The organism is Bradyrhizobium lablabi (genome assembly GCF_900141755.1).
GTDB lineage: Bacteria > Pseudomonadota > Alphaproteobacteria > Rhizobiales > Xanthobacteraceae > Bradyrhizobium > Bradyrhizobium lablabi_A.
The window spans coordinates 2863218-2974834 of the sequence record NZ_LT670844.1; the positions used below are offsets into that span (position 1 = coordinate 2863218).

The following is a 111617-nucleotide window of genomic DNA, read 5'->3' on the forward strand; positions in this document are numbered from 1 at the left end:
GCCGGCATCACGTAGATCTGCGGCTTGCCGCCGCGGTCGGATTCGAAGCAGATGCGGCTGCCGTCGGGCGAATAGGACGGCGAAGTATCGATCGCCGGCGTATCGGTCAATCGCGTGGTCGATTTCGAACGCAGGTCCATCACGAACAGGTTCGAATTGCCGCCCTGCTGCAGGCTCATGATGACGCGCTGGCCATCGGGCGAGAAGCGCGGCGAGAACGACATGCCGGGAAAATTGCCGACGATCTCGCGCTGCCCGGTCTCGATATTGAACAGATAGACCCGCGGGTCGCCCTGGCCGAATTCCATATAGGTGATTTCCTGGGTCGACGGCGAGAACCGCGGCGTCAGCACGAGGTCCGAGCCGCGCGTCAGATAGCGGACATTGGCGCCATCCTGATCCATCAGCGCCAGCCGCTTGATGCGGTGTTCCTTAGGGCCACTTTCGTCGACGAACACCACGCGGCTGTCGAAATAGCCTTTTTCTCCAGTCAGGCGCTCATAGATCTGGTCGGAGATGATGTGCGCGATCCGCCGCCAGTATTCCGGAGCGGTGAAGTATTGCTGGCCGGTGAGCTGCTGGCCGGCGGCCACATCCCACAAGCGGAACTCGGCCTTCAGGCGGCCATCGGGTTGACGGGTCATGCGGCCGGTAACCAGCGCCTGGGCGTTGATGGTCTTCCAGTTCTGGAATTGCGGCGCGACGTCGATATTGCTGATCTTTTCGATGAAAGCCGCCTGGTCGATCGGCGCAAACAGTCCGCTGCGCTTGAGGTTGTTGGTGATGACCTGGGCGACGCCAGCGCTGACCTCGCTGTCCGCCGGCGATCCCGGAACAAAATTCGGGATCGCGATCGGAACGGCCTGAGTGCCGCCGGGGACAACCTCAAGCCGCTGCTGCGGGGCCTGTGCCGATAGTGCTGTCGGCCGAACCATTCCCAACAACGCCAGGGCACCGCCGGCCATTGTGAAAGCACGTCGGGAAATCGCTGATGACAGGCCGGGCATCGAATTGTCGCGAAACGGACGAAACATACTAATAAGCCTTGTTATGAAACAGGAACGGTAACGACTTCCATTCGGCATATTTCGCGGGCGGAAGCATGGTGTATGGCTGACAATTGATGATGGCCCGGCGGGCGCCTTCGAAGATCGCGCGCTCGCGATCGTTGCGCGGCTCACTCTCCAGCAAAGGCGGGGATGACAGCGTGCCATCCTGTTTGAACGTCAGCGTGATCGGAATTTTTACCTCGTCTTCGTCGAACCCACCGCCGTCCCGCTGCCAGCAATCATGGATCCTGCTGACCAGCGCGGAAAGATAACTTGCGGATAGCGTTGCCGCACTTCCCTTGGCCGTTCCGAGCGCCGGAGTTGAATTCAGCGTGTCACCGGCGAACGCCTGTCGGGTCGGATCGCGTTTATCCACCAGCGCCGCAATGGTTTCCTTATCGAACTTGTATTCGCGCTTCTTGACCGGAGGCGGCGGCGCAGCCTTGGCCTCGGGCTTCGGTGTCGGTTTCTTGGCTTCTTCTTTTTTCAAAGCCTCGGCGATCGGATCGACCTTGGGCGGATCGGGCTTCTTCTCGATCGGCTTCGGTTCGTCCTTGGGTTTGCTCTCGGCGACCGGTTTTGGCGGATCGGGCTTTTTCTCGGGCGGCTTTTCCACCGGCTTCGGCGCAGGATCCGGCGCGGCATCGGTGACGATGGCTTTCTTCTCGGTGATCTTGCCGACGGCGTCATCGACCGGCTTGGCTTCGGCGACCTTCTCCACCAGCGGCTTCGGGTTTTCCTTTTTGCCCGACTTCATGCCGGCTGTGATCTTGTTGAGCTGATCGTCGGTCACGAATTCGACCGGTATGGACTCGATCTCCGTCGACTCGAACGCCTTGGAGGAGAACGATACCAGTCCCCACCCGATCACGAGGACGTGCAGGGCCACAGACGCAACAAGTGTCTTGTCGACCTTCACGTTCACCCTCTACTGCCCCTGCTCAACTTCGGTGACCAGCGCCAGTCGCTTGAAGCCTGCGCCCGACAATTGCCCCATCACCCTCGCCACGGTTCCGTAATCGGCCTTCTTGTCCGCCCGCATGAATATACGCTCATCCATGCCGCCGCGGGCGTCGGTGATCGCCTTTAATTTCGCCACCAGATCGGTCATCGCAACTTCGGTATCGTTGATGAATACTTTCCCATTGACATCGACCGAAAGCTGCAACGGCGTCTTGTCCTGGTCGAGGCTCTTGGCTTGGGTCTGCGGCAGATCGAGCGGCACGCCCACCGTCAAAAGCGGCGCCGAGACCATGAAGATGATCAACAGCACCAGCATGACGTCGACCATCGGCGTGACGTTGATCTCCGCCATCACCGGCTTGCGCCGGCCGCGGCGTCCGCCGCCGGACGAACCTGCCACGTTCATCGCCATGGTCTGATGCTCACGATGCGCTCACAATATACCGTTCCTCACGCCCGCTCGTCGATCTGGCGCGACAGGATGGCGGAAAATTCATCCGCAAACCCCTCCAGCCGCTGGGCCTGGCGGTTCACCTCGGAAGTGAACTTATTGTAGAAAATAGTCGCCGGAATTGCGGCAATAAGGCCGATCGCGGTGGCAAACAGCGCTTCCGCGATGCCTGGGGCCACCACCGCCAGCGAGGTGTTTTTCGAGGCGGCGATCGACTGGAAGCTCGACATGATGCCCCAGACCGTGCCGAACAGGCCGACGAACGGGCCGGCCGAGCCGACGGTTGCCAGCACCAAGAGGCGGCGTTCCAGCCGCTCGATTTCCCTCGAGATCGAGACGTTCATGACCTTTTCGATCCGCATCTGGAGCCCGGCAAAGGATCGCGCCTGGCTCTCGAACGACCGCTTCCATTCGCGCATTGCGGCGACGAAACAGGCCGCCATCGACTGCGTCGGCTTGGCCGAGAGCGCGCGGTAAAGTTCCTCGATCGACTGCCCGGACCAGAACGCCTGTTCGAAGCGATCCATGGCGCGCTTGGTACGGGAATACAGGATGATCTTGTCGATCGCGATCGCCCAGACCCAGACCGAGCAGGCGAGCAACCCCAGCATGACCGCTTTCACGATCCAGTGGGCCTGCAGGAACAGCGCAATCAACGATACGTCGGCGGATGCAATCGGCAAGGCTGACTGAGCCATTTCGGCCGGATTCATAAGCGGGTTCCTCTCAACGCCAGTGTCCCAGATCCTCCGGAAGCAAAATGGCTGCCGGTTCCACAGCCACGCGACGCGCGCGGCAGCAGGCGCTCGCGCTAAAGCCTTGATGTGTCACATGGGAGGCCCGTCCAAAGCCGAGGCCTGCTTCCCCTGCCAACATGTCAAAACGAGGGCTATGAGCGCGACTTTACGCCCCTAACCAGACGCTAATCATGGTTAACGCCAGGTTACCACAGGGGATTTTGGCAGCGGGAATCAAGGTAATCCGGGCGGTTAGGGGAGCCGGGCTAGTTTCCCCGGGGGTTCCCAGGCGTGCCCCGCCCGTCAATCCTGAAAAAGGATACAAGTCTACCTTCTCGCGACGCCATGAGCCCGAGGTTTGCGAGAGCCTTGTCCCTCTGAAGACAGAGGGCGCAGGGAAAGCCGGATGCCCGATGCACCCGCAGCCCGTGTGCATTGGTAGTAAGCACACGGTAGTCACCACGAGTACGCCGGAAATCACCCGGCTTTCCCCGCGCAATGGTTTTAACGGTTTCCTTCGTGCTCTCCCCGGCGACGAATTCCTTTTTGTCACCGTCGCCTCGCGGATTACGATTTGTCTAAGCCCGGTTGGGCCGACGCATCTCTGCGAGGCTTGACATCAGCAACGGATGCCAGGACCACACGACTTCGCCGTACGCAGCGACCTTGCCAAACGCATCGACAGGCCATGTGCCGCCGACCGAGGCTTTGGCGAAGGCGTTGAAGCGCCGTTCGTCCGCGCGCTGGCTGTTCGCTCACAGATCATAAGACCTGCCCTGCGACTCCACGCGCGCCCGACGCTGCCGCGTCCACCGCATCCCACCGCACGTTCGTGACGATCGCGAGCCGCCCCTCTTTCGGGTGAGACGGGCAAGCTTGTAGAGATGATTTGCCCGACGGGTTAAGCGGAATATTTTTCGCAAGCGATCTGGACAGGGCAAATCAGCTTGATGCGGCAGGCGAATTTTCTTTCGAGGCGCAACGCCGTGGCCGGCCGCAACGTCATGCGAGCGAACGGCCGGAGGCGGGCATTGATCCGTCCTTCGAGCCGGATATGCTCCGAATGGCCCGAGCTTGCAAAAGGTCCGTCGAACGTAGAGATCGTGGATTATCATTGACTGGAAAGACGACGATGCCCCGCCCCGCAATTCATCCCGGCGAGATTCTCGCCGACGAACTGAACGAACTCGAGATCACGCCGACCGAGCTGTCGCGTCAGATTTCCGTGCCGCCGAACCGCATCTCGCAGATCATTCAGGGCAAGCGTGCGATTACCGGCGATACCGCGCTCCGTCTCGGACACTGGTTCCAGACCAGCCCTCAATTCTGGCTCAATCTTCAATCCGCCTACGATCTGCGCCTCGCAGATGATGCGATCGGACGCGAGGTCGCAGCACTTCCGACCAAACCGGAAAGACGCCGCGCCGGCGCATAAAGCAAACCGCCCGTCTGCTGATCGCAAACGGGCGGTTTGTTGCTATCAGGCTCTATGACGGCACATCGCCTGAGGCTGTCGAAATTACTTCTGCTTTGGGGGCATGGCGGACGTGGCCATACTTGCTGCTGGCTCGCCCCGGTCGCCAGAGAGGGCTGGGCGCAGAACCCTGGAAAGATATATCGAGTGGGCGTGGTGGTTGTCCTCCCGCCGAATCTTCTCCCGCCTAATGGTCCGCGGCCGTCGTTTCCAGGGGGTCCGCTGGGCCGCGCGCTTCTGGATCGGCTGGCCGACCACGGCTACGGGGCTGGGTGAGCGCAGCGAGTAGAGCCTGACCGGCGAAGCCGGACGCGCCTGATTCCGAAACTTCTCTCATTCCACTTTTGGTTGATTCTCTTTATTGTCGCCGATCATGTCCGAGATTCTAGACATTTCATGTGATGAAGCCGGCCATACTGGACCTGACCTTCTCCAGAAGGATCAGCGGATGTTTGCTTTCGGTTCGGTCGCAATCAGCGACGCAGAAGCCTTCGAAATCATTCGGAAGGTGCGCGCGGACCATCCTGTGCAGATGCCTGAGCTCAAGGCATCCAAGCTTCTCGCAACGGAACGTGGGCGAAAGCTTGTGGCCGCGCTGTTCAGTGCTATGGACGGTCGATACGTCGTTAGCGTCAACGACAAGCTCCTGGCGCTCTGCGGATGGTTCTTCGAGTACATCTACGAGCCAGTCTACCAGGACAATCCGCGACTTCTCTATCAGAAGAATTTCCACCGCTTCATTGCGATGTATTCCTATCTTTGGATGACCGATCCGAGCAGCGACGCGAGGCGCGCAATCGAGCAATTTCAAAAATACATGCGCTCGCGCGATCCTGCTGATGCGCCATTCCTCTTTGATAACCCGCGCCCTCCGCTTTCCGACGCGGGGACCGAACACCCGTTCGAATCCGTCCTGCGTTTTGCCTATGGATACCGTGACATCATTACGGCCGACAACGCCCGACTTGATGTTGTCCTTCCTGATCAAGCGCGCTGGGTTCTCGACCTTTCGGCCGCAGCTTTGTGGAGTCATCTCAACCACTGGGGCCGCACCGGAAAACTGCTGTCGGTGCGGTGCGATTCAAGCAAGCCGCTTCAGGCGATCGCTTCGAAATTCACCGGCGACGATAACGACCCTGGAATCCACCAAGCGCGCATGAAACACAACCCGGAGCCGCTAGGCTGGAAGCTTCTCGAACCTGTCGCTTTTGTGGACTCGCGCGATCACCCCGCAATTCAGCTCGCGGACGTGGTCGCGGGAACGACGGTAGCTCTATTCACAGACGGCCTGCCCGGATGCGACGTTATCGTCGAGAGCATCAGCCGCCATGGTCATCCCCATTCCATTCTGCCGGACATGGAGGTGGTTGATCCGGCGACCCGCGCCGCCGCTGTCAACGCTCTGATGGTTTATGACCTCGCCAAGCGAGCGGAGCGGCACGGCGACCCCTATGAAAACCTTGAAGCGATGTATCGTTTTGCCGATGTGAGCTGGGTCAGGGGCGATTTCGAACTCATTAAAAGCGGGCGTAATCCGGCCGGTTGACGGCGGCTGCGACCGACGTCGTCTAGGACTTCATCGGGGGGGCGTAGGTACCATCCTGGAAGCCCAGGAATAGATCTAGCTTGTCGAGATCGTGCATGCTGGAGACATGATTCAGGAAGGCAATGTTGGCATCGTGCGAAGCAGCAAGAAGATCGCGAAGTAGCTCCGAATTCTGCAGGCTAGTGCCAGTCAAGTTCGCTCGATCCGCAGCCACCTCGTCCCGTGGCGTTTCGGTGAAGTAGCTGTGCATCTTGCCTAGCACTCCCACGACGATATCGGCGAGCTGGATGCCGGGCTCGGCTTTGGAGTCCGCAAAGCGATAATGCATGACCGGTTCGCCGCCCCTGGTGAGGGGCGTTTTCAGGAAACGGTCCTGGATCGACTCCTCCATGTCCAGGACATGGGTGGCGTGTTTGAATATGGCAATGCGGCCCAAGTAGAAGGTGCTGAAGTCGTCAATCAGCATGTTGGGCGGATAGCCTTCAATGAAGTCGAGGCTGTCGAGCCCTCGTCCAGACTTGAGCACGCCCTTCAGCATGGTTGCATTGAGCGCCGGCAGCACAGCGCTATTGTGCTCCAGCAGGGCGACGAGTTCATTCAGGAACGGCTTACGACTTTCGGGGGTCAAGCCAGGATAGCCGTAGTGATGGAATAGGCCGATCGTGGCCGGAAGATCACTCCTCAGCACCGCAGCCAGGTCGCTCTTCAGCAGCGCATGGTATTGGAACAGGACGGGATCGCGGAGCTTGGGTAGAATCGAATCGACGATGTCGACAATCGACCAATAGAGCGGGTCAAGTTCATGGTAGTGAATCATTAGCCTGTTGTCGGTGATCCAGCGCAAGAACGTGGTCAGCTTGGCAGAGCGCAATAGCTCCAGAAAATCGCCTTTCGCGACGTGCTCAAGTTTGATTTCGCGGGCCGTCTTCTGAATTTGCATGGCCGCCCGCAAAGGCTGAACGTCTATGGGGCGCGGCGCACCGTCATGCACCACGCCGCCCAAGACGAATACCTTCAATTCGGCGACGTTTAGGCCGTGAGCGGCGACATGCAGCTTGCGGATATTGTTCGTCTCATCGTGATAGAATGTATAGCTCTCATTGGCCTTGGTGAGCCCGTACAGCCTTATTTGAGACTCTCTAAACTCATCGATATCAACCAAAAAGCATCCCCGAGCTTCAGTCACTCCCGAATGTACAGAATGTTTGCACGTGGCGACCCAGTACTATCCATCTCCTGGGTATGTGAGGTAGTAGAGGGCTTGCGCGCACTGCGGTGCTAGTTACGGCTCAGTGATTGCGTTGTACAGTTTTCGAACGACTTCAGCTTCCCCCAGTTGTTCCCAATTGAGACCGACCTTGTCAGCGAGGCTCGGTGAATACTCATACACCTGTCGAGCTGAAACGTTATGCCATACGGGCAGCACCACAGAACGTTGCTCCAAAATCTCTCGTGTGAATACCGAGTTAAACTCCACCTTTGTCCATCCGCCATTGGAAATGAAATTCGGACTCAGAATCAATACGCATTTTTTGGTCTCTTTCAAACCCTTCTCAATGCTTTCGCGAAGGCTATCGCCTACCTTGAGAGAATATTCATCGTACCAAACGTGGCACATAAGTTTTTGTAGTCCGATCGTAATCGGGAGCGCAATGTCCGTCTTGTCTCTGCTGTCATGAGAGATGAAAGCCATCGGTTTTTCGAGCTCGATTTTCGTCTTCATGTACTGCTGCCCCCTCACGGTTAGCCATAGCATTTTCTGCTTACACAACGCGTCTAACGCCGGGTCGGGCGCATCATCTACGACATCATCAGAATAGATATAGACACGATTAGAGAAGGGCGAATTGTCAGACCCTATCAAGCCATATTGAACGTCACCACCAAATGACGAAAGAGTCCTGATGCCATTTGATTGGGTTACAGCCTCATCCACGCTGTTCACCAACGATTCGAAAATCTGCAGAAAGTGTGCGTGATGTGGAACCCAATAGGCGACAAATTTCGCCGACGAATAAGTCTCGGTTCCCACCTTCACATCGATGTCGATCGGATTCGGGCCAGTCGTTTTCCAAGAAAAAAAGAAGGTCAGGGCGTTCGCAAAATCCGTCTGAAAATATTCTTTGAGAGTCGCCACCGATTACCTCGCCAAGCAAAGCACAATCCATCGTAGCACGCGCAAAGTGTCTCACCCAATCGAAAAAGCATTTCCTCTATTTCCACCACACCAAACCCGTCCTTCTCTTTCGACGATTTAGCACCATTCGTCGGCTGAATGGCTGCAAGTGCTTCCGCCTTCGCCAAGGCTGCGGCGGACGGGGACGCACTCCTTCTCTGTGTTCCGGTCGCAGGCGATGTACCCGCCGTCTCCGGCGGAAGGCCTCCGTCAGAAGGCCGCGATTGGCGCGGTCGAAACGCGCTCTGGGTCCCAAGGAAGACTCTCGGCGGCAGCGTCTTCTCACATCCTTCAGAGCCCACGGCAATCATTGGCGATCGACATTCCGCGGATGGCGCCTCGTCGAGTGCGCCATCCGCACCTGCAATCGGTCTCTTACGAAGAAACAAGCCTTAAGCCTTCAGGTCCGTGATCCGCATGATCGCGACCCCGCTCCCATCGTTGTACGCCTGCTCTTTTGTGTCCTTGTTGCAGGTCCAGACAAAGTTCTTCTTGGCCGTAAAGGTCTTTCCCTCCTGCTCGATCCGAAGCTCCCCCTCGGGGATATGGCAGATCATGGCATTCATCATCGGGGGGCCGGCTGTCTTCGATCCCGGCTGCATAATGACATCGCGCATTGAGACGGTCTTAAAACCGGGGATGATGGATGGTGTCTCGCCATCGTAAGCACGCACCACGACACCGGGCCACGGCGTCGTGTCCTTGTAGCCCGTGGTTTGAGCGGCGGCTGGCTTCATGATGGCCACCGTAGCCGCTGCCAACCCGATTCCCAATGCTGACCTTCGATCGATCTTGTTCATCGCTTTTCTCCTGACGTTACGCGACGAGCCGCCGCAGAAGCGGCGCGCGCATTTCGTGGAATGTGAATGGTGGTGCGAACCGAAAAAAGCATCGGTCTCTCAAGAGAGCGTGCCTGCCGATGGCATCAGTGCTGCTCGTTCGCCCCGGACGGCGATTTCGGCTGTCCCGTTTCAAGGGCAACTACATTGTACGCGACCTGACGCGCCTGAGAAACAGCATCAAAAATGCACAATGTCTCAAATTGGTTAGAGCCTGTGACGGAAGACGGGACCCGGTGTCGGCAGCTTCACTCCGGCCATAGCGGGTCAGCGTGACTGACCGGCCCCGCGGCTCGGTCGGCGGTAAGTGCGCCGCCACGACCCGATTGGAGTCCCGTCCGGAGGCGACGACTGCGGTCCCAGAATGTCCGGATTTGGCACATCGCGACGTCTCTCCGCGCTATAGAATTTGGTCACTGTCGGGCTATAGCGGACATCGATCAAGCCGCGCCAATTAAAGCTTGATTTGAGAACGCGCCCTAGGCCCAGCCCTGATTCAATCAGAACCGAACAGGCTCGGGCCCGGCCTTGACGGAACGCCCGCTGCACAAAACAAAACCGCCCGTCTGCTCATCGCAAACGGGCGGTCATCGCCGTCAGGTTTTGTGGGGGCACGCGGCCTGAAGGCGTTGGCCTTCCGGTCTCAGGCTTGGGATCTCAGGCTTGCGGCTGGCCGTCCTGGGGCGGCGGGGTCGGGCGTGTGCGGTGCTGCGCCATGAACTGGTCGAACTCTTCCTTGTCCTTGGCGTGACGCAGCCGGTCGAGGAATGCCTTGAACTCGGTCTGCTCTTCTTCGAGACGCCGCAAGGTTTCCATGCGGTATTCGTCGAAGGCGCGGTTGCCGCTGGTGGGCGGGCCGAACGGGAAACCGCGGCGCTCCATGCGGTCGCGCATCCGCTCCATCTTGTACTGCATGCGCTCCATCTTGTTCGAGAAGCGGTCCCCGTTGCTCCAGCAAGCCATTTTTCTGCTCCCGAGTGTGAAAAAGAGAAGGGCGAGGCCGATCGGCCACCAGATGATGAAGCCGAGCACGGTCACGGCGATCCAGCCGGGGTGCCAGGGTGAATCGAGCATATGCGGGCGGTAGTGGGGCTCTTCAGCGGGGCCGCGCCAGCGATTGACATCTGCGGTGTAGGCCATTTCCCTCTCCATGACGGCATCACGCCGTTGTGAATGTAAATAACATTTACATAGGTAACCCATCGCGGATTTTTGTCAAGCTGGGCGCAACCCGCGTCCTCGAATTTATTTTGGGGTGCCCCAAGGACCTGAGGGAGGGCCTGAAGGAGGGCCTGAAGGCGGAATGGGAGGCGGCTCGGCCGCTTTTTGATCGGCCTTGTCCTTCTGTGCCGAGGGCCGCTGGTCGGTCAGGAAGCCGAGGCCACGCAGATAGATCAGCACCTCGGCTTCGAGCAGATCCTCCGCCGTCATCGGCAATTTGCGGCGCGCCGCATCGCCGCGGGCGAACAGCGAGGCGACGCCGTGCGACATCGACCAGATATGCAACGCGATCATCATCGCCGGCGGGCGCGGCACACCAGGCGGCGCCAGCGCGGCGAGGCGCTCGGCGGCGGCCCTGATGATGCCGAAGGCGCGCTCGCTTGCGGCCATCAATGCGGGACTAACGTCGACCGGAAGCCCCGATTCGAACATCGCCGAATAGAACGCCGGCTCGTTGCGGGCGAACGCGAGATAGGCCTTGCCGACCCGCTCGAACGCTGTGACGGTGTCGGGGCGTCCGTCGTCCCAGGCCTCCGTCAACACCGCCTCGAACTGCTCGAATCCGCGTTGTGCGATGGAGGAAAGCAGCTCGTCGCGGTCGCGAAAATGCCGGTAGGGCGCCGCCGGGCTGACGCCGGCCATGCGCGCGGCATCGGCGAAGGTAAATCCGGCCGCGCCTTTCTCCGCGATCAGTCCGAGTGCTGCCTGCAGCAGCGCCTCTTTCAGATTGCCGTGATGGTAGCCGCGCTCGGCGCGGCGCTCTTCCTTGCGCCAGCTCATGTGAAAGGCTTTTACATGAGCCGGGCGCAAAGGTCACTAGAGCCCATTCCGTTTCGATGAAATCGAACCGGAATGGGCTCTAGATTCTTGTTTTGACGCGTTTTCTTAACGCGAACCGGTTTCCACTTCGCTTGAAAACGCTCTAGCTTGTCCAAGGTTGCCAAACGTTAACGCTTGGTTCCGGCTTGCAATTCGGCGAATCCGGCGGCGGCCTGTTGCACATCGGGCGGAAAATCCGACATTTCCTGCACCTGGCGGATTTCGATGATCTCATTGCTCGACGCCGGGCACTTTTTCGCCCACTCGATCGCCTCCTCGCGCGATTTCACGTCGATCATCCAGTAGCCGCCGAGCACCTCCTTGGACTCGGTGAAGGGACCGTCGGTCACCACGGGCTTGCCGGTCCCGAATGAGACGCGAGCGCCCGTCGACGGTGGATGCAAGCCATCGAGCGCGAGCAGTACGCCGGCGTCCTTCAGGGCTTGGTTGTATTTCATCATCGCGGACACCCGCTCAGGGTCGAGCTTAATTTCGGGCGGCGCGGTCTCGTAGCCTAACGGGATCATCAGCATCATGAATCGCATGGTCGGAGTCCTTGCTAGTTCGGCTTTCGTCATTCCGGGGCGCGCCACGCGCGAACCCGGAATCTCGGGCCGTAATCTCGGGATTCCGGGTTCAGCCCTGCGGGCTGCCCCGGAATGACGGTGTGGGCAATTCTACTTCTTCACTGACTGGCGCGCAGACGTTGTTCCTGGTCGCGCAATTCGGGCGTCAGCGCCTCGCCGAAATCTTCCGCATCGAACACCTGCCGGATTTCGATTTCGGACCCACCGTCGAACGGCGCGCGCTTCATCCACTCGATCGCCTCATCCAGCGATTCGGTCTGGATCAGCCAGAAGCCGCAGACGAGATCGTTCGTCCCGCTGAAAGGACCGTTGGTGATGGTGCGTTGCTTGCCGGAATATTTGATGCGGGCGCCTCTCGAACTTGGATGCAGGCCCTCGCCGGCCAGCATGACGCCGGCCTTGACCATCTCTTCGTTGAATTTTCCCATCGCCATCAGCAGCTCGGTGCTCGGCATGATGCCGGCCTCGCTGTTCCTGTCGGCTTTCACAATCACCATGAATCGCATCGTCATGCTCCCTTTGATTTTAAAAGGCCGGCACTTGACCGGCGCTCGTCAACAAGACGAACCGGGTTTTTCGGCACCGACATATCCGGTGGAATTATTTCGAAGCTGATTGCCGGCATGGATCCTCACGCCACCTGCAGCTGATCGCGCGAGCGCGGCAGCGGCGGAAATGCAAATGCTACCGCCATCGCACCGAGCCCCAGGCTGAACGAGCCGATATAGAGCCAGCTATAGGCATTGAACGTGTCGAACACAAAACCGCCGGCCAATGGCCCGATCGCCATGCCGAGACTCGATACCATCGTCGCCGCGCCGAATATCGTGCCCATGATGCGCTGGCCGAAATATTCGCGCGCCAGCACGGCATAAAGCGGCATCACGCCGCCGTAAGCGGTGCCGAAGATCACCGACAGCGCATAGAACTCGCCGAGCCGGTTGACGAACAGATAGGTCGCGATCGCAAGCGCCTGCACCAATAGGCCCGCGATCAGGACCGGCTTGGCGCCGAGCCGGTCGGCGAGCACGCCGAGCAGCAGGCGGCCGCCCAGTCCCGACAAACCCTCGAGGCTGTAGATGCTCACCGCCGCCATTGCCGGGACGCCGCATGAGATGGCGTAGCTCACCATGTGGAAGATCGGCCCGGAATGCGCGGCGCAACAGCCGAAGAAGGTGAGCGCCAGAACCATGAATTGCGGCGAACGCAGCGCCTGGGTTGCCGACATCCCGGCCCCGCCCGCCTCGATCGCCAGAGGCGATGCCGCGCCGGTCGTCGACGCGGCCGGAGGCTTGCGCACCAGGAGCGCTGCCGGGATCAAGAGGATCCAGGCGCCGATGCCGATGGTCATCATGGCGACGCGCCAGTCGTAGGTTGAAATCAGCCAGCGCGCGAACGGCGAGATCGTCATCGGCGCCACGCCCATGCCCGCCGACACCAGCGAAACAGCAAGGCTGCGATTGTTCTCGAACCACTGCGTGGCCGCCGCGATCATCGGGGCGAAGAAGGCGCCGGCGGCAAGGCCGACCAGAATGCCGTAGACGAGCTGGAATTCGATCAACGAGGTCGCCCGGCTCGCCAGCACCAGCCCCGCTCCAAGCAGCACCGCCCCGATCAAGACGACGATGCGGGTGCCGATCCGGTCGCTCAAAGCGCCCCAGCCGAAGCCCGCGACGCCCATGGTCAGGAAATCCAGCGTCATCGCGCTCGATATTCCGGCCCGCGACCAGCCGGTCTCCACCGACATCGGCGCCAGATAGACCGCCAGTGAAAACATCGCGCCGATGCCGACGCAGGTCATCAGCGCGCCGGCGGCGACGATGACCCAACGATAGCCGAGATGATTCATGCATGCGCCTCCGTTCGAACCGTTGCTGCGCGCCGGCTTTCGCGCCGGCCCTAAAGCGTGATGACTCTTCTTCGAATCGTCATTCCGCTCTATCTTTTTGTTTGAGCATGATCTTTTCGGAAAACCGGTACCCACTTTTCCGGATCATGCTCTGATGAGTAAGACGAACGGGATTTCGCGGGAACGACAGGTCCCCGCGGAATTATTTCGCTGGTAGGTCGGGCGCTAAAGCGACCCTCAATCGTCGATCGCCTGATAGGCCGAGGTCCAGAAATCCGCCATCACGCGCGGCGGCTGCGGCGAATCCATCATCCGCTGGGTCAGCAGAATGCCGGTGAGATTCTCGTTCGGGTCGGAATACCAGGAGGTGCCGTACCCGCCGTCCCAGCCGAACCGGCCGGGCGAGTTGTGGAGATCGTCGCGCCGGGTAGAAACCGACATGCCGAAACCCCAGCCCCGGTTGTCGCCCAGCAACAACTCCGAGCCCAGTTTCTGTTCCGGCGTGATCTGGTCGGCCGTCATCAACTCCACCGATGGACGCGACAGGATGTGCTCGCTGCCCAGACGACCGCCATTGAGCATCATCTGCGCGAAGGCATTGAAATCGTCGGCAGTCGAAACTAGGCCGGCGCTGCCGTTTTCGAACACCGGCGGGCTCGAGAATTTTCCAGTGACGGGATCGTCGAACACTTTCAGTTTTTGGGTTGCGTGATCACGGGCATAGCTGGTGGCAAACCGGTCGTATTTGCTTTCCGGCACGCTGAACGCCGTATCCTTCATCCCGAGCGGATCAAAGATGCGCTCTCGAAAAAAATCGCCGAGCGTAGTGCCGGCCACCCGCGCGATCAACACGCTCAGGATTTCCGTTCCGCTGTTGTAGAGCCAGCGCTCGCCGGGCTGATGAATCAGCGGCAGGCTGCCATAGCGCCGCACCAATTCGTCCGGCGGGAAGGACGGAAACACCGGCCCCGGCGCGAAGCCGGCTTCCGCAATCGCCGTCTGGATCGGATAGCGATCCGGGAAAATCGCAATCATGCCGTAGCCCAGCCGGAAGGTGAGCAGATCGCGCAAGGTGATCGCGCGTTTGGCCGGCACCGTGTCGTCGATAGCGGCATCGATCGTTCGTAACACCTTGCGATCGGCCAATTCCGGCAGCCAGCGATCAACGGCATCGTCGAGCCGTATTTTGCATTCCTCGACCAGGATCATGGCGGCAACTGCGGTCACCGGTTTTGTCATCGAGGTAATGCGAAAAATCGTGTCGCGCGCCATCGGCGCGCCGCCGATCGCCGCGTTGCCGATCGCGTCGACATGAATCTCGCCATGCCGGCTCACCAGCGTCACCAGCCCGGGCAACTCGCCCGCCTCGACGTGGCCGGCCAACACATCGTGCATGCGGCCGAGGCGCGCCTTCGACAGGCCCCCGGTGCTGGTCATCTTCATCATGTTGGTTCCTTCCTCAGGTATCCTGAATATTCCTGCAAGAAAGACGATTGGAACCACACCGAATCGACATGCCCGGAGTATTTTTGTACGGCCTCAGGAGCGGGCTTCTCTCGGGAACATCGCGAAATAAGGCTCGGCCTCTCTCAGGACGCGCGCGTAGGACGGCCGCGCCTTCAGGCGATCGAAATACGCCGCGACGTTCCGGTGCGCATCGCCAAACGGCATGACCTCGTTGGCATAGAACAAAGCGGGTGCCGCGGCGCAATCGGCGAGACTAAACGCTTCGCCCATCGCCCAGCTCTGCCCTGCCATCTCCCGATCGATCATCGCGTAGGAAGTCCGCAGCCGCGCTTTGGCCTCCTCGACGCCATGCGGATCGGCTTTGCCCTGCGGCCGGATTCGGTCGCCGACGATCTTCTGCATCGGCTCGTGCACATAAAGATCGTAAAATCGATCGCGCAGCCGTACCTGGCGCGCGCGGTCGGCATCCTCCGGGATAAATCGCGTGCGGCCCGGATAATACCGATCGAGATACTCGATGATGACGGTCGATTCCGGCACGGTGTCGTCCCGCGCGTCATCGCGCAGCACCGGGAACTTCCCGATCGGCCATAGCTTCAAGAGCGCCGCGCGCTCGGCCTCGTTACCGAGATCGACCATGTTGGCCGTGAACGGCGTCTCGTTCTCATACAGCGCGGTGAGCACCTTGTGGCAGTACGAGGCCAGGGGATGGAAATGCAGCGTGAGGGACATGCACGAAGCTCCGGATCAGTTTTCACTTTTGCTTGACGAAGACGCCGTCTTGATAGCTGGCGCCGAAATACACGTCGATACGTTTGATTTTGTCGCCTGCAAAGCCGAAGAACTCGGTATTCCGGAACTGCTTTCCGCTCTTGGCGAGACATTTGTAGGCGACAAAAGCCTCATCGCCCTCGACCAGGATTTTTTCGAGTTCGTGCCGTTCGATCCAGTCGGCGACGCGCCAGCAGCGCGAAAAATACGTCGGCTTGTCGATCTCGTCATCATACGGGCTGGTGAAGCGGAAGTCGTCAGTGAACGCGTCTACGACGGCCTTGCGGTCGTTCGTCAGGTAGGCGGCAAAGAGCACCCGGATCATCTCCGCCCTGTCCCTATTGGACATTGCGATCCTCCATTATTTCGCGGGTTCGTAACGCAGGATGACGATCCCGGTCGAATGCGATCTGCTGTCGAGCAACTTGAGCCGGACCCGTTCGCCGGGTTTGAACAACGGCGCGCCGCCGCCGAGGACAATCGGATTGACCGCGATACGAAACTCGTCGATCAGCCGGTGCGGTATCAAGCTCGCCGCGAGATCGGCGCTGCCGAACAGAAAAATCTCTTTTGTGCTCTCACGCTTCAACTTTGACACGGTGCCCGGCACATCCGTGCCGAACAATTGGGTGTTATTCCAATTGGATTTGGTCAGCGTGCGGGAGAACACATATTTCGGCAGCGCGTTCATGAGGTCCGCAACCTCGCCGGTCGCGTTTGGCCAATAATTCGCCATCAATTCATAGGTGACGCGGCCGAACATCAGCCCACCGGCGGATTTCAGTTGCTCGATCGAAAGCCGCTCCAGTTCCTCGCCCCAGACATCGAGATGCCAGGAGAGGTCGCGGTTTTCGCCTTCGATTAAGCCATCCAGCGTCATCAGATTCCACATGATCAGCTTCGCCATGCTGCCGTCCCTTCAACCGATTGGATGCCGGTTGCAAACCGGCGCTAATCTAGGAGACGAACGGAATTTTGCGGTGCCGACATTTGCGACGAAATTATTTTTGAGGGTGTCGGCACTGGCTCAGGGGGAAGAGCGCGTCTTCGACCGTCCCGCGGTCGTTCGACAGGTAGGCGGCAAAGATCGCAACACGACTCAGCGATCTCGCGGCGCGATGCGCCCGAGTCTTGGATCAACTCTTCGCCCAGAACAGGGCGTGGGGAATGCCGGGCGCCGATGCACCCGCAGCCGCGCGTGTAGTGTAGTAAACACGCGCTGCCGATTTCCCTCCGCGTCATGGCCGGGCGCGTCCCGGCGATCCACGTCTTGGGGCACGGGTGAAGAAAGACGTGGATGCCCGGGCATAGGCGAGCGGAAGCGACGCCGTCCTTCGGACGGCTATGCCCGGGCATGACGGCGGAGGAATTTGGAGCTCAAACCGCCTCCCACCTTCGCACCGTCTCGATCGCCCCTTCCGGTGTGGCTTCGAAAATCGGCGAGGCCAATACCGCGTGCAGATGCAGCGTGGCGGGGCCGGAATTGCGGAAGCCGTGCTTGCGCCCCGCGGGCACGATCAGCGATTGACCCGCCTGCACGATGATTCGCGCGTCATCGATCCACATCTCGGCTTCGCCTTCGCGCACGGTCAGCACCTCCTCCACCGGATGCGAATGCGTCGGCGCACCGACGCCGGGCGCCACCCATTGCTCGAAGATGCATAATTGCGCCGCGCCGTTTCTGGCCGAGACCAGCATGCGGGTCTCCACGCCCGGGCGCCACGCTTCCCGAGCATTGTTCTGATGAGCGATGGCCTTCATTGATTGATCCCTTCACGCCACTGACAGAGCAATTGTCACATTTTTCATTCGAATTCTTCGCTGACGCAGCATGACCTTCCCGGTCCGAAGGCCTAGACTGCACGCGGCGATGGTCCGGCGCCATGCTTAACGCTTAAAATTGAACACCGGATCGGGGAGTATCGCGCCATGTCGGGAGTACTCATCAATCTGATCATACAAATCATCAGCGGCGCCGTCGGCGGTAATGTTGCGGCGGGCGCCGCCAAGAATATCGATCTCGGTACGCTTGGAAACACCATTGCGGGCGCGGTCGGCGGTGGCGTCGGGGGACAGATCCTCGGCATGCTTATTCCGCTGCTCGCCAATTCCGCCTCGACGCCGGATATCGGCAGCATCATCGGCCAGGTGGCCGGTGGCGGCGTTGCAGGGGCGGTGCTGACCGCGATCGTCGGCGCCATCAAGAACAGGACGACGGCCTGACCAATCTGCGATCGTGAGAGGCGCGGGGTACACAGGCGTGCCCCGGATGCTGGGCCGCGTCCGGGACATGATGCGCTGCATGGGTTATAGAAACGGCAGTTCATCAACTACAAACGGTCCCACGCATGACCCCTGCCCCGCAAAAAGTCGCACTCGTCACCGGCGCCGCGCGCGGCATCGGGCTTGCGGTGGCAAAACGGTTTCTCGCCGAGGGCTGGCGGGCGGCGCTGCTCGACATCGAAGGCGAGTTGTTGTGGAAAAGCGTCGAGGGGCTGGCCGCCGCCGGCCGGACGCTGGGGCTACATTGCGACGTCTCCGACGCGAAAGCCGTCGCGAGCGCGTTCGCGGAAATCGAACGCCGCTTCGGCCGGCTCGATGCGCTGGTCAACAATGCCGGCATCGCGGTGTTCGCGCCGCTATTGGAAACTTCCGACGAGGACTGGAGCCGGGTGCTGGAGGTCAATCTGACCGGGCCGTTCTTCTGCACCAAGGCGGCGGTGCCCTTGATGCGCGAACATGGCGGCGCGATCGTCAACATCACGTCGATCTCGGCGGTGCGCGCTTCTACCTTGCGCTCGGCCTACGGCACCAGCAAAGCCGGGCTGGCGCATCTGACCAAACAACTCGCCGTCGAGCTCGCCGCGCTCGGCATTCGCGTCAACGGCGTAGCGCCCGGCCCGGTCGAGACCGCGATGGCGAAAGCCGTCCACACCCCGGAAATCCGCGCCGATTATCACGACGCCATCCCGCTCAACCGTTACGGCCTCGAAGAGGAACTAGCGGAGGCGGTGTTCTTTCTGTGCAGCGAGCGTGCGAGCTACATCACCGGACAGATTCTCGCCGTTGACGGCGGATTTGACGCCGCCGGCATCGGACTGCCGACGCTGCGCGGGCAGCGAAGGAACGGATAGCGCCTTCTTCGCCCTCTCCCCGCCCTTCGCGGGGAGAGGGTTGGGTGAGGGGCTGCTTCCACGAATGCTGAAGCAGAAGGCATGCGGAGGCTCCCCCTCACCCGCCGCGCAAGAGCGCGGCGACCTCTCCCCGCAGGCGGGGAGAGGTAAGCAAGGAGCTGGCGGACGCATCAATAATCTTGCCGCCGGCCTCACAATTGCCTAGCTGATTTCATTATTCGCTCGAAGGAGCGTTCTTTGCATGCGGACAGCTTTCGCCAGAATCATCCTGCTCGCGACACTCGTGCTTGCCCTCGCCGCGCCGCCTGCCCAGGCCGAGGTCCGCATCCTCGCCAGTCCGGGGGGACAGGTCGGGCCGTTCCTCGATCTGTTCGAGCGCGTGCGTGATTCCGGCGAACGCGTCGTGATCGACGGGCCGTGCCTGTCGGCCTGCACGCTGGTGTTGAGCATGGTGCCGAGCAGCCGCATCTGCGTGACGCGGCGCGCGATCCTCGGATTCCACGCCGCGCGTTCGATCGACCGGCGGGGGCGGATGTATGCCGAGCCGGAGGCGTCCGAACTCGTGCTCGAGGCCTATCCCGCCGCGGTGCGGGGCTGGATTCTCCGCCGCGGTGGGTTGACCTCGCGCCTGCTTTTACTGCGCGGGCGCGAATTGTCGGCGATTTATCCGTCGTGTCGCTGACTTATCCCTGCTCCGCCGGGCAGAACACCATCCAGGGAATGTCGAACTTATCGACACACATTCCAAAGCCCTTGGCAAAGAAGGTTTTGGCGAACGCCATATCGACCCTGCCGCCGTCGGACAGCGCCTTGAACTTTCGCTCGGCGTCGGCGAGGTCCTCGACCAATAGTGAAACCGAAAAGCCCTGCGGCTTGTGGAAGTGGCCGGGAGGCGCGTCGGACGCCATGATGGTGGCGCCCCCGAGCGATGCCCGGGCGTGCATGATCTTCTTCTTCCACTCCGGCGGCGTCGGCATATCCGCCGGCGCGCTCTCATGCGTCATCATCATCTCGATTTTCGCGCCGAGCGCCTTTTCGTAGTATTTCAACGCCGCTTCGCAATTGCCGTTGTAATAGAGATAGGGATTGACCTGCATCGCTTGCTCCTTGGGGCTGGTAGTGGTGGACTATTTCTCGGTGAGCCTTTTCAAATTGGCGAGACCGATTTCAAAATCCTTGCCAATCATGTGGTCCAGGTTGATGAACACCTGCATCACCTTGGACACGAAGACCGCCGGGCCATGCATGAGCCATGTCAAATGAGTGGCATCACCCTGCGGCAGCATTGTGAACTCGGCGGTGTTGTGGCCCTCGAACGGGGTAAAGAAATCGAGTTTGATGACGATCTTGGTCGGCACCGTCGTATCCAGGATCTCCATCCGCCCCGAGCCGACATTCTTGTTGCCGTCCCACCCATAGACCGCGCCCTTGCCGCTCGCGGCGCCGCTATAGCTGCGCTTCATCGCGGGATCCTTGGCCTCGTAGGGCGACCAGCTGCCCCATTGGTGGAAGTCGTTGATCAGCGGGAAGATTTTTTCCGGCGCCGCCTTGACCGTGGTAGCGCGCTGGATGCTGAACGTCCCCGGCTTGGTCGCGGCGAGGATGAGGATGACCGCAATCGCGATGGCGAGCACGATGGCGATGATGGCAATGATTTCAACCATGGAAAGCTCCTTACTTCGTGAAATTGTCAGCGCGTACAGTCAGCGGCGGAAGGGTATGAGCCCGCGCAAACTGCCGTCGCGCAGCCATAGCCCGCCCCACAGCATCAGCCCGAGATAAAACCCGAACAGGATGTGGGTGAACAGCGGACTGCCGATCCGCACATGCGATGCCATCGCGCCGCCGAGATATCCGGTCAAGAGGATCGCACCGACGAACGAGGTCGGCGGGATCGCGTAGAGAATGGTGCAGACGATCGAGATGATCCCGAGGCTTCGCGCCAGGCTTTCGCTCGAACCATAGCCGATCCGGTCCATCGTTTCCGTGACAATCGGCCACGGCACCAGCTTAATGGCGCCGTCGAACAGCATGAACACAATGACGAGACCGCTGAGAACGCGGCCCAACCAGAGCGCGGGTCTTGAGACCGGCGCGGTCTCTGCGATCGTCGACATGGCTTTCTCCGTGAGGAATAGCTGATGCATGCCTTTAAGACGAACGAGACCGGGGCGGGACGACAGGGGGGTGAAAAAAATTTCACTCCGTCATGCCCGGGCTTGTCCCCGGGCATCCACGTCTTTCTTGTGCGCGCATCCGAAGACGTGGATGGCCGGGACAAGCCCACCACTGTCCGGTTCGATTTTTGTAGACAGGGTGCATGACGAGGATTCTTCTGTGTTTTGAGCGCTTCGCACACGTTCGAGACACCGAAGGAGGTCCACGCCATGCGGCATCAGAATAGCGTATTTCACAGTCTAACAAAGCACGTTCCTTGGTCTAAGTTCGAACAGATCGTGGAGAAGTACGGGGCCGACCGGCTGGTGCGGAAATTGACGACGAAGCGTCAGTTCATCGCATTGCTGTACGGGCAATTGAGCGGCTCGACGAGCCTGCGGGAGGTCGTGACCGGGATGGCGAGCCACGAGACGCGGCTTTATCACGTGGGGGCGGCGCCGGTGAAGCGTTCGACGATGTCGGACGCCAATTCGACGCGGCCTTGGCAAGTGTTCAGCGAGCTGTTCGCGCAGATGCTGCCGCAAGCGCATCGTGGGCTGCGGCGCGCGACGGCAGACGCGGTCCGGCTCATTGATTCCACCAGTGTTCGGCTCTCCAGCCTGAGCGAAGGCTGGGCGACATTTTCGGCCGATGTGTTCGGCGCCAAGGCGCATATCGTCTACGATCCGAATGCCGATCGGCCGGTTTACTTTGCGGTGACGCCCGCTAACGTCAACGACATCACAGCCGCCAAGGCGATGCCGATCGAGCCGGGCGCAACCTACGTCTACGACCTCGGTTATTACGATTATGGCTGGTGGGCGCGGCTCGATGACGCCGGCTGCCGCTTCGTGACGCGACTGAAGAAGAATACCCCGTTCAGCGTGGTAAAGGAGAACCGCGTCCCCAAAAACAGCAATATTCTGCGCGACCGCATCGGTCATTTGCCGGCCCGGCTCGCCAACAGCCGCAAAAATCCGCTGCAAGTTCCGGTCCGAGAGATCACCGTGATCATCGACACCGGTAAGCTGTTGCGCATCGTGACCAATGATATCGACGCGCCGGCAGAAGAGATCGCAGAGCTTTACAAACAGCGCTGGCAGATCGAATTGTTCTTTCGCTGGGTCAAGCAGACGCTTCGAATCAGGCACTTCATCGGTGTCTCCGAGAATGCCGTCCGCATTCAGATCGCCATCGCCCTGATCGCCTTTCTCATCTTGCGCATGGCCCAGCTGGCTCAAAAAGCGGTGCACAGCCCTCTCGAATTTGCCCGCCTCGTCCGCACCAACCTCATGCACAGACGCCCGATCAACCATTTGCTCGAACCCCTACAGCCGATCCCGATAAACCCCGATCAGTTGAAACTTGGACTATACTTCCAATGAACCGGACAGTGGTGGGACAAGCCCGGCCATGACGGATGATAAGCTCTACGGCTCTATTTCGCCTTGGCGCCGCGCGGCTGGCTGTCGCGCATCAGGCGGTCGAGATGCATCCGGATGTGGGCGGCTTCGGCGGAAGTATTGGCCAGCGCGATGGCGCGGTCGAAGGCGATGCGGGCCTCGTCATTGCGGCCAAGCTGCATCAAAAACGCGCCGCGCACGCCGAAGAAATGAAAGTAATTCGACAGCCGCTCGCCGAGCGGCTCGATCATCGCGAGTGCGGCCTCCGCCCCGCGCACCTTGGATACCGCGACCGCGCGGTTGAGCGTCACCACCGGCGAGGGCTGCATCAGTTCGAGCGCGCCGTAGAGCAGATCGATCTGGGCCCAGTCGGTATCTTCGGGTTTTGCGGCGCGGGCATGCAGGGCGGCGATCGCCGCCTGAATCTGGTAGGGCCCGCTGTGGCGGTGGCGCATCGCCTTGTCGATCAGCGCCAGCCCCTCCGCGATCATCTTCTGGTTCCACAGCGCGCGGTCCTGATCGTCGAGCAACACCAGCGTGCCGTCTTTGTCGAAACGCGCCGCCGTGCGGGCGTGCTGCAGCAACAACAGCGCGGTCAGCCCCATGATCTCGGGCTCGCTCTGGAACAGCCGCAGCAACAGCCGTGCCAGCCGGATCGCCTCCTCGCACAGAGGTGCGCGGGCTTCGGCGGTGTCGCCGCCGGCCGAATAACCCTCGTTGAAAATCAGGTAGATCATCGCGGCGACCCCCGACAGCCGCTCGGTGCGCTCCACCGCGCCGGGCGTCTCGAACGGCACGTCGGCATCGGCAACCCGCGCTTTCGCACGGGTGATGCGCTGCTCCATGGCGGCTTCCGAGACCAGAAACGCGCGCGCGATCTGTTTCACCGTCAATCCGGAGACGATGCGCAGCGCGAGCGCGATCTGCTGGGTTGCCGGCAAATCCGGATGGCAGCAAATGAACAGCAATCGCAAAATGTCGTCGCGGTAATGCGAGCCGTCGAGGCGTTCGGCGATTGCGTCTTCGGCATCATCGAGATCGGAGATCGACTGATCGTCCTCGGGCAATGGCTGCTGCTTGCGGCTGCGGCGCACCTCGTCGATCGCGACATTGCGGCCGACCATGATCAGCCATGCCGCGGCATCGCGCGGCGGGCCATTTTGCGGCCAGCTTTTCAGCGCGCGCAAGGACGCGTTCTGGAAGGCTTCCTCGGCGGTATCGAGATTGCGGAAGTAACGCAGCAGCGCACCGACCGCCTGGGGACGCGCCGAGGTCAGCGCGGCATCGATCCAGGCGGTGTCGGTCACTTTGCCACACTCCCAGGCGTAAACATGCCGACAGGGCGGATTTCATAGGCACCGCCGGGATTGGCGGCGCCGAGATCGCGCGCGATGTCGAGCGCCTCGTCGAGATTCTTGCAGTCGACGACGTAAAAGCCGAGCAACTGCTCTTTGGTTTCAGCATAGGGGCCGTCGAGCACAACAGGCGGATTTTCCTTGCGCAGCGTGGTCGCCGCCGTCGTCGGCAACAACCGCGCCACCGGGCCGAGCCGGCCCTGTTTTGTCAGTTTGTCCTGGACGACGGCAAGTTTCTGCATGACGGCGGCGTCCTGCTCCTTGGTCCAAGAGCCGGTGAAGTCTTCATCGTGGTAGCAAAGGATGGCGTAAAGCATGCGCAGGGTTCCCGTTTAATCCAAGGACGTTTCAGTATGCCCGGAGCCGACAGCCCAGCGGAAATATTTTGCAAGACAGGCGCGTGCCGGTAAGGTCCGGAATTCCCCAATTATGAGGCAAAAATCCGATGAAGAAAGGCGCACTCGCCCTGCTGGTGCACGGCGGGACCGAAAACTGGTCCCCGGAACGATGGAAGAACCGGTTCAACGAGGTGTGCAGCGATCGCCGCGTCGTGCTGTTGCCCGATATGGCGTTCGATCCGGCCGAAATCCATTACGCCGCGGTGTGGAAGCCGGCCCCGGGCGAGCTCGCGGCATTTTCGAACCTGCGGGTGATTTTCAACCTCGGCGCCGGCGTCGATGCGCTGATGGCGGACAACAGCCTGCCGAAAGTGCCGCTGGTTCGCGTCGCGGTCGCTGACCTCACCTTTCGGATGACGGAATATGTCGTGCTGCACGTGCTGATGCATCATCGCCAGGAGCTCTATCTGCGGGAAAGCCAGCGCGAAAAACGCTGGGCGCCGCGGGCGCAGTGGCCGGCGGGTGCGATTTCGGTCGGGATCATGGGTCTCGGTACGCTCGGGGCGAATGCAGCCGAGGCGCTCCGGCATCTCGGCTTTCTCGTGTCGGGCTGGAGCCGGAGCCGCAAGCAGATCGACGGCATCGCCTGCTTTCACGGCGAGGCAGAGTTCGATACGTTTCTGCGACAAACCGATATCCTGGTCAGCCTGCTGCCGCTGACGCCGGACACAAGACACATCCTCGATCGAAAATTATTCGCAAAACTTAAGCGCGACAGCCCGCTGGGCGCGCCGGTCCTGATCAATGCCGGCCGCGGCGGCTTGCAAAACGAAGCCGACATCCTGGCGTGTCTCGATGACGGCACCCTCGGGGCCGCATCGCTCGACGTGTTCGAAAAGGAGCCGCTTCCCGCCGACAGCCGGTTCTGGACGCACCCAAAAGTCGTGCTGACGCCGCACAACGCCGCCGATACCGACGCCGACGAGATTTCAAAATACGTCGCGCGCCAGATCGAGCGTTTCGAGGCCGGCGGGGCGCTGGAAAACGTCGTCGATCTCGCGCGGGGGTATTAAGCGCGAGCTATAAATCCATCGTCGTCCCTGCGAAAGCAGGGACCCATAACCACCGGCCTCTGTTGTTACAAAAGCCAACTACCCCCGGCGCAAAACCGAGAAGCCGCGGCGTATGGGTCCCTGTTTTCGCAGGGACGACGATGGAATTTTACTTCACGCCAACCCCGCAACGACATCGGCGAGGCGGTCGTAGGCCGGCGTGACGCCGCGCTCGATGCCCGAATTCAGATGCCCGTCGCGATTTTCCTTGCTGTTGTGAAGGATGGTCGTTGTCAGTCTGGTTTTGCCGCCGAGATCCGCAAAGCTCGACGTCACCTGGTATTCGTCGGTGGTGTAACTCGGCAACACGATCCGCTCGACGAACACCAGGCGTTCGGGCCGCACGATCTCGCGATAGACGCCTTGCAGCGTGGTGTCGCGGCCGTCAGGCGAACGCAGCGTGAAGCGGTAAGCGCCGCCGACCCGCAGGTCGATCTCGCAGGCGGTCATCGGCATCTCGGCGCAGCCGAGCCAGCGCTTGAGATGCTCTGGCGTGGTCATGGCGTCGAACACCAGATGCCGCGGCGCGTCGAACATCCGCGTCATGGCGATTTCGAGATCCGACGGGGTGGTGATTTTCAGAGTCTTATCTATCCTTGCGTCCACGGTGCTTCTCCTTGGTAGGCTTCGGCTTATTGTTCGGCTTGCGCGTACGTTGCGATCCGGCTTTCGCGGCCTGATTGGCCTTCAGTTCTTCCAGATAGTCGTCGAGGCGACCGAAATTCTCGTCCCAGAACCGGCGGAAGCCTCCCAGCCAGCCATCGACTGCCCTCAGCGACACCGGCGCGATCCGGCACGGCCGCCACTGCGCCTCGCGGCCGCGCGAGATCAACCCGGCATGTTCCAGCACCTTGAGATGTTTCGAGATCGCCGGAAGGCTCATGTCGAACGGCTCGGCCAGTTCCATCACCGAGGTTTCGCCGAGCGTGAGCCGCGACAGGATTGCCCGCCGCGTCGGATCGGCAAGTGCGGCAAAAGTCGTGCTGAGCGGATCGGACGGCATTCTGTGTTTAGCCTTCTGGTTAAATAACCTTTGGGTTAAATACGGCAGGCCGATATCGATGTCAAGCGCCGCGCGGCTCTCACCGGGCGGCGCCTTGTTCCCGTAGAAACTCAGCCCTTCGCCGGCAACGCGTGTGCAAAGCTCCAGGAATGGCCGAACGGGTCCATGATGCGGGCATAGCGCGCGCCCCAAAATGCGTCCCACGGCGCCATGGTGACGACGGCGCCGGCGTCGGCGGCGCGTTGCACCGCCGCGTCGCAGTTCTCGACTTCGAGATGCATGGTGACCGAGGTTCCCTTGATCTGGTCGGGCGGATACACCGCGTCCACCATGCCATGCCCGCCGCGGTGTTCGGGAAAGTCATCCATCAGGAAAATCCGCGCGCCGTTGACGCTAATTTCCGAATGCATCAGGCGTTTGCCGTCCTGCGCCGGCATTCGCATCACCTCGGAGGCGCCAAGCGCCTTCTTGTAGAATTCGATCGCAGCGTTGGCATCGTTGACGATGAGATGCGGCGTAACGGCTTGTACGGGGTCGGCCATGTTCAAGCTCCTAGATTTTGAAAGCACGACACCATGACGAACGAGAAGTGTTGGTGCCGACAGGGGAGCCGTAAAAAATCTCCACGTCGTTCTCGCTTAAGCGGCGACGACGCGCGGGGCTAGGACCGCACCATCACGTCGATCGCACCCTTCACGATCGCTTCCAGCTCCTTGCGCGGTACCCGCGCCCGAGCCCGGATAGCGATGGTGTGGATGGTCGCGGACGCAAGCTGCGAAAGCACCACGGGATCGGCTGACGCCGGAAGCTCGCCTTTCTCCTTGGCGGAGCGGAAGCAAGCAGCGAATGCCTTGTCGAGTTCGGAAAATCCTTCCAGCACCATGCTGCGGATATCGGGGTCGAACACCGCTTCCGAGGCCGCCGTCATCACCGTGAAGCAGCCGCGCGGGCCGCTCTCGCCGGAAAGATAAATATCGAGCGCCACCGCGAAGATGCGCGCGAGGCGCTCGCGGATCGGCATTTCGTCCCGGAAAATTTCGAGCATCGCCTCGCGCGCGTCGGCGCGATAGCGCGCATAGCTCTTGATGTAGAGCTCGCGCTTGTCGCCGAACGCGCCATAAAGGCTCGGCCGGTTCATGCCGGTGGCGGCGCTGAGATCGTCGAGCGAAGTCGCCGCAAACCCGTCCTTGCGGAACAGATCGAGCGCCTTGCCGAGCGCGACCTCCGGCTCGTACGCGCGCGGCCGGCCCCGGCGCTTCGGCGTAACGGAATCAGGCTTAGCTGCCAGCTTTTTACTTTTTTGTACCATTTCGCAAAAAATCCCTTGACGGCGTTTATATTATGCGAAATGGTATAAAAATCAACCCTGGTCAAAAACGCCGGACCAAACCGCCAAGGAGGCTTCCCATGGACCTGTATTTCTCGCCGCTGGCCTGCTCGCTGGCGACCCGCATCGCGCTGTACGAAGCCGGCACCGACGCCAATTATCTTGAGGTCGATCCGAAGACCAAGGTGGTGCAGAACGACGGCTCGGATTTTTATCAGGTCAACCCGCTCGGGCTAGTGCCGACGCTGCGCACCGATGACGGACTGGTGCTCACCGAGAACGCGGCGATCCTGCAATATGTCGCCGACCGCTTTCCGCAGGCCGGCATCTCAGCCGGACCCGGCATGGAGCGCAGCCGGCTGCATCAATGGCTCTGCTTCATCGGCACCGAACTGCACAAGGGCTTGTTCGTGCCGGTGCTCGACAAGAAGGCGCCGCCGGAAATGAAGACCTACATCCTCGGCAAGGGCCTGTCGCGGCTCGATTACCTCGAAAATTATCTCAAGGGCCGCGAATTCCTGCTCGACCATTTCAGCGTCGCCGACGCCTACCTCGTCACCGTCATCAACTGGACCATGGCGACGCCGCCGATCGAACTGGCCAAATGGCCTGTTGTGAAGGCTTATTACGAACGGCTGCGCGCGCGGCCCAGCATCGCGAGAGCGGTCGCGGAAGAGTTCAAGCTCTATCAGGCCGAGCAAGCACGCCATCAGGCGGCGGCGTAGGCGTTATCTCTCACCGAATCGTCCCCGCGAAAGCGGGGACCCATAACCACCAGCGGCGTGATTTAAGGAAGTCGTCGTACACCACGCTGCAACGGAAAATTCCCGGCGTATGGGCCCCCGCTTTCGCGGGGGCGACACCGGAATTTTAGTTACACCATCAAAACGGGCTCTCGCCCAACCCCGGGACATCCGCAGGCCTTGGACCAGGTGCTGCCCAGCGAAAGCGGCGGTCGGCTTCGGTAATCGTAACATCGTTGATGCTGGCTTCGCGGCGGCGCATCAGGCCGTGCTCATCGAACTCCCATTGTTCGTTGCCGTAGGAGCGATGCCACTGCCCGGCATCGTCATGCCACTCGTATTGAAAGCGCACCGCGATGTGGTTCCCGTCGAACGCCCAGAGATCCTTGATCAGGCGATACTCATGCTCTTTCGCCCATTTGCGGGTGAGGAAGGCTATGATCGCGGCGCGGCCTTCAAAAAATTCCGAGCGGTTGCGCCAACGGCTGTCCTCGGTATAGGCCAGCGCCACGCGCTCGGGATCCCTGGAATTCCAGGCGTCCTCGGCCATGCGGGCTTTTTGGGCGGCGGTTTCTCTGGTGAACGGCGGAAGCGGCGGACGCGACATGGGAACCTCAAGGGTTTGCGAGAGTGGTCGCCTGCATCTAGTGACGAGATGGCAAGTTGCCATCGCTAGATCAGATCGGCCTTCAGCAGCACCCGCAGCGACTTCGGGATCGGCTGCGCCCGGCCCTCGCTGATGAAGGCGACGCGGACTTGCGCTTTCACCAGCAAATGCTCGCCGCGGCGCACCTCCTGCGCCAGCGTGATGGAAGCGCCCTTCACCGCGACCGGCCAGGTCACGATGTCGAGCACGTCATCCATTCGCGCGGGTCTTAGGTAATCGATCTGCATCGAGCGCACCACGAAGGCAAATCCCGGGGTTTCCGTCTGCGCTTCCGCGAACAGCGCATGCTGTTCAGCACCCATCAGCCGCAGATGATTGGTGCGGCCGCGCTCCATGAAGCGCAGATAATTGGCGTGGTAGACGATGCCGGAGAAATCGGTGTCCTCGTAAAAGACCCGGACCTGCATGTGATGGCGGCCGTCGCGGATTACGCCGTCGAGATGGGCAGTCTTAGTCATGACATCAAGACCGGACTGAAAGAGTCAAACGTACTGCGGCCGCAAATAATCGCTTGTCTCTCGACCACAACGAAGTTCCAGGCGTCAAACTCACTGCCGCCAGAAGATGGACGTCGATATAACCCAATCCTTGCCCCGCAAGCGAGAAGTTAGAGATGAACTCGAGAACCTCCTCATGAGATGCCACGTTGGCAACTGGCAAGAAGCTCAGCATCAACAGTACTTCGTCGCGATTTCGCAGATGGCCTACTGCAACTTCGCCGACGACGAACGGATGAGTGGATACTTGCTGAACGTCAAGGAGCCGCGTTAAGCCTGCATCTTTGCTGCGGAGGTGATCGACCCAGATTGAGGTGTCGACCAGGATCAACGGGGTCGCCGGCGCGGGATCGGGCGAAGTTGAGGCTCGGTGCCGCCGAGCCGCGCCAGCCGACGGGCCGCTTCACGTTCAATCAGCGCTTTGAGTGCCTCGCGAAGAAGGGCCGACCTTTCGTGAACATTGGTCAATTGCTCGGCGCGGGCGAGCAATTCATCGTCGAGAGCTACCGTCGTACGCATCCGATTTTCTCCGAGGCACCAAATATAGCATCATCTGATGCACATTTCCATGCCCACTCTTCCCTCAAAACTCGGGTAATCCGCGTGATGCTGCTGCACAGACACAGCAGCGGTCTAAGCCGCGGCCGGAGCCGATCCGCCCAGCGTCACCAGCACGATCTCCGGCGGGACGCCGAGGCGGAACGGCATGATGCTGCAGCCGAGGCCGCCGGAGACGATGACGTCGCAATTGGCCCTTGTGTGGCCATAGGCGAACCGGTTGCCGTAACGCGACGGCACCACCGGCGACCAGCCGAACAACCGAATTTGGCCACCATGGGTATGGCCGGACAGCTGCAGCGCCACCCGCTCCGGCACCCGCACCGCCACGTCGGGCTCGTGCGCCAAAAGAATGAGCGGCGCATCGTCGGTCACTTTCGCCAACGTCGCTGCGAGATCATCGACGCCGATGCGCGGAACGGGGCGGAAACGCCGTGCCGGAACATAGGCCAGTTGATCGCCGAGCCCGGCGAGCCAGAACGGACGCCCGTCTTTGGTCAGGCGCATCGCGTCGTTCTCATAAACCGGAATACCGACCGCTTCGAGCGCGCGCCGGGCGTTGGTCAACCCGCGTCCTTCCCGTTGCACGGTCTTGTCTTCCCACCAATCATGATTGCCGAGGATCGCATGGACGCCGAGCGGAGCCTTTAGTCTGGCCAGCACCGGCGCCCATTCGTCCGCCGGAATGAAACTCGTCACGTGGCGATGGCCGGCGACATAATCGCCGAGCATCACGATGATATCCGCGTTGAGTGCGTTGGTGCGCTCGACGATCGACTGGATGTGTTCCAGCGACATCCAGGGATCGCAGGCATGCAGGTCAGCAATGACGGCGATCTTGAGCTGGAGACCAGCGGGCCATCGCGGCGGCTGGATGTCATAGCGCGTAATATCAAGCCGCAGCTCGGGCTCGATACCAAAACCGTATGCCGCGGTCGTGGCGCTGAAAGCACCGAACCCGGCAAAGAAACGAAAGAACTGGCGGCGCGAGATCATGAATGGTTAATTGTGATGCACGCTTACGCTAAGCACGGATTGCAGCTTAATTGGGGTAGGTTTGTGCAGAAAGCCAGCAGCCGCGCGCGTTAACCATCATCGTCGCCGTTGCCGAACAATCCGAACTGCGCCGGATCGCGCGCGGGCTCGGCGAGACCAAGATGGCGGAAGGCGTGCGAGGTCAGAAGCCTGCCGCGCGGGGTGCGCTGCAGATAGCCGCACTGAATCAAAAACGGCTCGATGATGTCCTCGATCGCATCGCGCGGCTCCGACAGCGCCGCCGCCATGGTTTCGACGCCGACCGGGCCGCCGCCGTAATTCATCGCGATGGTCGAGAGATAGCGCCGGTCCATGGCATCGAGGCCGGCGCCGTCGACCTCGAGCGCGCTCAGCGCGTTGTCGGCAATCGCACGGTCGATCGCGGCGGCATCGGCCGCGGAAGCAAAATCGCGCACCCGCCGCAACAACCGTCCGGCGATCCGCGGCGTGCCGCGGGCGCGGCGCGCGATCTCGTTGGCGCCATCGCTCGTCATGCCGATCTTGAGCACGCGCGCGCCGCGGGTGACGATCTTCTCCAGTTCCTCTTCGGTGTAGAAATTCAGCCGCACCGGGATGCCAAAACGGTCGCGCAGCGGATTGGTCAGAAGCCCGGCGCGCGTGGTCGCACCAACGAGCGTGAATTTTGCCAATTCGATCTTGACCGAGCGCGCCGCCGGTCCCTCGCCGATGATGAGGTCGAGCTGAAAGTCCTCCATCGCCGGATAAAGCACTTCCTCCACCGCCGGGCTCAGGCGATGGATTTCATCGATGAATAGCACGTCGCGCTCTTCGAGATTGGTCAGAAGGGCGGCGAGATCGCCGGCCTTGGCGATCACGGGACCGGAGGTTGCGCGAAAGCCGACGCCTAATTCGCGCGCCACGATCTGCGCCAGCGTGGTCTTGCCGAGACCGGGGGGGCCTACGAACAGCACATGGTCCAGCGCCTCGCCCCGCTTGCGCGCGGCCTCGATGAAGATCGAGAGATTGGCGCGCGCCTGCGCTTGTCCAACGAACTCCGACAGAAGTTGCGGGCGCAGCGCGGTGTCGGGCACATCCTCGGTGCGGCGCTCAGGCGTGATGATGCGGGAGGGCGGGGTCATGCGGGCAGGATAGCACGAGACAGCGGCTTGGTGAGCCACCAACAAAGAGTGGTCGGCAGGATTGCGAGCACCGCGAGCATGGCAAATGCCACGAGCACCTGCCCCGCGTCTGGCAACATGGCGGCCGAAGATTCCTCGAGGATGGTGCCGGACACGATAACGCCGATAATCGCGATGGCCACGGCGAGCCACGCCACCCACAGCGCGTTCTTCCCGGCATAGACCGCGGCCAAGGCGAAAATCAATCCCGCCACGGCTGACGGCGGGAATGAGGCCAGCACCGTTGCGACAGCGAGCAGCAACGCCGCGATCGAAACCATGGTGCCCAGCGCCTTAAGACCTACAAAAGCGAGAACGAGCTGCAGGATCGGTGCGCCTAACCCGGCGATGATCAGCAGAATAAGCGCCGCGAAGGCTATCGGCCCCACGACCGAAAATATCATGGTGATGCCGATCACCCGCGCCAGGCGATGGAATAAAGCACCAACGCTCACTTCGCCAATTCCTTCAGCCCGAGCCGGATGAGCTGCGCGGTCTCGGCGCCCTCACCGGCGCTGCGCGAAGCCGACGCAATCGCGGCCGCCGCCTGCGGCTGGCCGTAGCCGAGATTGACCAGCGCCGAGATCGCGTCGGTGACCGGGCGCGGCGCGCGGGAATCGTCGATCGCGCCGGACAGATGCACCAGCGCCGGATCGACATTGGCAAAGGCGGGTGCCTTGTCCTTCAATTCGGTGACGATGCGCTCGGCCACTTTCGGGCCGACGCCCGGCGTGCGCGTCACTGCCGCCTTGTCGCGCAGCGCGATCGCGTTGGCGAGATCGGACGGCGGCAAGGTGCCGAGCACGGCGAGCGCGACCTTGGCGCCGACGCCCTGCACCGTCTGCAACAGCCGAAACCATTCGCGCTCGACATCGCTGCGAAAGCCGAACAGTTTTATCTGGTCCTCGCGCACATACGTCTCGATCGAGAGCACGGCGGCCTCCCCGGCCGCCGGCAGCGCCTGCAGCGTGCGGCTCGAGCAATGCACCTGATAGCCGACGCCGCCGACGTCGAGAATGACAAAATCCTCGCCGTAGCTGTCGATCAGGCCTTTTAGTTTACCGATCATGATGAGGACTCGGAAAGGCCAGGCACATCTCGCTCGTCATGCCCGGGCTTGTCCCGGGCATCCACGTCTTTCTTGCCGATGTCCCCGACGTGGATGGCCGGGACAAGCCCGGCCATGACGGCTGAGAGCGATGCGCGGACATCATACCCCGACCATCCTCAGCCGCAGCGGGGTGCTCTGGCGGTGATGCGCATGGGTAATCGCAATGGCGAGCGCATCGGCGGCGTCGGGCGATTTCGGTTCGGCCTTCGGCAGCAGGATTTTCAGCATCACCAGAACCTGGTTCTTGTCGGCGTGGCCGGCGCCGACCACGGTCTTCTTGACCTGGTTTGGCGCGTATTCGGCAACCGATATCCCGAACATCGCCGGCGCCAGCATCGCAACCCCCCTCGCCTGCCCGAGTTTTAAGGTAGCGACACCGTCTTTATTGACAAAGGTCTGCTCGACCGCGGCTTCCGCCGGCTTGAAATCGCCGAGCACGGCCGCGAGCCCCTCGTGGATCGCGAGCAGGCGGCTCGCCAGCGGCAGGCTGTCAGCCGGTTCCACCGAGCCGCAGCCGAGGAAAGTCAGCCGGTTGCCCTCGATCTCGATCACGCCCCATCCGGTGCGGCGCAGGCCCGGATCGATGCCAAGGATGCGGACGGGGTGGCGAATCGGCGGTGGGGTCATGGGGTAGTGATAGCGCCGGAGCCGGGTCGGCGAAATAGACCACCAGTCGTCATCACCCGCGAAAGCGGGTGATCCAGTACGCCGAGGCCTCTCGGTTCAATCGCAACTGCTCCGGAATACTGGATCGCCCGGTCAAGCCGGGCGACGACACCTGTGTGTGTGGCGCCCGGCGCCCTATCCGCCCATCTTCGCAACAAGCGCGTCGGAAACCTCGAAATTGGCGTAGACGTTTTGGACGTCGTCGTGCTCGTTCAGGAGATCGATCAACTTCAACAGCTTCTCGCCGGTTTCGTCGTCCACCGGAACCGTGTTCTGCGGCTTCCAGGTCAGCGCCGACTTGCGGGGTTCGCCGAATTTCGCTTCCAGCGCCTTTGCCACCTCGCGAAACGTCTCCGGCGAGGCGTAGATCTCGTGGCCGTTTTCGCTCGACGACACGTCGTCGGCGCCGGCCTCGATCGCCGCCTCGAGCATTGCATCGTCGGAGGCGGCCTTGGCGTCGTATTCGATGATGCCAGTGCGATCGAACATGAAGGCGACCGAGCCGGTTTCGCCGAGATTGCCGCCCGCCTTGGTGAAATAGGACCGGATGTCCGATGCCGCGCGGTTGCGGTTGTCGGTCAGCGCCTCGACGATCACGGCAACCCCGCCCGGACCATAGCCCTCGTAGCGGATCTCGTCGTAATTCTCGCTATCGCTGCCGCTCGCCTTCTTGACCGCGCGCTCGATCGAGTCCTTCGACATGTTTTCCTGGCGGGCGGAAATGATCGCCGCGCGCAGCCGCGCGTTCATCGAAGGATCGGGCTGGCCCATCTTGGCCGCCACCGTGATTTCCCGCGCCAGCTTACTGAAAAGCTTCGACTTCTGGGCATCCTGCCGGCCCTTGCGGTGCATGATGTTCTTGAACTGGGAATGTCCGGCCATGCGGTCTCTCTTAGGTCTTCATCCGGTAACTAAACGGGGGTGGGAGAGCGCGGCGTTATAGGCCCGGAAACCGTCAAAATCAAAGATTCGGCGGTCATTTCGGTATACAGGTAGTGCCTTCTGCCGGAATATGAGGCAATCGTTAACTATGACTTCACGCCCAAATGCGAGGATGACGTCCTCATTGCAAGTGCCCGAGAGAGCCCATGGCGTTCGGTTTGTTTCGAAAGCGTCTGCCGGAACCGGCTGCGCCGGTGGCTGATCCGCAGGCGGTGACGCCGGCGGCGGCCGCCGAGGCTAACGCCCCCTCAGACGGCGATTCCGCCAGGGAAATCCTCGAACTGCTCGAACTCGAACTCGGCGCCATGATCCGGCAGCTCGAGCGCGCGGCCAATTCGGTCGCCGGCGGCGCCGAGGCGACGGCGGCGACACTTGCGACCATCCGCCAGCGCACCGACGCGCTGACCGGGCGCACCAGCGCCGCGCAGAACACCGCGACCACTTTCTCGCAGGCCGCGGACAAGTTCACCCAGTCGGCGCACGGAATTGGCGCCCAGGTGCGCGACGCCGGCAAGCTCGCCGACCAGGCCAGCGCCGCCGCCCGAGAAGCCAGCGCCAATGTCGATCGGTTGCGCGAATCCTCGGCCGCGATCGGCAACGTCGTCAATTTGATCGCGCAGATCGCGCGGCAAACCACGCTGCTCGCGCTCAACTCCACCATCGAGGCGGCGCGCGCCGGCTCGGCCGGGCGCGGCTTCGCGGTGGTTGCGACCGAAGTCAAGGCGCTCGCGGTGCAGACCCAGAGCGCCACCGAAGAGATCAGCAAGAAGATCGACGCGCTGCAGAAGGATGCCGCCGGCTCGGTCGATGCCGTGCATCGCATCTCGCTGGCGATCGAGGCGATCCGCCCGGTATTCGAAAATGTCAACGGCGCAGTGGCGGAGCAGAACGAAACCACCGGCGAGATATCCGAAAGCGCCGCCAGCGCCTCACATTTCATCGTCTCGGTCGGCGACAGTGCGGCCGAGATCGACAGCGCCACCAAGGAAGCCGAAGCCCATGGCGAGAGCGTCGCCAAGGCCGGCACGGCCGTCACCCAGTTCGCGCAGAAATTAAAATCCCGCTGCGCGGTATTGCTGCGCCAGGGCGACCGCGAAGACCGGCGCAAGCGCGAAAAGCTGCCGTGCAACCTGAAAATGGAAATCCAGACCGCGCGCGGCCTGGTCGCGGCGCCGGTCTACGAGATTTCCATGGAAGGCATTTTGATTTGCGGGCCAGACGCCGAACGGCTGCCGCGCAATGAAAGCCTCGGTGCGATACTGGAGAATATCGGCGCCTGCCGAATTCGCATCACTGAGCATTCCAAGGCCGGCGCGCAGGCGCGGTTCGAACGCCTCGATGCCGAGCTTGCCGAAAAGGTCGAAGACCGGCTGTGGCTGATCCGCGACGAGAACACCGAATTCGTTACCCGCGCCATGGGAGCCGGCACCGCGCTGACCCGGATTTTCGAGGATGCGGTGGCAAGCGGCGCCATCTCAATCGACGACATGTTCGACGCGAACTATGTCGAGATCGCCGGCAGCAATCCGCTGCAGCACCGCACCAAAATTCTCGATTGGGCGGACCGCGCGCTGCCGCCATTCCAGGAGGCGTTCCTCGCCAAGGACCCGCGCATGGTGTTTTGCGTGATGATCGACCGCAACGGCTATCTGCCGGTGCACAACAAGATCTACTCGCATCCGCAGCGGCCCGGCGACGTCGCCTTCAACACCGCCAGCTGCCGCAACCGCCGCATCTTCAACGATCCCGCCGGCCTCGCCGCCGGCCGCAACACCCGCTCCTATCTGATCCAGAGCTACGCCCGCGACATGGGCAACGGCAAAACCATCATGATGCGCGAGATCGACGTGCCGGTGCGCGTCAATGGCCGGCACTGGGGCGGCTTCCGTACCGCGTACAAACTGTGACCAAAGCGACACCGATGACGCAACCCGCAAGACTGGAACGCGCTGACGCCACTGTCTCGGACAGCGAACGTCTGGTCGACCGGCTCGCGAACCGGATCGGCGGCCTCGGCGTCGAGCTCGCCGACGTCGCGGGAAATCTGCAGGAAGTCGCAGGCCGCGTATCGAGCCAGGCCGAGCGGTTCGGGCATCTGCAAAAGACCGCGGAGACGATGGTCTCCGCCAATCACGATATTGCCAGCGCCTCCGGCGCGGTGCAGTCCGCGGCGACGGCGGCCGTCGGTGAAATCACCCAATCGCGTGCCGCGGTGGATACGGCGGTGAAGCATATCGCCGAACTGATCGAGGCGGTTAAGCGCATCGAACTTCGCCTCGGCGACGTCGGGACGGCATTGGCGCAGGTCGCAAAAGTCTCCGGCTCGATCGAAGCGATCGCGAAACAGACCAACCTGCTGGCGCTGAACGCGACCATCGAAGCCGCCCGGGCCGGCGCCGCGGGAAGGGGTTTTGCGGTCGTCGCCAGCGAAGTGAAGAGCCTTGCAGAGGCGACCCGCCAGGCCACGCATCTGATCGGCGATACCGTCCGCGATCTGGACGGCCAGGTCGGCAATTTGATCAGCGCAAGCGGCGACGCCTCGTTGCGCGCCAAGAGCGCCGGCGAAGGCGCCGAGCAGATTCAGGGCATCATCGTCCGCGTCCAGGACGGCTTTACCGCGGTCGGCAGGGAGATCGATGGGGTCACCAAAGCCGCCACCTCCAATCTCGCGCATTGCGACATGGTGATCGGCGAACTCGGCAACCTCGCCAAGGGCGTCGAGCTGTCATCGACCGAGCTCAAGCACGCCGACGACCGGGTCGCCAAATTGCTCGAACTGTCCGAGGGGCTGATCGAGCTGATCGCCGACAGCGGCGTCGAGACGTCGGACGCACCATTGATCCGCGTCGTGATCGACACTGCAAAGCAAATCTCAAAAGCATTCGAGACGGCGATCGAGCGTGGCGAGATCACGGTCGAGCAATTGATGGACGAAAAATATCGCGAGATTGCCGGCACCAATCCCAAGCAATACCTCACCGACTATGTCGCATTCACCGACCGGATTCTGCCCGCCATTCAGGACCCGATCCAAAAAATCGACCCCCGGGTCGTGTTCTGCGTCGCCTGGGCCAAGGGCGGCTATCTTCCGACCCATAATCCGAACTACCGCCTGCCACAGGGGCCCGACCCGGTCTGGAACAACGCCAATTGCCGCAACAAGCGGCTGTTCAACGATCGCGCGGTGAAGAAGGTGGCGGCCAATACAAAACCGTTTTTGCTGCAGACCTACCGGCGCGACATGGGCGGCGGCAATTTCGTCCTGATGAAGGACGTCTCCTCGCCGATCTATGTCCGCGGCCGCCATTGGGGCGCGTTCCGCATGGGCTTTCGGCAGTCCTGAGCTATCCCACGACGCGCGCCGCTCGCCGGCGATGTCGTCGTTCCTTCATTTCGCCGCGCTATAAACTGCGCGCGCTTGCGAAACGGAATTGGCGGGGCTTTTAAAATGAGCAGTGAGCATCCTGAACTCGACGAGCTGCAGGCCGCCTACAAGAACGCGGTGGAGGCCTGGATTTCCTCGATCCGGAAAGAGGAAGCGCTTGCCTCCGTCAATCACACGGTGGCCGAGGTCGACGAGTGGGAAAAGGCGCATTTCGAAGAGGACGAGATGCGCAGCACGGTGAAAGCCGCGAAGGAGAACTACGAGGACGCACTTCGCGCCAAGTTCTTCGGATTCTAGAGCGTGATGACTTTTCTTCGAATCGTCATCCCGCTCTATCTTTTTGTTTGAGCATAATCTTTTCGGAAAACCGGTACCCACTTTTCCGGATCATGCTCTAGCTTTTAAAAATTGATGCCGTAGATCAAGCGCGCCTGGTGACGCTCGAAGTTAACGAGATCGAGCGAGCCCGGCATTTCCGCCGCGCGGCCCGCGACCTGAAAACTCCAGGCCGCCGTCAGGCGCGAGCGCTCCGACAGCTGTATGTACATGGTCGGTCCGACGAACAGCGCGTGACCAGCAAATACATCGAGGCCGAAGCCTTCGTATTTCCGTAAGTAACGCGCTTCGCCGCCGATCAGGACGCCGGGTCGGACTTGCGCCATTATCGCTCCTGCGACGCCGAGGGTGGCGTCGTGCTCCGTTTTGCCGGTGGCGAGAAAGTTCGTCCACTCCGGCTGGTAGAGGAGGTTGACGGCGGCGACCAGTTTGTTGGCAATGAACTCGCGATCGAACGCGAGAGCAAAGTCCGTTCCATACGCGCGCACATGCTGCCCCGATGTCTCATCCAGGCGATTTGCGTGCGGCTCGGCCTCGAACAGCAGGCCGAAGGGCGAGGTAGCTCGATCCAGAAACCTGTATCGCAAGTCCACCGCGGCGCCCTGCACTGCCGTTTGATTGACATCGTCAAATCCGGGAACGCCGCCGATATTGTAGGACGCCGCGACGGCAGCGAACTCCACACGAAAATTCTTGACCGGCACAAATTCGAGTTCGGCCGAGTTGGTCACCGCACGATAGGTGCCGGCACTCTTGTCGAACCGTCCGGTCGTTTCGTTTTGAAATTCCCGCTCGCCGGGCTCGCCAATATCGGACCCGATTGTAAAGCCAAACAGATGCTCGGTATCGATGCCTTCGGCATGCCCGGGAAGCGGCAGCAGCAGGCAGCCCAGCGCGATCTGCAGCAATGTTGAACAGGTCCGCATGTTTCTTAAGCCTGCGCCGCGACGGTAGCTTCTACCGCACCATATGGCTTTCCGATCATGAAGACCACCACAGCAGGCCAGCGACGGCTTTTAGGCTCTGCTTCGTCGTCACGCTCGCGCGAGCCTGGGGGACCGGACCCGTCGACGCTTCGCCCGCTTTGCTGACGGGTGAAGGCTCGGCCCGCGCGCCTTGCTTGCCTGCGGCTTTGCAATTTGTCGAGCCGACGGCTCCGCCTCGTCGGTGAGTGTCACCAGCCTCTCGATCAGCCACCGCCCGGCCGGACCCGGCGGAGTATCGATCTTGTGGATGGCCATCATGGGATATTCTCCACCGCGCCACTCGGGAAGCTTCAACCGCACGAGCTTACCGGTTTCGATATCGGCACGAACTGTCGGTTCCGGCATTCCGCACCATCCTAGCCCAGCGAGAAGAAGCTTGTGCCTGACGGCTTGATCGCTGATGCGCCAGGTATTGAGACTGACGACACCGAAGTCCCGGCCCTCGCCCGCGGGTTGCTCCGAGAGAACAAGCTGGACGAAATCACGTGCCTGCGGTGGATCGGTTTCGCTCGCGTTAGCCAGCGGATGGCTTGGCGCAGCGACGGGAACGAGGCGGATCCCCTCTAGATCGATGCGGCGAAATCCGGTCATATCCATGTGCATGAGGCTTCCCACGCCGATGTCGGCATCGCCGTTTCGAACCACGCGCTCGACGTCGCCAAGGGTCTGCACCAGGAGACGAACCGGCACCGTCGGAAACTGCGCGTGGAATTCGCGGAGCAGCGTCGTGAGCCGATCGTTCGGCAACATGCTGTCGACCGCGAGCGACACTTCAGGCTCAAGCTCTTGCAGAAACCCCCGGACCCGGGCGCGCAGTGTTTCGATGCTAAGTGCGACCGCCCTCGCTTCGGACACAACCGCTTTGCCCTGTTGCGTGAGCTTCGGCTTGCGGGTCGTTCCGCGATCGAAAAGAGAAATGCCGAGCTGCGCCTCCAGCGTATCGATGGCGTAGCTGATCGCGGAGGTGGCGCGCCCCAGCCGTTTGGCGGCGGCGGTAAAGCTTCCCGCTTCGGCGACGGTCAATAGCACCCGAAGCTGATCGACGCTCGGTACCGCGGGGCTCCGCATTTCAAATTCCCTGAAAAGATTTTCCAGTTTTATACGGATTTTTTTGGGTCGAGAAAAGCCTTAGTTCTCCGCCGTGGGGACCCAGGAGTTTCGCCATGGCTAAATCGACTGCAGTGATCGGAGAGCGCCCGCGTCAGATCGTGCACCGGACGCGTGGCCGGCGTCACGGGCCCATCACCCGCCTGATGAGCCCGTCTGACCTCGGCCAAAGTCTCAAGCCGTTCGTCTTTCTCGATCTCTTCGATAACGAAGGAGCCTCGTTTTCGGGCTTCGGGCTGCACCCGCATTCGGGCATTGCGACGCTGACCTACCTGCTGGAAGGCAGTGTCCGATACGAAGACACCACGGGAGCCACCGGGATTTTGCCCCAGGGCGGGGTCGAATGGTTCAAGGCCGGCCGCGGTGCATGGCACGGCGGCGGCGATGGCGAATCCGGCCGGACACGCGGCTTCCAGCTCTGGATCGCGCTGCCGCCCGAGCACGAACTCACGCCAGCCGAAAGCATCTACCAGACCCCGCAGGACATTCGCCGGATCGGACCCGCTTCCGTCCTGCTCGGCAAACTCGGTGCGGTTTCGAGCGCGCTTCCCGCGCCATCGCCGGTAAATTACCTGGCCGTGCGCCTGAAGGCCGGCGAATCCTGGCGCTATCAGCCGCCAGCCGATCACAGCGTTTGCTGGGTTGCGCTCGCTACCGGAAGTCTTGCCGTTCCCGAGCCCGTGCAGGCGGGCGAACTTGCCTCCTTTGAGCCGTCGAACGAGGCGATCGACTTCCACGCCGAAACCGACACCGAATTCGTTCTCGGGTCGGCCGCAAGACATCCATATGAACTCGCCCTCGGACATTACTCCGTGCATACGAGTCCAGCCTCGCTTGAAGCCGGCGAACGGCACATCGGCGAAATAAAAGCGCAACTGCAAAAGCAGGGCTTGTTGTAGCCGCGCGCGAGGGCACGGCCGCTCCCTCTGGAAAATCCGCATATCATCGAAAGACCGAAAGATCCGACCATGCAAAACTTGGACACTGCACTTGCGGCCTCCGGCCGCATTCTCATCGCCGCTCTCTTCCTCCTGAGCGGTGTCGGCAAGATTGCCGCGCCAGCGATGACCCAGGGCTATATCGCTTCGTCGGGTTTGCCGGCACCGCTGCTCGCTTATCTCATTGCCATCATCATCGAGGTCGGCGGCGGACTGCTGCTTATTGTTGGCTTTCAGACCCGGATCGTCGCGCTGATCCTGGCGGTTTTCACTCTGGCGGCCGCGCTGGCATTCCACAACAAATTCGCCGACACAAACCAGATGATCCACTTCCTGAAGGATGTCGCAATTACCGGTGGCCTGCTTCAGGTCGCCGCTTTCGGCCCGGGCTCGGTTAGTCTCGATGCCCGCCGCCTGAACCTCGCACACTGAGATCGATCCGAGAAATCATGTTGATCGGACGATGCGTCGAAGGAAGAACATGCTGCTCGGCGCGAACAATATGACTTTAATATGATGACCTTCATTCTACCCCAGCTTGGAACGAGGGTTCCATGGCCTGAATCGTCGCGTTTACGTCCTTGGAGGAAGAACCTTCGACAGCTATCTTGAATTTCCGAGACAGAGTTTCAGCGAGGCTATGGTCCAGAAATCAACGGCGACGCAAGCCAGCGTTGCAAAATAAATCTCGGCTTTGTTGACGGATAGCAGCGCGATATTATCTAGCCACCACCTCAATCGGCCCCTGGGCGAGCTTCATCGCGGCGGGCGCTGTGCGGTGATTGCTGAATTGGAGGCGCCGATGGCCACGACCCTGACAATCAATGGCGAACAGAAGTCGTTCGACGCGCCGGCGGACATGCCGCTGCTCTGGGTGTTGCGTGACATCCTCGGCCTGACCGGAACCAAATTCGGCTGCGGCATCGCGCAATGCGGCGCCTGCACCGTGCATATCGACGGCAAGCCGGTGCGCTCCTGCATGCTGCCGGTCGGCGCGCTGCGCGACCGCGCCGTCACCACCATCGAGGGCGTCGGCGCGACGCCGGCCGGCGCCAAGGTGCAGAAGGCCTGGCTCGATCTCGAGGTGATCCAGTGCGGTTATTGCCAGCCGGGCCAGGTCATGTCGGCAGCGGCGCTGCTGGCTTCGACCCCCAATCCCGACGATTCCGATATCGATGCCGCGATGGCGGGAAATATCTGCCGCTGCGGCACCTATGTACGGATTCGCGCCGCCATCAAGCAGGCCGCCTCCGGCCGCCAGTCGTGAGGGCTAAGCCATGAAACTCGCAGAACAGAATTCAACTGACGTTTCGCGCCGCGCGCTGTTGACCGGTGGTCTGGCGGGCGGATTTCTGCTCGCCTTCCATCTCCCGCTCCGCGCGCTGACGCCAAACGAACCGGTGCAGCCGCCGGACGACACGATCGGCAAGTTTGCGCCCAACGCCTTCATCCGCATCGACCAGGCCGGCCACACCACGCTGGTCATGCCGCAGGTCGAGATGGGGCAAGGAATCTATACGGGGGTGGCAATGATCTTGGCCGAAGAACTGGACGCCGATTTTTCATCGATCGTTCTTGAGCATGCCCCGCCTAACGAGAAGCTTTACGCAAATCCAGCTTTCGGCATCCAGGCGACGGGAGGCTCTACGTCGGTCCGGGTCTTTTGGAAACCGCTCCGCGCGGCCGGCGCGACAGCCCGCGCCATGCTCATTCAAGCCGCCGCACAACAGTGGCAGGTAGAGCCGGCAAGCTGCACGGCATCGAAAGGCGAGGTCATTCATAAAGAGAGCGGGCGCAAGCTTTCCTATGGCGTGCTGGCGGCGAGCGCGAGCAGCCAGACGCCGCCAAAGGATGTCGCGCTCAAGGATCCCAAGGATTTCGTGCTGATCGGCAAGCCGCTGAAACGCTTCGACACACCCGACAAGGCCAACGGCAAGGTTGTCTACGGGATCGACGCGATCCTGCCCGGCATGAAGTTCGCAACGCTCAAGGCGTGTCCGGTGTTCGGCGGCAAGGTCGGCAAGGTTGACGACAGCGCCGCCAAGAAAATCCCGGGCGTGCAGAAGATCGTCGTGCTGGACGATATGGTCGCCGTTATCGGCGATCACATGTGGGCGGCAAAGAAAGGCCTCGACGCGCTCGTGGTTGACTGGGACGAAGGCCCGAACGCGCGCATCAGTTCGAACGACATCTGGCAGGATTTGCGCGCAGCAAGCGAAAAGGACGGCGCGGTCGCGAAATCGGAAGGCGATATCGCCAAGGGCCTTGCGACCGGCGACAGGCTGGATGCGGCATACGAGCTGCCGTTTCTGGCGCATGCGCCGATGGAGCCGCTGAACGCCACGGTTCATGTCAAGCCCGACTCCTGCGAAATCTGGACCGGCACCCAGATCATGGCCCGGGTGCAGTCGGAGGCGGCGAAAGCGGCCGGGCTCCCGGTCGAGAAAGTGACCGTCAATAACCACCTGATCGGCGGCGGTTTCGGCCGCAGGCTCGAGCCCGACATGGTGGTCGCGGCCGTTCGTGTGGCGAAAGAGGTCGATGGTCCGGTAAAGGTAGTGTGGACCCGCGAGGAAGACATCCAGCACGATATCTTTCGTCCGGTCTATCGCGACACCATTGCCGCGACGTTGTCCGACGGCAAGATCATCGGCTGGAAATACAAGGTCGCAGGCTCGTCCATCATCGCGCGCTGGCTGCCGCCGGCGTTCCAGAAGGGCATCGACATCGACGCCATCGATAGCGCGGCCGACCTGCCTTACGACATTCCCAACGTCCATGTCGAATATGTGCGGGCCGAACCACCGGCGGTGCCGACCGGGTTCTGGCGCGGCGTCGGCCCCAACAACAACGTTTTCGCGATCGAATGCTTCATGGACGAACTCGCGCGCAAGGCGGGCAAGGATCCGATCGATTTCCGCCGCGGCATGCTCGGAAAGAACCCGCGCCTGCTGGCCGCGCTCAATCTGGTGGCAGAAAAATCCGGTTGGGGTCAGCCGCTCCCGGCGCGCGTCGGGCGCGGCGTCAGCGCGCAGCCGTCGTTCGGCAGTTTTATTGCGACCGTGGTGGAAGCAGAAATCGACGAACAAGGCGAGGTGCATCTGCGCCGGGTGACATCGGCGGTCGATACCGGCATCGCCGTTAATCCCGATACCATCATGGCGCAGCTCGAAGGCGGCCTGATCTTCGGCCTGACGGCAGCGCTCTACGGCGAGATCACCATCGACAAGGGCCGCGTGCAGCAATCCAACTTCAACGACTACCGCATGCTGCGCATCGACCAAGTGCCGAAGATCGACGTCCACGTCATCAAGAGCGGCGAGGCGCCCGGCGGTATCGGCGAGACCGGCGTGACGGCCGGGCCGCCGGCGCTGCGCAACGCGATTTATGCCGCAACCGGCGTCGCCTTGCGGCGGCTGCCGATCGACCGCGCCATGATTTCAGCGGGGAAAAAATCATGAGCGCCGCGCGTCGCATTTGGCTCAGCGTTGTCGCGATCGTCGTGATCGCGCTGGGGCTCGGAATCCTGTTCGTTCGCGGGCCCGGCCCGATGACCTTCACGCGCGACGCAAAGGTAACGCTCGCGGATTATCACGGCCCCGATCCGACCGGCGTTCCGGCGTCGCTCGCCAAGGCTGATATCATCGAGCGCGGCGCTTATCTCGCGCGAGCCGCGGACTGCATGGTCTGCCACACCACGGAAGGCGGCAAGCCCTATGCCGGCGGGCTTGGTTTCCGACTGCCGTTCGGAACGCTCTATTCCACCAACATCACCCCGGACAAAGAGACCGGCATCGGCAATTACAGCGACCAGGATTTTATCAATGCCGTTCATCGCGGCGTCCGCCGCGACGGCGCCAGACTTTATCCGGCGATGCCGTTTACCTCCTATACCTACATCACCGACGCCGACGCGCTAGCCATCAAAGCCTACCTGTTCAGCTTGCCGCCGGTGCGGGCGGTGGCGCCCGAAAACACGCTACAATTTCCGTTCAACCAGCGCTGGGCGATGAGCATCTGGTCGGCGGTGTTCAATCCGGACACCCGCTTCGAGCCCGACCCGGAAAAGTCTCCGGAGTGGAATCGCGGCGCCTATCTCGCGGAGGCGCTGGCGCATTGCGGCGAATGCCATACGCCGCGCAATCTGGCGTTTGCGCTCGACAACCACAAGAAATTCCAGGGCGCGGTGACCGCGGGCTGGCGCGCCTTCAACATCTCTTCGGACAAGGCCACCGGCGTCGGCGCCTGGCGCGACGAGGATCTCGTCGCCTATCTCCGGATCGGTCACGCCGACGGCCACGGCACCGCCTCAGGGCCGATGGCCGAAGCGGTCGACCACAGTTTTTACCAGTTCGCGCCGGAAGACATCCGCGCCGTGCTGGCCTACCTGCGCACCGTGCCGCCGATCGCCTCGCCCGATCTGCCCGCGACCTTGGCGCCGCCGGCGCCGCCATCGCACAAGCAGGGCGTCACGGCGGACGCACGCGGCAAGATGGTGTTCGAAGGCGCCTGCGTCAGTTGCCATGGCTGGACCGGCGAGAGCCCGATCTCGCCCTTCGCCACCATCACCGGCGCCTGGGCGGTCAACGACCCCAGCGCGATCAATGTGGCGCAAGTCGTGATTCACGGAACCAGGCGGCATAACCCGCCCGATGCCATCTCGATGCCCGCGTTCGGCAATGCCTATTCCGACGACGAGATCGCAGCGGTGGCCAATTACGTCACCGCCCGCTTCGGAGCCAAGCCATCGCAGCTCACCGCCAAGGACGTGGCCGAGTTGCGACAGCAGGCGTCGGAGTAGTTCACAAGAAGGCGAGGGTTAACCACTTGTAAAGAATTTCCAGAACATTTTAGTAATCCCGCCGTCCGATTGGCAGGAGCACTGAAATGGCACGGATCAACCGTCGAGAACTGGAGCGGAAATTGGAGCAGGCCCGCCGGCTGGCCGCCGAGCCCACCGATCCGCTGACGCGAGAGCGACTGGCAGAGCTCGTCGAAGAACTGGAGTTTCAACTCCAGGAGCAGCGCAAGGTCGCCTGACCGGCACGCGTGAATGAAAAGGCCCGGCGCTGAACCGGGCCTTCGTTGCTGATCGCTTCACTTCTGCTGCTGGCTTTTCGAATGGGCCTGCTCGCTATGCTGGTGGGCCGTTTGCGAGTGTTGTTTCGCGCTGACGGCGTGTTCCTTGCCCTTGGCATGATCGCCCTTGCCGTGATGTTCGGCGGCGGATCGATGGGCCTTGGCAGCGTTTTCGTGATGTTCGGCCGCTTTGTTGTGTTCGTCTCTCGCCATCTTGAACCTTCCTCGGTTGTTTGGCTCCCAGTCCTGTCGGCTCAAACCGCTTTCCCCTGGAATGGTTCCTGTTCGGTGCCTCGCACGATCTAGCCCTCGGTCAATTTGGTGAGTTCCAGGCTCAGTTCCTGCAGCAGATAGGGTTTCTTCAACACCGGAAAGTCGATGTGCAGATCCTTCGGGCTGCCGCTGTATCCGGTCGTGAGCAGCACCGGCAGGTCGGGCTTCATCTTTCTGATGGCACGCGCGAGATTCACGCCGTCCATCTTTCCCGGCATCACGATGTCGGAAAAAACGATGTCGATGCCGTCGCGCTCGATTTCCTGCAGTGCCGTTTCGGCATCGGACACCCAGCGAACCTGATATCCGAGCTGTTCGAGCAATCCGGTAGAGGCATCGGCCACTTCCGGATTGTCTTCGACGAGGAGGATAGTCCCGGAACCGGATTTGCTTGACCCCTCCGAATCCTGATTTTCGTCGCTGGCAGCCCGCGGCAGGCGCATGCGGACTGTCGTTCCCTTGCCGAGCTGGCTGGATATCTCGACGTTGCCGCCAGCCTGATGGGCAAACCCATGAACCTGCGAAAGGCCAAGTCCGGTTCCTTTGCCGATAGGCTTGGTGGTGAAAAAGGGCTCGAACACCTTGGCAAGAACGTCGTCCGGAATTCCGACACCGGTATCCGCGACACCGACAACGACTTGTCCGGATTCGGCCTCATTGTATGCGGAGATGGTGACGGCGCCGCCGTCCGGCATCGCGTCCCTCGCATTGACGACCAGATTGACCAGCGCCGTTTCGAACTCGGCGGGGTCGGCGACGATCGGCCAAACGCCGTCGGCGAAGTCGACTTCCAGCGCAACGGCGCTACCGAGGCCGCTATTGAGGACCTCGCGCAACGACATCACCCGCTTGACGACATCGATGGCCTGCGGATTGACGCTCTGCCTCCGCGCGAAGGTCAGCAATTGGCTGGTCAGTGAGGCCGCGCGCTGGGAGGCAATGTCGATGGCATTCAACGCTTTGAGACCCGCCTCGCTCGACAGCTCTTTCTTGATGCGATGAAGGTTGCCCGCGATGATCATGAGCAGATTATTGAAGTCGTGCGCGACGCCGCCGGTCAATTGGCCGAGCGCGTCCATCTTTTGCGATTCGGCGAGCTGCCGCTGCATCTCTTCGAGCCTCTGCTGCGCTTCGCGCCGCTCGGTAATATCGCGGGTGATTTTTGCAAACCCGATCAGTTGACCGCGGTCGTCGCGGATCGGATCGATGACGACACTGGCCCAGAAAAACGAGCCGTCCTTTCGGACGCGCCAGCCTTCTTCCTCGTAGTGGCCGGTTTCCTCGGCGATCTCTAGGGCGCGCTGCGGCTTGCCCGCGGCCCGATCGGCCGGGGTGTAAAAGTTCGAAAAATTCTGGCCGATGATTTCCGAAGGCAGATAGCCCTTGATGCGTTGGCCCCCGGCGTTCCAGTTCGAAATGACCCCGGTTGGCGTCAGCATATAAAGCGCGTAGTCGGTGACGCCTCCAACCAGCATCCGGAACTGGCTCTCGCTCTTGTTGAGGTCCTCCAGCGCCTGCTGTCGCTCGGTCACGTCACGCGTGATCTTGGCGTAACCGATCAGCTTTCGCTTTTCGAAGATCGGATCGATGACAACGGAGGCAAAAAACCGCGAACCATCTTTGCGAACGCGCCAGCCGTCGGTGAGGAAATGCTTCTCTTTGCGCGCCGTTGCCAGCGCCTTGGCCGGAAGACCCGCCTCGCGATCTTCGGGTGTATAAAAGATGGAAAAATGCTTGCCGAGAATTTGCTTGGCCTTGTAGCCCTTGATCCGTTCGGCGCCGGCATTCCAGTTGATGACGTGGCCTTCAGGATCGAGCATGCAGATCGCGTAATCGGTAACGCCCTGCACCAGGAGCCGGAAGTTGCGCTCGCTGTCGCGAAAGCCTTTTTCCAGTTTCGATGGTTTGTCTTTTCTTGGTTTGGTCATCAGGGGTTCCGGCCTTTGACCGAACGTCCCAACGTGGGTGTTGGTTCCGGCGAGGATGATGGCAAGGTCGCCAAATTAATCATTTTGACAGTCAGAGATGGATCGATTTTGGCTGGAACTCGCGAGAGGACAAGCATCCGCGAACTCGCGGCGCGATGCGCCCGAGCTGTGCAAGCAATTTGACCCTCGAAAATACAGAGGGCGCAGGGAATGCCGGGCGCTCGATGCGCCCGCAGCCGCGCGTGTAGAAAAAAACACGCGCGTTAGTCACCACGGTCACACCGGAACAACCCGGCATTCCCCGCGCAATGGTTTTAACGGCTGCTTCGTGCTCTCCCCGGTGACCGGGCTCTTTTGCCACCGTCATCGGCGGAGACAACTCCGCCAACTTGACACCAGCGTCGGGGTGTCAGGACCACACGACTTCGCCGTCCGCTTGAGCGCTGTTCGTCAATAGCGCCGCTCGCGTCCACCGCATCCCGCCCCGCGTCCGTGACGATCGCGAGCCGCCCCTCTGTGGGACGAGACGGTGATGGATATACGGGTGATTTGGGTCAACGGCGAAGAGGAATATTTTTGCGAGAGGGGCTGGACACGAATTTAGTGATTTGCCCGTCGGGCAAATCAGTGGAGTGGGCGCGTTCCAAGAATTACCGGCGATGGCACCAAAGGAAAGCCAAATGTCAGCCCTGCGCGCACCTCGTTCACCGGATGACCGTTCGTGAGCGCGTGACGTAACCCAACGTCGAAGCTGAGATCATCACGAACGCGCCAAATGAGCCCGATCAATGCTGATACCGTTTCCGATTTGCCAAATTCGTTCTCGTAAAAAAATTCCGCAACCGGTCGGATCGTCCATTTTGATGGACCCTCGATAATGGCGCCGAGAAACAGGTCGGCGTGATGCTCGCGGGTAAGCGCCGTCTCGGCGTTCAAATGGATCGTTCCCCAATCCCAGCGCTGCGAAACGATTCCAGCCAGACTTGCACCGACGCCTGAATTGCCGGTGCTGTCTGGAAGCAGCACGCCAAATTCCGTCGCAACGCTCGGCCCCGTCTTGTCCTGCAGAGCGCCGGGTTGCAGGACATGCTTGAGGAACGCTCCCGTGGCCGTCAGGCTGGTGGGACCTGTTGGTGAAAGTGGCGTCTGGCCCTGGCCTTCGAACACGGCCTCCCATCCTTCGCTCAACCCGTAATTAAAGACGGTTGCCGGTGCGACAAGCGTAGTATTTCCCTCCTCACGCAAACGTCCGGCGGGCTGCAATTCAATTTCTAGCTCTCCCGGAGCAGCAACCGCCGCATCAGTTCCGTCGAAGGGACGATAGGCCAAAGCCGGGGGAGACCATGCTGCCAGGCTCAACGCAATGACCGGCGCCGGCATAAACCATTTCGGAAGTCGCGGTTCCCGACGCTGGAGGTTCGCGAGCATGCGCTGCCCTCGTGCTCTGCGGTCACTTGCTCAAGGCAGCGGACGGTACAGCCAAATCGCTGCTGGTACTTCCGGACTCGCTCGAACGGCAACTATCAAACGATCAAGTTCGGGCACGAAGAGCGAGGTGCGCGCGCCCGAAACCGTCGGAATACGCGCGAGTTGGCGGTATGCCACACCTTTTGGCTCGAAAACGTCGAGGAAACCGGCGCCACAGCTCACGTAAACGCGCGCCCGCTTCGCATCGACAAACAGGTCATCAGCATCACCGCAGGTCTCGGCGGTCGCAATGAGCTTGCCACCAGTCATGGAAAAAACGCCGAGCTCCGCAGGAGCCCGAAAGATTACAAGAACCTGGCGGCGGCCTTGATCGAGCGCCATTGGAAAATTCGCGCCCCGACCATGGGTTGGCCATTTCGCGATCTGCTTTTGCGAGACGCGGTCAACGACTGCGATACCGTGGCCATCCGGCACGTTGACGAAGATCTGGCTGGTATCCGGGTCGATCTGGAAAGCTTCGGGGTGCGCCTTCACCGGAACGTCGCCAACCTTGCCATGGGTCGAAGGATCGATGACGGCAAGCGCCCCGTTGCCGTATCCGATGAAGACCCGACTGGTCGCGGCGTCGATGCGAATATTGTCCGCGTCGTCGCCAAGCTCGATCTGTCCGGCGGACTTGTAGTCGTTTCCTTCAAACAATCGTACCGAGCCATCTCCGGCATTAGCGATATAAAGCATGTCGGTCGACGGCTCGTAGCCGACGCCCTGGGGCTCCTTCAGTCCTGAAATCCTGCGGATCAACTTGCGATTTTGGAGATCGACAATTCCAACGCTGCCATTTCCTAATTCGGCAACGAATAGACGTTGCCGCTTCAAATCAACAGCCATGTGGTCGATCCGGCCGCGCACGTCGCCCAAGGGAATCTTTGCCTCAAGCTGGAGCGGCGCCGTCTCCGCGGGCTGGGCAAACACTGCGGTGTTAGCCAGCACCACGATGCCGGCTAACATGGTCACGATCGTCGAGAGCGGATGTGACATCGCCATAACATCCTTGAGGAATGAGTTGTTTCAGTTCCCAAATCCAAGGCTGTTGGACAATCTTGAACGGTTTGCCAGCCTCAGCTAGTGGACCATTACCCAAGTCGGTTGAAGCAGCGGGCGAAGCGCAATCCAGGACCGGCGGATCCAATTGCAGCATTGCCCCGGATTTCGCTTCGCTTTATCCAGGCTACAACAGCTAATTTGCGGGGCCGCCTCCCGCCTTCGGACGCAAGCGAGGGACGTCGCGCAGTATAGCTGCTAGCTTTCGCGGCTGTACTGATCGTACAGCCTCAAAGCGTTGTCCCAGCGGATTGCCTCCATGTAGATGTCGACATAGCGCGCGGCTGCGGCGCCGTAGTCCATGTGATAGGCGTGCTCGTACATGTCGAGCACCAGCACCGGCCGGCCGCCGGCCAATGTCGTGGTGTGGTCCGCCGCCCATTGATTGACGAGGCGCTTGTCGCGCGGCGAATAGGACAGGATCACCCAGCCCGAGCCGCCGCCTTCCGCCTTGCCCATCGCGGCGAATTCCGTGCGCCAACGCTCGAGGCTGCCGAAATCCCGCGCGATGGCGCCTGCCAGCGCGCCGCTCGCACTGGCACCGCCACCGAGCCCGTCGAAATAGATCTCGTGCAGGATCATCGAGTTCGCGGCGATCAATTCCTCGCGCTTCAAGCCGTTGATCACAAAATTCGGCGCCTTGGCGAAATCGAGTTCGGCGAGCTGCGTGCCGATCGCGTTGAGGCGTTTTACGGCGCCGACGTAGTTATTTTCGTAATGGCTTACGAGCACTTTTTCAGAAATGCCCTTGATCGACTTCGGATCGAGTGACAAAGGTTTTGCTTGATACGGCATCGTTTTGGCTCCGCTTCCTTGGTTGCCTTGGGCGAATGCGGGGCTTGCCACTAGGGTCGCTGATGCGGCGGCGGCAGCGAGTCCCGCTCCCTGAATGAAGCTTCGGCGTTCGGTCGTGATGGTCATGGAAGACTCCTTGTGTTGACAGCCCCGAAAGGTGAACGTGGCAGACGACTGGTTGATTGCGGACTCATGGCAACGGTGCGATCTCGATCTGGTCGAAGCGAGTGACGCTGTCGCCTTTGGTCCAGAGTGCGATCTTTCCCGCACCGGATAGAGTTCTATCGAACCCGGTGAACACCCAAATGCCGTCGAGCGAGACGACGAATTCGTCGTCCCTGGCTCGAACCGTCAGGGTATGCCAACTGTGCGATGCAACGTCCGCGTCAACGCTTACGATCTCCTCCGACGCGCCGTCGCTCACGCGTGAGAAAAGAACTTCATCCCTCAGCGCATCCATTTGAACGAGATAATAATCTTGCGGGCTGCGGAGTCGCACGGCGACCCCACCGCCCTGATCTGACTTTCCCCCATCCGCTTTAAGGCGAAGGCTGATTTCCGCATTCTTGATCGATGCAGTTTTGTAGATCGCGAGTGGGAATCCGTCCTCGGCCGTCTGTACGCCGGACTGTTCGATGGCAAGGCCGGCGTTGGCGGTCGGGTCACCCACTATCGTCCACTGTCCTTGCGATAGATCGAATTCGGCCGGGGCAGCTCCGATCTCACGTTTTCGGATGTCGATGGAGGTTGCTGCCCCGAGAGCGGTTGAGCCCAATTCCACGCAAGTAACGCACGCGAGAGCCAGGAGCACATGAAGCGTGAGAGCTCGACGACGAATGAATTTGCTGTTCAACACCTTCAGGCCCCAATTGCTTGCGCGGACCAATTATGTGTCTCGGCTTGCAGAGAGCGGCACCAAGTGTAGAGCGCGTCATAGATGACCATGCCATGCTTCAGCATTTCATGGTCGTCCGGAAAATTCGCCGAGAGACCGAGCGAGATCGCGAACAGGCCGCCGCATTGAGGGCTTAGATCATGCCGCGATGTATCGGCGCCCCGGACAATCGTCGCGAGGTGATCGAGCGCCGGGTCCTTGATGTCGTATACGCGCAGGATGGTATCGAACGAGCAGCGCTCGCCCTCATGCGTGAATTCTACACCATCGATGTCGTACGCGATCCCACCCATCTGTTGGGCAACTGCAACGACCTGATCCTTCGGGACGTAGATGAACTCTGCATTGGGATCGATGAAGCGCCGGATCAGCCAGGGACACGCGATCCGATCGATCTTCGGGTGTTCTCGGGTCACCCATTTGCCAGGAGACCCCCCGATATTACGGCGCGTCGGCAATCCCTGCTCAGTCCAATTCGCGATGCCGCCTTCCAGGAAGTTGGCTTCCAATCCCATGAGACGCAACGCAGTGGCTACGCCTTGGCTAACTGCCTGTCCGTGAATGCAGTAGGTGACGACTTGCCGGCCGCACGGCAACTCGGTTCGCCATTGTTCCACGTCATCGGGAGAGCAGTGAAACGCATCAGCCACGAGTGTGTCGGCGCCGGCAAAGTCAGCATCGCGCCGAACATCGACGACGATCGGCGCCGCCTCGGAGCCTAGCCGTGCATAGAGGGCATCTGGGGAAATTGAATGTTTACGGTCGTCCATGCGCAAATCTCCTCGACAAGTCGAGTGTTGCGCAGTGCTTGGACCGTGGTCTCAAGGGGAGACTGCATTTTCCCCTTCGGATTTATTAATCAGGGCCCGTCCCAAACGCAAGACGGACAATCACCGAGCACGGACAAATCTTGGCCTGCTCGGGTCGCTTGCGCCTGTGTTGAGCAATAAACCTGTGCCCTCAAAGAGGTTCGCGTGCGGCATCACAAATTCGTGCGGATTTGTGCGCGGCACCGCAACGAAGTGTGTTGCTTCGGAACTTTTGCAGGACGATTTTTCGGGCTGGTCTCATTTAGAAAAAGCGCGAGCGTCGCGATTGCGTCCCAAGGCGGAACCGCGGTGTCGAATAAGCGTTGCAGGCACGGACGATGTTTTCGGGATTCGCACAAGCCAGGGAGCACGGATCATGTCGGCGCGAGCAGTCTCTCAAGCGGTTCTTTACTCTATGCTGATGGTTGGCGTCTTCTCGCCTGCCCATGCCCTGACCCAGCAGGAGCTTATAGCCAAGCTTGAATCCGCGGGTTATTCGCAAATCCGAGAAATCAAATCCACCGCGGAAGGTACGTCCGTCAAGGCGATGAAAGACGGCAAGGAAGTGTCCCTCGTCGTCGATAGCAGCGGCCAAATCCAAGAACGGCGCTAGAAACTCGTCTGTCGTCGCGCCAATCCGTTGCCGCCAGAGGTCCGTCGCTTCGAGTTTGTGGCGCAACGCGGACGAGTTCACCCCGCCTCGCGGTGCCGCCGCATGCCCAAACTCGGAAATCGAATACTTCTTCATTCAGAAAAATAATCGGCCTGCTCTTGGTGTGCCCTCAGTAAATCAGCGCCGCGCCCGACACCAGCAGAAGGATCAGCACCACTCTCCGGAAAGTAGCCTCGTCGAGACGTCCGTAAAGTTTCATGCCAAGCCATGTCCCGGCGAGCAGTACCGGCAATCCGAACAGAAACATTCGGATCGTGTCCGCCGATACCACGCCCTTGACGCCAAGCCACACAGCACTCATGGCGAAGGTCGCCACAGCAACCGGCTGAAAGATGGTGCGCTGCCGATCCTTCGGCCAACCGCGCAGGCCGCACCAGATCGTCACCACGATGCCCGCGAGTCCCGTTATTCCCCCGAGCACGCCATTCAGAAATCCGATGCCGGCGTCAACGGTTGCGCCTCCACCCACCGATGCGATTTTCGGACGAAGGAGTGCGTAAAGGCTGTAGAGCACGAGAAATACGCCGATGCCGGTCTTGACGTGCGCAGGGTCCGCCCAGCCGAGAATCGAAATGCCGACCGGCACACCGATGACGGCGCCGGCCAGGAACGGCCAGAGCTTGCTCCAGTCGAGCGCGTGCCGCAGCTTCCAGACCGAGTAACCCTGCACGATCAAGCCGAACGCAACGATCAGCGTCGCGGTTTGCAACGGCGTGAGGATGTAGAGCCAGATCGACGCCGCGACCAATCCAAAGGCAAAGCCCGACAGGCCGGCGACCAGCGCCCCGGCAAACGTCGCAATGAGAAAGGTGGTGAGATCGAGGGAAAACACGTCCATGGAAAACACATTCATGCGCTCGCTCCAAGCCAAAGCGAGCAGCGCTTGAATGGGTGTCCCATTTGACGGGGAGGCTGCGATGCCCCCGCTCCCTCAGCCTACCTCAAATCGCGATCGGAACCAATCGACAATAACTGAATCATCCCGCGGATGGCTCCTTCACCCCGAGCATCGCCGCCGCAGTCAATGCGGCGTACGCGCAAAACCCGATCGCGCCGAGATCGAGCCAGAAGATGGCGACCAGCGCGCACGCTATGTTCGCAAGGAGACGGACGGCGTTAGCCGTCACGGTCAATATGACGCTGCCGAACCCTTGCGTTACGAAGTAAAGCGGCATCCCCAGGCCGTACAATCCGTAGAGGCCGTCAACTGGGCCGAAATTCAATTGAATTAGGCCGTGTACTAGAGCTTCGAACCGCCATCCACGTGGATGGTATCGCCGGTGATCCACCTTGCATTGTCCGATGCCAGGAAGGCGATCACGCCACCGATGTCGTCGGGCTGCGCGAGGCGCTTCAGCGCCTGCATGCCCAGCGCGTCGTCGCGGCCGGCGTCCGTCCTGGTGAAGTTCAACATGTCCGTCTCGACGACACCGGGCGCGACGGCATTGACGCGGATACCACGTGCGCCAAGTGCCGAGGCGAAATGCTTCACCAGGGTGTCGATGGCGCCCTTGGTTGCTGCATACGCTGGTTCCGTACCAACCACGGCGCGCGCCGCGAGCGACGAGAGGAAAACGATGCTGCTTCCCTTCGACATGATCGGAAGCAGCTGCTGCACAAGAAAGAACGGTGCGCGGACATTCACTGCGAAGAGCTTATCGAAATCCTCGACCGTCGTTTCCTCGATGGTCGCCGCTTTCAAGACCCCTGCATTGGCGACCAGGATGTCCAGGCGATCTCCGACAATGCTGCGGGCCTGCCTGGCAAGCTTGCTGGCGCCGTCCGCGGCGGCGAGGTCGGTCGCTATGGCATCCGCTCGGCCGCCGGCTTCGCTTATCTCTGCGACAACCTCGTCGGCTTCCTTCGCTCCACGGCCGTAATGCACGAGAACCTGGGCGCCGGCGGCAGCGAGCGCGAGTGCGCTGGCGCGTCCTATGCCGCGCGAAGCGCCGGTAACGAGAGCGGTTTTGCCGGTGAGACTAGGCATGATCATCGTCCGGGTTGTTGCTGTGGCGGATAACGTGACTTCGATCCTCACCCGTCTCGGCGCTCGTCCGCCGACAGGAACATCGAGACATGACGGACGAAGAGTTCGGGATACTGGTACTGCGAGCCGTGATTTGCGTCGGGATAGAGGATGAGTTGGGCGTTCGGCAGTTGCTGCTGCAGGATGAACGAGTTCACGGAGTAGATGATCACGTCCTTGCCGCCGTTCACGACCAGGGTCGGCTGGCGGATCGACTTCAGATATTCGAACGGTTTCTCCTGCGGCGCGCCCCATTTGCCGATCGCCTCGAGCTGGGCAGGCGCGACTGTCCCGTTCACCTCGGGATCGCGGTTCTCGCTGCGCAGCCGGAAGCGCTCGAGGAATTCACGTCCCTTAGCCTGGCTCTGCTCGGACGGCGTGAAGTGCACGCGAAGCCAGAGATGATCGGGCTCGTCATAGGTGGCGCCGAAGATTTCCTGCGCCTCTGGCGTGAGGGTGGCCATGCCCTCGCCGCTGCGCGGACCGGTGCCGACCAACACCAGGCGCCTGACGAGATCGGGAGCCTGAAGGGTGATTTCCTGCGCGACAAAGCCGCCGATCGAGAAGCCGAGCACATCGACTTTCGTCAGTCCCAGCGCCTTGATGAAGGCCACGGCGTTGGCGCCCATTTTCTCGAACGTCGTGGGCACCTCTCCAGAAGAACTGGATATGCCGGCGTTGTTGAACAGGATCACTTCGCGGTCCTTGGCGAAACCGTCGGTCACCGCCGGATCCCAATGGTCCATGGTGCCCGTAAAGTGCTGGTTGAAGACGAGCGGCACGCCGGCTGCATTGCCAAAGCGGCGATAGGCAAAGCGGATGCCGTTAGCTTCGACGAACTGCGTCGGGGCGGTCTGGTGACTGTGCTGGGTCATTGAGGTTCCCTCTGGCGGTGGCGCTTAGGCCGATATGCGAAGTGGTTCGAAGGCGGGCGGCCTCGGGAAGACCGCCCCTCAATCGGGCGCGGAGCGAACCTCCGCGCGCGGACAGGATCAGTTCGCGGTCATACCGCCGTCGACGTTAAGGACCTCGCCCGTGATCCACTTGGCTCCGTCCGACGCGATGAAGACGATACCGTCGGCGATTTCCTCGGCGAGACCGAGACGATCCAGCGGAACCTGCCTCACCAGGCCGGCCTTGTTCGCGGACGTGCCGGTGAAGCGGGTCAGCATGCCCGTGTCCGTGGGGCCAGGGGCTACGGCATTCACGCGAATGCCCGACTTGGCGATTTCGAGCGCCACCGACTTGGTGATGCCTTCGACAGCGTGCTTTGCGCCGACGTAGATCGAGGCGTAAGCCGCGCCCCTGTGTCCGTAGGTCGACGAAATATTGATGATGCTGCCGCTCCCCTGCGCCTGCATCGCGCGCACTTCGTGCTTCATGCTCAGGACGACGCCGAGAACGTTGGTCTCGAAGGTCTGATTGAAGGTCTCCGCGGTCTGGTCGGTGATCGGGCCGACCGCACCTTCGGTGGCGGCGTTGTTCACCGCGACATCGAGACGGCCAAACCGTGCGACGGTCTTGTCGACCATGGCGCGGACGTCGTCCTCCTTGCGGACGTCGGCGTTGATGAACTCGGCCTCGGAACCCAAAGAACGGAGTTCCTTGACGAGCGCCTTGCCGGCCTCATCACGCCGACCGGCAACGACCACCCTCGCGCCCTTCTTGGCGAAGGCGACGGCGGCGGCGCGCCCGATGCCCGTTAATCCACCGGTGATCAATACGACTGGGTTGCTCATTTTGTAATTCTCGCAATTTGCTGCCCTACCGGCAGAGTATGGAAGGGAAATGTCTGGCCCCGGCGCTTAGAGAGCCGAGAACAGTCACTAGTTCTTTCGTGAGCGGCTATGTAGGCTCCCCCGGCGCACGCGAAAAAGACTTTGTAAGCTTAGGGGCATGCCCTGGAGGTATGGAAGATGGAACTACGGCACCTTCGCTATTTCATCGCGGTCGCCGAGGAGGGCAGCCTGACGCTCGCGGCTGAGAAAAGGCTGCACACGGCACAGCCTTCCCTCAGCCGCCAAATCCGCGATCTCGAATACGAGGTTGGCGTCCAATTGATGAGCCGCAGCGTGCGCGGCATCGAACTGACCGCCGCAGGCACGGCCTTTCTCGACCATGCACGGCTGGCGCTGGCGCAGGTCGATGCCGCGGTGGAAACGGCGCGCAGGGCCGCACAGCCCGCAAGAAAGACGTTCGCCATCGGCTTCCAAACCGGACACGAGATGAACTGGCTGCCGCGGGCCATGCATCTGCTGCGCGACGAGCTGAAGAACATCCAGGTCACGATATCGAGCGACTATTCGCCTGATCTCGCCGAGGCGCTCGTCCGCGGCCGGCTCGACGTAGCCTTCCTGCGCGCCGAGCCGGCCTTTGACCTGTGCTACGAGGTGGTCGACCACGAGCCGCTCATCGTCCTGATGCCGAGCGACCATCGCCTCATCAGCCGCGAAGCTGTTCACCCGCGGGAATTCGTCGGCGAGATCTTCATCGGCGGTTCAAACAAGGCCACCGTGCTGCGCGCCGTGACCGAGGACTATCTGCGCCGCTCCGGGCTCGACATCAAATTGGATCATGGGGTGGACAACATGGCGATGGCCATGTCCCTGGTTGCGTCCACCCGCGGGTTGGCGCTTATGCCCGCCTATGCGAAGAATCTGCTGCCGTGGTCCGTGGTCAGCCGTCCGCTGGAGGGTGAAGCACCAACGATCGATCTCGCCGTGGGTTACAGCAAGGCGAACACCTCGCCGATTCTCAAGCTGTTCCTCTCCAGAATTAATGAGTTGACCGCCCGAGCATCCAGCAAGGCTCGCCGAACGAGTGGACCGGGATCGGCCGCCGCGCCGCGATGACGCGAGTGCAGACTGTGGCAGCGGGGGCTGCTCCTCTGGCACGCTCCGCAAAGAGCGGGGCGTGGGAGATGCGACCGCCGCCCCGCGAATCTACCCCACCCAAAACCCCGGCAGCGTCGGCTCGAGCCTGCCGCCCACCCGCACCGGCGCGATCCGCAATGCAAGCCCCGTCGCGTCGTCGGTCTCGACCGCGACGCCGCTCAGCGTCGCGACACCGAGCGCCGGTTCGAACCGGCCCGAGGGAATGCCGGTCACAAAGCGGCGCAGCGGCTCTTCCTTTTGCATGCCGATGATGGAGTCGTAATCGCCGGTCATGCCGGCGTCGGTCATGTAGGCGGTGCCGCCCGAAAGAATCTGGTGGTCGGCGGTCGGCACATGCGTATGGGTGCCGACGACGAGGCTGGCGCGGCCGTCGCAGAAAAAGCCGATGGCTTGCTTTTCGCTGGTCGCCTCGCAATGGAAATCGACCACGATGGCAATGCCACCTTCGTTCGCGCGGCTTGACGAATTATGTGAAATATCACATAATCCGTCATGGTTCGAAGGGCTGACGAGCCGAGGCCGCTTATCTGGCGCGGAGCCTCGAAGACCGACTTTATGGCGTTTCCTCCGACCGTGCAGCGCGAGATGGGCTATGTGCTGTTTTTGGCGCAAATGGGCGAACGTCATTCAAGCACGGCCAAGACGCTTGGCGGCTTCGGCGGGGCAACCGTGATCGAGGTGAGGGAAAGCTATGATGGCAACGCCTACCGGGCAGTTTACACGGTGCGCTACGCCGACGCCGTCTACGTCCTTCACGCGTTCCAGAAGAAATCAAAGAAGGGCATCGCGACGCCCAAGGCAGAAATCGACTTGATCGAAAAACGCCTGAAAGACTTGATCAAGGAGAAGGAAGGACGACAATGACAAAAACACCTGCGGCCAAGGACCCGACGCGAAACGTGTGGCTGCAGCTCGGATTTCCCGACGCCGAAGAGCATTTTCTGAAGGCTGAGCTCGTCCTTCGGCTAGACAAGGCAATCAATTCGCTCGGTTTGACCCAACGCGCCGCCGCGCGGAGGATTGGAGCCACTCAGCCCGAATTGTCGAAAATCCTGGGAGGAAAATTCAGCGAAGTTTCCCTCGAACGGCTGATGCGCTTTCTGACCGCTCTCGGCTGTCATATCGAGATCAAAATTGGGGCCGGACAGGAAAACAAGGCCGGGGACGTCACCATCAAAGATGTCCGACGCACGGCTGCGTGAGTAGAGCCACAGCTCCCACGCGAAGTGGCGGCATCCGGTGGTTGTGGAATAACCCAGCCCGTAGGGCGGATTGAGCCGAAGGCGCAATCCGCCAACTCGATACCTCTACCGAAGTGGCGCACCGGAGGAGATTCGAACTCTTGACCGCCAGATTCGAAGTCCGGCCGCAGGCGTCGATATCTCAAAAGATTTACACGCCAGTAAGTCCACTAGCTACCCCACCCAAAACCCCGGCAGCGTCGGCTCGAGCCTTCCCCCCACCCGCACCGGCGCGATCCGCAATGCGAGCCCCGTCGCGTCGTCGGTCTCGACCGCGACGCCACTGAGTGTCGCAACACCGAGCGCCGGTTCGAACCGCCCCGATGGAATGCCCGTCACAAAGCGCCGCAGCGGCTCTTCCTTTTGCATGCCGATGATCGAGTCGTAATCGCCGGTCATGCCGGCGTCGGTCATGTAGGCGGTGCCGCCCGAAAGGATCTGGTGGTCGGCGGTCGGCACGTGGGTGTGGGTGCCGACCACGAGGCTGGCGCGGCCGTCGCAGAAAAAGCCGATGCCTTGTTTCTCGCTGGTCGCCTCGCAATGGAAATCGACCACGATCGCATCCGCCGCCGCGCCCAGGGGGCAGGCTTCGAGCTCGCGGTTAAGAACCGCGAACGGGTCGTCAAACGGGGTCATGAAGACCCGCCCGATGGCGTTGATGATGAGCGCGCGCTTGCCGTTTTTGGTGTCGATCAGCGCGGTGCCGCGGCCGGGTGTGCCTCTGGGAAAATTCGCGGGCCGCACCAAGCGCGGCGCGCGCTCGATGAACACCAAGGCCTCGCGCTGATCCCAGGCATGGTTGCCGAGGGTTATGGCATCGGCGCCGGCGTCGATGATTTCCTGGTAGATCACTTCGGTGATGCCGAAGCCGCCGGCGGCATTTTCGCCGTTGACGACGACGAGGTCGAGCGCCCAGTCGCGGATCATGCCGGGCAGGTGTTCCGAGATGGCCGTGCGACCGGCCCGGCCGACCACGTCCCCGACAAACAGAATGCGCAAGTCTATGAGCTCCGGAAATCGAGAATCTTGCTTTCCGTTAGCACATAATCCAGCGCCACGTCGTGCTGCAACGCCGGCACGACCGCGACTTCCTGGCTTGCGAAGGCAAGCCCGATCGCGGTCACCGACCGCGATTTGCGCAATTGCGCAAGCGTTCGGTCGTAATGCCCGGCGCCGTAACCGATGCGGTGGCCGGCGCGGTCGAAGGCCGCGAGCGGCACCAGCAGGATGTCGGGGATGATTTCGGCGGCCGCGGGCGAGGGCTCAAGAATGCCGAGCGGGCCGGACAGCAATCGGTCGCCGGGATGCCAGAGGCGAAATTTGAGCGACTGCCCGCGCGCGTTGATCGCCGGCAGCGCCAGCCGCGCGCCCAGGCTTTCGAGTTTTCGTAACAGCGGCCCCGGATCGATCTCGCTGCGGATCGGCGAATAGCCGGCGACGACGGCGCCTTGCGGCAGCGCTAGCGGCAATCCGCGCGAGGCGATGGCGTCGGCGGCAGCGGCGCGGTTTTCGCCGCTCAATGCATCGCGCGTCGCCAGCGCCGCGGCGCGGAGATCGGCTTTGGAGAGGCTTGCTGTGGCATGGGACATGGGGCGGTTTTGTGCTTTCGCTGCCACCACCAATTTCGTTGTCATCATCCGCCACCCGGTCCGGCCTTCGGTCGGCCGGATGACAGGCTCCAACGGATGATCCAGCATTCCGAGGCGTCAATGATAGAACCGAGAAGCCGCGGCGTACTGGATACCCCGCCTTCGCGGGGTATGACGACTGGTGGCGGGGTATGACGGCATCAATGAACTGAGCAACAAAGCAACAGAAAACAAAAAGCGCGAGGCCGCAATCGCCGTTGGAGCACTCGATCCCGGAGTTCCCTACGAAAGTAGGTGGGCACCATATGACCGGATCCACGGACCCGGCCAGGGACAGTTCCCTAAAGGATCGATAAGGCCCCGGGGATATATGGCTCCTGACGCGCGACACAGCCTCGCCTGGGCAATGTAACCACGACGGGGGGAAACCGCCAGCCTCTTCACCCTCCCCTGGAGGGGCAGGGTAAGAAAGCGCGTCGCCGAACCGCCACCCCGCAGGACGGCGAGGCTCAAGCCCCGCTCTCACCCCGTCATTGCGAGCCAACGGGTCGCGCGCAAGCGCGCCCGATGACAGGCTCCGCGAAGCAATCCAGCTTTTCCGGTCGGGGAAAGAAAGCTGGATTGCTTCGTCGCAAGCGCTCCTCGCAATGACGGATGAACTACCCGATCGCGACCCCGCCGCCGATGGTGCGGTTCAAGACCTGCGTCGTTTTCTCGATCCGGTCGGCGGCGGCGTTCAGCGCATTGGCGACGGCTGTCTGCGTCGCCCGGGCGCGATCGGCGGCGGCGACACGGACGTCGCGCAGCGACTCGATCTCCTCTTCCAGGGTGCGGATGCGGTTGCCGGAATCGAGCAGTTCGTCGCACACCGTCAGCGCCGCCATCACGGTGAGCCGCGCGTCGCCGATCTCGCCGAACTTGCCGCGCAGGCTTTGGATGCGCGATTCGAGAGACTCGGCGAGCTTTAACAGCCGCACCTCCTGCCCCTCCTCGCAGGCCATCCGGTATTGCCGGCCGTTGATGGTGACGTTGATATGGCTCATGAGGTCTCTCCGGCATCGAGCACGGCGCGGATGGTGCCGATCGCCGCATCCAGCCGTTCGGCAATCTCGCGGTTGGTGCGCTCGAGCCTTCGCGATTTGACCAGCGAGCCATCGAGCTCGTCGGCGAGCCGCGAGCGGTCGACGCCCAGCGCCTGGATCCGGATCGCCAGCTCATTCTCGTCGCGATCGGCTTCGCGCCGCCGTTCCACCGCGCTTTCCAGCGCGTCGAGCGCCGCCATCAGCCGCCGCGTCGCGGCGTCGATGTCGACGGATAGGGGCTCGGCATTGCCGGCACCGTTGGCGGGACGATCGCTCATCAGATGGCGCGGACCCTGGCTCAAGCCCGCCGGGCCTGCGAAAAAATCCGCGGTTCGGCAAGCGGTTACGAGGCGAAATTTACGTGGCAAGCAAGGCCAGCGCAACGCCGGTTCAAAGCTATGCACCGCAAAGCAACTTTTCGGCACCGCGGCGCGTTGCACTGCCTTGGAGTTCGGGGATACAGATGCTATCCAGCGCTCGTTTCCCCTTGCCAACAGGGGTGTTCCAAGGCCATTCGCAAGACCAGCGGATCGCCACCAAGCACCTCATTTCAGGCGGATTTTCATCATGACCCGCGTCGATCATTCCCGTATGGCCAATGCGATCCGCGCGCTGGCGATGGATGCCGTCGAAAAGGCCAAATCCGGCCATCCCGGCCTGCCGATGGGCGCCGCCGATGTCGCAACCGTCTTGTTCACGCAGTTTTTAAAGTTCGACGCCGCCGATCCGCGCTGGCCCGACCGCGACCGTTTTATTCTCTCCGCCGGCCACGGCTCGATGCTGTTGTATGCGCTGCTCTATCTCACCGGCTATCCGGAAATGACGCTGGATGAGATCAAGAATTTCCGGCAGCTCGGCTCCAAGACCCCCGGTCACCCCGAAAATTTCATGACGCCCGGCGTCGAGGCGACGACCGGGCCACTCGGCCAGGGTATCTCGTTCTCGGTCGGCTCGGCGCTCGCCGAGCGACTGCTGGCGGCGGAATTCGGCGAGGATATCGTCGATCACTACACCTATGTGCTGTGCTCCGACGGCGATTTGATGGAGGGCGTCAGCCATGAAGCGGCAGCGCTTGCCGGGCACCTGAAACTAAACAAGCTGATTTTCCTGTATGACGACAACGGCATCACCATCGACGGCCCAATCACGCTGACCGACTCTGTCGACCAGGTGACGCGCTTCAAGGCCCATGGCTGGAACGCGGTCCGGATCGACGGCCACGACCAAAAGGCGATCGCGGCTGCGATCACGCAGGCGCAGTCGTCCGACCGACCAACGTTGATCGCCTGCAAGACCACGATCGGTTTCGGCGCGCCGACCAAAGCCGGCACCTCGAAAGCGCATGGCGAGGCGCTCGGCGCCGACGAACTGTTGGCGGCGAAGAAGGCGCTGGGCTGGGATTACGGCCCGTTCGAAATTCCCGATGACGTGCTGGCCGCCTGGCGCAATGTCGGCAAGCAGGGCGCCAGCGCCCATGCTGATTGGCGCAGCCGTTTTGACGCCATGGGCGATGCGCAACGCGAAGAATTCACAAGGCGCGTGATCGAGCGACGGCGCCCGCCGGCACTTGCCGACACCATCCGCAAATTGAAGGAAAAACTCGTCGCCGAGCCGCCGACGATTGCGACCCGCAAGGCGAGCGAGATGGCGCTCGAGGCGCTGGTCCCTGCGATGCCGGAATTGCTGCTCGGCTCGGCCGATCTCACGCCTTCCAACAACACCCGCACCAAGGGCCTGAAGGAAGTAACTCCGGCCGATTTTTCCGGCCGCTATATCCATTACGGCATCCGCGAAATGGGCATGGCGTCGGCCATGAACGGCCTATCGACCCATGGCGGCTTCGCGCCGGCCGGAGGCACCTTCCTGTGCTTTACGGACTATGCGCGGCCCTCGATGCGGATCGCGGCGCTGTCGCATACGCCGGTGGTCTACATCATGACCCACGATTCGATCGGGCTCGGCGAAGACGGGCCGACGCATCAGCCGGTCGAGCATCTGGCGGCGCTGCGCGCGATGCCGAACATGCGCGTGTTCCGCCCGGCGGATGCGGTGGAAACCGCCGAGTGCTGGCAGCTCGCGCTCGAACACACCACGGGACCTACGGTGCTGGCGCTGTCGCGGCAGAACCTGACGCCTGTGCGCGTATCGGCCAGTTCGGAAAATCTATCGGGCCATGGCGGCTACCAACTGGTGGCCGCGCAAGGTGAGGCGAAAGTGGCGCTGTTTGCCTCAGGCTCGGAGGTCGAAATCGCCGTCGCCGCGCAGAAGGAACTCGCCGCGCGCGGCATCGCGGCGCGAGTGGTCTCGGTGCCCTCGCTCGACTTGCTGCTGGCGCAGCCTGCGGAACATCGCAAGGCGATCATCGGCAACGCCCCGGTCAAGATCGCGATCGAAGCCGCGGTGCGGTTCGGCTGGGACGCAGTGATCGGCCTGGACGGGATTTTCATCGGCATGAGCTCGTTCGGCGCCAGCGCACCGGCAAAGGCGCTGTACAAGCATTTCGGAATCACGGCCGAAGCGGCCGTCGAGGCTGCGGCAAAGCGCCTGCAAAACCTCTGAATGTGAAGTAGCGCTATCGGAATGTTCGGGTTTATGATGCATTGCAACGGCCGTGGGTTCAGGGCATGAAACTGCCTAGAAAACGGTCAAACCCGCCGCAAACAATGCGATTTTCGAACCTTTGAGGAGAAGTTGAATGGCAATCCGGGTCGCGATCAACGGATTTGGCCGCATCGGCCGCAATGTGCTGCGGGCGATCGCCGAGTCCGGCCGCAAGGATATCGAGGTGGTCGGCATCAACGATCTCGGCCCGGTCGAGACCAACGCCCATTTGCTGCGCTTCGATTCGGTACATGGCCGCTTTCCGGGCACGGTGACGGTCGATGGCGATTCGATCAGCGTCGGCAACGGCAAGATCAAGGTTTCGGCCGAGCGTGATCCCACAAAACTGCCGTGGAAGGAACTCGGCGTCGACATCGCGCTGGAATGCACCGGCATCTTCACGGCGAAGGACAAGGCCTCCGCGCATCTGACCGCCGGCGCCAAGCGCGTGCTGGTGTCCGCACCGGCCGACGGAGCCGATGCGACCATCGTCTACGGCGTCAACCACGACAAACTGACAAAAGATCAGCTCGTCGTCTCCAACGGCTCCTGCACCACCAATTGCCTGGCGCCGGTGGCGAAAGTCTTGAACGACAGCGTCGGCATCGAGACCGGCTTCATGACCACGATCCACGCCTATACCGGCGACCAGCCGACCCTCGATACCCTGCACAAGGACCTCTATCGCGGCCGGGCGGCGGCGATGTCGATGATCCCGACCTCGACGGGAGCTGCGAAAGCGATCGGCCTGGTGCTGCCGGAACTGAAGGGCAAGCTCGACGGCGTCTCGATCCGGGTGCCTGTGCCGAACGTCTCGGTGATTGATCTCAAGATCGTCGCCAACCGCAAGACCACAAAGGAAGAGATCAACGAGGCGATGAAGCGCGCCTCAGAGCAGCAGCTCAAGGGCATCCTCGGCTACACCACACAGCCCAACGTCTCGATCGACTTCAACCACGATCCGCATTCCGCCACCTTCCACATGGACCAGACCAAGGTGCAGAACGGCACGCTGGTGCGGGTGATGGCGTGGTACGACAATGAATGGGGCTTTTCCAACCGCATGGCGGACACCGCCGTGGCGATGGGGAAATTGCTCTGATTTTTGGCTTCATGGTTCGAGACGCGCGCGAAGAGCGCGCTCCTCACCATGAGGGAGAAACCTCATCCTGAGGAGCCGAGCGCAGCGAGGCGTCTCGAAGGATGGGCCGCGAGAGACAGTCTATGTCCAAAACTTTCCGCACCCTCGATGATGTCGACGCGAAGGGCAAGCGCGTGCTGCTGCGCGTCGATCTCAACGTGCCCATGGAAAATGGCCGCGTCACCGACGCGACAAGGCTCGAACGGGTCGCGCCGACCATCACCGAGATATCCGCCAAGGGCGGCAAGGTGATCCTACTCGCGCATTTCGGCCGGCCCAAGGGACGCGATCCCAAGGAATCGCTCAAGCCCGTTGCCACGGCGTTAGCGGAAGTGATCAAGAAGGAGGTCGCCTTCGCGGACGATTGCATCGGCGAGGCGGCGCAAAAAGCCGTCGCTGCGATGAAGGACGGCGACATCCTTTGCCTGGAAAACACGCGTTTTCATAAGGAAGAAGAAAAGAACGATCCGGCCTTCGTGGCTGAACTGGCAAAACTCGGCGACATCTGGGTCAATGACGCGTTCTCGGCGGCGCACCGGGCGCATGCCACGACCGAGGGCCTCGGCCATGTGCTGCCGGCCTATGCCGGCCGCACCATGCAGGCCGAGCTCGAGGCGCTCGGCAAGGCATTGGAGCACCCGACCAAGCCGGTGATTGCGATCATCGGCGGCGCCAAGGTTTCCACCAAGATCGATCTGTTGGAAAACCTCGTCAAGAAAGTCGACGCCATGGTGATCGGCGGCGGCATGGCCAACACCTTCCTGCACGCGCAGGGCATAGGCATCGGCAAGTCGCTGGCGGAGAAGGATCTGGCGGCGACTGCGCTGCGGATCATGGAAAAGGCGTATGAAGCCAATTGCGCGATCATCCTGCCCGTCGACGCCATTGTCGCATTTCACTTCGCCGCTAACGCGCCGTCGCATGCCTACGGCCTCGACGCGATCCCGCCCGAGGGCATGATCCTCGACGTCGGCCCGCAGTCGATCGAGCGGATCATTGCCGCGATCGACGACGCCGCGACCTTGGTCTGGAACGGCCCGCTCGGCGCCTTCGAGCTGCCGCCGTTCGACCGCGGCACGGTGGCGGCGGCCCGCCACGCCGCCGCGCGGACCAAGGCAAAGAAGCTGATTTCGGTCGCCGGCGGCGGCGACACGGTGGCGGCGCTCAACCAGGCCGGCGTCGCCCAGGATTTCACCTATGTTTCGACCGCGGGCGGCGCGTTTCTTGAATGGATGGAAGGCAAACCCCTGCCCGGGGTCGAGGTGCTAAGGGCACAGTGACGCAACTTGAACCAGTATCCGCCACGATTTATGTTACATGTAACACTTCGGTTCGAAGGGAACGTGTCATGGCCGATAACGCAAAGCGGGTCCAAAAGCACCGAGACAAGATGAAGGCGGCCGGACTCAAGCCGGTGACGATCTGGGTTCCGGATGTAAATGCGCCGGGATATGCCGAGCAGCTCGCGCGCGAAATCGAAATCATTAACAATAGCCCAGACGAGAAGCTTCTGCTCGAACAGCTGTCCAACATCGAGATCGAAGGCTGAAAATGAACCGAGGGGATATCGTGGCGGTCGCTTTGCCCGGCGCATATGGCAAGCCCCGTCCCGCGGTTATCGTGCAAGCTGACCGGTTCAATCATCTTGGTTCAATAACGTTTCTGCCTTTCACCTCCGACGTTCTCCCCGCCGAAATTTTCCGCATCTTGATCAACCCAAGTTCCGAGAATGGGCTGCAGTCGCCATCTCAGGTGATGGCCGACAAGTGCAGCACGTTGCCACTGACCAAAGTGGGTAACGTGTTCGGACGTCTTGGCGCTGCCGATCTCGGAAGGGTCGAGCGAGCGCTTGCAGCCTTCTTGGGTTTTGTCTGAGAACCGGATACTTTGGAATTTGAAACAGTGACAGCCTGCTGTCACCCCAAACGCGGAGAACAAAAGAGATGGCTCGCATCACGTTGCGTCAATTACTCGACCACGCGGCGGAACACGAATACGGCGTGCCGGCCTTTAATATCAACAACATGGAGCAGGCGCTCGCGATCATGGACGCCGCCTCCACGGTCGACGCGCCGGTCATCATCCAGGCCTCGCGCGGCGCGCGGTCCTACGCCAACGACATCATGCTCAAGCACATGATGGACGCGGTCACCGAGATCTATCCGCAGATCCCGGTCTGCGTGCATCTCGACCACGGCAACGAGCCCGCCACCTGCATGACCGCGATCCAGGCCGGTTTTACCTCGGTCATGATGGACGGCTCGCTGAAGGCCGACGGCAAGACCGCGGCCGACTGGGACTATAATGTCGGCGTCACCAGGACGGTCACCGACATGGCCCATCTCGGCGGCATCTCGGTCGAGGGCGAACTGGGCGTGCTGGGCTCGCTCGAGACCGGCATGGGCGACAAGGAAGACGGCCACGGCGCCGAGGGAAAACTCTCCCACGACCAGTTGCTCACCAATCCGGATGAGGCGGTCAAATTCGTCAAGGAGACAAAAGTCGACGCGCTGGCGATCGCGATGGGCACCTCGCACGGCGCCTACAAGTTCACCCGCAAGCCGGACGGCGACATCCTCGCCATGAACGTGATCGAGGAAATCCACCGCAAATTGCCGAACATGCATCTGGTGATGCACGGTTCGTCCTCGGTGCCGCAGGATCTGCAGGAGATCATCAACGCCAACGGCGGCAAGATGAAGCCGACCTGGGGCGTGCCGGTGTCCGAAATCCAGCGCGGCATCAAGAACGGCGTGCGCAAGATCAACATCGACACGGATAACCGCATGGCGATGACCGGCCAGATCCGAAAGGTCCTGACCAGCAATCCGGAAGAGTTCGATCCGCGCAAATATCTCAAGCCGGCGATGGAGGCGATGAGCAAGCTCTGCAAGCAGCGGCTGGAGGAATTCAACACCGCCGGTCAGGCCAGCAAGATCAAGAAAGTCCTCACCACCGCCGAGATGGCCAAGCGCTACGTCAAGGGCGAGCTCGATCCCAAAGTCGCGTGACGTCAGGGCGGCGGGCTTTAACCCGCCCCTTTTTTGGCCGTAGTCCGGGGGCATCAAGCCGACATCATGGCCACCAAACCCGTTCCGCCGCGCCCGGTGCCGCGTCTCTATCTCGCGACACCGGAAGTGGACGATCCCGCATCTCTGGTAGCTAACCTCCCGGGTCTCTTGGCCGGAGCCGACGTCGCGGCGGTGCTGCTGCGGCTGAAGCCAACCGACCCGCGCGGCATGATTTCGCGAATCAAAGCCTTGGCGCCCGCGGTCCAGGACCGAGGTGCTGCGCTTCTGCTCGACGGCCATCCCGAACTGGTCGCGCGGGCGGGCGCCGATGGCGCCCACCTGACCGGGATAGAAGCCCTCAATGAGGCGCTGCCTTCGCTAAAGCCCGACCGCATCGCCGGGATCGGCGGGCTTGCGACGCGGCATGATTCGATGACCGCGGGCGAGCTGGGTGCCGATTACGTGCTGTTCGGTGAGCCCGACGCGCGGGGTAAGCGGCCGTCGGTCGAGGCGATCGCCGAGCGCCTGCAATGGTGGGCCGAATTGTTCGAACCGCCCTGCGTCGGCTTTGCGGCTTCCCGCGAAGAGGCTTATGAGTTCGCGTTGGCGGGCGCGGATTTCGTCCTCGCCGGCGATTTCGTCTGGGCCGATCCCCGCGGCGCAGCAGTGGCGCTGACGGAGGTGGAGCAGGCCATCAGGCAGGCTTACGCCGAAACGTCCGGAAAAGCCAAAGCCGAACAGGGTTAGCGGGCGAATGAAGCTCCTGCGTCCGATATCGATCGTGGCCTGCGCCCTGATGCTGACCGCAAGCGCGGCGGCGCAAGTCTCGCTATCGCCTCCCGGCGCAGCGACGCCGCCCGCGCAACCGCCCGCCAAGCCGAAGGCAAAAGCCCATATCATCGCCAAGAAGCCGGCGGCGACCCCAAAGCCCGCGGCAACGCCGGCGCCGACCGCGACCGTCACGCCGACGCCCGAGCCCGACGACCCCAATGTCGACCTGGTGTACGGCGCCTATCAGCGCGGCATGTACAAGACCGCGTTCGATCTTGCGATCAAGCGCGCGCAGGACAAGGGCGATCCCAAGGCGATGACGATGCTGGGCGAACTCTACGGCAATGCGATGGGGGTCAAGCGCGACTATGCCAAGGCCGCCGAATGGTACAAGCGCGCCGCCGATGCCGGCGACCGCGAGGCCATGTTCGCGCTCGCCATGATGCGCCTCGCCGGCCGCGGCGGCCCCACCAACCGCGAGGAAGTCGTCAAACTGCTGGCGTCCTCGGCGAAGCTCGGCGAGCCAAAGGCGGCGTATAATCTGGCGCTGCTCTATCTCGACGGACAGACGCTGCCGCAGGACCTCAAACGCGCGGCGGAGTTGCTTCGGCTTGCCGCCGACGCCGGCAATGCGGAAGCGCAATACGCGCTCGCGACTTTCTACAAGGAAGGCACCGGGGTCGAGAAGAACATGGAAAAGGCGGTGCGGCTGTTGCAGGCGGCTTCGCTCGCCGACAACGTGGACGCCGAAGTCGAATATGCCATCGCGCTCTTTAACGGTACCGGCACGCCGCAGAACCAGGCCGCCGCGGTGGCGCTCTTGCGCAAGGCCGCCAAGCAAAACAGCCCGATCGCCCAAAACCGCCTGGCGCGCGTGCTGGTGGGCGGACAGGGCGCGCCGATGGACAAGATCGAGGGCCTTAAATGGCACATTGTCGCGAAAACCGCCGGCAAGGGCGACCCCCTGCTGGACGAGGCGCTCGCCGAATTAAGCCCCGAGGACCGCGCCAAGGCGGAAGCCGCCGCCCGCAAATGGCTCGGCACCAAATGATCCGCCTTGACGCCATCGCAACCGCAGGGCAACCCACAGCCACCAATCCGCCCATCCCTGTCCTGACCTGACGCTTCGGGTCGCTTTGAAGCCGAAATCATGCTGCATTCAGCCCTCATCAACGTCATGGTCAAAGCCGCGCGCCACGCCGGCCGCAGTCTCAAGCGCGATCTCGGCGAGATCGAGAACCTCCAGGTGTCGCTGAAGGGGCCGGCCAATTTTGTCTCTCTCGCCGACAAGCGCGCCGAGGAGATGCTGCACGACGACCTGACCAAGGCGCGGCCGGGCTACGGTTTTATCGGCGAGGAGGGCGGGTCGCGTATTGGCGACGACAAAGCCCACACCTGGATCGTCGATCCGCTCGACGGCACCACCAATTTCCTGCATGGCATCCCGCACTTTGCGATCTCGATCGGCCTGCAGCGCGAGGGCACGCTGATTGCCGGCGTCATCTACAATCCCGCCAATGACGAGCTCTATACCGCCGAGCGCGGCAAGGGCGCCTTCCTCAACGATCAGCGCTTGCGCGTCGCCGGCCGCCGCAAGCTTTCCGACACAGTGATCGCCTGCGGGCTGCCGCATATCGGCCGCGGCGATTTCGAATTGTCGCGCGCAGAGCTTGCCGAAATCCAGCCGCGCGTGGCGGGCCTGCGCCGGTTCGGCGCGGCCTCGCTCGACATGGCCTTCGTCGCCGCCGGCCGCCTCGACGGCTATTGGGAACGCAATCTGCAAGCGTGGGACATGGCGGCGGGGCAAATCATCCTGCGCGAATCCGGCGGCATCGTCTCAGGCATCGAAGGCGACGACGACCCGCTGAAAACCGGCAACGTGATCTGCGGCAATGAATTCATTCATGCCGAGCTGGTGAAGATTTTGAAGCCGCTGGGGAAGTGACGGCGCCTTGCCGTCATCATCCGCGAAAGCGGATGATCCAGTACGCCGTGGCGCCGGTGTTGAACTCAGGCGTCACGGCGTACTGGATGCCGCCTTCGCGGGCATGACGGCGGTTACGACACCTTCCGCATCCGATAATGACTGACCCCCCATTCGCTGCCATCGGCGTAGCCGAACAGCCCTGATGTGGCGAGGAAGAACCAGCGCCAGCGGCGCATCCACAAGCCGGTGTCGTTGCCGTAGACGCAGCGAAGAATCCCTTCGATCTCCTCGCGCCGAGAATCAAGATTGCCGAGCCAGTCGAGCGCGGTGCGCTGATAATGCGTTCCGCTCCAGCGCCATTCCTTTTCGACATCGAACAAGTCAGAGTATTGCCGGATCAAATGATGGCTCGGCATGACGCCGCCGGTGAAGAAATGCTGCGCGATCCAGTCTTCGCGGTCAGCGCGATCAAACAGATAGGTGCCCGAGCGATGGGTGAAGATGTGCAGGAGGAAACAGCCGTCGGGGGCGAGCCATGATCTGACCCGCCTCAGCAATTCGCGCCAGTTCATCATGTGCTCGAACATCTCGACCGACACGATGCGGTCGAACTGGCGCTCGGGGTCGAACACGTTCATGTCTGACGTGATGACCCGGAGATTTTTCAGCCCGCGCGAATTGGCCTCGCGCTCGATATAGTCGCGCTGGGGGCGCGAATTCGATACCGCGATGATTTGCGAATTCGGGAATTGCCGCGCCATCCACAGCGACAGCGAGCCCCAGCCGCAGCCGAGTTCGAGGACCGATTGCCCGTCGGCGAGATCGGCATGCGCAACCGTCTGACGCAGCGCCTCTTCCTCGGCCTCCTGCAAGGTGGATTTTGCTTCCCGGTAGAAGCACGATGAGTATTTGCGGTTCGGGCCGAGCACGCAGGCAAAGAATTCCGCCGGCACTTCGTCATGCCCGACATTGGCCTCGTCGGTGAATTCGGCGATCGCGCGCGCCGCCATGGCGTCGGCAAAGGCCGCGTCGCTTGCCGCGCTGCCGGAGGCGAACTGCGTCGCGGTGCGCGAGCATAGCCGCTGGATCGCGGCGCGGATGATGAGGTCGGGCAGCGGCACCCGCTCGGCGGTGCCGATGATCTTTGACGCGAAGCTCATGGAACAGCTCCCTTTTGCGGCGAGTTCGGCGCGGCGCCGGCGATCGGCCACAGCGCGCTCCCGGCTCCGGTCAGCCCGACCGCAAACGTCCAGATGGTATCGACCCCGCCGGAATTGCCGGTGCGCTGCTGCACCGGCCAGGCGATCGCCATCAGGATCGAGAGCGACAATGCAATCCCGGCCAGCGCCCAAAGATGCGAAAGGTTCATGCAAAAAGCCCGTTAACCGCCTTGGAGGCGCGAAGCATTTGTGAAATACGCTTTGCTTCAAGCCCGGTTTCACGCCGAAGTTCCCTGTTCCCGCCGCAAACGGACGGCAACCGGCTTTTTTCTCGGGCACGCTGTGCCATATTGGTGCCCGAAATCGGCTCCCCCAACGGATGACATCGGTAATGCCCGCAGGCCCCTCCTCCCGCTCCGCGATGGAAATCGAACTCACCAAGCTGTCCTCGCCGCGGATTTTCCTGGTCCGGATGCTGGTGTTTCTGGTGCTGTGCGCGCTCGTGATGGTCGTGCTCTACAAGCAGATCATCACCGCGTTCTTCGCCAATCCCGGCCTCAATGCCTTCATAGGCCTCGTGCTCGCGGTCGGCATCATCCTGTCGTTCCGTCAGGTGATCCGGCTCTATCCGGAGGTCGCCTGGGTCAACAATTTCCGCATCGCCGATCCCGGCCTTGCGATCGCACGCCACCCGACCCTTTTGGCGCCGATGGCGGCGATCCTCGGCGGCGAGCGATCCGGGCGCATGACGATCACGCAGCAGACCATGCGGCACCTCTTGGATTCGATCGCCACCCGGCTCGATGAGGCGCGCGACATTTCCCGCTACATGACGGGCCTATTGGTGTTCCTCGGGCTGCTCGGCACGTTCTGGGGCCTGATCGAAACCGTCGGTTCCGTCGGCAAGGTGATCGACGGCCTAAAGGTCGGCGGCGACGCCGGCGCGCTGTTCGACACGCTGAAAGAAGGTCTCGCCGCGCCGCTCGGCGGCATGGGCATTTCGTTTTCGTCCTCGCTGTTCGGCCTCGCCGGATCGCTGATCCTCGGCTTCCTCGACCTGCAATCGAGCCAGGCGCAGAACCGCTTCTACACCGACCTCGAAGACTGGCTCGCGACCACGGTAAGGGAATATTCCAAGGAGACCGGAACCGGCGGCAGCGGCGAACTTCAGGCCGCGGTCGACCGGCTGCGGCTGACCTTGGAAGAAGGCGGCGCCAGTCGCGGCACGACCGCGGCGATGGCCAATCTCGCCGAAGCGATTCAGGGCCTGGTCGCGCATATGCGCACCGAGCAGCAGATGATCCGCGAATGGGCCGACGGCCAGGGCGAGCAGAACCGCGAGATCAAGAAATTGCTCGAGCGCCTCGCGCGCCAGCCTGAGAAGAGTTAGGGATCGTGCCCCGGACGCAGCACGTTTCCCCGGCCACATGGTTCGAGACGCGCGGCGTTGCCGCGCTCCTCACCATGAGGGTCTAAGACCTCATCCTGAGGAGCCGCGTCTTCGCGGCGTCTCGAAGGATGAAGCCACTGAACTGGAAGAATGCGTTAACGGAGAATTTGAAATGGCCCTCGCCCGTTCACGCCGCAACGAGTCCGGATTCAACTACTGGCCGGGCTTTGTCGATGCGCTGTCGACGCTGGTGCTGTCGATCGTGTTCCTGCTGTCGGTGTTTTTGGTGGTGCAGTTCTTCCTGTCACAGGAGGTCACCGGCAAGGACAAGGCGCTGGAAGAGCTCAACGCCAAGATCGCGCAGCTCAACGATTTGTTGTCGCTGGAAAAACTCGGCGAGCTCAATCTCAACGACCAGCTCTCGCAGCTCCGCGCCGGCCTCGCCTCCGCCGAGGCCGAGCGCGATCGCGTCAAGGGGCTCTATGAGGGCCTTGCCAGCGCCGGCAACGATGCCGCCGGCCGCGCCAACGAACTCAACAAGGCGCTGGATTCCGAAAAGCAGGTGACCGCGCGGGCGCTGGCCCAGATCGAGGTATTGAACCAGCAGATCTCAGCCTTGCGCCGCCAGCTTGCCGCGCTGGAAGACGCGCTCAATGCCTCGGAGCAGCGCGACAAGGAATCGCAGGGCAAGATTGCCGATCTCGGCCAGCGCCTCAACGTCGCCCTGGCGCAGCGGGTGCAGGAATTGTCGCGCTACCGCTCGGAATTCTTTGGGCGCTTGCGCGCCATTCTCGGCAACCGGCCCGACATCCGGATCGTCGGCGACCGCTTTGTCTTTCAGTCAGAAGTATTTTTTGACACCGGACAGGCGCAATTGCTGCCCGAAGGCCGCGCCGAACTTGACACGGTGGCGACTGCGCTGATTGATCTGGACAAGCAGATCCCGAGCGAAATCGCCTGGGTGCTGCGGGTCGACGGCCATACCGACGTGCGGCCGATCGTCAACAGCCCGCAGTTCAAATCGAACTGGGAATTGTCGTCGGCGCGCGCGATTTCGGTGGTGCAGTACCTGATCTCGCTCGGCGTGCCGGCGCAGCGGCTGGTCGCGGCCGGCTTTGCGGAATTCCAGCCGCTCGATACAGCTCCGACCGAAGAGGCCTATCAGCGCAACCGGCGTATCGAATTGAAGCTGACGGAACGGTAGGCGTGATTTCGGCGCTTATCCTTCCTCGTCGTCATGGCCGGGCTTGTCCCGGCCATCCACGTCCTTTGGCGCCACCGAAAAGAAAGACGTGGATGCCCGGGACAAGCCCGGGCATGACGGCGTTAGCTTGATGAGCGCCCCCTTTCATCTCCGTCCCTATCGCGCCGAGGACGAAGACGCGGCCATCGCGCTGTGGCTTGAGACCTGGCAGCAGACCTATCCATCGATCGATTTCGCCGCGCGGGTAAATTGGTGGCGCGAGCGCTGGCGCAATGAGTTGGCGCCGAAGGCTGAGATCATTGTCGCTGAGCAAGAAGGCGTCCTGACCGGTTTTGTTACGATCGACGCATCGGGCTATCTCGACCAGCTCGTCGTTGCCCCCGATCACTGGGGCTCGGAGCTTGCGACCGCGCTGGTCGACGAGGCAAAGCGCCGCTCGCCTGATCGCATCACGCTGTTGGTCAACACCGACAATGCGCGTGCGATCCGCTTCTACGAGCGCAACGGGTTTGTGCATGCAGGCGAGGATGTGAATCCGACGTCGGGGAGGCCGGTGCTGCGGATGGAGTGGAAACCGTAAGTGTTGTTCACGGCGCCTCTCCATATTCGGTCGTCATACTCCGCGAAAGCGGAGTATCCAGTACGCCGCGGCTTCACGGTTCGATCGCTGGCGTCCTGGAATACTGGATCACCCGATGGAGCCTGTCATCCGGCCGGCCGAAGGCCGGACCGGGTGGCGGGTGATGACGGCCGTGCGTGGCGCCCGGCCTCACACCCCCTCGAACTGCAACCTTGCCAGCCTCGCATAAAGCCCGTTGGCGGCGACCAGCGAGGCGTGGGTGCCCTGCTCGACGATGCGCCCCTGCTCCATCACCAGGATGCGGTCGCAGGATAGAACCGTGGCGAGGCGATGGGCGATCACCAGCGTGGTGCGGTGGCGCATCAGTTCTTCCAGCGCGGTCTGCACCAGCGTTTCACTCTCCGCATCCAGCGACGAGGTGGCTTCATCTAGCAGCAACAGCGGCGCGTCGCGCAGGATGGCGCGCGCGATCGCGATGCGCTGGCGCTGGCCGCCGGACAGCGTCACGCCGCGCTCGCCAAGCTGGGCCTCGAAGCCGCCGGGCAGCCGGCGGATGAATTCGGTGGCATGCGCCAGATCGGCCGCGCGCTCGACCTCGGCATCGGTGGCGTCGGGCCGGCCGAAGCGGATGTTTTCCCGTGCACTCGCGGCGAACACGACCGATTCCTGCGGCACCAGCGCGATGCGCGCGCGCAGCTCGCGCGGATCGGCCGCCCTGATCGGAACGCCGTCAAAGGCGATCACGCCGCGCGCGGGATCGTAGAACCGCAGCAGCAAATGAAACAGCGTGCTCTTTCCGGCGCCCGAGGGACCGACGATCGCGACCTTCTCGCCGGCCCGCACCCCCAAGGAAACGCCGTCGACCGCCGGCGCATCCGGCCGCGTCGGATAGGCAAAGCTGACGCCCTCGAAGGCGACATCGCCGCGCGCCGGCGCCGGCAAGGCCCGCGGCGAGGCCGGAGCCGCGATCGCCGACTTGACGCGCAGGATTTCGAACAATCGTTCCGCTGCGCCAGAGGCAGCGGAAACCTCGCCCCAGACTTCCGAGAGCTGGCCGAGGCCGGCCGCGGCGAACGCCGTGTACAGCACGAACTGGCCGAGCCGGCCGGGGGTGATCGCGCCGGTCAGCACATCATGCGAGCCGATCCAGAGGATCGCGACCACGCTGGTGAATACGATGAAGATGATGATCGCGGTCAGCACCGCCCGTGCCCGCGTCGAACTGCGCGCCGCCTCATAGGCCTGCTCGACCTCGGCGCCGAAGCGCGCATTCGCAAGCTGTTCGCTGGTATAGGCCTGCACGGTTCGGATGGCACCGACCAGTTCGGAGGCATAGGCGGTCGCCTCCGCCAGCGTATCCTGGGCGCCTCGCGACAATCGCCGCACCCAGCGCCCGAACGCCACCAGCGGAATCACGATCAGAGGAATGGCCAAAAGGACCAAGCCCGACAATCGAGGACTCGTGATCACCATCATGATGGTGGCGCCGACGAACAGCAAGAAGTTGCGCAGCGCAATCGACACCGACGCGCCGACCGCCGATTTTATCTGTGTGGTGTCGGCCGTGAGCCGCGAGATCAGTTCACCTGAGCGCGCCGAGTCGAAGAACGCCGGCGACAGCGACATCAAATGAGAAAACACGTCGCGCCGCAGATCCGCGACGATGCGTTCGCCGATGGTCATCACCAGGTAGAATCGCGACGCGCTGGCGAAGGCCAATATTGCGACCACCGCGATCATCACGCTGAAATAGCTGTTGATCAATGCGATGCCTTCGGGCGTGAACCCGAAATCGATCATCCGCCGCACCGCGACGGGAACCACGAGCGTGGTGATTGCGGCAATCGTCAGCGAGATCAGCGCCAGCACCGCGCGTCCACGGTAACGCGCGATATAAGGGGCCAGCGCCAATAACGGACGTAACCGCGCGCTGCTCTTCGCCGCCGATTGCGTCAGTTCCGCTTCGATCGAGGATAGCTCGGCCGCATCCAAATCGCGCCGCGGTGGCACCTCGCCATGCCGGTCTTCAAGCCGTTCCACTACGCTCATGAGGTCTCGACCAATCGCTTCTGTCAGCTCCAGATAGGCACCGCGGCCAGCGCAGGCAAACCCGAAATGAACCAATCCGGGAACATACTTGGCAGATGCTTTCGCGATGCTTGTCCGATACTTCTCAGATCCTTGGCTTGTTTTGGCGGGCTTTAGGCGTTATAGAGCGGCCCAAATCCGTCCCCTTTTGCATCTCTAGGACAGGCGCGGCGCGCCGAAGGAATTGCCATGAAAGCCGAAATTCACCCGGATTATCATATGATTACGGTCGTCATGACCGACGGCACCGAGTACCAGACGCGCTCGACCTGGGGCAAGCCGGGCGACAAATTGAACCTCGATATCGACTCCAAGTCGCACCCAGCCTGGATCGGCGGCGCCCAGCAGATCCTCGACCGCGGCGGCCGCGTGTCGCGGTTCCAGAAGAAGTTTTCGGGCTTCCTCAAGAAGGATTGAGGCCGGTTAGGCCTTCGTTCGAGGCGAGATGCCAAAACGCCCTTGCTCGGTCAGGGGCGTTTTTGTTTTGGGAGCCGTCATTCCGGGATGGTGCGTTAGCACCAGACCTCAGATGCGCAATTGCGCATCGGGGAATCTCGAGATTCCGGGTTCGATGCTTCGCATCGCCCCGGAATGACGGTGATCGGATTGCAGAGAGCCTTACCGCTCGAACGCGGCCTTCAGGCGGTTGAGCTGCGGCACCAGCGGATTGCCGATCGCGGCGCGCTCAGTGGCCGGCGCGTGGATCGTGGTATCGAGACGGCGGACTTTTGACTGCAGCGCCATCGAGCGGGCGATCAGGTCCTGCAATTGCTGTGGCAGTTTTTCGATCATCTCGTCCGGACCGGGATCGGCGGCCGAGAGTTTGACCTTGGTCTTTTCGCGATTGGCCTGGGTCAGCGTCATCTCGCCTTCCTTGACCGCGCGGTGCAGCAACAACCATGACGCCAACTGCATCAGGCGCGTGGTCAGCCGCATGCTTTCGGTCGCGTAAGTCAGGCTGACGGAGCGGTCGAGCGCCTTGGCTTCAGCGCGGCCGGCGCCATCGAGATAGGCGGCGGTCTCCTCGACCAGGTCCATGCCCTGCCGGAACAGGCTGCCGAAGGCGGCGGAATTGGTGAGCCGTTCGTTGAATTGGACGAGAGCGGTTTCGCCTTGCGAACGATCCGACATGGTTAACGCCTCACACGACTGTTTACGTTACCGGGGTTAACACCGCACGGCTTATGATGAACAAATCATTGCTCGGCTTAAGGGGAGAGTCCAGCCGCAAGCGTTTTTATGGTTTCCGCGATGTGCGGTCATTCATCAAACCGCAATAAAAGGGTGCGGATTTGAGACAAGCGGCCGAAAATGCCGCGACGCCAAAAAAAGAGCCGCCGTTTCCGGCGGCTTTGAAGTTGATAACAGGGAGGCGTCAAACAGAGTGGACAGGAGCCACTCGGTGTCCAAACGAGGACACTGCAAGTCATAGGTGAGAAAGCTTAATCGATCGTAAACGCGCGATTTTATTTAAGCTTCGTTTGCCATGTCGGCCATTGGCCGAGTGGCTGCATCGAGCGCGGTGCGCCCCCTCTCCCGCGATTGCGGGGGAGGGCTGGGGGTGGGGGCTCTCTCCGCATTGGGATTCGCGGAGAGAGCCCCCACCCGCCTCGCTTGGCTCGGCACCCTCCCCCGCGAAGCGCGGGACAGGGAAGAAAGAGATCGCGCTTTAATCAGATCACGATTTGAAAAAACTGTTCGCCGCGTCCTTCGAGGCGCGTTTTTTCGTCATCGCAGCGTGCAGCCGCTCGATTTCAGACGTCATCAGCGCGATGCGCTCGGTGAGCTCCTCGACCGACAAGAGCGACAGGTCCTGCCCGATCTCATGGGTGACTTTTTTCCTTGGTCTGTCGTCGTCTTCGGTGGCCATGCGTTGTCCTCCGGATGCGAGGTTCCCTGAAGCGGTTGCAAGCCGCGGCGCGGCTGGCTAAGCAGGTGCCTCTTCAAATTATTAGGCTTTGGCCAAGGACACATCATGGAAAATCTGCCCGCGCAAATGACCGTGATCGGCATCAGCAAGCCGGGCGGCCCCGAGGTGCTGTTGCCCGAAACCCGCCCGGTGCCAAAACCCGGTCCGGGCGAAATCCTGATCAAGGTCGCGGCCGCCGGCGTCAACCGTCCCGACGTCGCGCAGCGCTCCGGCGTCTATCCGCCGCCGCCCGGCGCCAGCGACTTGCCTGGCCTTGAAGTCGCGGGCGAAGTCGTAGCCGTCGGTCCCGGCGCGGCCAAACACAAGGTCGGCGACAAGGTGATGTCGCTGGTCGCCGGCGGCGGCTACGCGCAATATGCCATCGCGCAGGATACCCAGGCGATGACGGTGCCGCCGTCGCTGTCGATGCTCGAGGCCGGCGCGATCCCCGAAACGCTGATGACGGTCTGGCACAATGTGTTCGAGCGTGGCGGACTGAAAGCAGGCGAGACCATCCTGATCCATGGCGGTTCCTCGGGCATCGGCACCATGGCGATCCAGCTCGCCAAGGCGTTCGGCGCAAAAGTGATCGTCACTGTCGGATCGAACGAAAAGGCCAGCGCTTGCCTCAAACTCGGCGCCGACCGCGCCATCAATTACAAGACCGAAGACTTTGTCACGGAGGTAAAGGCCGCGACCGACGGTGCCGGCGCCAATCTCATCCTCGACATGGTCGGTGGCGACTACATCGAGCGCAATTACCACGCGGCCACGGTCGAGGGCCGCATCGTCCAGATCGCGACGCTCGGCGGCGCCAAGGCGACGGTCAATTTTGCCCTGCTGATGGTGAAACGGCTGCACCACACCGGCTCGACGCTGCGCCCCCGTAGCAATACGGACAAGGCGGCGATGGTCGCGGCCATCGAGGCCAAGGTGATGCCACTGCTGCGCGAGGGGCGCATAAAACCCCTGATGGACAGCACATTCCCGCTGGAAAAGGCCGCCGACGCCCACCGGCGCATCGACACCAGCGAACATATTGGCAAAATTGTGTTGGCCGTTTAACGCTCGCGAGCGACGCGTGACCGGAAACCCTTTGATTTTCCTCGCATTCATGTCATTTATCCGAGAATGCCGGGCGGGCCGCTTTCCGCGCGGAAGCATCATGTGATCGCGGAGAACTGACATTGCGTCTGATCAGGTGCCTTGCGCCCCTCGCGCTGGGCCTCATGATTTTTGCCGCGGCACCGCCGGCGCGCGCCATCGACGCCGTCAGCGTCCGCGGTGACGCGCCCGCGATCGACCTCACCGCGGTGCTCGACCATCAGCACAGCGACACCGACCGCATCCAGGTCTCGACAGCTCCCGGCACCGACGGCATCGTCCGCCGCATCGAGGTGCGCGCCCGCGAGGGCGGCCAGAACTGGGTGGTGTTCGCGCTTGCGAACAATACCGACGACCAGCTCGACCGCCTGATCGTGGCGCCGCATTACCGCATCGTCTCCTCGGGATTGTTGTGGCCCGATCTCGGACTGTCGCGCATCGCCACCATTACGCCGTCAACCGGCGACCGTCCCGAACGCCAGGAAAGCCCGACCGCGGACATCTTCCGCATCACGCTCGACCCCGGCTCGGTCATCACCTTCGTTGCGGAATTGCGCACCGATAAATTGCCGCAGCTCTATCTCTGGGAGCCCGACGCCTACAAGGACAAGGTCAACTCGTTCACGCTCTACCAGGGCATCGTGATCGGCATTTCCGGCCTGCTGGCGCTGGTGTTAACCATCCTGTTCGTGGTCAAGGGCAGCATCATGTTCCCGGCCGCAGCAGCCCTTGCCTGGGCGGTGCTGGTCTATATCGGCGTTGATTTCGGCTTCTGGGGCAAAGTGCTCGACATGTCGAATAATGCCGAGCGGGTCTGGCGCGCCGCCGGCGAAGCGATTCTGGCCGCGACGCTTTTGGTGTTTCTGTTCGCCTATCTCAATCTCAGCCGCTGGCATGTGCGCTATTCCCATATCACCGTCGGCTGGCTCTTCTTTCTCGGCTCGCTGGTGGCGCTGGCGCTGTTCGATCCGGCGGTCGCCTCCGGCATCGCGCGAATGTCGCTGGTGTTGATCGCGTTCGCGGGCTTTGCGCTGATCGTTTATCTGTCGACCCACGGTTTCGATCGCGCCGTGCTCTTGATCCCGACCTGGTTCCTGCTGGTGGTCTGGGTGATCGCCGCCGGCATGACGGTCGCGGGCAGCGTCACCAACGACATCGTCGGCCCGGCGCTGCTCGGCGGCCTGGTGCTGATCGTGATGCTGATCGGGTTCACGGTGATGCAGCACGCGTTCGCCGGCGGCGGCGCCACCACCGGCGTCGTCTCCGACGTCGAGCGGCGGGCGCTGGCGCTGACCGGCTCGGGCGACCTGATCTGGGACTGGGACGTCTCGGCCGACAAGGTCTTCACCAGCCCCGAAACCGAGGCTCTGCTCGGCTTGAAGCGCGGCACGCTGGAAGGTCCGGCGGCAAAATGGCTCGAGGTGCTGCATCCGCTCGACCAGGATCGTTTCCGCGCCGCGCTCGACAGCGTGCTCGACCAGCGCCGCGGACGCCTGGTGCAGGATTTTCGGCTGCGCACGCCCGACGGTCACTTCATGTGGTTCGCGCTCAAAGCCCGTCCGGTGGTCGGCTCCGACGGCGAAGTTTCGCGCGTGGTCGGCACGCTGACGGATGTCACCGAAGCGAAAAATGCCGAGGAGCGCATGCTGCACGACAGCGTGCACGACAATCTCACCGGCCTGCCGAACCGCAAATTGTTCATCGACCGCTTAGGGGCGGTCGCCAATTTCGCCAAAACCATGCCGAACCTGCGGCCGACGCTGATGGTGATCGATCTCGACCGTTTCAAGCAGGTCAATGATTCCGTCGGCATCGCTGTCGGCGATTCCATCCTGCTGACATTGGCGCGGCGATTGACCCGCATCCTCAAACCACAGGACACTTTGGCACGGCTCGCCGGCGACCAGTTCGGCCTGATCCTGATGTCGGAACAGGAACCGTCGCGCATCACGGCGTTTGCCGAAACCATCCGCAAAACCATCCGCGCCCCGATCGCCTTCAACGACCGCGAGATTTTTCTCACGGCCTCGATTGGGCTCGCGCTGTCCGATCCGCAGACGCAGCTCTCCGACGAGATCATCAAGGATGCGGAGCTTGCGATGTATCACTCCAAGCGCATCGGCGGCGACCGTATCGACGTCTACAAGCCGGCGATGCGCGCGCGCAAAACCGACCGGCTGACCCTGGAAAGTGAACTGCGCCGCGCCATCGAGCGCGAGGAAATCACCATTTTGTACCAGCCGATCGTGCGACTGGAAGACCGCTCCATCGCCGGCTTCGAGGCGCTGGCGCGCTGGGATCACCCAAAACTCGGGCGCATGTCGCCGGTGGAATTCATCTCGATCGCCGAGGAGATCGGCCTGATCGTCGACCTCGGCATGTTCGTGCTGGACCAGACCGCAAGGCAGCTCGCGGTCTGGCAGCGCGCGATGCGTTCGCGCGAGCCGATCTTTGCCAGCGTCAACGTCTCCTCGCGGCAATTGCTGCGGCACGATTTGATCCACGACATCCGCACCGTGCTGTCGCGCTCCTCGGTGGCGCGCGGCACGCTGAAACTGGAACTGACGGAATCGCTGGTCATGGAGAACCCCGAGCACGCCGCGCAGATGCTGACCCGCATCCGCGAGCTCGGCACGGGTTTATCGCTGGACGATTTCGGCACCGGCCATTCCTCGCTCGCCTATCTGCAGCGCTTCCCGTTCGACACCATCAAGATCGACCAATCCTTTGTCCGCACCACCAGCCGCGGCACCCGCCCGGTGATCCTGAAATCGATCATCGCGCTCGCCCACGACCTCGGCATGGACGTGGTTGCCGAAGGCGCCGAGACCGATTCGGATGCGGTCGAGCTCTATCAGCTTGGCTGCGAATACGCGCAAGGGTTTGCGTTCGGCGAGCCGATGGATGCCGATGCCGCGATGCGGCTGTTGACCGAAGTGCGGCTGGAAGCGGCGAGCTAGCCCTCCCCCGTCGTCCCGGCGAAGGCCGGGGCCGGATCACCAACGATGCATATTGATGCTCTCGCAGGTCAATCCCGGCCTTTCAAGCGATCCAGCAAAGTCCGCAAATCCTGCGGCGTCGCGCAGAGATGTTGCGCACCGGCACCGCGCAGTTCGGCTTCCGATCCATAGCCATAGAGAACGCCGACGGATGTCATCTGGTTGTGGCGCGCGCCGATCATGTCGAAACTCCGGTCACCGACCATCACAGCGCGGCGTCCGTCCAGCCCGCTTTGCTCGAGTGCGTATTTAAGGAGCTCGGTTTTTTCGGCGTAGGCGCCATCGAGCCCGCTGCCGAAGACCCGTTCGAAATATGACGTCATGCCAAAATGGGCGATGATGCGTTCGGCGAATATGGCGGGCTTGCTGGTGGCCACGAACAGCCGCGGACCGCCAACGAGCGCGGCGAGCAAATCCGGGATGCCGTAATAGACGCTGTTCTCGTAAATCCCGATCTCGGAAAACCGCTCGCGATAGAGCGCAACCGCCCGCTCCGCCAAAGCCTCCCTGCCGAGCATGGTCCTGAAACTTTTGAGCAAGGGCGGCCCAATGCACCACAGCAAATCCTGCTCCTCTGGGACGGGATGATCGAGCGCAGCCAGCGCATACTGGATCGACCGCGTGATTCCGATCCTGGGATCGGTCAGTGTGCCGTCAAGGTCGAAAAAGATCGCGTCCATCATCCACTCAAACCAGGGCGTGCTGACACAAGGACGCGTTCGATCTTTTCAAGAGCCTGCCTGCCCGGGTTCGGTTCATGCCCCCGTCGCGCACTTGTAATACTAGGTCGCTAGCACGATATCCCGGCGCGGTTCGCCAATGTGACCCGTGCAAATCGAATTGTCATCAGCTTTTGGGGGTCATCCATGTTCGACTTCGCCAAATGGCCGCTCGCCACGGCCATGCTCATAGGAACGCTCGCGGCTGCACCGTCGGCGATGGCGCGCGACGGTGATCACGGCGATCGAGACGGCCGGATCGGCCATGTCTTTGTCATTGTACTCGAGAACGAAGGCTTTGACGTCACCTTTGGACCCAATTCGCCCGCGCCCTTCCTGTCGAAGACCCTGCCGAGCCAGGGCGTCATGCTCAACAATTATTTCGGCACCGGGCATGTGAGCCTCGACAATTACATCGCGATGATCAGCGGCCAGGCGGCGACGCCGCAGACCCGCAACGACTGCGGCGTATATCAGGATTTCGCGCTCACCGGGATCACTCTGGACGGTCAAGCGATCGGCACCGGTTGCGTCTACCCCGCCGTCATCAGGACGCTTCCCGATCAGCTCAAAGCAGCCGGCAAGACCTGGCGTGGTTACATGGAGGACATGGGCAACGATCCGGCTCGCGAGCAGGCAACCTGCGGCCAGCCCCTTGCCCTTGGCAAAGTAGCCCTCAACCAAGGCGATGATACGCAAGCGGCCGAGGCGGCGGATCAGTACGCCGCGCGCCACAATCCTTTCGTCTACTTCCACTCGCTCATCGATAGCGGCGCTTGCGCCAACAACGTGGTCAACTTCAATCGTTTGGCGCAGGACCTGGCCTACGAGTCGACGACGCCGAATTTCGCGTTCATCACGCCCAATCTCTGCCATGACGGCCATGATGCGAAATGCAAGAACGGAGAGACCGGCGGCCTCGCCGGGGCCGATGCCTTCCTGCAGAAAACTGTCCCGATGATCTTGAACTCGCCCGCCTACAAGGAGGACGGGTTATTGATCATCAACTTCGACGAGGCTAGCCTCGACGCAGCGCCGGGTGGAAAGGGCAACTTCGTCATCAGTGCAGCGGGCGAGACCTGCTGCGGTCAGCAACCCGGACCCAACATCGGGCCCTTCCCGCAGACCACAACTCCGTTCCCCAATGTGATATTCAGCTTCCAAAGCTTCGGTGGCGATCGCACGGGCGCCGTGCTGCTATCGCCGTTCCTGAAGCCCGGAATCGTGTCCAACGTCCCCTACAACCACTATTCCATGCTGAAGACGGTAGAGGACATTTTCAGGCTCGATCATCTCGGCTACGCCGGCCAGCCCGGACTGCAAGGGTTCTTCGGCTGCGCCAACTCGGACATTCCCACCCGCGCGGACGATCAATTCGGCCGGTGTGAGCGAGACTGATCTCTCTCTATCTGTGTCGATCTGTCGGCGGCCCTTGACGGCTTGTTCGTCGGGGGCCGCTTTCTTTTCGCACTTGGCCAAAGCTTCGCTACTGAGCATGGTCCTGAAACTTGCCTTCAAGGGCGGCCCGATGCACCACAGCAGATCCTGCTCCGCCGGGACGGGATGATCGAGCGCACCCAGCGCATATTGGATCGACCGGGTGATTCCGATTTTCGGATCGGTCAGCGTGTCGTCGAGGTCGAGAACCTTGCAAAGTCCCTTCTGTACATGCGCTTTCCAAAGGATCGCCCAAGCAGCCGTCGTGCATCACTTAGAGATTGATCCTGTCGCAAAAACAAAATCGGCAGCATGCGCCGTTGTTCCTCCGATCCAACTCATTCGATTACCTCGTCGGCACGGGTTAGGAGGAAAGGTGGAATCTTGAGGTCTATGGCCTTTGCTGTCTTCAGGTTGATAACGAACTCGAACCTCGTCGGTTGCTCGACGGGTAAATCAGCTGGCTTCTCGCCTTTCAAAATCCTATCGACCAAATCTGCGGCGCGGCGATATCGCTCAGGTAAGCGGTCGCCATAAGACATTAGACCGCCTTCGGTGACCCATTCTTTGCCAACAAACATGCTTGGCAAACGGTTCTTCAATGTGAACGCAATGATCTCCTTGCGGTATTCCAACGTCAGGGCGTCTTGTAATACGAGCAGTACTTCTGGCGGGTCCTTAGTCATGGCGTCGAAAGCGCGCTCAAAATCCTTAGGCTCTCGCACTTCCTGGGAACTTAGGATAACGCCTAGCGCGCGAGCAGCGTTTTCCGACTCCTTCCAAGCCAAAGAATTAGCCGGATTGGCTGAATTCCAGAGAAGCGCTGCTTTTGTTAGTGCCGGCACGACCTCCTTGAGAACCTCCAGCCGCTTGGCGCTCATTTCCGCGTTAAGGACGGACAGCCCTGTCAAGTTTCCGCCGGGATGAGCCAAGCTGGCGACCAGACCCGTTCCTACGGGATCAATTGCGGCTGGGTGGACAATAGGGATGGTTGAGGTTGCCTTTTTGGCGGCCAGGCCAGCCGGCGTGGTAACGACCACGATGAGGTCCACTTTCAGCCGGACCATTTCATTCGCAAATTCCTGAAATCGTTCGGCCTGTCCTTCCGCATACCGCCGCTCAACAATGAGGTTGCGACCTTCCTTGTATCCTAGCTCTTCAAGTCCCCGAAACAATGGATCGTAAAACGTCTCGTATCTGTGGGCGAGAAATCCAATCCGCCAAACCTTCGCGGATTGCTGTGCGACGACCATAGTTGGCCAAGCCGCCGCCGCCCCCAGGCCTCCTATCAACTTTGCGAATTCCCTCCTGTGCATGCTCCCCTCCCAACGGACCACGCTGCGCGCGATAGCATATCACTTGGTGGCGGCGCGGATTTGCGCCTGTTTTCGCTGCGGCACGGCGTCCGCAGGAAGCGACCCTCCAGCAACGGCCAAAGCCGCCGACCTGCCATCCCAAATCATGGGTTGTGCAGCGCAGCAAAGGCGATAAAACTCCTTCAAATTCAATGGTAAATACGGAAGTTCAGCACGTGGTTGACGTCAACGCCGACGCCCCGATCGAGGTCACCGGCGAGGTACCTAAACACTACCCGATGGGGTTCGCCGAGTTTGTCGTGGTGATCGCCGCGATCATGGCGCTGAATCCCCTCGCAATGGACATGATGCTGCCGGCGCTGCCGAACATCGCCTCGAGCTTCCATATCGACGCGGCGAACCGGCTGCAGATGGTGTTGTCTTCATTCATGATCGGCTTCGGCGTCGGCCAATTCCTGATCGGACCGCTGTCCGATAGTTTTGGGCGCCGTCCCGTCCTGCTCGGCGGCATGGTGCTCTACGCGATCGCGAGCGTGCTTGCGATCGCGGCGCCATCGTTCGAGATGTTGTTGCTGGCGCGCGCGCTGGAGGGTCTTGGCACATCGGCCACCCGCGTCATCGCGACCTCGATCGTCCGCGACTGCTACGCCGGCCGCCGCATGGCGAGCGTGGTGTCGCTGGCGATGATGGTCTTCATCGCCGTGCCCGTGGTGGCGCCGTCCTTCGGTCAGGCCGTGATGCTGATGGTGCATTGGCGCGGCATCTTCGCGGTGCTGATGGCGTACGGCATCGTGGCGCTGCTCTGGAGTCTGTTTCGGTTGCCCGAGACGCTGCCGGCGTCGGAACGGAAGGCCTTTGCGATCCCCCAGGTGCTGGACGCCTATCGACAAACCCTGACCAATCGCCAGACCCTGGGCTATGCGCTGGCGGCCGGTGGCGTCCAGGGCGCGCTGTTCGGGTTCGTTTTCTGTTCGCAGCAGGTGTTCACCGGCATCTACCAGCTCGGGCCCTATTTCCCGCTCGCCTTCGCCGCCATTGCGGTGGGGGTCGCCGTTGCCGGCTTTCTGAACGCGCGGCTTGTCGGCCGTATCGGCATGCGCGTGATGTCGCACAGCGCGCTGGTCGGCTTCGTCGTCGTCGCGGCGATCATGTACGTCGCGGCAAAACTCCAGATCCTGCCCTTGCCGCTGTTCATGGCGCTGGCGGCGTTGATGATGTTTTCGTTCGGGCTGATGATCGCGAATTTCACGGCGCTCGCGATGGAGCCGCAAGGCCATATCGCAGGCACCGCTTCGTCGCTGTACGGTTCGATCACCACTCTTCTGGGCATCGGGATCGGCGCGGTCATCGGTCAGGATTATAACGGCACGCTGGTGCCGTTTGCGACCGGCTTTCTGCTTTGTACGCTGGCTACCCTTGCGGTGGTCGCCATCACGGAAAAGGGCCGCCTGTTCCGGCCGCACCACCACCCGATCGCGTAATCGCGTTCGCCCGCCAACTCAGGAGACAGGTCGTCGCAATTGCACGGAGGTTGCGGCTCGGTGCCGTCACACGCCCGTCGGCAGGCTGTCCGGCGGGTGCGGCTCTTTGCTGGAGCGACCAAAACGCTTCGATGCGTGTTCACGCAACTTCTGGAATGTCACGTACAGCATCGGCACCATAAAGATCCCGATCGAGCTCGCGGCAAGCATCCCGCCAAACACCGCGGTACCGACGGCCCGGCGGCTGAGCTCGGCGGCGCCGGTGGCAATGACCAGCGGCAGCAGGCCGAGAATGAAGGCGATCGAGGTCATCATCACGGCGCGAAACCGCATCCGCGCACCCAAAATCGCGGCATCCTCGATCGCAGCGCCGCTCTCGCGCTGCTCCTTGGCGAATTCGACGATCAGGATGCCGTTCTTGGCGGCCAAAGCGATCAGCACCACGAGCCCGATCTGGCCATAGAGATCGAGATTAAGGCCCGCAAGCTTGATGCCCAGATACGATCCGAGCACGCCGACCACGACCGACAGCAGCACGGGAACAGGGATCATCCAGCTTTCATACAGCCCAACCAGGAACAGATAGGCGAACAGCACCGCCAAAGCGAGGATGATGCCGGTCTGGCCGGAGGCCTGCTGCTCCTGATAGGCGGTGCCGGTCCATTCGAAACTGTAGCCCGCCGGCAGTGTTGCACTGGAAATCTGTGTCATCGCAGCGAGCGCCGTCCCCGACGAGACGCCCGGCGCCGGGCTGCCGTTCACGGTGACCGAGCGGTAATTGTTGTAGCGGGTGATGACCTGAGGCCCGGTCACGATCCTGGCGCTTGCGATGGAGCGGATCGGCACCATCTGGGCGGCGCTGTTGCGCACATAGATTCGCCAGATGTCCGAGATGTCGCTGCGGTCGGACGCCTCGCCCTGGACGTTGACCTGCCAGGTGCGGCCGTAGAGATTGAAGTTGTTGACGTAGACGCCGCCGAGCGTCGCCTGCAGCGCGGTGAATATGTCGCTGATGTTCAGCCCAAGCGCCTGAGCCTTGGCGCGATCGATGTCGAGATAGACCGACGGATTGGTCGCCGTGAAGGTCGTGAACACGCGCGCCAGCCGCGGGTCGCGGTTGGCGGCACCGATCAGTCCGCTGGCGACACTGCCCATCGTTACCGGATCCTGCCCCTCCAGCGCTTCGAGCTGGTACTCAAAACCGCCGCTGGTCGAAAGTCCGATGATCGGCGGCAGGTTGAACGGCAGCACGTTGGCCTGGCGGATCTGCGAGCCCAAGGCGAAGGTACGGCCGATCAGCGCCTGCGCCGAATCCGCCGCCGACTTGCGCTCGGCGAACGGCTTCAACCGCGCCACCATGAAGGCGTTGTTCGGCTCGGACGCGCCATCGAGCAGCGAAAAGCCGATGATCGAAAGCGTATGCTCGACAGCAGGCATCTGCTGGAGCAGGGCTTCAACCTGTTTGGTCACTTCGCTGGTGCGCGCCACCGACGCGCCGTCGGGCAATTGCACCGAGATGAAGAAGGCGCCCTGATCTTCTTCCGGCAAAAACCCGGTCGGGGTCAAAAGCGAGATACCGAACGTGCCGCCCGCGAACACCAGGACAAGCATGAGCGACAGCGTCGCGATACGAACCAGCCGGCGAACCAGGCTGGCATAGCGGTCGCGGACCCAATCGATGCCGCCGAGCACCCTGCCCATGATGCCGCGCCGCGGCCCGGTGTGGCGCAGGAACACCGCGCACAGTGCAGGCGACAAGGTCAACGCGTTCAAGGCCGAGATCACCATCGCCGCGCTGATCGTCACGGCGAACTGGCGGAACAGCGTTCCGGAGATTCCAGGGATAAAGGCAACCGGCACGAACACCGATAACAGCACCAGCGTGATCGCGATGATCGGCGCGGTGATCTGGGTCATGGCCTTCTTGGTGGCATCGGCCGGCGAAAGCTCCGGCTCCTCCTCCATCACGCGCTCGACGTTTTCGACCACCACAATGGCGTCATCGACCACGATTCCGATGGCGAGCACCATCGCCAGCAGCGACACGGTGTTGGCCGAATAGCCGAGCACCAGCAGCACCGCGAAGGCGCCGATCAGACTGACCGGAGCAGCGATCGCCGGGACCACGGTGGCGCGCAGATTGCCGAGGAACAGAAACACCACGATCACCACGAGGACGAAGGCCTCGCCGATCGTCTTCAGCACTTCCTTGATGGTGTCGTTCACGAAAGTCGTGGAATCATATTGCACTAGATAGCTCAGGCCCGCCGGGAACCGCCCCGACAATTTTTGCAGCGTCGCCTGCACCGCCGTCGCCGTCCGCACGGCATTGGCGCCGGGCGCGAGATAAATGCCGATCGGCACCCCGGGGCGGCCGTCGATGCGCGACTCGCTGTCGAGATTCTGTGCGCCGATCTCGACCCGGGCGACATCGCGGACCCGCAACATCGAACCATCGGGATTTGCCCGCAACACGATATTCCCGAACTGCTCCGCGGTGGCCAGTCTGCCTTGCGTCTGCACGTTGAACTGGAACTGTTGTTCGTCGGAGATCGGCCGGGCGCCGATGCGGCCAACCGGCGCCTGCACGCTCTGGGCGCGGATCGCGGCGATGACATCGGAGGGCGCCAGATTGAGGCTGGTGAGCCGCTGCGAATCGAACCAGATCCGCATCGAATAGTTCATTTTCGCGAACAGGCTGGCCTGCCCGACCCCCGGCGTGCGGGAAATCGCGTCGAGCACGTTGATGATGGCATAGTTGGTGATGAACACCGGATCCTGCTCGCCATTCGCACTGTAAAGCACGATGAATTGCAGCACGGCCGAAGACTTTTTCTGCACCACCAGGCCCTGCTGCTGGACTTCGACGGGCAGCTGCGACAGCGCGCTCTGAACGCGGTTGTTGACGTTGACGGTATTGATGTCGGGATCGGTGCCAAGCGCGAACGAAACCGTGAGCGTGTAGCTGCCGTCATTGCCGCTGGTCGATTTCATGTATAGCGAGCGGTCGACGCCGACCACCTGGGCCTCGAGCGGTTGCGCGACGCTGCTCTCGACCACTTCCGCGGAGGCTCCCGGAAATACGCCGGTCACCGTAACCTGCGGCGGCACGATGTCAGGAAATTGCGCCACCGGAATCTGCAGCAACGCGAGCGCGCCGGCGATGGTGATGACGAACGCAATCACGATCGCGAGACGCGGACGGTCGACGAAAACCGCGGAAATCATTTGCTGTCACCCGCCGGTTTGGCCGCGGCGCCGCTATCGGCTTGCGCGGGATCGCCGCTCGCGACGACCTTCATGATGGCCTGGATCTGCGGGCTCGCCGGCCCGGGTGAGACGGGTTGGCCGGGACGTACCCGTTGCAGGCCCTCGACGATCACCTTGTCGCCCGGCGAGAGTCCGCTGATCACCGCAGCCATGGTCGGGGTCGACTGCCCAAGCTGGATCCGGCGCTGCTCGGCCTTGTTGTCCGGCCCGACGACGAAGACATAATCGCCTTGCTGATCGGACAGCACGGCGGCGCGCGGGACAGCCAGCACCTCGACCGGCTGCACACCCTCCAGCAAGACCGTGACGAATTCGCCGTCGGTAAGCTCGCGTACCGGGCCGCCGATCGGGGAAGCATTAGGCAGTGTCGTATTGGGGATCGCGCCGCGTACCGTGACAGTATCGGTGCTCTGGGCGACGGTGTTGTCGACGAAGTTCAATTTTCCGGTCTGATCATAAAGGCGGCCGTCCGGCAGGCGCAGCTTGATCACCACCGCGTTAAGTCCGCCGCGCGGCCCATAGCGGTCGCGCAGCTCCAGCCCCTGGCGCACCGAAACCGGGAAGGTGACGTACATCGGGTCCTGGCTGACGATGGTCGTCAGCACGCCCGACGCCGGGCTGACCACATTCCCCTCGGTCACCGCGGTGCGCCCGATCTTGCCATCGATCGGCGAGCGGATGTCGGTGTAGTCGAGGTTGATCTGGGAAGCTTGCACCTGGGCCTGGGCGCCCTGTACCTGGGCCTCCAGGCTGCGCTGGTTGGCGAGCGCGGCGTCATAGGTCGATTGTTGTCCGGCGGGCCCGCTGAGCAGGATACGCGCCCGTTCGGTGGTCAATTTTGCGTTTTCCAGCGTCGCCAGCAACTGCGCGACCTGCGCCTTCTTCGAGTCGAGATCGGCCTGGAACGGACCGCGCTCGAGCTGATAGAGTTCATCTCCCGTCTTGACCTCGGCGCCTTCGGTGAACAGCCGTTTTTCCAGAAACGCGGTGACGCGCGCGACCACGCTGACCCGACTGACCGCCTCTATCCTTCCAAGAAATTCGCTGGTTTCGGTGATCGGTCGCCTGGTCGCTTCAACGACGCCGACCGCCGGGGGTGCGCTTGCGGCAGGCTGCGCCCTGCTCGCCGCGGCTGCTGCCATTGCGAGGGCGCCTGCGGTCACCAGGCCGATAGCTACTCTAGCAAGGTGCATCTCGCGCGCCCTCACCACACCGGGTGCACGTTAGCACAATTCCATTGAACCGGTCATGCCATGGGTCAACTTCTGCATTGCGCACGCCGTTCCACTATCCAGCGATCAGGCGCAGGAACTGCGCTGAAACTGGCCGACGTCAATGGAGCAGCCGACCCTCATTGCTAAACAAGGCATCGCAACGGGCCCGCGGGGCCGGTGATTCGAGCGTAGCAACGACCCGAGATGCGCACGACATGAGCATGACCGAGTGGGCCCCCGCTTTGGCGGTGCCTGTATCAGCCAAGCGAGACCATATCAGGGGACCGCAAAACGCGGCGGTGACGCTCGTCGAATACGGCGACTACCAATGCCCGTTTTGCCGCGCGGCGCACGCGATCGTATCCGAGGCACAGCGACGGATGAGCGATGAGCTTCGATTCTGTTTCGGCATTTTCCGTTGACCACGCTTCACCCGATGGCCGAGCCGGCGGCGGAGGCCGCCGGCGCCCAGGGACATTTCTGGGCCATGCACGACATGCTCTATGAGAACCAGGACCAGCCCGCTCCCGCGGCGCTTTTGGCCTTTGCCGCAGCGATCGGGCTCGACCTCGAACGCGTCGCCGACGAGCTGGTGCGGCGCGTTCACCTCGGCAAGGTGCGGGACGACTTCTTAAGCGGCGTTCGCAGCGGCGTTAAGGGGACGCCGACGTTCTTCATCAACGGCCGCCGCCACGACGGCTCCTGGGATCTCCCGACCCCTGCTCGGAAGCCTCCAGGCCGCGGCTGTCGCTCGCAGTGCCGCATGAGGGGCTAGGAGCTGTGGATAGCTGCCCAGCCGTTTGCGGTGCAAATCGCTTAGGCTTACGAGTTGGACCCGCCCTGCGACCGCTTTGCGCGCCTGACGCTCTCGCGTCCACCGCATCCCGTCCCGCGTTCGTGACAACGCGCGACCCGTTATAGATCAATCATAAGATTAATATCGACTCATGTATCATCTCATGATACATGAACGTGTGTGATTAGGGGCTTCAAGGATGATCGGACTCGCGCGGCGTTCGACGGCGTGGCTTCGAAAGGTTTTCCTGCTGATTTGCTCGCCGTCACGCGGCGTAAGCTCGGCTACCTGAATGCAGCGGCCATGCTTAGCGACCTGAGAGCTCCGCCCCGAAACCGGTTGGAGGCCCTCAAGGGCAATCGGCAGGGACAGCACTCGATCCGGGTGAACGATCAGTGGCGGATTTGCTTTGTATGGACGGCGGAGGGACCGAAGGACGTGGAGTTCGTCGATTACCATTAACCGCCGATCAGATGACCAGAGGAGAATTGCATGGCCAGGAAGCTTGCGCCGATGCATCCGGGCGAAGTCTTGCGGGAAGAGTTTCTTGTGCCGTTAGGCTTGTCGGCAGGCGCGCTCGCAAAGGCGTGTGCGGTTCCACGCACCCGCATCGAAAGAATTGTCAACGAAGAGACCGCCATTACGGCCGATACCGCGCTACGGCTTGGCAAGGCGCTCGGCACGTCGGCCCAGCTTTGGCTGAACTTGCAAAATGAGTTCGATATGCGGACGGCGAAGAGCCAGATCGGAAAAGAGCTCGAGAAGATCACGCCGGTCACGGGACGCGCCGCCGCCTGATGGCCGTCCGGCGCCGCCGTCAGGCGGCTTCTGTCTGGTTCTGGCGTGGAGCGAACATCGGCTAAAGCAGTGACGTCAGCTAAGTGCCCGACTCGGAACCGCCCTCGCACACCGGCGGCGCTGGCCTGCAGTGCGCCAATGGAGGCAAGGCGGGAAGGTAGATTACCGACTGCTGCTTGCCAGCCGCCGCGAACGCGTCCGACGACCAGCTTGCGATCGTAACTTCGGTCCGATAGCGCGGGAGATGGCTCTCGAGCGAGTAGCAAACGCAAAGCGCGAGGCTGGCCCAGACCGCCGCGCTGAAATAAAGCGACATCCACGCAATCTCGTCCTTCCACTCGGCAAGGTCGTGCGTCACGACCCAACGCGTGCTCACGTCACGAAGACCCTCGAGAGGTCCGAGAAGCTTGCTGCCATCGGCAACCCCGGCCCGCCATCGGCTCAGATACATCGGGACGTCGACGGTCATGAGAAACGCCAGATAGCCTGCAATCCCGATGATCGCGATGATAAGGACCACGCGAACCGGACCGTCGAACTCCGGCAGTAACCGGCAAAGGCCAGCCCCGACTATGAAGAAGACAACGGCCCATATCGAATTTTCGATGGCGTTGCCCAGATAATTGGTGGTCACTACCGCATACCATGAGAAGCATTCCGCGATCAGGATCAACGGCACAATCACCGCCGCAGCGTTCAAGGTGGTGTCCGCCCCCGTCATCGTGCCCAGCTGGTGCAGGATGATCGCCCATTGTGCCGCGAAGCAGATCTCGGCCACGGTTGCTACCGACCGGCCGACGACAACGCTCGACAGCCAGGTGTCGAACAGGCAGATGCGCTGAACATCGGCGCGCGGAAGAAACGAGCGGAATGCGCAGCCGAAAACATAAGCCGCCGAGAGCAGGAGCATGAGCCCGATGCCGGACGGGCCGCCGAGGCTGCCCGTCAGCTGTTCGTGGAACTGGCGGTACAGCACGAACCAAACCGCGATATTTACGCCGCTGACCACGGTTAACACGCCCCACCACCAGGCCAGGGGATTTGACCAGGCCAAGGACCTTGATACGGAAGTTGACCGCGCCCGCCATTCCAAACTCATGAACCGCTCCGCGTGTAACTGAACTGACACTTGACTGTAGCAATACTGTCATAAATTGCGGTCCAGTCACGACAAAAATACAAAAATATTTGTGCGGCGGGGGCTTTTTGCGGGGCAAGGGCGGGATGACAGGGAGCGCATCGCTGGGCCGGTGCCAACAGCGTGGATCGGTCCGGGACAAGCCGGGCCGCGCAATCAGCACTCTCCCGAACCAAGTCGGCTTGAAGCCGGTTTCGCGCCGCGCGCCGCAAGCGGGCTTGGTGCAGGGTTTGGGTTTGAGTGAAACGCTATCCGACCAAGTCTGAGCTAAGCAGACTCATGATTTCTGAATTGCACACGCTCGTTGTCAGCGCTCGCACGTTTGAGCGCGCACTTGTCAGCGACGATGGCCGCTACCGCGCAAAGCAGAAGGGGTTAAAGCAGCGATGTCCGAAAAGTTCCAGCAACGCATCGCACCGAATTCCACAACATTCCCGTCAGAAGTCATCGTCGTAAAACCTTCTTCAAAAGCGGCGAATGATATCGGAGAGCCGAGAGAACAGGCTCGATAAAAAAATAGGGAGGCGTGCAATGAGTAGAAACCGAACGTTGTTGTGCACAATCGGCATCCTGGCGGCAGCGATGCTTGCGACTGGCGCATCCTCAAGAGAGGGCGAGCGAAACGAAGGGGCGGTCCGTTTGCTGAAGACGGTTCCGATTCCTGGAACGGCGGCGAACACAACTGCCGGAAAGATGTATGTGTTCGACATTAGCTTCGTCGATCAGTCGACGCAGACGTATTATCTTGCCGATCGCTCCAACGCCGTCGTCGATGTCGTCGATGCAAGAACCAACGAGTTGATCACCCAGCTCAGTGCCACGCCTGCGTTCAAGGGCTTTACCGGGAATAACGGCACCTCAGGGCCCAACGGCGTCGTTGCTGCGTTTCCGTGGCTGTTTGTGACCGACGCCAACAGCCGCGTCGTCACGATCGATCTGCGCAACGGCAAGACGGTGGCCGACGTGTCTACCGGCGGCACACCGGGCCTTCGTGCGGACGAAATGGCATATGATCCCAGAGACGGGCTGCTGATGGCCGTCAATAACGCGGACACGCCACCCTTTGCGACGTTGATCAACGTCAACAAGGCGACCGGCGCCCTCATGGTCGCAAAGCGAATATCGTTTGATACGATGGATACCGGGGTGAACGCGACCAATGGAGCCGAACAGCCGGTATGGGATCCGGTTTCGGGCAAGTTCTACGTCTCGATCCCGCAGATCGGCCCAAACGCTAAGGATGGGGCCGTGGTTCGGATATCGACTGCCGGCACGGTGGAAGCACAATATCCGATCGAGTTCTGCTCTCCGGCAGGCCTTACACTGGGCCCCAACGTCGATCTGCTGGTGGGTTGCAACACGGTTTTCGACACCGCGGGCAATCTCTGGGATTCGACCAAGGACGTGACCGCGGCGCCGATCCAGGTGATCATCGACGCCTGGACAGGTAAAATTGACGCGACGGTGCCGGGCGTCGGTGTTGGCGACGAGGTATGGTTCAATTCAGGTGACGGAAATTACTACACCGCCTCCTCGACCAGCCCGTTGCGTCCGACCGAGGTCGTCGCCGGCACGCCGCTGACGGCTCAGGGCGCTGCGATCCTCGGCGTCATCGACGCGCGCGATCAGGCCCTCAAGCAACTGGTGCCCACCTTCAACGTGCCTGCAACCACGGGCCCAACCGCTCATGCCGCAAGCACCGCCCATTCGGTGGCCGCCAATGCCGGCAACAACCATGTGTTCGTTCCGCTTGGTGCAAATAATGTGTTTCCCGACTGCGTGACCGGATGCATTGCCGTCTACGGAACGGGAGACCGAGAAGAAACAGCCGCAAGATAGGCAAAGAAAGCCCGTCGTGGGGTCGCGGTTTAACGGCCGCGACCTCATGCTGGTACAGGATAAGCTTATCCTTGATGGTTGGTCGGCGCGACGGGGCCGCGAGCAAGGCGGCAATCCCTAGAGCGTGATGACTTTTCTTCGAATCGTCATCCCGCTCTATCTTTTTGTTTGAGCATGATCTTTTCGGAAAACCGGTACCCACTTTTCCGGATCATGCCCTAGACCGCATCCAGCGTGTGAACCCAAGCCTCGGGATGAAGCGCGTAGGCGTCGCCGCGCCGTGCCAGCCGCGAGAATGCCGGGAAATGCAGATGCATCCCGGCGACCAGCATGCCGTCGGTCGAGACGCGATCGAACATGCGTTTGCGCGACGCCGCGGCCGCGGCGAGATCGGTATCGAAGGCCATGCCGGCTTCGGGAAGCGCGGTCTGCACTTCCGGCACGTGCACGGTGTCGCCCCAGATCATCAACTGATCGTTGCCCGATGCGACGAGATAGGCGGTGTGGCCCGGCGTATGCCCGAGGCTCGGTACCGCGGTGACGCCGGGAAACACCTCGCCCTGTCTGAATAATCGCGTCCGGTTCTTGTAGGGCGTGACCTGCTCGCGGCCGGCGAGGAAATAGAGCTTCCTCGACCGCTCATCGGCCTTCGCCATCGCGCCATCGTCGAACCAGTGCGCCGGCTCGTTTTCGTGCATGACCAGTTCGGCGTTCGGAAACAAGCGCTCGCCGTTCGACATGTCGGTCAGCCCTGCGGAATGATCCGGGTGCATGTGCGTGAGCAACACGGTATCGATCGACGCCGGATCGATACCGGCCGCCGCGAGGTTGCGTTGAACGAAGCCCGCGCTGGGCTGAAGATAATTGCCCGATCCGGTGTCGACGATCGCGATGCGGCCCTTTGAATGGATCAGGAAGGCGTTGACATTGGTTCGCCGCGCCGGCCGGAACGCATCCTTGAGGATCCGATGCGCCTGTTCGAGATCGACATTGCGCATCACGTCCATGCTGCCGTCCAGATAGCCGTCGCTGATCGCCGTGACGACGATATCTCCGATCTTGCGATGATAGACGCCGGGAATTTGTTGTGCGGGTTGCGCAGTCATGCGGGAAGACCTCGGTGGGATCTGGGGGATAATGCGGCTCGATCAGGCGCCGATCTCTTTAAGAAAGGCGTCGATGCACTCGAAGATCAAATCAGGCGTTTGCACCGCCATATAGTGGCCGGTGCGGAGTTCGACGTAGCGTGCGCCGGGGATCGCGCCGGCCACCGCTTCCGCGAGTGGCGGCGGGCGCACGCGATCAAGACTGCCGCCGATCACGAGCACCGGACAGCGCAGCGTCGCCAGTTCGCCCTGCATGTCGGCACCCGCCAGCATTCGCCAGACCGTCGCATAGCTTGCGGGATCATTGCCGAGCCAGCGCGCCCGGTAGCGCGCGAAGCGTTTGAGATCGCCGCGAAGCTCCGGAGCATAGCCGTTTTGCATCGCATCCTCGACCGCGAATGCCATGCCGGCGGCCTCGATCTTGGCGACGCGTTCCAGCGCCGCGGCGCGGCGCTCCGGCGCGATGCCGGTCGCCGGGCTGCCGACCGCGACGGCGCTTACGCGCTCAGGGTATCGGGCAGCGAAATGAAGCGCGATCGCACCGCCGACGGCGATACCGGCAAGCGCGACCTTGCCGGCGATCCCGGTGTGATCGAGGAGGCCTGCGATATCGTCGGCCATCGTATCGAGGCCAAGCTCGCCTCGCGCCTTCTGTGACAGTCCCGCGCCGCGGGTGTCGTAGCGCAATACGCGGCGAGATTCCGCGAACCGCGGCGCGACATCGTCGAAGCTTTCGAGCGAGCCGCCCATCTCATGCACCAGCACCAGCGTGCGGTCTCCCTTGCCGCTCAGCTCGTAGCGCAGGGCTGCGCCTCCCAATTCGATGAAATCCATTCGGCGTTCCCAGCTTTTCTCGGTTTTATTTTATTGTTCAGGGACCCGTTCGCGGGCGACCGCCGATCAAGCTCGGGATCCGCAGCCTAACGATATTGGACATGACGCGAATTCCAAAATGAAATTCCCGGAAATCTGCGAAGGTGGGGTATTCCGCCGGTTGCCTGACCGAAACGAAAATCCCGGCAAAAGCAGACTTTCGCGCCTTTCGGTCACCAGTGTTGCCCCCGCGGTGCAGCATTAAAACCGTCGAACGACCAAAGGATGCACTCATCGAGAGTGCCGTCGATGATCAAGTAAGGGCGTGCGCCGAGGGAGGCGCTAACACGCTCACTGTTGATGGCCATTTTCTGAGAGTTGCGGGAGCATCGAAATTAATTTGAACCTCTTTATCGGACATCCTTACCGTCTAGCCTTCTTTTCCCAACAGCTTTTCGTTGGTCTGCCGCGCCGATCACGGTGGCGCGGGGCGCCGTTCGGAAATCGGTAAGCCGGTTCCGCCCGGCTGCACTGCTGTCGAAGCCGGCCGATTATCGCTGCCGCTACTATCGTAGGATTTTTCGATGTGCCTGGGACGCCGCGCCGCCGAAGCCGACAGGTCAACATCATCGAATCCCGACAACCAACCAATCGTTAGACTTCAGCGACGGTTCCTTGCGCTTGGCTCAGTTCGATTTGAGCCAAAAGTCTCATAAGGTGCCGGTCCGGATAGGATTACACTGCTTTCCGCCTTCCGCTCTCGGACAGACGGGAAGGAGGCAAGGGTGGCTCGCGGCACCGAAGGCCGTTGGAGCTCTCCTCGGGTGGTTTAAAGTTCCCCCGAGGCTAGGCGTTGCGGACGCAACTCGCGATACGCGCCTGTAACGTCACACGTGAAACGTGCTCCGCGAGCAAATTACGCGCTGAAAAAGCGCGAGGCAATGCCTTGAAATATGAGGAGGCGCACATGGCAATTCAAATCCCAAGGGATTTCCGCCGCGTGATTATCGCTGCGTCGGTGGGAAACGTCATCGAATGGTATGACTTTTATATCTTCGGCAGCTTGGCCGCAGTTCTGTCGGTCAAGTTCTTTGAACAATCCCACCCGGTCGCAGCTCTGCTGAGCACGATTGCACTGTTCACCGCAGGATTCCTGATCCGTCCACTGGGAGCTTTCCTTTTCGGATGGATGGGCGACCGAGTCGGCCGCAAATATACGTTCCTCATTACGCTCAGCGGAATGGGACTGGGCACGGGGGCGATCGGATTGATCCCGACCTACCAGTCGATCGGCCTGACCGCCGCGTTCCTTCTCTTCGGCCTACGGATGATTCAAGGCTTGTGCCTGGGCGGCGAGTATGGCGGCGCCATCACCTATGTTGCCGAGCATGTGCCGGACGACAGCCGCGGCTACTACACCGGCTGGCTGCAGACCTCTCCGACTCTCGGGATCGTGGTGTCGCTGGCCGTCATTATTGCGACGCGGACGTATTTCGGCAATCAAGTATTCGACGAATGGGCGTGGCGCGTTCCGTTCCTGGTTTCGTTCCTGCTGGTGGCCATCGCAATCTACATCCGGCTCCAGCTCCAGGAGACGCCGATCTTCCAGGACATCAAGGCGAGGGGGCAGATGACCAGGAATCCCTGGAAGGAGGCCTTCCTTAGCTCGAACATCAAATACATACTGATCGCCATCGTCGTGCTGATCGGGCAGGGAGTGGTCTGGTACAGCGGTCAGTTCTGGGCGTTGTACTTTCTGCAGCAGGTTTCCAAGGTGGACGCGCTGACCTCAGCGTACATCGTGGGAGCCGCGTTGCTCATTGCAACGCCGAGCTTGATCTTTTTTGGCTGGCTGTCAGACCAGATCGGCCGCAAGCCGGTGATCCTGGGAGGTATGTTACTCGCCTCGATCACGTACTATCCGCTGTATTTGTGGCTGGGAACGGTCACGCAGCCCGGCAACATCAACTATCCGATCTCGGTCTTCATCATTTTCATCCTCGTTTGCTACGTCGGGATGGTGTATGGGCCGGTCGGGGCGTTTCTGGCGGAATTCTTCCCCGGCAGGATTCGGTACACGTCGGTGTCGGTGCCGTATCACATCGGCAACGGCTGGGGTGGCGGATTAGTGCCATTCATCACTTCGGCATCTTTCGCGGCCACCGGCAGCATCGGCTATGCGCTGATCTACCCGATCGCGGTTCCCGCGGTGTGCTTCGTGCTCGCCCTCTTCCTAATGCCGGAGACTCGTAAAATCAGCATCTGGGAACCGATAGCGCCTAGAACCGCATCGTAACAAAGTCGCCCCTGTGCGGGGCCGCCAGGCCCTGCACTTAAGGGGCGACCTATACCTCTCCTCCGACCGCGAGCCTTCTCAGCTGGCTGGGTGATGCCAGCGATCGTGCCACCAGGTGATGAAATCGCGATCGGTCGTTAGTTCCCAGGCTCCAAGCAAGATCACCAGTATGCCCGACACCATACTGCTTACCGTGGCGGATACCGGCTCGTAGCCGACCGTCCAAGGTGCCACCACCAGAGCGAGACCGATGAGAAGTTCTCCCCATTCCTCCAGATAGGACGGAATGACAAATCCCTCTATGGCAAACAGAATGACGCACAACCCAAGCACGATGGTTATCCAGAGAGCCGCCCCACCGAAGCCTAGGGCGAACGGCGACAAGACCAGCCACGCGCCCAACAATAGACTGGCCACGTCTTGCCAATGTTGAATGCGCATGATGCCCACCTCCTTCCTCCGCTCTATATGATAGTGCACTGATGACGATGCATCCGGCGACGATGGTTGAAACCTGCGTCCAATTGTCTTGTCCCGTTTTTTGGTTGTGTGAATACGTGGAGCCGAAGCCCCCGGAAGCCCCGAAGTGGAGGCGGACTATCATTTTTAACGCGGCTTAGCCTGCACTTCCATGGCGCAGGTCACCGCATCGGCTTCGCTGCTGGAGGAGTTGGGAATAGGTGTAACTCTGCGATAGTCGCGTCGTGCGCATACCATTGCCGCGTTCGAGGGACGCTTCGGATATGCCTAGAACGATGATCGGGCTCGCTGTCACGTTAGCTTTCTCGCTGGTTGCCTTCACAATGCCAACATCGGTTTGGGCAGCCGGTCCGACGTTGACGGTGTCAGCCGATGGCGGCGTCCATATCTTCGATCGGGACGCGCTGCTTGCCCGCACGGATGTCGTCGAGATCACCACGTCGCGTGATGTCGCATACCGTACTCCTCGGACGTATCGAGCCGTGGCGCTCGCGAAGTTACTTGAAGGAGTTGCCATTCCGCCCGATGCCGTGGTGGAAGCGACAGGGCAAGATGGCTTCGTGACGCAACTCCCTCGCGATCTGGTCTACGCCAACGACGGCTTCGTCGCGTATATGGCAATCGAAGTCGCCGACACGCCGTGGCCGCCAATTCCAGGTAAGGATAAGAGCGCAGGCCCCTTCTATATCGTATGGCTCGGCGATCAAGCGTCATCCGTCCCAATCATGAAGTGGCCCTACCAAGTTGTCAGTTTGTCGGTGCAAGACGCGCCAGCCAAGCGGTGGCCCTCGCTCGCGGTTGATCCCATGCTCCCTGCGCTCCATCCGGCGCGAGACGGGCAAACCATCTTCGTGAACAAATGCTTTACATGCCATACGATGAACCAGGCAGGATCGGCGTCGGCTGGCCCCGATCTGAATTTGCCGATGAACCCGACGGAGTACTTCACCGAAAACGGTTTGCGCGCGCTGATCCGAGATCCGCGCTCGGTTCGGGTTTGGCCCGAGCAGCGGATGCCCAGCTTTGCCGAAGAGGACCTGAGCGATGAGGAACTCGGGCTGATCTTGGCGTATTTGAGTCACATGGCGGGTAGGAAGAGCCGAGCAACGGAGGGCGGAAGCAGCAAACGCTAAGTCAATCGTAAAACTCGATTACGGTTAGCGGCGATGAGGGCGTAGTCGCCGCCGACATGCGTCGTCGGCTCTTGCAGGCCCGCCACAGGGCGGCTGAGCCCTGGCTGCTTCAGCCGGTTGCGCGGGAGCTCTTCAGAAATCGAATCCATGGCCGCTCAATGACGGCGGTGCCGCGTTCGATCTTGTCGTTGCATCTTGCTTGGCGAATGTCTCCTGTTGGCGCAAAGCGGACGTTAGCCGCGAATCTGACGTCAGCCCCGCGAGGGTGGACCGACGCTGCATCGCCGTTGTACGTTGTCTCAAAGATCGACTGCCCGGCTTTCTTCGGACCGGGCAGCGGAGGAAATTCAAGGGGGCTTTCTTGCTTCTCAGAACGGCGGGCCTGCTGATGGCGCTGGTGATCGGCGCTGCATGGGTTGTTCCCGCGGGCGCCGAGGCGCCCTACCCCAACCGGCCGATCCGCATCGTTGTGCCGTTCGGGCCGGGCGGCTTCGCCGATATCACCGTCCGTCTCCTGGCGCAGAAGCTCGCCGAACGCGCCAACGCCCAGGTCGTGATCGAGAACCGCCCTGGTGCCGGCGGAATCACCGCCGGTAACGCCGTCACCTCGGCGGCACCTGACGGCTACACTCTGTTCGTATTCTCCAGCGGCATCGCGCTGTCGAAGTCGCTGCTGAAATCCATGCCGTTCGATCCCGCCACCGCGTTCGCGCCGATCTCGACCCTGGCGCAATTCGACCTGCTGTTGCTGGTGAAGGCGGACTCGCCCATGCACACGCTAAGGGACGCGCTCGACGCCGCCCGCGTCGATCCGCAGAAATTCAACGTCGGCACCATCAATCCCGGCAGCACCCAGAACGTCACCGGCGAACTGCTGCGCTCGGCCAGCGGCATTCCGATGTCGGTGGTGCCGCACCGCACCTCGGCGGAGGTCCTGACCTCGCTGCTCCGGGGCGATACGCAGATCGGCGTCGAGACCTACGCCGCGCTCAAGTCGGCGATCGACGCCGGGCAGATCCGCGCCCTCGCCTCATCCGGCATCAAGCGTTCGCCGCTGCAGCCGGACGTGCCGACGCTGCGCGAGAGCGGCATCGACGCCGCGGTCGACGGCTGGAACTCGCTGATGGCGCCGGCTGGCACGCCACGCGATATCATCGCCCTCCTCAACGGCCATGTCCGTGCGATCATCGGCGATCCCGATTTCCGGAAGCGCATGATCGAACTCGGCGGCGAGCCGGTCGCGGGCTCGCCGGAAGAGCTCGAGGCGCGGCTCAAATCCGATATCGATATGTGGGCCGGCGTGGTCAAGAAGGCCGGTCTTGAACCGAACTGAGCAGATTGCAGAGTGCCCATGCCCGACAGTTTCAAGATCGACGCCCACGTCCATGTCTTCACGTCAGACATGCCGCTGATCGACAATCCGCGCCACGCGCCGAACTACAGCTTCACCCACGAGGAGCTGATCGCGACCCTCGAACACAACGGCGTCGACCGCGCGGTTATCGCGGCGGCCAGCCCGTGGGGTGACTACAACGACTACATCCTCGCTGCGCTCCGGGCCCACCGCGCGCGGTTGCGCGGCACCGCGATCTTCAATCCTCCGGTGGATCGATTTGCGCTGGAGGCCATGAACCGCGACGGTTTCGTCGGCATGCGCCTGCCCTTCATCGGGCTGCCAAAACTTCCCGACATCACCACCTTCGAATACCGCGCGCTGTTTCGCCGCCTCGCCGATCTCGGCTGGCACGTTCATCCCCATGTCGAGGGCGACGATCTGCCGAAAATCCTGCCGACGCTCGAGGCCTCCGGCGTCAAGATCGTGGTCGATCATCTCGGCCGCCCCAATCCGAAATCCGGCGTCAACAGCGACGGCTTCAAGGCGCTGCTGCGCTCGATCGAAACCGGTCGCACCTGGGTGAAGGTGTCCGGCGGCTACCGGCTCGGGCCACAGGCCAAGGAAGTCGCGCGCGAGCTTCTCCGCGTCGCCGGCCCCGATCGGCTGGTGTGGGCGAGCGACTGTCCGTTCGTCGGCCATGAGGGTCAGTTCCCGTATCAAGCCACCATCGACTGGCTGGTCGAGGCGATCCCCGACGCCGCGGCGCGGGCGAAAATCTTCGGCGCGACGGCGCGCGAGCTCTACTTCAATGGCGAGTGACCAACGGGCACTGATCGCGTCGTACCGGCGAACGAGAGGTTATCATCGATGTCAAAGCTTCGCCTGGTCTTCCTCTGCGCATCTTTGTTAGCTCCGCTGAGCGGTCAGGCGGAGGTGATCCGCTTCGAGGTGCTGCAAAGCGGTCCGGCGTTCGAGGGGCGGAGTTTTGGCAGCGTCGGTCCCTACGTGAAGATTACCGGGCGCGCCACCATTGCGGTCGACCCGACCGACCCGCGCAACGCGATCATTGCCGACATCGACAAGGCCCCGCGCGATGAAAAAGGCCTGGTGGAAGCAACCGCCGATGTCGTGCTGCTGCGCCCGGCCGATCCGCTCCGCGCCAATGGCACGCTTCTGGTCGACATTCCCAATCGCGGGACAAAACTCGCGCCGGAATTGTTCGACGATGCGCTAAAGCCTGGATCCAATGACGCTGAAAAGGCGGCAGATGCCGGAATAGGCTTCCTGCATGGCCAGGGCTACACGCTTGTCTGGATCGGCTGGCAGGCCGACATTCCCTCAAAGCCCGGCCAACTCGCGCTCGCAGCGCCCGTGCTGCGAGGCGTGACCGGCCCGGCGCGCGACGAGTTCGTGTTCGATCACCTGCGCAACCCGGCTACCGCCAATTTGTCGTGGCCGATCGCGGATGCCTCGTCGCTTAAGGTGAGCGTGCGGGCGAAGTGGGATGCGCCGCGCGAGCAGCCGGCAGGGCTTGCCGTTCGGGCGACCGGCGACCAGAGCATCGAGATCAGCCGGCCGGAAACCGGATTCGATGCGGGGGCTCTCTACGAGGTGAGCTATGTGGCACGCGATCCCGCCGTGCTTGGGCTCGGATTTGCGGCCACGCGCGACGTCGTTTCATTTCTCAGGCGAAATACGACGTCAGCAAATCCGCTCGCCGCTGGCGGCAGCTTCGCGCAACGCGCGATCGGCTTTGGCGTCTCGCAATCCGGGCGATATTTGCGCGATTTCCTCTACCTCGGTTTCAACGAGGACCTCGCCGGAGGGATGGTGTTCGACGCCCTGATGCCGCACGTCGCAGGTGCGCGGCGCATGGCGACCAACTATCGCTTCGGCCTGCCGGGGCGCAACCCGCGACATCCCCAGGATCCGGCCTGGCAGGCGGATCTGTTCCCATTCACTTACCAGACCCTGACCGACCCCATGAGCGGCCGGCACGACGGATTGATGCAGCGGTGTCGGCTGAGCGCGACCTGCCCCCGCATCATTCAGACCGACAGCGAACACGAATGGTGGGCCTCACGCGCCTCGCTCCTGGTCACGGACCTCGCCGGCAACCATCTCGACCTGCCGGGCGATGTGCGCGCCTACATGATCGCGGGCTCGCCGCACTTCGCCGAGGCCGGCGGGCTGATGCGGAAAGCGCCGACGATGGCGCTGCCGGTCAACCCGATGCACGCCGGCGCGCCGATGCGCGCGCTGCTGACGGCGATGCAAGGGTGGATCACGACCGGCGTCGAACCGCCGGCGAGCCGCGTACCGATGCGCGCCCATGGCACGCTCGTGGAAGCATCGGACGCCGTGCCGCGGAACATCCCGGGCCTGCCCTACACCGCCATCCACACCGGCGCGAGTTTTACCGACACGTCAGTGTTTCCCCCAAAAGGGCTCGGAAGCTATCCGGTGTTCGTTCCGCGCGCGGACCGCGACGGCATGGCCATCGCAGGCATTCGGATGCTGCCGCTGGCGGTGCCGCGGGCGACCTACACGGGGTGGAATCCGCGTGCCGAAGGTTTTGGCGCAAATGCGCTGTTTCCGCTGCAGGGAGCGGTAGTGCCGTTTGCCGCCACGCGGGCGGAGCGCGAGGCCTCGGGCGATCCGCGTCCCTCGCTCGCCGAGCGTTACGCGGACAGCGCAGCCTACGTCGCCGCCGTGCGAGCCGCCGCGGCGCGGATGGTCGCCGAGCGATTGCTGCTGCCGCAGGACGCCGAGCGCGCCATCGAGCTCGCGACGCAGGACAGGCTGTCGCAATTGCATTGATGGGAAGCGCGGCGCATTTTCCGCGCGCCGGTCGTGGCGTCGCGGCATCAACTCAGCTTCCGTTCGACGCTGTGAGCAGCAGCAAGGTGCCGGTTCCGACGAGGGCGGCGACCCAGATCAAGTCGAGATTGAGCCAGGCACTGCGCAGTAGAGCAAGGCCGAACCACTCGTAGACGAGGGAGGCAATGAGGGCCGTCGTTGCAAGCATCGCCAGGCTATGGAGCCCAACGCCGGCAAGCGCCGCCGCTACCGGGCCGCCGAGACCGGCTCCGTTGGTTCCGGCCGGCGCGCACCACGGCATGAGCGCCGGCCACAACATGAGCCCGGCACCGTGCGCCGTGGTCATCAGGAACGCCCAGACACCAAGCCCCCAGAACCCGGTCTGCATGCCGAAGCGCACCCGGTGGCGGTGGCCAAACCGCCAGTAGTAGCCCGCCCAGCCCAGCAGCAACAAACCTGAACCGGCCCGCACGATATTGGGCGAAGCGATGTAACCGGTGACAACCAGCAGGCCCGCGACAGCCGCGATCGACGCCATGTGGCCGGCGGCAATCGGGAGGAGTGACACCAACACCACCGTTCGGCTGCGGCGGTACAGGCCGAGCGCCACGGCAAACAGCCAGCCCATGGCCGGGTTCATGCCGTGGAACGCGCCAAGCCCGACGAAAACCAGTGGCTGCCACATGTCATTCATGCGCGTCATTCATCTGCGTGTTCCGGGCAACCGGGCGGGACGGCCCGTGAGGCCCGACCCGCTGTTCGGCTCGGTCATGGATAGCAATAGGAGTCCGACGAGCAGTCGCCGCCTTCGAGCCGCACCTGATGCGGGCGGTGCGGGGCGGGCCACTCGACAAAGAACCTTGGATCGAAAGCGATGCCGCCGTTCTGGTTCGCATCGAGCTTCACCATCCACCCCTTAAGCCCGTCAGGATAGAACTGTGGATCGATGGCACCATAGAGCGAGTTGGTGAAATACACGCGCTTGCCGTCGCGGCTGATCTCAACCATCTGCGGACCGCCGCTCAGCGCTCCGTTCTTGGCGCCCGGATGCGTCGCCCTCGAGACGATGCCGCCGATACGTACCTTTCCCGTGAGCTTTGGATTGAATGGGTCGGACACGTCGTACTGCTGCAGGTCGCCGGTTCCCCAGCAGGCGACATAGAGGAACCTGTCGTCCATCGACAGATCGATGTCGGTGACGAGCGGTGGCACGGCCTTGAAGCCCTTCAGCAGCGGCGGCAGCTGGTCCTCGCTCGCGGGCTCGGCCGGGATCTCGATCACCTTTTTGACCGCCCATTTGTCGCCGTCCCGATACCAGGTCCAGATCGACGACGAGAGGTTCTCCAGGCTCACAACACAGTTGACGAAGCCGTAGGCCTTGGTTGGGTCGTGCGCCGGCCGAAGCTCGAATACGAGCTGGTACTTGTCGCCGAAGTCGATGGTCTGCAGGTGCTTGCGCTTGTGCAGGTCCCAGAAATGCAGCCGCCGGCCGTATTTGGCGCCGAGCAGGACCTCGGGGATGAGGCCGTTCTCGAAGGTGTCGGGCGTGCCCCACTCGCTGGTCACGAGGGTATCGTGGCCGAGGTGCCACCAGGCATCGTAGGCGAAGTACTGCGGACCCCGGTCCATCTCCCACTGGCCGCGCACGTCGAAGGTCTCATGGTCCATCAGGAACACGCCGCCCGGCCCTTTGCCCTCACGGTTGCCAAGGGCGGCCACATAGATGCCCTCCGGGCCGCAGTGGACGGTATGCGGCCGCGTATAGCCCGCCTTGTCGGCGACCTCGTCGGGCTCAATCACCTTGACGATCTTCGGATTCTTTGGATCGGACTTGGTGTCGAGAATATGGATACGGGAGGATCGCAGCCCCGGCACAACGAGGTAGCGGCGTTCGGCGTGCGGGTGCGGCGCGTTCGGGCACAGGCAAGACGAACAGGCATTCCAGCCGAAGTGATGCAGCTCGTCGCCGGCATTGGGCATGGAGGTCGTGCCGACAATGGTCGCGTACGATTTGGACTTGGGGTCCACATCGACAACCG

The 111617-nt window shown here is 62.0% G+C and carries 114 protein-coding genes, 1 other RNA gene and 3 pseudogenes (2 of these 118 cut by a window edge); 49 read left to right on the forward strand and 69 right to left on the reverse strand.

Going from position 1 to position 111617, the window contains the following annotated elements:
- From tolB to tolQ, 4 genes are all read right to left on the reverse strand, one after another.
- On the reverse strand, nt 1-965 hold the 5' portion of the coding sequence (gene tolB, locus B5526_RS13270; RefSeq protein ID WP_433994623.1) for a Tol-Pal system beta propeller repeat protein TolB. Its footprint begins 358 nt before the window's first position; 965 of the gene's 1323 nt are visible here — the first part of the coding sequence; its start codon is at nt 963-965; its stop codon lies off the left edge, out of view.
- A gap of 70 nt (nt 966-1035) precedes the next feature.
- Nucleotides 1036-1968 (reverse strand): protein TolA, encoded by a 933-nt coding sequence (locus B5526_RS13275; RefSeq protein WP_079544968.1) that lies wholly within the window; start codon nt 1966-1968, stop codon nt 1036-1038.
- Between the two features lie 9 nt (nt 1969-1977).
- Nucleotides 1978-2424: a protein TolR gene (tolR, locus tag B5526_RS13280; protein ID WP_079538616.1), complete on the reverse strand. Its 447-nt coding sequence runs from the start codon at nt 2422-2424 to the stop codon at nt 1978-1980.
- A 38-nt stretch (nt 2425-2462) separates the two neighbouring features.
- Nucleotides 2463-3176, reverse strand: coding sequence for a protein TolQ (tolQ, locus tag B5526_RS13285; RefSeq protein ID WP_079538618.1), 714 nt, complete (start codon nt 3174-3176; stop codon nt 2463-2465).
- A 1156-nt stretch (nt 3177-4332) separates the two neighbouring features.
- On the opposite strand from tolQ, the gene B5526_RS13290 reads away from it, so the two are divergent.
- Complete coding sequence (locus B5526_RS13290; RefSeq protein ID WP_079538620.1) at nt 4333-4635, forward strand: HigA family addiction module antitoxin; 303 nt, start codon at nt 4333-4335, stop codon at nt 4633-4635.
- A gap of 412 nt (nt 4636-5047) precedes the next feature.
- On the forward strand, nt 5048-6220 hold the full coding sequence (locus tag B5526_RS13300; RefSeq protein ID WP_172842039.1) for a DUF3800 domain-containing protein: 1173 nt from the start codon (nt 5048-5050) through the stop codon (nt 6218-6220).
- A gap of 22 nt (nt 6221-6242) precedes the next feature.
- Here B5526_RS13300 and B5526_RS13305 read toward each other — a convergent pair whose 3' ends face one another.
- The 13 genes from B5526_RS13305 to B5526_RS13365 form a co-directional block, all read right to left on the reverse strand.
- Entirely contained in the window at nt 6243-7382 is a 1140-nt protein-coding gene (locus tag B5526_RS13305) for a DUF3800 domain-containing protein (RefSeq protein WP_079538625.1), read from the reverse strand.
- 120 nt (nt 7383-7502) lie between these two features.
- A complete protein-coding gene (locus tag B5526_RS13310; RefSeq protein ID WP_079538627.1) occupies nt 7503-8357 on the reverse strand; it encodes a toll/interleukin-1 receptor domain-containing protein in 855 nt (284 codons plus the stop codon).
- 431 nt (nt 8358-8788) lie between these two features.
- Complete coding sequence (locus B5526_RS13315; RefSeq protein ID WP_079538628.1) at nt 8789-9196, reverse strand: hypothetical protein; 408 nt, start codon at nt 9194-9196, stop codon at nt 8789-8791.
- Nucleotides 9197-9892: 696 nt separating this feature from the next.
- The gene (locus B5526_RS13320) at nt 9893-10375 is read right to left on the reverse strand and encodes a DUF2852 domain-containing protein (protein ID WP_079538630.1); all 483 of its coding nucleotides are present in this window, start codon (nt 10373-10375) and stop codon (nt 9893-9895) included.
- A 105-nt stretch (nt 10376-10480) separates the two neighbouring features.
- Nucleotides 10481-11236, reverse strand: a complete 756-nt coding sequence (locus B5526_RS13325) for a TetR/AcrR family transcriptional regulator (RefSeq protein ID WP_079538631.1) — start codon at nt 11234-11236, stop codon at nt 10481-10483.
- Nucleotides 11237-11403: 167 nt separating this feature from the next.
- On the reverse strand, nt 11404-11820 hold the full coding sequence (locus tag B5526_RS13330) for a YciI family protein (protein ID WP_079538633.1): 417 nt from the start codon (nt 11818-11820) through the stop codon (nt 11404-11406).
- A gap of 140 nt (nt 11821-11960) precedes the next feature.
- Nucleotides 11961-12368, reverse strand: a complete 408-nt coding sequence (locus B5526_RS13335; RefSeq protein WP_079544969.1) for a YciI family protein — start codon at nt 12366-12368, stop codon at nt 11961-11963.
- A gap of 125 nt (nt 12369-12493) precedes the next feature.
- Nucleotides 12494-13711 carry an MFS transporter gene (locus tag B5526_RS13340; protein ID WP_079538635.1) on the reverse strand — a complete coding sequence of 406 codons (1218 nt, stop codon included), beginning with the start codon at nt 13709-13711 and terminating at the stop codon, nt 12494-12496.
- A 237-nt stretch (nt 13712-13948) separates the two neighbouring features.
- Nucleotides 13949-15157, reverse strand: a complete 1209-nt coding sequence (locus B5526_RS13345) for a serine hydrolase domain-containing protein (RefSeq protein ID WP_244562286.1) — start codon at nt 15155-15157, stop codon at nt 13949-13951.
- 93 nt (nt 15158-15250) lie between these two features.
- The gene (locus B5526_RS13350; protein ID WP_079538637.1) at nt 15251-15910 is read right to left on the reverse strand and encodes a glutathione S-transferase family protein; all 660 of its coding nucleotides are present in this window, start codon (nt 15908-15910) and stop codon (nt 15251-15253) included.
- A gap of 22 nt (nt 15911-15932) precedes the next feature.
- Nucleotides 15933-16298 carry a nuclear transport factor 2 family protein gene (locus B5526_RS13355; RefSeq protein WP_079538638.1) on the reverse strand — a complete coding sequence of 122 codons (366 nt, stop codon included), beginning with the start codon at nt 16296-16298 and terminating at the stop codon, nt 15933-15935.
- Nucleotides 16299-16310: 12 nt separating this feature from the next.
- Entirely contained in the window at nt 16311-16856 is a 546-nt protein-coding gene (locus tag B5526_RS13360) for a dihydrofolate reductase family protein (protein WP_079538640.1), read from the reverse strand.
- 470 nt (nt 16857-17326) lie between these two features.
- Complete coding sequence (locus B5526_RS13365; RefSeq protein ID WP_079538644.1) at nt 17327-17710, reverse strand: cupin domain-containing protein; 384 nt, start codon at nt 17708-17710, stop codon at nt 17327-17329.
- A 168-nt stretch (nt 17711-17878) separates the two neighbouring features.
- Here B5526_RS13365 and B5526_RS13370 point away from each other — a divergent pair, with 168 nt between their 5' ends.
- The 3 genes from B5526_RS13370 (at nt 17879) to B5526_RS13380 (ending at nt 19765) form a co-directional block, all read left to right on the forward strand.
- Nucleotides 17879-18172: a hypothetical protein gene (locus B5526_RS13370; protein WP_079538646.1), complete on the forward strand. Its 294-nt coding sequence runs from the start codon at nt 17879-17881 to the stop codon at nt 18170-18172.
- Nucleotides 18173-18297: 125 nt separating this feature from the next.
- Nucleotides 18298-19083: an SDR family NAD(P)-dependent oxidoreductase gene (locus tag B5526_RS13375; protein WP_079538648.1), complete on the forward strand. Its 786-nt coding sequence runs from the start codon at nt 18298-18300 to the stop codon at nt 19081-19083.
- A 241-nt stretch (nt 19084-19324) separates the two neighbouring features.
- Entirely contained in the window at nt 19325-19765 is a 441-nt protein-coding gene (locus tag B5526_RS13380) for a hypothetical protein (protein WP_079538649.1), read from the forward strand.
- A gap of 1 nt (nt 19766) precedes the next feature.
- Here the strand turns inward: B5526_RS13380 and B5526_RS13385 are convergent, their stop codons facing one another.
- The 3 genes from B5526_RS13385 to B5526_RS13395 are packed head-to-tail and all read right to left on the reverse strand — an operon-like array spanning nt 19767 to nt 21200.
- Nucleotides 19767-20180, reverse strand: coding sequence for a VOC family protein (locus tag B5526_RS13385; RefSeq protein ID WP_079538651.1), 414 nt, complete (start codon nt 20178-20180; stop codon nt 19767-19769).
- Nucleotides 20181-20210: 30 nt separating this feature from the next.
- Nucleotides 20211-20747, reverse strand: coding sequence for an SRPBCC family protein (locus B5526_RS13390; RefSeq protein WP_079538652.1), 537 nt, complete (start codon nt 20745-20747; stop codon nt 20211-20213).
- 39 nt (nt 20748-20786) lie between these two features.
- Nucleotides 20787-21200: a DoxX family protein gene (locus B5526_RS13395; RefSeq protein WP_079544971.1), complete on the reverse strand. Its 414-nt coding sequence runs from the start codon at nt 21198-21200 to the stop codon at nt 20787-20789.
- A 270-nt stretch (nt 21201-21470) separates the two neighbouring features.
- Between B5526_RS13395 and B5526_RS13400 the strand changes: the two genes are divergently transcribed.
- The gene (locus B5526_RS13400; protein ID WP_079544972.1) at nt 21471-22625 is read left to right on the forward strand and encodes an IS4 family transposase; all 1155 of its coding nucleotides are present in this window, start codon (nt 21471-21473) and stop codon (nt 22623-22625) included.
- 53 nt (nt 22626-22678) lie between these two features.
- On the opposite strand, the gene B5526_RS13405 is transcribed toward B5526_RS13400, so the two are convergent.
- Both B5526_RS13405 and B5526_RS13410 read right to left on the reverse strand, forming a co-directional pair.
- Nucleotides 22679-23950, reverse strand: coding sequence for an RNA polymerase sigma factor (locus B5526_RS13405; protein WP_079538654.1), 1272 nt, complete (start codon nt 23948-23950; stop codon nt 22679-22681).
- Complete coding sequence (locus B5526_RS13410; protein WP_079538656.1) at nt 23947-24315, reverse strand: YciI family protein; 369 nt, start codon at nt 24313-24315, stop codon at nt 23947-23949. Before B5526_RS13410 ends, B5526_RS13405 begins: the two co-directional genes overlap by 4 nt.
- A 128-nt stretch (nt 24316-24443) precedes the next feature.
- Between B5526_RS13410 and B5526_RS13415 the strand changes: the two genes are divergently transcribed.
- Nucleotides 24444-25409 carry a 2-hydroxyacid dehydrogenase gene (locus B5526_RS13415; protein WP_079538657.1) on the forward strand — a complete coding sequence of 322 codons (966 nt, stop codon included), beginning with the start codon at nt 24444-24446 and terminating at the stop codon, nt 25407-25409.
- A gap of 153 nt (nt 25410-25562) precedes the next feature.
- On the opposite strand, the gene B5526_RS13420 is transcribed toward B5526_RS13415, so the two are convergent.
- The 4 genes from B5526_RS13420 to B5526_RS13435 all read right to left on the reverse strand — a co-directional run bounded on the left by B5526_RS13420 (nt 25563) and on the right by B5526_RS13435 (nt 27760).
- Nucleotides 25563-26054: an SRPBCC family protein gene (locus B5526_RS13420; protein WP_197688437.1), complete on the reverse strand. Its 492-nt coding sequence runs from the start codon at nt 26052-26054 to the stop codon at nt 25563-25565.
- Nucleotides 26035-26451, reverse strand: a complete 417-nt coding sequence (locus B5526_RS13425) for an ArsR/SmtB family transcription factor (RefSeq protein WP_079538661.1) — start codon at nt 26449-26451, stop codon at nt 26035-26037. The genes B5526_RS13420 and B5526_RS13425 overlap by 20 nt, the downstream gene beginning before the upstream one ends.
- Nucleotides 26452-26561: 110 nt before the next feature.
- Nucleotides 26562-26993, reverse strand: coding sequence for a VOC family protein (locus B5526_RS13430; protein WP_079538662.1), 432 nt, complete (start codon nt 26991-26993; stop codon nt 26562-26564).
- A gap of 119 nt (nt 26994-27112) precedes the next feature.
- Nucleotides 27113-27760: a TetR/AcrR family transcriptional regulator gene (locus tag B5526_RS13435; protein WP_079538664.1), complete on the reverse strand. Its 648-nt coding sequence runs from the start codon at nt 27758-27760 to the stop codon at nt 27113-27115.
- Nucleotides 27761-27858: 98 nt separating this feature from the next.
- On the opposite strand from B5526_RS13435, the gene B5526_RS13440 reads away from it, so the two are divergent.
- Nucleotides 27859-28503, forward strand: a complete 645-nt coding sequence (locus B5526_RS13440) for a glutathione binding-like protein (RefSeq protein ID WP_079538665.1) — start codon at nt 27859-27861, stop codon at nt 28501-28503.
- Between the two features lie 157 nt (nt 28504-28660).
- On the opposite strand, the gene B5526_RS13445 is transcribed toward B5526_RS13440, so the two are convergent.
- The 5 genes from B5526_RS13445 to B5526_RS13465 all read right to left on the reverse strand — a co-directional run bounded on the left by B5526_RS13445 (nt 28661) and on the right by B5526_RS13465 (nt 31158).
- The gene (locus B5526_RS13445; RefSeq protein WP_079538667.1) at nt 28661-29128 is read right to left on the reverse strand and encodes a DUF1348 family protein; all 468 of its coding nucleotides are present in this window, start codon (nt 29126-29128) and stop codon (nt 28661-28663) included.
- 65 nt (nt 29129-29193) lie between these two features.
- Nucleotides 29194-29646, reverse strand: coding sequence for a tol-pal system-associated acyl-CoA thioesterase (gene ybgC, locus B5526_RS13450; protein ID WP_079538669.1), 453 nt, complete (start codon nt 29644-29646; stop codon nt 29194-29196).
- 4 nt (nt 29647-29650) lie between these two features.
- Nucleotides 29651-30016, reverse strand: a complete 366-nt coding sequence (locus tag B5526_RS13455) for a type II toxin-antitoxin system VapC family toxin (RefSeq protein ID WP_079538671.1) — start codon at nt 30014-30016, stop codon at nt 29651-29653.
- Entirely contained in the window at nt 30013-30204 is a 192-nt protein-coding gene (locus tag B5526_RS13460; RefSeq protein ID WP_079538673.1) for a type II toxin-antitoxin system VapB family antitoxin, read from the reverse strand. Before B5526_RS13460 ends, B5526_RS13455 begins: the two co-directional genes overlap by 4 nt.
- Before the next feature lie 114 nt (nt 30205-30318).
- Entirely contained in the window at nt 30319-31158 is an 840-nt protein-coding gene (locus B5526_RS13465; RefSeq protein ID WP_244562360.1) for a metallophosphoesterase, read from the reverse strand.
- Here B5526_RS13465 and B5526_RS38990 point away from each other — a divergent pair.
- Entirely contained in the window at nt 31057-31332 is a 276-nt protein-coding gene (locus B5526_RS38990; RefSeq protein WP_244562438.1) for a hypothetical protein, read from the forward strand. The two genes, B5526_RS13465 and B5526_RS38990, sit on opposite strands and share 102 nt — an antisense overlap.
- Here the strand turns inward: B5526_RS38990 and ruvB are convergent.
- From ruvB to B5526_RS13490, 5 genes are all read right to left on the reverse strand, one after another.
- Nucleotides 31329-32378 (reverse strand): Holliday junction branch migration DNA helicase RuvB, encoded by a 1050-nt coding sequence (ruvB, locus tag B5526_RS13470; protein WP_079538678.1) that lies wholly within the window; start codon nt 32376-32378, stop codon nt 31329-31331. The genes B5526_RS38990 and ruvB overlap by 4 nt on opposite strands.
- Complete coding sequence (locus B5526_RS13475; protein WP_244562287.1) at nt 32375-32872, reverse strand: hypothetical protein; 498 nt, start codon at nt 32870-32872, stop codon at nt 32375-32377. Before B5526_RS13475 ends, ruvB begins: the two co-directional genes overlap by 4 nt.
- Entirely contained in the window at nt 32869-33486 is a 618-nt protein-coding gene (gene ruvA, locus B5526_RS13480; RefSeq protein ID WP_079538681.1) for a Holliday junction branch migration protein RuvA, read from the reverse strand. The genes B5526_RS13475 and ruvA overlap by 4 nt, the downstream gene beginning before the upstream one ends.
- A gap of 141 nt (nt 33487-33627) precedes the next feature.
- Complete coding sequence (gene ruvC, locus B5526_RS13485; protein WP_079538683.1) at nt 33628-34155, reverse strand: crossover junction endodeoxyribonuclease RuvC; 528 nt, start codon at nt 34153-34155, stop codon at nt 33628-33630.
- A 174-nt stretch (nt 34156-34329) separates the two neighbouring features.
- Nucleotides 34330-35076, reverse strand: a complete 747-nt coding sequence (locus B5526_RS13490; protein ID WP_079538685.1) for a YebC/PmpR family DNA-binding transcriptional regulator — start codon at nt 35074-35076, stop codon at nt 34330-34332.
- A gap of 206 nt (nt 35077-35282) precedes the next feature.
- Between B5526_RS13490 and B5526_RS13495 the strand changes: the two genes are divergently transcribed.
- The 3 genes from B5526_RS13495 (at nt 35283) to B5526_RS13505 (ending at nt 38818) form a co-directional block, all read left to right on the forward strand.
- Nucleotides 35283-37043 (forward strand): methyl-accepting chemotaxis protein, encoded by a 1761-nt coding sequence (locus tag B5526_RS13495; protein ID WP_079538686.1) that lies wholly within the window; start codon nt 35283-35285, stop codon nt 37041-37043.
- Between the two features lie 14 nt (nt 37044-37057).
- Nucleotides 37058-38479 carry a methyl-accepting chemotaxis protein gene (locus B5526_RS13500; protein WP_079544973.1) on the forward strand — a complete coding sequence of 474 codons (1422 nt, stop codon included), beginning with the start codon at nt 37058-37060 and terminating at the stop codon, nt 38477-38479.
- 105 nt (nt 38480-38584) lie between these two features.
- On the forward strand, nt 38585-38818 hold the full coding sequence (locus B5526_RS13505; protein ID WP_079538688.1) for a hypothetical protein: 234 nt from the start codon (nt 38585-38587) through the stop codon (nt 38816-38818).
- Nucleotides 38819-38922: 104 nt separating this feature from the next.
- Here the strand turns inward: B5526_RS13505 and B5526_RS13510 are convergent, their stop codons facing one another.
- Both B5526_RS13510 and B5526_RS13515 read right to left on the reverse strand, forming a co-directional pair.
- Nucleotides 38923-39783 (reverse strand): hypothetical protein, encoded by an 861-nt coding sequence (locus tag B5526_RS13510; protein WP_079538690.1) that lies wholly within the window; start codon nt 39781-39783, stop codon nt 38923-38925.
- Between the two features lie 108 nt (nt 39784-39891).
- Complete coding sequence (locus B5526_RS13515) at nt 39892-40911, reverse strand: LysR family transcriptional regulator (protein ID WP_079538692.1); 1020 nt, start codon at nt 40909-40911, stop codon at nt 39892-39894.
- A 95-nt stretch (nt 40912-41006) separates the two neighbouring features.
- Here B5526_RS13515 and B5526_RS13520 point away from each other — a divergent pair, with 95 nt between their 5' ends.
- The 7 genes from B5526_RS13520 (at nt 41007) to B5526_RS37700 (ending at nt 47273) form a co-directional block, all read left to right on the forward strand.
- A complete protein-coding gene (locus B5526_RS13520; protein ID WP_079538693.1) occupies nt 41007-41849 on the forward strand; it encodes a pirin family protein in 843 nt (280 codons plus the stop codon).
- Nucleotides 41850-41918: 69 nt separating this feature from the next.
- Nucleotides 41919-42320 (forward strand): DoxX family protein, encoded by a 402-nt coding sequence (locus B5526_RS13525; protein ID WP_079538695.1) that lies wholly within the window; start codon nt 41919-41921, stop codon nt 42318-42320.
- A gap of 370 nt (nt 42321-42690) precedes the next feature.
- A complete protein-coding gene (locus B5526_RS13530) occupies nt 42691-43155 on the forward strand; it encodes a (2Fe-2S)-binding protein (RefSeq protein WP_079538697.1) in 465 nt (154 codons plus the stop codon).
- A gap of 10 nt (nt 43156-43165) precedes the next feature.
- Nucleotides 43166-45349, forward strand: coding sequence for a xanthine dehydrogenase family protein molybdopterin-binding subunit (locus B5526_RS13535; protein WP_079538698.1), 2184 nt, complete (start codon nt 43166-43168; stop codon nt 45347-45349).
- On the forward strand, nt 45346-46689 hold the full coding sequence (locus B5526_RS13540) for a cytochrome c (RefSeq protein ID WP_079538700.1): 1344 nt from the start codon (nt 45346-45348) through the stop codon (nt 46687-46689). The genes B5526_RS13535 and B5526_RS13540 overlap by 4 nt, the downstream gene beginning before the upstream one ends.
- An 86-nt stretch (nt 46690-46775) precedes the next feature.
- Nucleotides 46776-46928, forward strand: a complete 153-nt coding sequence (locus tag B5526_RS37695) for a hypothetical protein (RefSeq protein WP_154071295.1) — start codon at nt 46776-46778, stop codon at nt 46926-46928.
- A 45-nt stretch (nt 46929-46973) separates the two neighbouring features.
- Complete coding sequence (locus B5526_RS37700; RefSeq protein ID WP_154071296.1) at nt 46974-47273, forward strand: hypothetical protein; 300 nt, start codon at nt 46974-46976, stop codon at nt 47271-47273.
- Here the strand turns inward: B5526_RS37700 and B5526_RS13550 are convergent.
- From B5526_RS13550 to B5526_RS13575, 6 genes are all read right to left on the reverse strand, one after another.
- Nucleotides 47270-49168, reverse strand: coding sequence for a hybrid sensor histidine kinase/response regulator (locus tag B5526_RS13550; protein ID WP_079538703.1), 1899 nt, complete (start codon nt 49166-49168; stop codon nt 47270-47272). The genes B5526_RS37700 and B5526_RS13550 overlap by 4 nt on opposite strands.
- Before the next feature lie 624 nt (nt 49169-49792).
- The gene (locus B5526_RS13555) at nt 49793-50596 is read right to left on the reverse strand and encodes a hypothetical protein (RefSeq protein WP_244562288.1); all 804 of its coding nucleotides are present in this window, start codon (nt 50594-50596) and stop codon (nt 49793-49795) included.
- Nucleotides 50597-50626: 30 nt separating this feature from the next.
- Complete coding sequence (locus tag B5526_RS13560) at nt 50627-51634, reverse strand: YncE family protein (RefSeq protein ID WP_079544974.1); 1008 nt, start codon at nt 51632-51634, stop codon at nt 50627-50629.
- Between the two features lie 261 nt (nt 51635-51895).
- Nucleotides 51896-52492: a superoxide dismutase gene (locus B5526_RS13565; RefSeq protein WP_079544975.1), complete on the reverse strand. Its 597-nt coding sequence runs from the start codon at nt 52490-52492 to the stop codon at nt 51896-51898.
- Nucleotides 52493-52682: 190 nt separating this feature from the next.
- A complete protein-coding gene (locus B5526_RS13570; protein WP_079538706.1) occupies nt 52683-53348 on the reverse strand; it encodes a family 16 glycoside hydrolase in 666 nt (221 codons plus the stop codon).
- A 2-nt stretch (nt 53349-53350) separates the two neighbouring features.
- Nucleotides 53351-54157 (reverse strand): chromate resistance protein ChrB domain-containing protein, encoded by an 807-nt coding sequence (locus tag B5526_RS13575; RefSeq protein ID WP_079538708.1) that lies wholly within the window; start codon nt 54155-54157, stop codon nt 53351-53353.
- Nucleotides 54158-54572: 415 nt separating this feature from the next.
- On the opposite strand from B5526_RS13575, the gene B5526_RS13580 reads away from it, so the two are divergent.
- The gene (locus tag B5526_RS13580; protein WP_079538710.1) at nt 54573-54809 is read left to right on the forward strand and encodes a PepSY domain-containing protein; all 237 of its coding nucleotides are present in this window, start codon (nt 54573-54575) and stop codon (nt 54807-54809) included.
- Between the two features lie 169 nt (nt 54810-54978).
- Here B5526_RS13580 and B5526_RS13585 read toward each other — a convergent pair whose 3' ends face one another.
- The 4 genes from B5526_RS13585 to B5526_RS13605 all read right to left on the reverse strand — a co-directional run bounded on the left by B5526_RS13585 (nt 54979) and on the right by B5526_RS13605 (nt 58634).
- Entirely contained in the window at nt 54979-55722 is a 744-nt protein-coding gene (locus B5526_RS13585) for a sulfite exporter TauE/SafE family protein (protein ID WP_244562289.1), read from the reverse strand.
- A 387-nt stretch (nt 55723-56109) separates the two neighbouring features.
- Entirely contained in the window at nt 56110-56856 is a 747-nt protein-coding gene (locus tag B5526_RS13595) for an SDR family NAD(P)-dependent oxidoreductase (protein WP_079544977.1), read from the reverse strand.
- Between the two features lie 47 nt (nt 56857-56903).
- Nucleotides 56904-57770 (reverse strand): alpha/beta fold hydrolase, encoded by an 867-nt coding sequence (locus tag B5526_RS13600; RefSeq protein WP_079538713.1) that lies wholly within the window; start codon nt 57768-57770, stop codon nt 56904-56906.
- Between the two features lie 117 nt (nt 57771-57887).
- Nucleotides 57888-58634: an SDR family NAD(P)-dependent oxidoreductase gene (locus B5526_RS13605; RefSeq protein WP_079538715.1), complete on the reverse strand. Its 747-nt coding sequence runs from the start codon at nt 58632-58634 to the stop codon at nt 57888-57890.
- A gap of 177 nt (nt 58635-58811) precedes the next feature.
- On the opposite strand from B5526_RS13605, the gene B5526_RS13610 reads away from it, so the two are divergent.
- Nucleotides 58812-59747 (forward strand): LysR substrate-binding domain-containing protein, encoded by a 936-nt coding sequence (locus B5526_RS13610; protein WP_079538716.1) that lies wholly within the window; start codon nt 58812-58814, stop codon nt 59745-59747.
- A 90-nt stretch (nt 59748-59837) separates the two neighbouring features.
- On the opposite strand, the pseudogene B5526_RS13615 reads toward B5526_RS13610, so the two are convergent.
- A pseudogene (locus B5526_RS13615) lies at nt 59838-60224 on the reverse strand (YmdB family metallophosphoesterase); the annotation flags it as partial.
- Between the two features lie 120 nt (nt 60225-60344).
- Between B5526_RS13615 and B5526_RS13620 the strand changes: the two are divergent.
- Nucleotides 60345-60653 (forward strand): type II toxin-antitoxin system RelE/ParE family toxin, encoded by a 309-nt coding sequence (locus B5526_RS13620; protein WP_349642777.1) that lies wholly within the window; start codon nt 60345-60347, stop codon nt 60651-60653.
- Nucleotides 60650-60991, forward strand: a complete 342-nt coding sequence (locus B5526_RS13625) for a helix-turn-helix domain-containing protein (RefSeq protein ID WP_079538719.1) — start codon at nt 60650-60652, stop codon at nt 60989-60991. Before B5526_RS13620 ends, B5526_RS13625 begins: the two co-directional genes overlap by 4 nt.
- Before the next feature lie 213 nt (nt 60992-61204).
- Here B5526_RS13625 and B5526_RS13630 read toward each other — a convergent pair whose 3' ends face one another.
- From B5526_RS13630 to B5526_RS13650, 5 genes are all read right to left on the reverse strand, one after another.
- Complete coding sequence (locus B5526_RS13630; RefSeq protein WP_079538721.1) at nt 61205-62029, reverse strand: TIGR00282 family metallophosphoesterase; 825 nt, start codon at nt 62027-62029, stop codon at nt 61205-61207.
- 2 nt (nt 62030-62031) lie between these two features.
- The gene (locus tag B5526_RS13635) at nt 62032-62619 is read right to left on the reverse strand and encodes a 5-formyltetrahydrofolate cyclo-ligase (protein WP_079544978.1); all 588 of its coding nucleotides are present in this window, start codon (nt 62617-62619) and stop codon (nt 62032-62034) included.
- A 238-nt stretch (nt 62620-62857) separates the two neighbouring features.
- A non-coding RNA gene (gene ssrS / locus B5526_RS13640) (6S RNA) lies at nt 62858-63018 on the reverse strand.
- Nucleotides 63019-63278: 260 nt separating this feature from the next.
- Nucleotides 63279-63662, reverse strand: coding sequence for a cell division protein ZapA (locus tag B5526_RS13645; protein ID WP_079538723.1), 384 nt, complete (start codon nt 63660-63662; stop codon nt 63279-63281).
- Complete coding sequence (locus tag B5526_RS13650) at nt 63659-63979, reverse strand: DUF4164 domain-containing protein (protein ID WP_079544979.1); 321 nt, start codon at nt 63977-63979, stop codon at nt 63659-63661. Before B5526_RS13650 ends, B5526_RS13645 begins: the two co-directional genes overlap by 4 nt.
- Nucleotides 63980-64268: 289 nt before the next feature.
- Here B5526_RS13650 and tkt point away from each other — a divergent pair, with 289 nt between their 5' ends.
- The 9 genes from tkt (at nt 64269) to B5526_RS13695 (ending at nt 73170) form a co-directional block, all read left to right on the forward strand.
- A complete protein-coding gene (gene tkt / locus B5526_RS13655; RefSeq protein WP_079538725.1) occupies nt 64269-66260 on the forward strand; it encodes a transketolase in 1992 nt (663 codons plus the stop codon).
- A gap of 136 nt (nt 66261-66396) precedes the next feature.
- Nucleotides 66397-67404: a type I glyceraldehyde-3-phosphate dehydrogenase gene (gene gap, locus B5526_RS13660; protein WP_079538726.1), complete on the forward strand. Its 1008-nt coding sequence runs from the start codon at nt 66397-66399 to the stop codon at nt 67402-67404.
- A 122-nt stretch (nt 67405-67526) separates the two neighbouring features.
- Nucleotides 67527-68723 carry a phosphoglycerate kinase gene (locus B5526_RS13665; RefSeq protein WP_079538728.1) on the forward strand — a complete coding sequence of 399 codons (1197 nt, stop codon included), beginning with the start codon at nt 67527-67529 and terminating at the stop codon, nt 68721-68723.
- A gap of 68 nt (nt 68724-68791) precedes the next feature.
- The gene (locus B5526_RS13670) at nt 68792-68992 is read left to right on the forward strand and encodes an antitoxin MazE family protein (RefSeq protein ID WP_079538730.1); all 201 of its coding nucleotides are present in this window, start codon (nt 68792-68794) and stop codon (nt 68990-68992) included.
- Between the two features lie 2 nt (nt 68993-68994).
- Complete coding sequence (locus B5526_RS13675; RefSeq protein WP_079538732.1) at nt 68995-69318, forward strand: type II toxin-antitoxin system PemK/MazF family toxin; 324 nt, start codon at nt 68995-68997, stop codon at nt 69316-69318.
- Nucleotides 69319-69386: 68 nt separating this feature from the next.
- On the forward strand, nt 69387-70454 hold the full coding sequence (fba, locus tag B5526_RS13680; RefSeq protein ID WP_079538734.1) for a class II fructose-bisphosphate aldolase: 1068 nt from the start codon (nt 69387-69389) through the stop codon (nt 70452-70454).
- Between the two features lie 66 nt (nt 70455-70520).
- The gene (locus tag B5526_RS13685) at nt 70521-71201 is read left to right on the forward strand and encodes a thiamine phosphate synthase (RefSeq protein ID WP_079538735.1); all 681 of its coding nucleotides are present in this window, start codon (nt 70521-70523) and stop codon (nt 71199-71201) included.
- Between the two features lie 7 nt (nt 71202-71208).
- Entirely contained in the window at nt 71209-72276 is a 1068-nt protein-coding gene (locus B5526_RS13690; RefSeq protein ID WP_079538737.1) for a tetratricopeptide repeat protein, read from the forward strand.
- A gap of 99 nt (nt 72277-72375) precedes the next feature.
- Nucleotides 72376-73170: an inositol monophosphatase family protein gene (locus B5526_RS13695; protein ID WP_079538739.1), complete on the forward strand. Its 795-nt coding sequence runs from the start codon at nt 72376-72378 to the stop codon at nt 73168-73170.
- 113 nt (nt 73171-73283) lie between these two features.
- Here B5526_RS13695 and B5526_RS13700 read toward each other — a convergent pair whose 3' ends face one another.
- Both B5526_RS13700 and B5526_RS13705 read right to left on the reverse strand, forming a co-directional pair.
- Nucleotides 73284-74312, reverse strand: coding sequence for an SAM-dependent methyltransferase (locus B5526_RS13700; RefSeq protein ID WP_079538741.1), 1029 nt, complete (start codon nt 74310-74312; stop codon nt 73284-73286).
- A 14-nt stretch (nt 74313-74326) separates the two neighbouring features.
- A pseudogene (locus tag B5526_RS13705) lies at nt 74327-74521 on the reverse strand (DUF1295 domain-containing protein); the annotation flags it as partial.
- A 182-nt stretch (nt 74522-74703) separates the two neighbouring features.
- Between B5526_RS13705 and B5526_RS13710 the strand changes: the two are divergent.
- The 3 genes from B5526_RS13710 (at nt 74704) to B5526_RS13720 (ending at nt 77486) form a co-directional block, all read left to right on the forward strand.
- On the forward strand, nt 74704-75702 hold the full coding sequence (locus tag B5526_RS13710) for a flagellar motor protein MotA (protein WP_079538742.1): 999 nt from the start codon (nt 74704-74706) through the stop codon (nt 75700-75702).
- A gap of 172 nt (nt 75703-75874) precedes the next feature.
- Nucleotides 75875-76906, forward strand: coding sequence for a peptidoglycan -binding protein (locus tag B5526_RS13715; protein ID WP_079538744.1), 1032 nt, complete (start codon nt 75875-75877; stop codon nt 76904-76906).
- A 130-nt stretch (nt 76907-77036) separates the two neighbouring features.
- A complete protein-coding gene (locus B5526_RS13720) occupies nt 77037-77486 on the forward strand; it encodes a GNAT family N-acetyltransferase (protein ID WP_079544980.1) in 450 nt (149 codons plus the stop codon).
- 189 nt (nt 77487-77675) lie between these two features.
- Here B5526_RS13720 and B5526_RS13725 read toward each other — a convergent pair whose 3' ends face one another.
- A complete protein-coding gene (locus tag B5526_RS13725) occupies nt 77676-79535 on the reverse strand; it encodes an ABC transporter ATP-binding protein/permease (RefSeq protein WP_079538746.1) in 1860 nt (619 codons plus the stop codon).
- Between the two features lie 228 nt (nt 79536-79763).
- Between B5526_RS13725 and rpmE the strand changes: the two genes are divergently transcribed.
- A complete protein-coding gene (gene rpmE, locus B5526_RS13730; protein WP_079538748.1) occupies nt 79764-79991 on the forward strand; it encodes a 50S ribosomal protein L31 in 228 nt (75 codons plus the stop codon).
- A gap of 201 nt (nt 79992-80192) precedes the next feature.
- Here rpmE and B5526_RS13735 read toward each other — a convergent pair whose 3' ends face one another.
- Nucleotides 80193-80705, reverse strand: a complete 513-nt coding sequence (locus B5526_RS13735; RefSeq protein WP_079538749.1) for a DUF1465 family protein — start codon at nt 80703-80705, stop codon at nt 80193-80195.
- Between the two features lie 547 nt (nt 80706-81252).
- Nucleotides 81253-81444 (reverse strand): DUF1192 domain-containing protein, encoded by a 192-nt coding sequence (locus tag B5526_RS13740; protein WP_079538751.1) that lies wholly within the window; start codon nt 81442-81444, stop codon nt 81253-81255.
- 105 nt (nt 81445-81549) lie between these two features.
- Here B5526_RS13740 and B5526_RS13745 point away from each other — a divergent pair, with 105 nt between their 5' ends.
- On the forward strand, nt 81550-82548 hold the full coding sequence (locus B5526_RS13745; RefSeq protein WP_079538753.1) for an NAD(P)H-quinone oxidoreductase: 999 nt from the start codon (nt 81550-81552) through the stop codon (nt 82546-82548).
- 122 nt (nt 82549-82670) lie between these two features.
- Entirely contained in the window at nt 82671-85547 is a 2877-nt protein-coding gene (locus tag B5526_RS13750; RefSeq protein ID WP_079538754.1) for an EAL domain-containing protein, read from the forward strand.
- A gap of 68 nt (nt 85548-85615) precedes the next feature.
- On the opposite strand, the gene B5526_RS13755 is transcribed toward B5526_RS13750, so the two are convergent.
- Nucleotides 85616-86266 carry an HAD family hydrolase gene (locus tag B5526_RS13755; RefSeq protein ID WP_079544981.1) on the reverse strand — a complete coding sequence of 217 codons (651 nt, stop codon included), beginning with the start codon at nt 86264-86266 and terminating at the stop codon, nt 85616-85618.
- Between the two features lie 186 nt (nt 86267-86452).
- Here B5526_RS13755 and B5526_RS13760 point away from each other — a divergent pair, with 186 nt between their 5' ends.
- The gene (locus tag B5526_RS13760) at nt 86453-87703 is read left to right on the forward strand and encodes an alkaline phosphatase family protein (protein WP_079538756.1); all 1251 of its coding nucleotides are present in this window, start codon (nt 86453-86455) and stop codon (nt 87701-87703) included.
- A gap of 377 nt (nt 87704-88080) precedes the next feature.
- Here B5526_RS13760 and B5526_RS13765 read toward each other — a convergent pair whose 3' ends face one another.
- The gene (locus tag B5526_RS13765; protein ID WP_079538758.1) at nt 88081-89058 is read right to left on the reverse strand and encodes an ABC transporter substrate-binding protein; all 978 of its coding nucleotides are present in this window, start codon (nt 89056-89058) and stop codon (nt 88081-88083) included.
- Nucleotides 89059-89273: 215 nt separating this feature from the next.
- Here B5526_RS13765 and B5526_RS13770 point away from each other — a divergent pair, with 215 nt between their 5' ends.
- A complete protein-coding gene (locus tag B5526_RS13770; RefSeq protein WP_283807621.1) occupies nt 89274-90539 on the forward strand; it encodes a multidrug effflux MFS transporter in 1266 nt (421 codons plus the stop codon).
- Nucleotides 90540-90605: 66 nt separating this feature from the next.
- Here the strand turns inward: B5526_RS13770 and B5526_RS13775 are convergent, their stop codons facing one another.
- Nucleotides 90606-93767 (reverse strand): efflux RND transporter permease subunit, encoded by a 3162-nt coding sequence (locus tag B5526_RS13775; protein ID WP_079538760.1) that lies wholly within the window; start codon nt 93765-93767, stop codon nt 90606-90608.
- A complete protein-coding gene (locus tag B5526_RS13780) occupies nt 93764-95002 on the reverse strand; it encodes an efflux RND transporter periplasmic adaptor subunit (protein WP_079544983.1) in 1239 nt (412 codons plus the stop codon). The genes B5526_RS13775 and B5526_RS13780 overlap by 4 nt, the downstream gene beginning before the upstream one ends.
- A 242-nt stretch (nt 95003-95244) precedes the next feature.
- On the opposite strand from B5526_RS13780, the pseudogene B5526_RS13785 reads away from it, so the two are divergent.
- The 3 genes and pseudogenes from B5526_RS13785 (at nt 95245) to B5526_RS13795 (ending at nt 96617) form a co-directional block, all read left to right on the forward strand.
- Nucleotides 95245-95798: pseudogene (locus B5526_RS13785) on the forward strand (DsbA family protein).
- Nucleotides 95799-95999: 201 nt separating this feature from the next.
- Nucleotides 96000-96281, forward strand: a complete 282-nt coding sequence (locus tag B5526_RS13790; protein ID WP_079538762.1) for a type II toxin-antitoxin system RelE/ParE family toxin — start codon at nt 96000-96002, stop codon at nt 96279-96281.
- 30 nt (nt 96282-96311) lie between these two features.
- A complete protein-coding gene (locus B5526_RS13795; protein ID WP_079538764.1) occupies nt 96312-96617 on the forward strand; it encodes a HigA family addiction module antitoxin in 306 nt (101 codons plus the stop codon).
- Nucleotides 96618-96696: 79 nt separating this feature from the next.
- Here B5526_RS13795 and B5526_RS13800 read toward each other — a convergent pair whose 3' ends face one another.
- Nucleotides 96697-97716: a hypothetical protein gene (locus tag B5526_RS13800; protein ID WP_244562292.1), complete on the reverse strand. Its 1020-nt coding sequence runs from the start codon at nt 97714-97716 to the stop codon at nt 96697-96699.
- A gap of 678 nt (nt 97717-98394) precedes the next feature.
- Here B5526_RS13800 and B5526_RS13805 point away from each other — a divergent pair.
- Nucleotides 98395-99594, forward strand: coding sequence for a hypothetical protein (locus B5526_RS13805; protein WP_154071300.1), 1200 nt, complete (start codon nt 98395-98397; stop codon nt 99592-99594).
- 218 nt (nt 99595-99812) lie between these two features.
- On the opposite strand, the gene B5526_RS13810 is transcribed toward B5526_RS13805, so the two are convergent.
- Together B5526_RS13810 and B5526_RS13815 are read right to left on the reverse strand one after the other, a co-directional pair.
- Entirely contained in the window at nt 99813-100700 is an 888-nt protein-coding gene (locus tag B5526_RS13810) for an MBL fold metallo-hydrolase (RefSeq protein WP_079538767.1), read from the reverse strand.
- Nucleotides 100701-100742: 42 nt separating this feature from the next.
- Nucleotides 100743-101534: an alpha/beta fold hydrolase gene (locus tag B5526_RS13815; RefSeq protein ID WP_079538769.1), complete on the reverse strand. Its 792-nt coding sequence runs from the start codon at nt 101532-101534 to the stop codon at nt 100743-100745.
- A 946-nt stretch (nt 101535-102480) separates the two neighbouring features.
- Between B5526_RS13815 and B5526_RS13820 the strand changes: the two genes are divergently transcribed.
- Nucleotides 102481-103809 (forward strand): MFS transporter, encoded by a 1329-nt coding sequence (locus B5526_RS13820; protein ID WP_079544984.1) that lies wholly within the window; start codon nt 102481-102483, stop codon nt 103807-103809.
- A 78-nt stretch (nt 103810-103887) separates the two neighbouring features.
- Here B5526_RS13820 and B5526_RS13825 read toward each other — a convergent pair whose 3' ends face one another.
- Nucleotides 103888-104250, reverse strand: coding sequence for an SPW repeat protein (locus tag B5526_RS13825; RefSeq protein ID WP_079544985.1), 363 nt, complete (start codon nt 104248-104250; stop codon nt 103888-103890).
- Nucleotides 104251-104564: 314 nt separating this feature from the next.
- Here B5526_RS13825 and B5526_RS13830 point away from each other — a divergent pair, with 314 nt between their 5' ends.
- From B5526_RS13830 to B5526_RS13845, 4 genes are all read left to right on the forward strand, one after another.
- Nucleotides 104565-105422 carry a c-type cytochrome gene (locus B5526_RS13830; RefSeq protein ID WP_079544986.1) on the forward strand — a complete coding sequence of 286 codons (858 nt, stop codon included), beginning with the start codon at nt 104565-104567 and terminating at the stop codon, nt 105420-105422.
- Nucleotides 105423-105783: 361 nt separating this feature from the next.
- Nucleotides 105784-106755 (forward strand): Bug family tripartite tricarboxylate transporter substrate binding protein, encoded by a 972-nt coding sequence (locus B5526_RS13835; protein ID WP_154071303.1) that lies wholly within the window; start codon nt 105784-105786, stop codon nt 106753-106755.
- Nucleotides 106756-106773: 18 nt separating this feature from the next.
- Nucleotides 106774-107577 (forward strand): amidohydrolase family protein, encoded by an 804-nt coding sequence (locus B5526_RS13840; RefSeq protein ID WP_079538772.1) that lies wholly within the window; start codon nt 106774-106776, stop codon nt 107575-107577.
- Nucleotides 107578-107625: 48 nt separating this feature from the next.
- A complete protein-coding gene (locus tag B5526_RS13845) occupies nt 107626-109578 on the forward strand; it encodes an alpha/beta hydrolase domain-containing protein (protein ID WP_079538774.1) in 1953 nt (650 codons plus the stop codon).
- A 52-nt stretch (nt 109579-109630) separates the two neighbouring features.
- On the opposite strand, the gene B5526_RS13850 is transcribed toward B5526_RS13845, so the two are convergent.
- A complete protein-coding gene (locus B5526_RS13850) occupies nt 109631-110281 on the reverse strand; it encodes a hypothetical protein (RefSeq protein ID WP_349642778.1) in 651 nt (216 codons plus the stop codon).
- A gap of 65 nt (nt 110282-110346) precedes the next feature.
- Nucleotides 110347-111617: the 3' portion of a selenium-binding family protein gene (locus B5526_RS13855; RefSeq protein WP_079538775.1), read on the reverse strand. 121 nt of this gene lie beyond the right edge of the window; only the last 1271 of its 1392 coding nucleotides appear in the window; its start codon lies beyond the right edge, outside the window — the gene reads right to left on this strand; the stop codon is at nt 110347-110349.

Bases quoted from the DNA above. Each gene is read 5' to 3' on its own strand.
- tolR (WP_079538616.1), bottom strand. From the start codon at position 2,424: ATGGCGATGAACGTGGCAGGTTCGTCCGGCGGCGGACGCCGCGGCCGG.
- tolQ (WP_079538618.1), bottom strand. From the start codon at position 3,176: ATGAATCCGGCCGAAATGGCTCAGTCAGCCTTGCCGATTGCATCCGCC.
- B5526_RS13290 (WP_079538620.1), top strand. From the start codon at position 4,333: ATGCCCCGCCCCGCAATTCATCCCGGCGAGATTCTCGCCGACGAACTG.
- B5526_RS13300 (WP_172842039.1), top strand. From the start codon at position 5,048: ATGTCCGAGATTCTAGACATTTCATGTGATGAAGCCGGCCATACTGGA.
- B5526_RS13315 (WP_079538628.1), bottom strand. From the start codon at position 9,196: ATGAACAAGATCGATCGAAGGTCAGCATTGGGAATCGGGTTGGCAGCG.
- B5526_RS13320 (WP_079538630.1), bottom strand. From the start codon at position 10,375: ATGGCCTACACCGCAGATGTCAATCGCTGGCGCGGCCCCGCTGAAGAG.
- B5526_RS13325 (WP_079538631.1), bottom strand. From the start codon at position 11,236: ATGAGCTGGCGCAAGGAAGAGCGCCGCGCCGAGCGCGGCTACCATCAC.
- B5526_RS13330 (WP_079538633.1), bottom strand. From the start codon at position 11,820: ATGCGATTCATGATGCTGATGATCCCGTTAGGCTACGAGACCGCGCCG.
- B5526_RS13335 (WP_079544969.1), bottom strand. From the start codon at position 12,368: ATGCGATTCATGGTGATTGTGAAAGCCGACAGGAACAGCGAGGCCGGC.
- B5526_RS13340 (WP_079538635.1), bottom strand. From the start codon at position 13,711: ATGAATCATCTCGGCTATCGTTGGGTCATCGTCGCCGCCGGCGCGCTG.
- B5526_RS13345 (WP_244562286.1), bottom strand. From the start codon at position 15,157: ATGATGAAGATGACCAGCACCGGGGGCCTGTCGAAGGCGCGCCTCGGC.
- B5526_RS13350 (WP_079538637.1), bottom strand. From the start codon at position 15,910: ATGTCCCTCACGCTGCATTTCCATCCCCTGGCCTCGTACTGCCACAAG.
- B5526_RS13355 (WP_079538638.1), bottom strand. From the start codon at position 16,298: ATGTCCAATAGGGACAGGGCGGAGATGATCCGGGTGCTCTTTGCCGCC.
- B5526_RS13360 (WP_079538640.1), bottom strand. From the start codon at position 16,856: ATGGCGAAGCTGATCATGTGGAATCTGATGACGCTGGATGGCTTAATC.
- B5526_RS13365 (WP_079538644.1), bottom strand. From the start codon at position 17,710: ATGAAGGCCATCGCTCATCAGAACAATGCTCGGGAAGCGTGGCGCCCG.
- B5526_RS13370 (WP_079538646.1), top strand. From the start codon at position 17,879: ATGTCGGGAGTACTCATCAATCTGATCATACAAATCATCAGCGGCGCC.
- B5526_RS13375 (WP_079538648.1), top strand. From the start codon at position 18,298: ATGACCCCTGCCCCGCAAAAAGTCGCACTCGTCACCGGCGCCGCGCGC.
- B5526_RS13380 (WP_079538649.1), top strand. From the start codon at position 19,325: ATGCGGACAGCTTTCGCCAGAATCATCCTGCTCGCGACACTCGTGCTT.
- B5526_RS13385 (WP_079538651.1), bottom strand. From the start codon at position 20,180: ATGCAGGTCAATCCCTATCTCTATTACAACGGCAATTGCGAAGCGGCG.
- B5526_RS13390 (WP_079538652.1), bottom strand. From the start codon at position 20,747: ATGGTTGAAATCATTGCCATCATCGCCATCGTGCTCGCCATCGCGATT.
- B5526_RS13395 (WP_079544971.1), bottom strand. From the start codon at position 21,200: ATGTCGACGATCGCAGAGACCGCGCCGGTCTCAAGACCCGCGCTCTGG.
- B5526_RS13400 (WP_079544972.1), top strand. From the start codon at position 21,471: ATGCGGCATCAGAATAGCGTATTTCACAGTCTAACAAAGCACGTTCCT.
- B5526_RS13410 (WP_079538656.1), bottom strand. From the start codon at position 24,315: ATGCTTTACGCCATCCTTTGCTACCACGATGAAGACTTCACCGGCTCT.
- B5526_RS13415 (WP_079538657.1), top strand. From the start codon at position 24,444: ATGAAGAAAGGCGCACTCGCCCTGCTGGTGCACGGCGGGACCGAAAAC.
- B5526_RS13425 (WP_079538661.1), bottom strand. From the start codon at position 26,451: ATGCCGTCCGATCCGCTCAGCACGACTTTTGCCGCACTTGCCGATCCG.
- B5526_RS13430 (WP_079538662.1), bottom strand. From the start codon at position 26,993: ATGGCCGACCCCGTACAAGCCGTTACGCCGCATCTCATCGTCAACGAT.
- B5526_RS13435 (WP_079538664.1), bottom strand. From the start codon at position 27,760: ATGGTACAAAAAAGTAAAAAGCTGGCAGCTAAGCCTGATTCCGTTACG.
- B5526_RS13440 (WP_079538665.1), top strand. From the start codon at position 27,859: ATGGACCTGTATTTCTCGCCGCTGGCCTGCTCGCTGGCGACCCGCATC.
- B5526_RS13445 (WP_079538667.1), bottom strand. From the start codon at position 29,128: ATGTCGCGTCCGCCGCTTCCGCCGTTCACCAGAGAAACCGCCGCCCAA.
- ybgC (WP_079538669.1), bottom strand. From the start codon at position 29,646: ATGACTAAGACTGCCCATCTCGACGGCGTAATCCGCGACGGCCGCCAT.
- B5526_RS13460 (WP_079538673.1), bottom strand. From the start codon at position 30,204: ATGCGTACGACGGTAGCTCTCGACGATGAATTGCTCGCCCGCGCCGAG.
- B5526_RS38990 (WP_244562438.1), top strand. From the start codon at position 31,057: ATGCAGGTCAGCAATGACGGCGATCTTGAGCTGGAGACCAGCGGGCCA.
- ruvB (WP_079538678.1), bottom strand. From the start codon at position 32,378: ATGACCCCGCCCTCCCGCATCATCACGCCTGAGCGCCGCACCGAGGAT.
- ruvA (WP_079538681.1), bottom strand. From the start codon at position 33,486: ATGATCGGTAAACTAAAAGGCCTGATCGACAGCTACGGCGAGGATTTT.
- ruvC (WP_079538683.1), bottom strand. From the start codon at position 34,155: ATGACCCCACCGCCGATTCGCCACCCCGTCCGCATCCTTGGCATCGAT.
- B5526_RS13490 (WP_079538685.1), bottom strand. From the start codon at position 35,076: ATGGCCGGACATTCCCAGTTCAAGAACATCATGCACCGCAAGGGCCGG.
- B5526_RS13495 (WP_079538686.1), top strand. From the start codon at position 35,283: ATGGCGTTCGGTTTGTTTCGAAAGCGTCTGCCGGAACCGGCTGCGCCG.
- B5526_RS13500 (WP_079544973.1), top strand. From the start codon at position 37,058: ATGACGCAACCCGCAAGACTGGAACGCGCTGACGCCACTGTCTCGGAC.
- B5526_RS13505 (WP_079538688.1), top strand. From the start codon at position 38,585: ATGAGCAGTGAGCATCCTGAACTCGACGAGCTGCAGGCCGCCTACAAG.
- B5526_RS13510 (WP_079538690.1), bottom strand. From the start codon at position 39,783: ATGCGGACCTGTTCAACATTGCTGCAGATCGCGCTGGGCTGCCTGCTG.
- B5526_RS13515 (WP_079538692.1), bottom strand. From the start codon at position 40,911: ATGCGGAGCCCCGCGGTACCGAGCGTCGATCAGCTTCGGGTGCTATTG.
- B5526_RS13520 (WP_079538693.1), top strand. From the start codon at position 41,007: ATGGCTAAATCGACTGCAGTGATCGGAGAGCGCCCGCGTCAGATCGTG.
- B5526_RS13525 (WP_079538695.1), top strand. From the start codon at position 41,919: ATGCAAAACTTGGACACTGCACTTGCGGCCTCCGGCCGCATTCTCATC.
- B5526_RS13530 (WP_079538697.1), top strand. From the start codon at position 42,691: ATGGCCACGACCCTGACAATCAATGGCGAACAGAAGTCGTTCGACGCG.
- B5526_RS13535 (WP_079538698.1), top strand. From the start codon at position 43,166: ATGAAACTCGCAGAACAGAATTCAACTGACGTTTCGCGCCGCGCGCTG.
- B5526_RS13540 (WP_079538700.1), top strand. From the start codon at position 45,346: ATGAGCGCCGCGCGTCGCATTTGGCTCAGCGTTGTCGCGATCGTCGTG.
- B5526_RS37695 (WP_154071295.1), top strand. From the start codon at position 46,776: ATGGCACGGATCAACCGTCGAGAACTGGAGCGGAAATTGGAGCAGGCC.
- B5526_RS13550 (WP_079538703.1), bottom strand. From the start codon at position 49,168: ATGACCAAACCAAGAAAAGACAAACCATCGAAACTGGAAAAAGGCTTT.
- B5526_RS13555 (WP_244562288.1), bottom strand. From the start codon at position 50,596: ATGCTCGCGAACCTCCAGCGTCGGGAACCGCGACTTCCGAAATGGTTT.
- B5526_RS13560 (WP_079544974.1), bottom strand. From the start codon at position 51,634: ATGTCACATCCGCTCTCGACGATCGTGACCATGTTAGCCGGCATCGTG.
- B5526_RS13565 (WP_079544975.1), bottom strand. From the start codon at position 52,492: ATGCCGTATCAAGCAAAACCTTTGTCACTCGATCCGAAGTCGATCAAG.
- B5526_RS13575 (WP_079538708.1), bottom strand. From the start codon at position 54,157: ATGGACGACCGTAAACATTCAATTTCCCCAGATGCCCTCTATGCACGG.
- B5526_RS13580 (WP_079538710.1), top strand. From the start codon at position 54,573: ATGTCGGCGCGAGCAGTCTCTCAAGCGGTTCTTTACTCTATGCTGATG.
- B5526_RS13585 (WP_244562289.1), bottom strand. From the start codon at position 55,722: ATGAATGTGTTTTCCATGGACGTGTTTTCCCTCGATCTCACCACCTTT.
- B5526_RS13595 (WP_079544977.1), bottom strand. From the start codon at position 56,856: ATGCCTAGTCTCACCGGCAAAACCGCTCTCGTTACCGGCGCTTCGCGC.
- B5526_RS13600 (WP_079538713.1), bottom strand. From the start codon at position 57,770: ATGACCCAGCACAGTCACCAGACCGCCCCGACGCAGTTCGTCGAAGCT.
- B5526_RS13605 (WP_079538715.1), bottom strand. From the start codon at position 58,634: ATGAGCAACCCAGTCGTATTGATCACCGGTGGATTAACGGGCATCGGG.
- B5526_RS13610 (WP_079538716.1), top strand. From the start codon at position 58,812: ATGGAACTACGGCACCTTCGCTATTTCATCGCGGTCGCCGAGGAGGGC.
- B5526_RS13620 (WP_349642777.1), top strand. From the start codon at position 60,345: ATGGCGTTTCCTCCGACCGTGCAGCGCGAGATGGGCTATGTGCTGTTT.
- B5526_RS13625 (WP_079538719.1), top strand. From the start codon at position 60,650: ATGACAAAAACACCTGCGGCCAAGGACCCGACGCGAAACGTGTGGCTG.
- B5526_RS13635 (WP_079544978.1), bottom strand. From the start codon at position 62,619: ATGTCCCATGCCACAGCAAGCCTCTCCAAAGCCGATCTCCGCGCCGCG.
- B5526_RS13645 (WP_079538723.1), bottom strand. From the start codon at position 63,662: ATGAGCCATATCAACGTCACCATCAACGGCCGGCAATACCGGATGGCC.
- B5526_RS13650 (WP_079544979.1), bottom strand. From the start codon at position 63,979: ATGAGCGATCGTCCCGCCAACGGTGCCGGCAATGCCGAGCCCCTATCC.
- tkt (WP_079538725.1), top strand. From the start codon at position 64,269: ATGACCCGCGTCGATCATTCCCGTATGGCCAATGCGATCCGCGCGCTG.
- gap (WP_079538726.1), top strand. From the start codon at position 66,397: ATGGCAATCCGGGTCGCGATCAACGGATTTGGCCGCATCGGCCGCAAT.
- B5526_RS13665 (WP_079538728.1), top strand. From the start codon at position 67,527: ATGTCCAAAACTTTCCGCACCCTCGATGATGTCGACGCGAAGGGCAAG.
- B5526_RS13670 (WP_079538730.1), top strand. From the start codon at position 68,792: ATGGCCGATAACGCAAAGCGGGTCCAAAAGCACCGAGACAAGATGAAG.
- B5526_RS13675 (WP_079538732.1), top strand. From the start codon at position 68,995: ATGAACCGAGGGGATATCGTGGCGGTCGCTTTGCCCGGCGCATATGGC.
- fba (WP_079538734.1), top strand. From the start codon at position 69,387: ATGGCTCGCATCACGTTGCGTCAATTACTCGACCACGCGGCGGAACAC.
- B5526_RS13685 (WP_079538735.1), top strand. From the start codon at position 70,521: ATGGCCACCAAACCCGTTCCGCCGCGCCCGGTGCCGCGTCTCTATCTC.
- B5526_RS13690 (WP_079538737.1), top strand. From the start codon at position 71,209: ATGAAGCTCCTGCGTCCGATATCGATCGTGGCCTGCGCCCTGATGCTG.
- B5526_RS13695 (WP_079538739.1), top strand. From the start codon at position 72,376: ATGCTGCATTCAGCCCTCATCAACGTCATGGTCAAAGCCGCGCGCCAC.
- B5526_RS13700 (WP_079538741.1), bottom strand. From the start codon at position 74,312: ATGAGCTTCGCGTCAAAGATCATCGGCACCGCCGAGCGGGTGCCGCTG.
- B5526_RS13710 (WP_079538742.1), top strand. From the start codon at position 74,704: ATGCCCGCAGGCCCCTCCTCCCGCTCCGCGATGGAAATCGAACTCACC.
- B5526_RS13715 (WP_079538744.1), top strand. From the start codon at position 75,875: ATGGCCCTCGCCCGTTCACGCCGCAACGAGTCCGGATTCAACTACTGG.
- B5526_RS13720 (WP_079544980.1), top strand. From the start codon at position 77,037: ATGAGCGCCCCCTTTCATCTCCGTCCCTATCGCGCCGAGGACGAAGAC.
- B5526_RS13725 (WP_079538746.1), bottom strand. From the start codon at position 79,535: ATGAGCGTAGTGGAACGGCTTGAAGACCGGCATGGCGAGGTGCCACCG.
- rpmE (WP_079538748.1), top strand. From the start codon at position 79,764: ATGAAAGCCGAAATTCACCCGGATTATCATATGATTACGGTCGTCATG.
- B5526_RS13735 (WP_079538749.1), bottom strand. From the start codon at position 80,705: ATGTCGGATCGTTCGCAAGGCGAAACCGCTCTCGTCCAATTCAACGAA.
- B5526_RS13740 (WP_079538751.1), bottom strand. From the start codon at position 81,444: ATGGCCACCGAAGACGACGACAGACCAAGGAAAAAAGTCACCCATGAG.
- B5526_RS13745 (WP_079538753.1), top strand. From the start codon at position 81,550: ATGGAAAATCTGCCCGCGCAAATGACCGTGATCGGCATCAGCAAGCCG.
- B5526_RS13755 (WP_079544981.1), bottom strand. From the start codon at position 86,266: ATGGACGCGATCTTTTTCGACCTTGACGGCACACTGACCGATCCCAGG.
- B5526_RS13760 (WP_079538756.1), top strand. From the start codon at position 86,453: ATGTTCGACTTCGCCAAATGGCCGCTCGCCACGGCCATGCTCATAGGA.
- B5526_RS13765 (WP_079538758.1), bottom strand. From the start codon at position 89,058: ATGCACAGGAGGGAATTCGCAAAGTTGATAGGAGGCCTGGGGGCGGCG.
- B5526_RS13775 (WP_079538760.1), bottom strand. From the start codon at position 93,767: ATGATTTCCGCGGTTTTCGTCGACCGTCCGCGTCTCGCGATCGTGATT.
- B5526_RS13780 (WP_079544983.1), bottom strand. From the start codon at position 95,002: ATGCACCTTGCTAGAGTAGCTATCGGCCTGGTGACCGCAGGCGCCCTC.
- B5526_RS13795 (WP_079538764.1), top strand. From the start codon at position 96,312: ATGGCCAGGAAGCTTGCGCCGATGCATCCGGGCGAAGTCTTGCGGGAA.
- B5526_RS13800 (WP_244562292.1), bottom strand. From the start codon at position 97,716: ATGAGTTTGGAATGGCGGGCGCGGTCAACTTCCGTATCAAGGTCCTTG.
- B5526_RS13810 (WP_079538767.1), bottom strand. From the start codon at position 100,700: ATGACTGCGCAACCCGCACAACAAATTCCCGGCGTCTATCATCGCAAG.
- B5526_RS13815 (WP_079538769.1), bottom strand. From the start codon at position 101,534: ATGGATTTCATCGAATTGGGAGGCGCAGCCCTGCGCTACGAGCTGAGC.
- B5526_RS13820 (WP_079544984.1), top strand. From the start codon at position 102,481: ATGGCAATTCAAATCCCAAGGGATTTCCGCCGCGTGATTATCGCTGCG.
- B5526_RS13825 (WP_079544985.1), bottom strand. From the start codon at position 104,250: ATGCGCATTCAACATTGGCAAGACGTGGCCAGTCTATTGTTGGGCGCG.
- B5526_RS13830 (WP_079544986.1), top strand. From the start codon at position 104,565: ATGATCGGGCTCGCTGTCACGTTAGCTTTCTCGCTGGTTGCCTTCACA.
- B5526_RS13840 (WP_079538772.1), top strand. From the start codon at position 106,774: ATGCCCGACAGTTTCAAGATCGACGCCCACGTCCATGTCTTCACGTCA.
- B5526_RS13845 (WP_079538774.1), top strand. From the start codon at position 107,626: ATGTCAAAGCTTCGCCTGGTCTTCCTCTGCGCATCTTTGTTAGCTCCG.
- B5526_RS13850 (WP_349642778.1), bottom strand. From the start codon at position 110,281: ATGACGCGCATGAATGACATGTGGCAGCCACTGGTTTTCGTCGGGCTT.